Raw genomic sequence first — 114931 nt, 5'->3', positions numbered from 1 at the left:
GCGGTGGAGGTGGTCCCCCGCGGTCCCGCGGGCCAGCTGATCCTGAGCGACCCCGGCCAGCGGCAGGCGATCCTGCACGACGTCACGCACCTCTTCGGGTACCGCTTCGAGGTGGCCGAGCCGGAGTACGTCCCCATGGCGAGGAAGAACCTGGAGAGCGGCGTCCTGGGCATCTACCTGACCCCCATGCGGCGCGACGTGCCCGGCATCCTCCGCGCCATCCGGAACGTCCCGGTCCTGGAGCGGACACGGGGTGGCCGCAGGCGACAGCTTCCCGGAGGTGAGCGGCGATGACCGCCCCCGCCGGCGAGGATGGCGGGATCCGCGTCCAGGAGGCGATCCTCGCCATCGTGGCGCTCCGCCGCGACGCGGTGGAGGGCGGGGCGGCGCCGGTCTTCTACGCCCGGAACGCCGAGGAGCAGCAGAAGATCGCCTTCCTTTTGACGCGGATCCTCAACGCCTTCGCCCACGACCTGGGCAACGGCACGCTCATCATCGTCAAGCACTGAGGGGACGCCCCGGCGGCCGGTATAATCAGGGAACGGCGAGGTGAAGCGATGCCCATCGTGGCTCTGGTCGGCCGCCCCAACGTGGGCAAGTCGACGCTCTTCAACCGGATCCTCCGGCGGCGGCAGGCCATCGTCGAGGGCCGGCCCGGCGTGACCCGCGACCGCGTGGCCGGCGAGGCGGAGTGGCGCGGCCGGCGGTTCACGCTGGTGGACACCGGCGGCCTGGAGGCGGCGGCCGAACCGGAGGGCATGATGGCGGCGGTCCACCGGATGGCGCTGGCGGCGGTGGAGGAGGCGGATCTCCTCATCTTCCTGGTCGACGGGCGGGAAGGGGTGACCCCGGCGGACGAGGAGGCGGCCGCCCTCCTCAGGAGGAGCGGCAAGCCGCTCCTCCTGGGCGTCAACAAGCTGGACCCCGGCCAGCCGGACGAGGCGGCCTTCGACTTCTTCCGCCTGGGGCTGGGCGAGCCGCTGGCGCTCTCCGCCGAGCACGGCCGCGGGGTGGGCCACCTGCTGGACCGGGCGCTGGAGGAGCTGGAGCGGGCCGGACGACCGGCGGTGCCGCTGGAAGAGGCGGAAGAGGCCGCCGGAGGGCGGGAGGCGGACGGAGAGGCCGGGACCGGGAAGGCAGCCCCGGAGCGGCCCGTTCGCGTCGCCGTGGTCGGCCGCCCCAACGTGGGCAAATCCTCGCTGATCAACCGCATCCTGGGAAGCCCCCGCCTGCTGGTGACGCCCGAGGCCGGCACCACCCGCGACGCCGTCGACGTCCCCTGGCAGGCGGGCGACCGCTTCTTCGTCTTCGTCGACACGGCCGGCCTGCGCCGCCGCACCCGGGTGCACGAAGCGGTGGAGTTCTACAGCACGGTGCGGACGCTGCGCGCCCTGGAGCGGGCCGACGTGGCCTGCCTGGTGCTGGACGCCACCCAGGGCGTCACCGATCAGGACGTGAAGATCGCCGACCTGATCGAGGAGCGGGGGCGCGCCTGCGTGATCGCGGTCAACAAGTGGGACCGGATCGAGAAGGAGACCGGTACCAGCGAGCGCTTCGTGGAGGCCGTCCGGGAGAGGCTCCACTTCCTCGCCTTCGCGCCCGTGGTCACCGTCTCGGCGCGGACCGGCCAGCGCCTGGCGCGGCTCCCGCAGCTCTTCGCCCGGGCCGCCGACCACCACCGCGCCCACCTGGCGACCTCCCTCCTCAACCGGGTCGTCGGCGACGCGGTGGCGCTCCACCACCCGCCGGCGCACCGGGGCAGGCCGGTCCGCATCTACTACGTGACCCAGACGGGCAGCGAGCCGCCGGTCCTGACCGGCTTCACCAACGCCCCCGAGGGCGTCGACAAAGCGTACGAGCGCTACCTGGAAGGGCGGTTGCGCGAGGTGGTCGATCTCGAGGGGACGCCCGTCCGCTGGCGATGGCGGGCGCGCCCCCGCAGCGAGCGCGGCGCCCCTGCCTCCAGGCGGCTCGTCCGGCGGCGCCCCGGCGGGCCCGCCGTCTCCCGCTGACCCCGCCCGCCTCGCCCCCGGTTCCCCTGCACCCCCGCGCTTTTTCCCGCGCCCCGCCCGGCATGGTCCCGGCATGATCCCGGCTTGGGCGCATATAGGTGGAGCATCGGAGAGGGCGTGGGCCGCGTCCCCCGGACGCGGAGGCGCCGGTTCCGGCGGATCGCCACCCGGCGTGCCTGGTCCCAGGAAAGAGGGGGAGGTCGCGTGGAGGAGTTCGACATCTTCCAGGATATCGCCCAACGGACCGGGGGAGATCTGTACGTCGGCGTGGTCGGCCCCGTGCGGACCGGGAAGTCCACCCTGATCAAGCGCTTCCTGGAACTGCTGGTGCTGCCCAACATCCCCGACGAATACGAGCGGCAGCGGACCACCGACGAGATGCCGCAGAGCGGGGCCGGCCGGACCATCATGACCGCCGAACCCAAGTTCATCCCCGGCGAGGCGGTGGAGATCGCCGTCGGCGAGCTGCTGCGCGCCCGGGTCCGCTTCATCGACTGCGTCGGCTACCCCGTGGAGGGGGCGATCGGCTACGAGGAAGAGGACGGGCCGCGCCTGGTCTCCACGCCCTGGTTCGGCGAGCCGATCCCCTTCGAGCAGGCGGCCGAAGAGGGGACGCGGCGCGTCATCGCCGAGCACTCCACCATCGGCCTGGTGGTCACCACCGACGGGAGCATCACCGACATCCCGCGCTCCGGCTACGAGGAAGCGGAGCGCCGCACCATCGGCGAGCTGAAGGACCTCGGGAAGCCCTTCCTGGTCATCCTCAACTCCGCGCACCCGGACGATCCCGACACCGAGGAGCTGGCCAACCGGATGGAGCAGGAGTACGGCGCCACGGTCCTCCCCGTGGACGCGCTCCACCTCGACCGCGAGGCGCTGGACTGGATCCTGGAGGAGCTCCTCTACGAGTTCCCCGTGCACGACCTGGAGATCCAGCTCCCCGCCTGGGTGCAGGAGCTGGAGGGCAGCCACTGGCTCCGCCTCCGCTTCGACCAGGCGGTCCAGGAGGCCCGCTCCAAGGTCCTCCGGCTGCGCGACGTGGACCAGGCGGTGGCCGAGCTGAGCACCATGGAAGAGGTGAGCGAGGCGCGCATCGCCCGCATGGAGCCCGGTACGGGGAACGTCACCGTGGCCCTGGAGGCGCCCGAGTCGCTCTTCTACCGCGTGCTGGAGGAGATCGCCGGCGTCAGCATCAGCGACAAGCCGGCGCTGATGCGCCTGATGCGCGAGCTGGTCGACGCCCGCCGCCAGTTCTCCAAGCTCTCCGCCGGCTGGCGGGAGGCGCAGGAGGTGGGCTACGGCATCGTCACCCCCGCCTCGGAGGACATGGAGTTCGAGGAGCCCGAACTGGTCAAGCGCGGCAGCCAGTTCGGCGTCCGGCTCCGGGCCAAGGCGCCCGCCTACCACGTGGTCCGCGCCGACGTCTTCGCCGAGTACACGCCCATCCTGGGGACCGAGCAGCAGTCCGAGGAGCTGGTCAGCTACCTGAACGAGAAGTTCGCCGACGACCCGTCCAAGATCTGGGAGTCGGAGATCTTCGGCAAGTCGCTCCACGAGCTCCTGGAGGAAGGCGTCCAGGCCAAGCTCGACCGGATCCCCGAGAACGCCCAGCGGAAGCTGCGCGAGACGCTGGAGAGGATCACCAACGAGGGAAGCGGCGGGCTGATCTGCATCATCTTCTGACCTTCGCCCCCTTGGCGACCGGCTCAGCGCCTGCCCCCGGTCTCCGCCCCCGGCCGGGGGAGACCCGTGCCGCCCCTGCCCGGGGCCGGCCCGCGCAGGAGCGAGAGGACGGCGCCCACGATGCTGATCAGGAAGGAGACCCGGAAGACGCCGTCCACCCCGCGGACGAAGTCGGCCACCGCGATCCCCGCCGGGCCGCTGGCGCCCGCGAAGAGGCCGGCCAGCGCCCGGGGGCTCATGGTGCCGGACATCACGTCGAGGCTGATGGCGATGGACATCATCATGCCCAGGTTGTTGGCCATGGTCCGGGTTCCCCCCGCGATCCCGCGCCGTTCCGGCGCCACGGCGCCCATGATGGCGTTGGTGTTGGGCGAGTTGAAGAGCCCGGAGCCCGCCCCGGCCACCGCCATCCACGCCGCCAGGGTGGCGATGGGCGTGCGGACGCCCGTCCGCGCCAGGCCCATGAGGCCCACGCCGGTGATGACCAGCCCCAGCGAGGCCAGCTCGCGCGAGCCGTACCGGTCGGAGAGCCAGCCGCTGATGGGCGAGAGGACCAGCATGGCGATGGCGAAGGGCGCCAGCAGCACGCCGGCCGTCACCGGGTCGTAGCCGCGCACTCCCTGGAAGTAGAAGACCAGCAGGAAGGTGATCGACCCGCGGGCGATGCCGTTCAGCCACGTGCTGGCGTAGGCCGCCGAGAGCAGCCGGCTGCGAAAGAGGCTCAGGTCCAGCATGGGCTGCGCTGTCCGGCTCTCCCAGAGGACGAAGAGCGCCAGCAGCGCCACCGCCGCGGCCATCATCCCCAGGTTGGCCGGCTCCAGCCAGTGCCCGCCCGGCGCCAGGGTCAGGACCACCAGCATCAGCAAAAGGCCCAGGGTGAAGGCCAGGGTCCCCCGGAGGTCGAAGCGCTGGTGCTCGGGCAGCCTGACCACCTCGCGCAGCTGCACCCAGGCCCAGACCGTTCCCACGATGCCGAGGGGAACGTTGAACCAGATCACCCACTGCCAGCCGAAGCGCGTCAGGGCGCCGCCCAGGATCGGCCCGACGATGGAGCCCACCGCGATCACCATGGAGTTGATCCCCAGGGCCCGGCCCAGCTCCCGCTTGGGGAAGGCGTCGGCCACGATGGCGGTGCTGTTGGCCAGCATCAGCGAGCCGCCGACGGCCTGGAAGACCCGCAGCAGGATCAGCTCCAGCGGCGTACGCGAGAAGCCGGCGAGCAAGGCGCCCACCGTGAAGAGAGCGAAGCCCCCTACATACAGGCGCTTCCTGCCCACCATGTCGGCCACCCGGCCGACCGAGGGAACCAGGATGGTGATGACCAGCTGGTAGGCCATCAGGATCCAGACCACCTCGGCGAAGCTGGCGTGGAGGAGGCGCATGATGTCCGGCAGGGCGACGATCAGGGTGGTGCCGTTGAGGACGGAGAGGAAGGCGCCCAGCGTGGTGGAGGAGAGCGCCCACCATTTGTAGCTGCTTCCTGCCACATCTGCCGTCTGGCCTGGCTTCGAGGAAGGCCGGTCCGGCGACCGGCTCAGGGGATCCGACGCGGTGCGTGCCATGCGCTTGGGCTTCCTCCCGTGGGTTCACCGCCTGAGTTGAGGGGTGGTGAATCGTGGTCCGCTGCCGCCATGGCGATCGCGGCCAAACTGCCAATGGTTACCACAGCGAACGATTTGACGGTCTATTATTCTAGATCGGCCATCGATGAGGGACAACGAAAAAGGCCCCGCACCTCCTGCGGGACCTTCTCTCTCAGGCTGGTCGGGCCGGCCGGATTTGAACCGGCGACCTCTTGAACCCCATTCAAGCGCGCTACCAAGCTGCGCCACGGCCCGACTGGATTCTCGCGGGAACGCGGGCGGTCTCGAGCCGCCGCCCGGTCGCACCTCTGGATTCTAAGCCTCCCGGCCGCCCGAGGCAAGGCGCCGCAGGCGGCCGGCTCGGGCGACCCGGCCGAAGCCTGCGACGCGCAGCGCCTTTCGTGCGCCGCCGGGGCCCATGATACAGTGGGCACGGCGGAGGTGAGTGCTTTGCGCAGCGTCTGGTTCCGCAGGGGATGGCCGCTGCTCGTGACGCTGGTCGTGGTGGCCGCGGTGGCCACGGTGCAGCCCGTGCAGACCGCAGCCCAGTCCTTCCTGGACCTCTTCCACGCCAAGCGCCTGCAGCCCATCACCCTGGACCCGCAGGCGTTCCGCTCGCTGCCCGAGCCGGGTAGCCCCGATGCTTTCGGAAGCTTCCACGTCACCGGAGGGCAGGCCGAGCGGGCGGCCTCGCCCGGGCAGGCACAGGCGCTCCTGGGTGAGACGCCCCTGGATCGCCTGACGGCCGCCGGCTGGAGAACGTCCGGCGACTGGCAGGTGACCGGGGCGATCCGCGCCAGCCTGACGCTGGATCGGGCCAAGCTGGAGAGCTACCTCCGGCAGGCCGGCTGGGGCGAGGCGCGCCTGCCGGCCGCGCTGGACGGCGCCACCTTCCGGGCCGACGTGCCGCCGGTGGTGATCTCCGTCTGGCAGGGGCCCGGAGACCGCAGCCTGACGCTCTTCCAGGGCGCGCAGCCGCGGATCGAGGCGCCCGCGGGGTTGGACCCGGCCTTCCTGCAGCAGCTGGTCCTCCGGATGCCCGGCCTGCCCGAAAACCTCCGGCGGCAGCTCCAGTCGCTGGGCGACTGGCGGAACACCCTGCCGGTTCCGGTGCCCGAGGGGACCTTGAGCCAGCCCGTCCGCGTGCCGGGTGCGAGCGATGCGCTCTACCTGTCGGAGCCCGACACGGGACAGGCGGTGCTGCTCTGGCTCGAACCCGACGGCTCGGTGCTCGCCCTCCGGGGACAGGGCATCGGTCGCGACGAGCTTTTGACCCTGGCGGCGACCGTACGGCCGCAGTGAGGCCGGTGGAGCCCGCTTCCCCGCCGGCCGTGGAGGCGAGGGGGCTGACGCGCCGCTTCGGGTCGCAGGTGGCGGTGGACCGTCTGGACCTGAGGGTTCCCCGCGGGGTGGTCTTCGGTTTCCTGGGGCCGAACGGGGCGGGGAAGAGCACCGTGGTGCGGATGCTGCTGGGGCTTCTGGCGCCCGACGAGGGCGAGGCCCGCCTCTTCGGCCGGCCCGTCGACCGGCCGGAGGCGCGGGAAGGCGTCGGCTTCCTGCCGGAGAAGTTCGGCTACCCGGGCTGGATGAGCGGGCGGGAGCTGCTGGAGCATCACGGGCGGCTCCTGGGGCTGCCGCCGGCGCGCGTCCGCTCGGAGGCGGCCCAGGCGCTCCACCGGGTCGGCCTGGAGGAGGCGGCCCACCGCCGGATCCGCACCTTCTCCAAGGGGATGCAGCAGCGGCTGGGGATCGCCGCCTCGCTGCTGGGCGAACCCCGGCTCCTGGTCTGGGACGAGCCGACCTCGGCGCTCGACCCGCTCGGGCGTCTCCTGGTGCGGGACCTCATCCTCGAAGAGCGCCGGCGGGGTGCCACGGTCTTTCTCAACTCGCACCTGCTGGGCGAGGTGGAGCGGGTCTCGGATCACGTGGCCGTCATCCACCGCGGGCGCATCCTCCGCCAGGGCGCGCTGGAGGAGCTCCTCCAGCGCCGTCTCCGCGTCGTGCTGGAGGCGGAGCCGCTGGAGCCGCCGCTCCTCGAGGAGCTGGGGCGCATCGGCAGCCTCCTGGCCCAGGAAGGCCACCGTCTGGAGCTGGCCGTGCCCGACCGCGAGGCGCTGCCCGCACTGGCCGGAGCCGTGGCGGAGGCGGGCGCCCGCCTCTACCGCCTCGAGCCGCGCGGCGAGACGCTGGAGGAGTTCTTCGTCCAGGCGCTGGAGGAAGCGTCGCGGTGACCCGGCGCCCTCATCCCACCCTGGAGATGGCCCGGTACGGGGTGCGCGAGGCGACCCGCAACCGGATCGCCGGCATCGGTGTCGCCGTCGGGCTCCTCCTGCTGGGCCTCTACGGCTGGGGTCTCCACGCCGCGCTGGCACGGCTGGCCGCGGCGCCGCTCCCCCTGGGCGCCACCTCCCCGAGCGGTCCCGCCGGAACGCTGGCGCGCGAGCTCCTGGTGCAGGAATCCGCGCCGCTGGCGCTCTGGCTCGCCTCGCTGGTGGGCGTGGCCCTGGCCGCCGTGCTGGGCGCGGGCGCCACCGCAGGCGAGCTCGAGGCCCAGGTGGCCCTGGCCACGCTGGCGCGGCCCGTCTCGCGGGCCCAGTGGTTCTTCGGCAAGGCGCTGGGGACGGGTCTGGTCCTGAGCGTACTGCTGGGCGGGCTCCTCCTGGGCGTGATGGGGCTGACGCGCTGGATCGCCGGCGTGGCTCCCATGGCTTGGGCCGGGGCCACGGGGCTGGTCCTCCTGGAGGGCTGGGTGGTGCTGTCCGTGGCGCTCATGCTGGGCACGCGGCTGGCGCCCCTGGCCACGGTGGTGACCACCGTCCTCCTGTACGGGCTCTCGCTGGTGGGCGTCTTCCTGGGCTTCGTCGCCGCGCTTGCGGGCAGTGGAGGCCGGACGCTGGAAAACCTCTCGACCGTCTTGATGCTCGTCTTTCCGGCCAGCGGCCTCTACGCCCGGGCCGCCAACCTGATGACGGGCGCCAGCCCCCTGGCAGGGATGGCGGCCGGCCCCCTGGCGGGCGGGGCGACGGCGCCCAGCTCCGCTCTGACGCTCTGGGCCCTGGGCTACGTGGCCATGGCGCTGGCGGCCGGGTGGGCGCTCTTCCGGGGGCGGGAGATCGGCTGAGTCCCGGCCGAGCCGGCGCCCAGGCGCTACCCCGGTCCGGCACCGCCGCGACGGAGCCGGACGAGGCGCCACGAGCCCGCGGCCAGCGAGAGGACCAGGAGGACCAGGGCACCCGTGGAGAGCCAGCGGCCGATCTCCGGTGCGGCGATCAGGAGCGCGATCGTTCCGTACGCCCAGGCCAGCGCCCAGGCGAGGTCGTCCAGAAGCAGGAGGGCGAGGAGGGCCGGGCGGCCCGTCCCCGTGGCGGCGAGGATCCAGAAGAGCTGTGTGTAGCCGAGCCCGATCCAGCGCAGGAGAAGGAGAGACAGCCGTGGCTGCCTCCGGGCCAGGATGGGCTCCAGGCGGCTCACCAGTAGGGCCAGGCCGGGAATCCCCCTCGCCACCGCTTCCAGGAACGGCGGACCCAGGCGTGCGAAGAGCACGTAGCTCGCCGCGTGGCCGAGAGCCGTGGCCACCCCGGCCAGGCCCCCCGCCCACCACCACGGGACATGGCTCTCGGACGCCAGACCCGCGAGCAGCCCGAAGAGGGCGAGAGAGGAGAGCGGGATCCCCGCTGCCATGAGGGCGAAGCCGACCGCCAGGCCCGCCCACGCCGCCAGGCCGGGGGAGAGGCCGGCGCCCCCGTCAGGCAGCCCCACGCTGGCCGGCCTCGCGGCGGCGCGGAGCGGTGTCGAGAAGCCCGGTGTAGAGCGCGAGGAGCTGGGCCAGGACCCGTCCGGCTTCATGTTCCTCGGCGACGGCCCTCGCCCCGGACCCCAGGCGGCGCCGCAGCTCCGGATCCCGGGCCAGGCGGAGTACGGCCCGGGCCAACGCCGGGACGTCACCGGCCTCGACGGTGAGCCCGCTCTCACCGTCGCGCACCCACTCGGGCAGGGCGCCTGCGCGGGCGGCCACCACCGGCAGGCCGGCGGCCATCGCCTCCAGGGCCGCCAGCCCCTGGGTCTCGGCCGGAGAAGGGAGCAGGAGAAGGTCGGCCCTTGCGTATTCGGCCGCCATCGCCTCCCAGGGCCGGCGCCCCAGCAGGCTGACTCGCCCGGCCGCGAGATGGGGAGCGAGCCTCTGCCGCAGCGCATCGGCCAGCGGCCCGTCGCCGGCGAAGCGGGCGAGGAGGCGCGGCTCCTCGCGCAGGGCCAGGTCGAGCGCCTCCGCCGCGCTCCGGACCCCTTTCTCGGGACTGAGCCGCCCGGCGAAAAGGACGGTGACGGAACCCTCGGCGGCACCGCTCCCCCCGCCTTCCCCGGCTTTCGCAGCGCCCGCCGGCCGCTCGACCGCGAACCGATCCAGGTCGATCCCGTTCGAGATGACCGCGACGGGCCGCCTCACACCCAGCCGCCGCAGCTCGCCGGCGGCATAGCGGCTCGGCGCGATCACGACGTCACAGCGGTTGAAGAAGGCGCGCGCGAGCGGGGGCGCGACGGCCGCAAGCCCCTTCCCCGCGGGCAGCGCGATCGCAGCCGCCCGGATGTTGGCATGGTAGGTGGCCACCACCGGGATGCCCAGTGACCTGGCCGCGATCAGGCCGAGCCAGCTCACCGGAAGCAGCGTCTGTACATGGACGATATCCGGGCCCCAGGCGGCCAGTTCGCGCCGGACCTCCCCGTAGTCCCAGGCGAGGTAGGAGTCCGGCGGCATGCCGGGCACGGCGCGGAGCGGGATGGCGCGAACCCGGTGGACGTCGCCCGGGTGGAGCGGTCCGCCTGTCTGCGGAAGGGTGAAGACGCGGACGGCGTGCCCGGCCTGGGTGAGACGGTCGTGGAGCAGGATCGTGGCGCGGGTGAGGCCACCCAGATCCTCCCGGATCGAATCGCTGAAGAGCGCAATCCTCACCTCGCCTACGCCCCCTTCGCCGCCCCGGGCAGTATGGAGGTCACCTGGGAGGACGGGAGCGGGCCGGATCCCGCAACCTGCCCTGCGATCAGGGGCAGCGCCTGCCGCACAGCGCGCTGCCCGGCCGCGATGATCTCCGGCGCACGATCGAACTGATGCCCGTGGAAGCGATGGACGTCGGGCCGGATGACCACGTCGGCCGAGGCGTCGGGCGGCGTCCGCCGGAGGCGGTCCTCCGTGATGTCGAAGGCGGCGAAGACTGTTCGGACCAGCCCCCAGTTCTGCTCGTCCGACCGGTCGCGGACGCCGAGGCCGGCGAGCACCCGGCCGGGCCCCAGCTCCAGCGCCGCTTCGCTCAGCCGGTGCCAACGCCTCCGTGCGCTGCCGACGGAGAGGCGTGCCCGGGTCGCAGCCCGGGTCCAGACGTCATAGGGGCTGGAGACGTCCACGGCGACGACGCGCGGCGGCTGCAGCTCCCGCAGGGCGCTGACCGGCACGAGCTCTGCCAGACCGCCGTCGACGACGGTCCGGCCATCCAGCACGATGGGGGCGAAGAGCCCCGGAACCGACATGCTGGCCCGCACCGCTTCGGCCACGGAGCCGGTGCGGAGGACGACCGGCTCGCCGGTCGCCAGATCGGTCGCCAGCACCGCGAACGGTACCGGCAGCTCTTCGAAGCGAAGGTCACGGGTCAGCTCCCGGAGTCGATCGAGAAGGAGTTCCCCGCCCACCACGCCTCCCGAAAGAGTGAAGTCCGCCAGGCGGACGAGTTCGCCCCGGCTGAGGCTGCGGGCTCGTCGCTCCAGTTCGGGCAGGGTTCCAGCGACGTACGCGGCACCGACCACCGCCCCGAAGCTGCAGCCCGCCACGTGCGTCACCGCCACTCCCGCCCGCTCCAGCTCCCGCAGGACCCCGATGTGGGCGAGTCCGCGTGCCGCCCCGCCGCCCAGGGCGAGGCCGATCTCCGTCCGATGCATCGTGCGACCACCGCTTCCGCTCGCGTTGTCTGCCCTTGTCTGCTTCACCCGCGAACCGGCCGCGCCCGGCGGCGGCGCGGCGGCAAGACGGATCGAACGACCCCCGAAAGCCACCCGGGTGCTCCGTGGCCCGCACGCCCGCAGGGCCGGCTCCCGGCCGCCTACGGAACGGACGGCCGGACCACGTCCAGAAGGCGGGAGAGCCGGTCGGCCTCCCCGGGCGCCAACCTGCCCAGCCGGGCCACCAGGCCTCCCAGCGCATCCTCCATGGGACGGCGGACGCCTTCCCGCAGGAGCTGGGCAGGACCTTCCAGGAGCGCGCTGGCGGCACCCAGGGCAAAGGCCAGGCGCGCCTGGGGGGCGACGATACGACGCGAAGCCGCGATCAACCCGTCCACGTCGAGGCCGACCAGGCGGAGGAGGAGGAGCGCGGCAGCCAGCGTCCTCGCCCCCGCCTCCAGGGGCTCGCGGCAGGAAGCCATGCCCGCCAGAAGCTCCCGCAGCTGGCGGAGCGGATCGGGCGCGTCCACCCAGCGGGCGAAGAGTTCCTCGAACGGCCGCGCGGGTCGGCGGGGGCCGGGGCAGCGGACGGGCCGGCGTCCCGGGAGGCGTCGCGCGGCAGGCCGAGAAGCGGCCAGGCTGCCTCGCTGGGCCGGAAGAGAACCGGCGGGCGCCCGCTCCTTCCCGCCTCGCGGGCGTACTCGTGCTCGACCAGCCCGAGTTCTTCCAGCCGCTTTAACGTTTCATAGACCGTCCACTTGCTGACACCCAGCCGCGCGGCCAGCGCCCCGTAGTGGACCGGGAGCCGGCGCGCCAGATACAGTTCTGCCACCGAACGGAGCAGCTCGAGTCGCCTCGACGTCAACCGCATGGAGTCCATCCCCCATCCGCCCGGCTTTACAAAAACCCCAAAAAGCAGTGTAGACTACTCCCGTCCGCTTTGCACAGGGAAGCTTCCCCTGTCGCGGAGAGAGAGGAGGCCCTGCCGGGTGTCGTCGTTCCTCCGTCAGGTGATTCGCCGTCCCGTCTTCATCACCGTGCTGGTGGCGGTCGCAGTGGTGTTGGGCGCGTTCTCCGTGGTGCGTCTGCCCAACGAGCTGATACCCGATCTCAACCCGCCCCTGGTGACCGTCACCACGATCCTGCCCGGCGCTTCCGCCACGGAGGTCCGCAGCCTGGTCTCGGATCCGCTCCAGAAGGCGGCGGCCACCACCCCGGCACTCAGCCAGATGCAGGTCGTCTCGCAGGAGAGCGTCTCCCTCATGGTGCTCCAGTTCAACTGGGGAAGCGACGTCAACCGCGACATCGAGGAGCTGCGCACGCGGATCGACCAGGCCGACCTGCCCAGCGACGCCCGCCGGCCGGTGATCGCCAAGTTCGACCCGGCGGCCATGCCGGTCCTGGAGTATGTCGTCCGCTCCGAGGACGGCGCCAGTCTGGAGAAGACCACGGCGCTGATCCAGGACCACGTCATCCCTCAGCTGCAAGGGGTCGACGGCGTCGCCAGCGTCGAGCTGGCCGGGGATCGGCCGCTCCAGGCGCAGGTCGAGCTGCGCGAGGCCGACCTGGCGCGTTATGGCATCAGCCCGCTGCAGGTTCAGCAGGCGATCCGGGCTTCGAACCTCAACTACCCGCTGGGCAGCGTCACCCAGCGGGACCGGAGCTGGAACGTCCGGCTGGCCGACACCCTGCCCGACCTCGATCCGCTCAAGCAGCTGGTGGTCGGTCAACGGCCGGCCGGCGTCGGGCCGGGCGGGCGCCCCGTGGTTGCACCGGTCCGGCTCCAGGATGTGGCCGATGTCCGCATGGCGGCGGCGGAGCCGACCTCCTACGCCTATCAGGACGGGGAGCCCACGGTGGCGCTGATGGTCTTCAAGCAGTCGGACGCCAACACCGTGGCCACCGCCGACGCGGTCCAGAAGGAGCTCGACCGCCTGGCCGCCCAGAATCACCTCCGGTTCACCAAGGTGCTGGACTCGGCCGAGATCGTGCGCAGCTCGATCCAGGATCTGATCCGCGACCTGGTCATCGGCGCGGTGCTGGCGGTGCTGGTCATCGCGCTCTTCCTGCGCCGGGCGCGGACGGCGCTGATCGCCGCCATCTCCATCCCGGTCTCCGTGATCACCACCTTCCTCGTCCTCTACCTGCAGGGGATGACGCTCAACCTCCTGACGCTGGGCGGGCTCTCCCTCGCCGTCGGGCTGATCGTCGACGACGCCATCGTCGTCCTGGAGGCCATCGAGCGCCACCTGGAGCGGGGCAAGTCGCCCCGCCAGGCGGCGGTGGAGGGGACGCAGGAAGTGGCGGTGGCGGTGGTCGCCTCCACCCTGGCCATCGTGGCGGTCTTCCTGCCCATCGTCTTCATCTCGGGCATCGCCGGCGTGATCTTCCGCCAGCTGGCGATCACCGTGGCCGGCTCGGTGCTGGTCTCGCTGGCCGTCTCGTTGGGTGTCGTGCCCATGGTGGCCGCCCACCTCCTCCGGCCCGGCGGCGGCCGGGAGGGCGAGGGTCTCCTGCCCCGGAACCGCCTGACCGACGGCTACCGCGCGCTCCTGGAGTGGGCGCTGGACCGGCGCTGGGCCGTCCTCGCCGGGGCCGCCGCCCTCCTCGCGCTCAGCCTCCTCGCCCTCCCGCACCTGGGAAGCGAGTTCCTCCCCACGACCGCGCAGGACCAGTTCCAGCTGGTGCTCGAGATGCCCGCCTCCAGCTCGCTCCAAGCCGTGGACGCCAAGATGCGCGAGGTGGAGGCGCTCGTCCGCCGCGACGGCGATGTGCGCCAGGTCGTCTCCCAGATCGGCGGCAGCCAGGGGCTGGCCATCCTCGGCGAGACGACGGGAGGAAGCCAGCTGGCCATGCTGACGGTCACCGTCCGCGACGGCGTCCGCCCGCAGACGGTGATCGACCGCCTGCGCGCCCCCGTCGACCGGGTCGCACCGCCGGCGACGGCCACCTTCAATCTGGTCTCGCCCATGGTCCAGCTGTTGGGCGCCCAGGCCAGCGCCATCCAGGTCCAGGTGAGCGCTCCCGACCCCGCCCTGGTCGACCGCTGGGTGCCCCGCATCCGCGACCGCCTGGCCCGCCTGGACGGCGCGCTTCGCGTCTCCGATAGCCTGAGCCAGTCGACGCCCGACATCCTCATCCGCGTCGACCGGGCCAAGGCGGCCGCGTACGGCCTGACGCCGGCGCAGGTCGGCATGATCCTGGACCCCGCGCTGAGGGGCGAGAAGGCGACCCAGCTCCAGCAGGGGGACCAGGTCTACGACATCTGGGTCCAGCTGCGTCCCGAGGATCGGAACTCGCCCAACCGCATCGCCGACCTGCGCATTCCCGTCGCGGCGCCCGCCTCCGCCTCGGCGGGCATGGCGTCGGCCGGTCCGGCTCCGGCGGCGGCACAGGCGCCGCAGTCCGTCCGCCTGGGCGACATCGCCACGGTGGAGGAAGGCCGGGGGCCGGTCTCGATCGTCCGCATCGACCAGCATCCCGCCGCCACCGTCACCCTGCTCTTCCAGAACCGCGACATGGGCGGCATGATCGCGGACATCGACCGGGCTCTCGCCGACCTCCACCTGCCCGCCGACGTCAACGTCCAGTACACCGGCGTGGCCAACCTGATGCTCGAGTCCTTCTCGGGCCTCTCGACCGTCCTGGTCCTGGCGGTGATCCTGGTCTTCCTCATCATGGCGGGGGAGTTCGAGTCCTATCTCCACCCCTTCGTCATCCTGCTCTCCCTGCCGCTGGCGGCGGCGGGCGTCCTGGGCGCGCTCTGGACGACGGGGATCCACTTCAGCGTCACCGCCTTCCTGGGGTTGATCCTCCTGGTGGGCATCGTCGTGCGGAACGGCATCGTGATGATCGATCTGATCAAGCAGCTGCGCGAGGCCGGCCGCGGCGTCCGCGAAGCCATCGTCCTGGGTGCCGCCGTCCGCGCCCGCCCCGTCCTGATGACGGCGTTGGCCGCGGCGCTCGGCATGGTACCCGTCGCCTTCGGCCTCGGCGGCACGGGCATCAAGCTCCTCCAGCCGCTGGGCGTGGTCGTCATCGGCGGCCTCTTCACGGCCACGCTCCTGACGCTCCTGGTGGTACCGACGGTCTACTCGCTCCTCGACCCCGCCTACAGGAAGGAGCAGCGCGCCGCCCGGCAGCGGCCGCCGATCGGCGACGGCCTCTCCCCGGAGAGCCTGGCGCGGCTCCGCCAGCTCCTGGCCGACCCCGAGGTGGTACGGGCGCTGGAATCGGCGCTCCACGAGGCCCGGAGCCAGGCGCCCGGCGGCGGCCGGGGCGCGGGCGCCTGAGGCGGCCGGCCGCGGCAGGCACCGTCGCGGATGGGCCGCGGCAGGCACCGTCGCGGATCGGCCGCCCGGTCCGTCCTTCCCTTTTGGTGCAGAAGGATCCGGAGCTCCATCTGCCAATTAAGATTCAACACGATCCGCCGTCGCATTTCTTATGCGCGTTTTATAAAGCACAACTTTCTGTTGGACTCCGGCGGCGGTGGTGGGAGGGGGGGGAGCCGCCGCATCAGCCCGCGGTGGGGGAAGCGCAAGGAGCGACTGCAGTCCCCTGCGCGCCGGCGACGGCGCAGGGCACGAAAGTGGAAAGGAGCGATCGCAGCTTGGAGGTTACGCGCAGGCAGTTCCTCAAAGGTACCGCAGCCACCGGGGTCGGCCTGGCGCTGGCTCGGCTCGGCTTCGACCCGCGTCCGGTGCGGGCGGCGGCAGCCGGTCTTCGCACCGTCGGGGCGCGGGAGGTCTGGAGCACCTGCACCTACTGCTCGGTGGGCTGCGGGCTGATCGCCTACGTCCGCGACGGGAAGCTGGTCCACATCGAGGGCGATCCCGAGCATCCCAACAACGACGGCGGCCTCTGCAGCAAGGGCTCCTCGCTCTCCGTCATCCCCAACTCGCCCCGGCGACTCACCCGGCCGCTCCGGCGGGCCCCCGGCTCCGACCGCTGGGAGCCGATCTCCTGGGAGGAGGCCTTCGACCGGATCGCCCGGAAGATCCAGGACGTCCGCGACCGGTACTGGATCGCCCAGGAGACGCTGGACGGGCAGGTCTACACGGTCCATCGGAACGAGGCCATGGGCTTCTTCGGCACCGCCCTGGTGACCAACGAGGAAGCGTACCTGTGGGTGAAGATGGCGCGGATCCTGGGGGCCGTCTACATCGACCACCAGGCGCGCCTGTGACACTCCCCCACGGTTCCCGGTCTGGGAGCCTCGTTCGGCAGGGGAGCGATGACCAACAACTGGCCGGATCTCGAGCACGCCCGGGTCATCCTGATCGAGGGCTCGAACGCGGCCGAGAACCATCCGCTCTCCATGCACCACATCATGAAGGCCAAGGCCAACGGCGCGGTGGTCATCCACGTCGACCCGCGCTACACGCGCACGTCGACCATCGCCGACCTGCACGCGCAGATCCGGCCCGGGACGGACATCGCCTTCATCGGTGCCATCATCCGCTACGTCCTGGAGAACCGGCTCTACGACGAGGAGTACGTCGCCAACTTCACCAACGCGCGCTTCCTCGTCAACCCGGAGTACGGCTTCGAGGGCGGCCTCTTCGCCGGCTACGACGCCGAGACGCACAAGTACGACCCCAAGAAGTGGGCCTACCGTCTGGGCCCTGACGGGAAGCCGCTGGTCGCGGAGAGCCTGGAGGCGGAGGGGACCGTCTTCTCCAAGCTGAAGGAGCATTTCGACCGCTACGACCCGGCCACGGCGGAGCGGATCACCGGCATCCCGGCCGCCAAGATCGAGGAGATCGCGCGGACGTTCGCCACGCACCGGCCCGGCACGATCCTCTACGCGCTGGGCATCACCCAGCATACGACGGGCGTCCAGAACATCCGCTCCTACGCGATTCTCCAGCTGCTCCTGGGGAACATCGGCGTGCCGGGCGGCGGGGTGAACGCGCTGCGCGGCGAGACCAACGTCCAGGGCGCCACCGACATGGCGGTCGCCTACAACTACCTGCCCGGCTACCTGAAGCCGCCGGCGCCGGCCGACAAGGACCTGAAGGCCTGGTTCGAGCACAACAGCTCCTTCCGGGGCAAGTTCCTGGTCAACCTGCTCAAGGCGTGGTTCGGTCCCAACGCCACCCCGGGGAACGACTTCGGCTACGGCTGGCTGCCCAAGGGGCAGAAGGCCTACTCGAGCTACCACATGTTCGAGGCGGCCCTCAAGGGCGAGCTGAAGTTCCTCTGGATCATGGGGCAGAACCCGGCCGTCTCCAACGCCAACGTGAAGCTGACCCGTCAGGCGCTGGAGAAGATCGAGACGCTGGTGGTCACCGACCTCTTCGAGACCGAGACCGCCTCTTTCTGGAAGCGGCCCGGCGCCGACCCGGCGAAGATCGCGACCGAGGTCATCCTGCTCCCCGCCGCCTCCTTCCTGGAGAAGGAGGGGACGGTGACCAACTCGAGCCGCTGGGTCCAGTGGCGCTACCAGGCCGTCCGGCCGGTGGGCGAGGCGAAGACCGACGCGGAGATCATCGACGCCGTCTTCCGGCGCATCCGCGACCTCTACGCCGGCAGCACCGATCCCAAGGACGAGCCCATCCTCAAGGCCGACTGGAGGTACGACCCGGGCTCGATCTACGACCAGGTGCTGCGCGAGGTCAACGGATACCACGTCGACGGGAGGCTGGTGAAGGGGATCGCCGACCTCCAGGCCGACGGCTCCACCTCCAGCGGCAACTGGATGTACGCCGGCCTCTACGCCGGCGGGGAGAACCTGACCAAACGGCGCGACCGGAGCTACGACCCCGGCGGTCTCCACTACTACCCGCACTGGGCCTGGAGCTGGCCTGGGAACATGCGCGTCCTCTACAACCGCGCCTCCACCCACCCCGACGGGAGCCCCCGCCGGCCGGAGCTGCCCCTGGTCTGGTGGGACGCCGCGGCCGGAAAGTGGGCCGGGAACGACGTCCCCGACGTGACCGCGGCCACCGACGCACCCGGCTCGCCCGGCGGGCGCAAGGCGTTCCGCATGAACGCCGAGGGCGTGGCGCGGTTGATGGCCCCGCCTTACGCCGATCCGGGAGCCAAGGCGGGTGATCCGCCCAGGGACGTCTCCACCGTCCTGGCGGACGGGCCCTTCCCCGAGTTCTACGAACCGGTGGAGAGCCCGGTCGCCAACGCGCTTCACCCGGGGGTCTCGGTCAACCCCGCGGTCCTCTACCCGCGGCTCCGCAGCGGGCAGCCGGTAGGGAGGCCGGACCGCTACCCGGTGGTGCTGACCACCGGCCAGCTGACCGAGCACTGGCTCTCCGGGGGCATCACCCGGAACATCCCGTGGCTGAACGAGATCATGCCCGAACCCTTCGTGGAGATGAGCCTGGAGCTGGCCCGGGAGCTGGGCGTCCGCCCCGGCGACCGGGTGCGGGTCGAGACGGCCCGCGGCCAGGTGGTCATGAAGGCGCTCCCGACGGCCAGGATCCGGCCGCTCCGGGTGAACGGCCGGACGGTGCAGGTGATCTGGATGCCGCCGCACTGGGGGTATGCGGGGCTCGACCAAGGCCCCTCGGCCAACGAGGTGACCATCGATGCCCTCGACCCCAACGCCTCCATCCAGGAGACCAAGGCCTGCCTCTGCCGTGTGGAGAGGGCATGAGGCGATGGAACTGCGAGCGCTCTACGACTGGGTGACGGAAGGGGAGGAGGCGGCGCCGGGGGCGCTCGACCCCGGGCTCGTCCGCGAGCAGCTGGGCCGGGGTCGCCCGCTGATCGAGCTGCTGGAGGCGGAGGCGGACCCCGCCACCTCCCTCCGCCGGGCGCACCTCGTCCAGCGGGCGTCCGAGCGGCTTCCTCTCCAACTCGAACCGGGCTGGGCGGAGGGGCCCGGCTGGCGCTACACGCTGGCCTGGGCCAGCTGGCTGCCGGAGCTGCGCGGGACGGCCCTTGCCCACCGGGACCTGATCCGCGAGCTGTGGCACGAAGCGCGCTGCCCGGTCTGCGGCGGGTTGGCGGCCTGGGCGGTGCTGCGCGAGAGGAAGTGGCACCGGGACCGCTCCCTCCTCTGCGCCAGGTGCGGCGCGGAGTGGCCGTACCCGCGCTTCCGCTGCGCCGCCTGCGGCCACGAGGAGCCGGATTCGCTGGGCGTCCTCGAGGTGGAGGGGGTCGAGGGGTACCGTCTGGACGTCTGCCACCGTTGCCGGACCTACACCAAGGTCCGCCTGGTGGCGGGCGACCAACCGGTGGACGGCGTGCTCGAGGACCTGATGACGCTTCACCTCGACGCCCTGGCCGAACGCGAGGGCTTCCACCGCCAGGGGGTGGGCCTCCTCCCCTGGGAGCCCGCCGGCGGCAGCGATCTGCCGCAGGCCGAGCCGTCGAAAGGAGGGATCTAGCCGGTGGCGGCGCAGGAAGTGGCGATGTTGACCGATGTCTCGCAGTGCATCGGCTGCAAGGCCTGCGAGGTGGCCTGCAAGGAGTGGAACCAGCTCCCCGCGGAGAAGACGAGCTTCCAAGGCAGCTACCAGAGTCATCCTGACCTGACCGCCCACACCTGGACCGTCGTCCGCTTCACCGAGCAGGTGAAGGCGGACGGCCAGGTCCGCTGGCACTTCAACAAGATGAGCTGCATGCACTGCACCGAGGCGGCCTGCGTCCTCGCCTGCCCGGTGGAGGCGCTGCGTCACGACCCGAGCGGCGCCATCCGGCTGGAGACCGACCGCTGCATCGGCTGCGGCTACTGCGAGGAAGCCTGCCCCTTCGGCGCCGTCCACGTCGACCGCCAGAGCTTCGATACCGCCAAGGTGGCCGGCAAGTGCACCTTCTGCTTCGACCGCATCTCCAACGGGCTCGAACCCGCCTGCGTCCACGCCTGCCCCACCGACGCCATCCGTTTCGGCCCGCGGGAGGAGCTGGTCGGCTACGGCCGACAGCGGGTGGACGAACTCCGGAAGGGAGGGCATGCCCAGGCCAACCTCTACGGCGAGAAGGAGCTGGGCGGCCTGCACTACATGTTCGTCCTGACGGAGAAGCCCGAGGTCTACGGCCTGCCCGCCGACCCGCAGGTCTCGCCGACCCAGTCGTTCTGGAAGGGGATCCTGCAGCCCGCGGGGCGCGTCATCCTGGGCGCGGGCGTGGTCGGCGCGCTGGCCCACCTCGTCGTCGCCAGCCGCTCCTTCGGCCAGAGAGAAGCGACCGAGAAGGCTGGACAGCGTGAAAAGGGAGGGGACGGGCGGCATGGACCGGATTCCCAGGTTTAGCGCCTTCCAGCGCGCCTTTCACTGGACGTACGCCGGCGCCTTCCTGGTCCTCCTGGGCACGGGGCTCACCTTCTTCGTGCCCGCCCTGGCGCCCTGGAACGGCCCGGCCACCCGCCTCGTCCACCGCATCGCGGCGCTGGTGCTGATCGCCGCCGGGCTGAGCTACCCGCTCTTCGCCAGGAAGGAGTTCCTGACCGACCTCCACCAGATGTTCCACTGGCCTCCGACGGACCGCCGCTGGATGGTCGCCGGCCCCGCCTTCTACACCACCGCGCGCGGGCACCTGCCGCCGCAGGGACGGTACAACGCCGGCCAGAAGCTGAACCTCTGGATCCAGATGGGTGCCTTCGTCCTCTTCACCGTCACCGGTCTGGTGATGTGGTTCGGCCGCGGCGCGGTCTCGCCCGAGCTCTTCCGCTGGATGGTGATCGGGCATGACGTGGGCCTCATCGCGGCGGGCGGCATGTTCGTCGTTCACTTCTACCTGTCGGTGCTCCACCCGTATACGCGCCGCTCGCTGGAGGCGATGAAGACGGGCTCGGTCAGCCTCGCCTACGCCGCCGAGGAGCACCCGCTCTGGCTGGAGGAGATGGGGATCGGGCCGCGCGCGGCAGGCGACCGGCCAGGTCGGAAGCGAGGGGGACCTGCGGGCCACCGCTGACCCCGTGGCCCGGGCGCATCGCCGCCGGGAAAAGGCGGTGACGGGAGGCCGGTGCCGGCCGGCCTCCCGCGCGCCTTCCGGAGAAAGGCCGCTGCCTGAGCCGCCGGCCAGGCTCAACCGTGGACCAGGCCGGCTCCGATCCAGAAGCCCAGGTAGGTGAGGGCCAGGAGCCCCAGGGTGACCAGCGCCACGGTCTTCCAGGGGTTTCGCGGCGGAACCTGCTCACGGGAATCCGCCTCCTCGTCGGGCTCCGCTTCCTCCTCCGCGGGGGCAGGCCCCGGGGGATCGTAGGCGGCCGCACCACGGAGGACGCGGGGCTCGCCGGCCGCCGGCTCGCCGGCGGCCGCCACCTCGTCCTGGACCGGCAGCAGCGCATCGGCCTGCATGGCCCGGGCGCTCTCCGCGATGCGGTGCGCAAGTCGCCGCTCGGAAGCGCTGGCGGTCTCGCGGGCGATCTGTTCCGCCCAGGTGACCACGTTGCCGAGCATCGTCGCGACAAGAAGCCAGAGGATCCGGGTGGACACGGCGGCGCCTCCCCGTGCTCGCCGGTCGGGCCGGTCAAGCCGGCGACCGCGTTCGCCTCTAGGATAACCGCTCGCCGGACTCCGCCCCCTCGCGTCGGCGCCCCGCGACGAGCGCGGCCCGTGCTGGCGGACATTGGGATACCATGGTAGAAGCGTCTTGACCGCACCGGTCACGGGCGACCCGAGAGGAGGAATCGGAGGGTGTTCATCGACTATGCCGGGGTCATGCTGGTGGGCATGTCGGCGGGGTTTGTCATCCTGGCCCACTATCTCTACAAGAACCCGGGGCCGGACGAGCGCGAACCGTGGGCGGCCGGCTTCTTCGCCGCCGGTCTGGTGGGTCTGGCCACTTCCGTCCCCATGCTGATCAACTGGCCGCTCCCCGGAAGCTACAACATCGCCTTCGGCGAGCCGGCGCTCTTCCTGTCCGCCGCCTTCCTGGCAGCGGCGATCACCCTGGCCATGCGCTGGGAGCCGCTGATCCCGGCGCTCTATGGCTTCTGGGGCGGGATCATGGCGGTGGTCATCGGTCTCCGGATCCTCAACCTGGGCCTGACCCAGCAGCCACTCCTCGCCGGAATCGGCTACCTGGCGGCGGGCCTCGGCGGCATGCTCACCCTGCCCGCCATCCAGTGGCGGCAGCAGCGCGCCTGGGCGCTGAGCGCGGCCGTCCTCTTGGGAATCGCCGCGCTGGTCTTCCTGCTGACCGGCTACCTGGCCTTCTGGAGCCATCTGGCCGACTTCTCCAAGTGGGTGCCGCCGACGATGCAGCCCGGGAAGCCGTAACTTGATATCATTCGTCTGAACGGTTGACAGGACTCCCGCCGGGTCGGAGAATGGGCGCATCGACCCGGCCCATTTCGCACGGCAATCGGCGTTTCCGAGGGGGCGGCTTCGACTCCGATGCGGGAGCTCCTTCAACAGCGCGAATTCGCCCGGCTCCTCGCCGGGCGCGTGGTCACCACGGCCGGCGACTCGTTCTACGCCGTGGCCTCCATGTGGTTGGTCCAGGAGCTCACCCACAGCACCTTCTACACGGGGCTGGCGGGTACCCTGAGCTTCCTGCCCTACCTGCTCCAGATGTTCACGGGGCCGATCGTCGACCGCTGGCCCATCCGCCGCACCCTGGTGGTCACCCAGGGGCTGCAGGGTCTCCTGGTGCTGACCATCCCGCTCCTCGCCCTCGCGGGCCGTCCCCCCGTCTGGGCCGTGCTGGCCCTGATCCCGCTCCTCGCCCTGGTCGGGCAGTTCGGGGAGCCGGCCGAGCAGGCGAGCATGCCCCGCATCCTGGACCGGGAACACCTGGTGAAGGCCAACTCGGCCTTCACCTTCGCCTACCAGGGCACCAACGTGCTCTTCCGCGCGCTGGCCGGCCTGCTCGTGGTGGCGATCGGCGCCCCCTCGCTCTACGCGGTGGACGCGCTCAGCTTCGCCCTGGCCGCCCTGATCTTCTCCCGCCTGAGGGTCCCGCCGGCGCAGCCCGCGGCGGGGGAGGCGGGGGAGGGTCCGGGCCCGGTGCCGGGGCCGGGCGAAGGGGGCTCCCTCCTGCGCAGGTACTTCGACGACCTGAGAGAGGGGCTCCGCCTCGTCCTCGGCTCCGTGGTGGGGCGGATGACGCTGATCTTCGTCCTCTCCAACTTCGCCGTGGCCGCCATGTGGTCGGTCCTGCCGCAACACGCCGCCACCCACGGAGGAGCCGGCGTCTACGGGGCGCTCCTCTCGGCCATGGCCGCGGGGGTCATCCTCGGCGCGCTCCTGGCCCCGCGGCTGGAGGGCTGGCCCCTGGCCACCGCCGTCAGCCTCGTCACCTTCCTCGGAGGGCTCGCCTGGTTGACGGCGGCCTTCACGTTCTCAGCGCCCCTGCTGGTCTTCGCCTTCGGCGTCGGCTGGGTCCCGACCGGGGTGGTCAATGCGCTGGTCATGGGCGGGCTGCAGCGGATCGTGCCCGCCTCGATGATGGGGCGCGTGGCGGCTGCCATCACCAGCCTGGTGTCGCTGGCCATGCCGGTCGGCTCCTTCGTCGGCGGGGTGCTGGGCCAGGTGGAAGGCCCGTCCCTGGTCGTGGCGGGTACCGCCGTCACCGGCCTCCTCCTGGCGCTCTACTGGGTGGGCGATCCGATCCTGCGGAAGCTCCCGGCCACGCGGCAGCTCAACCAGAGCCACCTCCGCCTGCGTACGGGAGGCTCCCAGGGGGCACCCGAGGCCCCGGCGGCCGGCGGCTAGCGGGTCCGGGGGGAGGGGGGGGGACCGCCCCGCGCCCGGCCTTCCGGCGGTTCAGAAACGGGCCTCGGACTTCCTCAGCTCGGCGACGCCGATGCGCGTGTCCGCGGCGCCGTAGTAGACCAGGAAGCGGTCCCCCAGGTCGACCGCGCCGCAGCTGAAGACCACGTCGGGGACGAGCCCCTCGCGCTCCCAGTCGAGCTCCGGCTCCAGGATCGGGTCGGGCAGACGGTCCAGCACGCGAAACGGGTCCCGGGGATCGAGGAGTGCCGCTCCCAGGCGGTAGGTGTTCCGCTCGTCGACGCCGTGGTAGATGAGGAGCCACCCCTGGTCGGTCCGAAGCGGCTGCGGCCCGATGCCGATGCGGCTCGACTCCCAGCTCCCCGGGCGGGGGCGCAGGATGACGCGGTGATCCTCCCAGCGGTGCAGGTCGCCGGAGACCGCGAGCCAGATGTCCGGCGGGCGCCGGTGGAAGAGGTAGTAGCGGCCGTCCGGGCGGTCGGGGAGAAGCGCCCCGTCTTTGTTGGGCTCCTCCAGCAGAACCCGCCGGCCGCCCCAGTGGACCAGGTCACGGGAGGCAGCCAGCGCGATCCGGTAATCCCCGGGCCCGCGGCCGCCGAAGGCCGTGTAGACCATGTAGTAGCGGTCGTCCATGGGCACCACCCGCGGGTCCTGCACGCCCCGGCGTGCCTGGCCGCCGTCGCCCACCATCACCGGTCTCGGGCGGCGCGCGAAGTGAAGCCCGTCCGTGCTCTCCGCGTACCCGATGGCGGAGACGTACGGCTCCCCCTCGGCCCGGAACGGGCGGTCGCTCCCCCGGTACAGGAGGACGACGCGCCCCTTCCTGACGACGGCTCCGGGGTTGAAGACCGCCGCCGCCTCCCAGCGATGGGCCGGGTCGGGTTCCAGGATCGGACGCTCGCTCAGCCGGCGGAGTCGGAAGGCCATGGCGGGAAGTAGCCTCTCCGGCCGCGGCCGCCCTTAGACGGAGCGCCCCGTGACCGCCGTCACGGCACGCCGGCGCGGGAGCGCTAGGATGGCCGCTGGGCGCCCGCCGGGCGCCGGCAAGCAGGGAGGTGGAGTACGTGGAACCGCGGATCGACTACCGCAGCCTGGCGCCGGAGGCGGCCGAGGCGCTGCGCGGCCTCAACGCCTACGTCCGTCGCAGCGGGCTTCTGGAGCCCTCGCTGGTCCGCCTGGTGGAGGTACGTGCCTCGCAGATCAACGGCTGTGCCTTCTGCCTGGACATGCACACGCAGGAGGCGCGCCTGGCGGGGGAGGGCGAGCAGCGTCTCTACGCGCTGGCCGCCTGGCGCGAGGCGCCTTTCTACACGCCGCGCGAACGGGCGGCGCTGGCCTGGACCGAGGCGGTGACGCGCCTGGAGGACGGCCACGTCCCCGACGAGGTCTACCAGGAGGCGCGGCGCCACTTCAGCGAGCGGGAGCTGGTCGACCTGACGCTGGCGGTGGTGGCCATCAACGGCTGGAACCGGCTCAACGTCGCCTTCCGGACGCCGGCCGGCACCTGGCGCCCGCCGCAGGGCGGCGCCGCGCCCTCCTGACCGGCCGCCGCCGCGGGCCCTAGCGCCGGCCCAGGAAGAGGTTGAGCAGCAGGGTGAGCACCAGGCTGAGCAGGAGCGAGGAGGCCAGCGGGGCATAGAGCGTGAAGGAGCCGTGCTGCCAGACGAAGTCCCCGGGCAGCCGCCCCAGATGCAGCCAGCGGCCGCCCAGGTAGAAGAGCGCGCCCACCGCCAGCAGCAGGGCGCCGAAGAGCATCAGCCAGCGCCCGATCTCCATCTCTCTCCCCTCCCGGAGCGGCTCCCGGCGCGTGCCGCCGCGCCGGCCGGCGCCGTCTCCAGCGCCTATTCTAGCGGCAGGCTGGCGGCGAATTGACAGCGCGGCGCCGGAATCGCTAGAATTCGAGCCAAATCATGCCGACTGCGGCGCGGCCGAAGCCCGTCCCGGGGTGGGAGACGGGCTTCACCTTTCGAAGATCGGAGACGGGGGGACGAGCGTGCCCGACTACGATTTCCGGGGTATCGAGGAGAAGTGGTCGCGGCGCTGGGAGGAAGAAGGGATCTACCGGAGCCGGATCGATCCCGGGCGGCCCAAGTTCTATGCGCTGACCATGCTTCCTTATCCCAGCGGCGACCTGCACATCGGGCACTGGTACGCCATGACGCCCTCGGATGCCCGCGCGCGCTTCCTGCGCATGCGGGGCTACAACGTCCTCTTCCCCATGGGCTTCGACGCCTTCGGCCTCCCGGCCGAGAACGCCGCCATCAAGCGGGGCGTCCACCCGCGCATCTGGACCTACCGGAACATCGAGCGGATGCGCGGCCAGCTGCGCTCCATGGGCGCCATGTTCGACTGGAGCCGCGAGGTGGTCACCTGCGAACCCGAGTACTACCGGTGGAACCAGTGGTTCTTCCTGCGCATGCTGGAGCGCGGCTTGGCCTACCGGAAGATGGCGCCGGTCGACTGGTGCCCCAGCTGCAACACCACGCTCGCCCGCGAGCAGGTGGTGGGGGAGGATCGCCGCTGCGAGCGCTGCGGCACGCCGGTGATCCGGCGCGATCTCGAGCAGTGGTTCTTCCGCATCACCGCCTACGCCGACGAGCTCCTCGACTTCTCCAAGATCGACTGGCCGGAACCCATCGTCACCATGCAGCGGAACTGGATCGGCCGCTCCGAGGGCGTCGAGTTCGAGTGGCAGGTGGCCGGGCGGCCCGACCTCCGCTTCCGGACCTTCACCACCCGCATCGACACCCTCTTCGGGGCCTCCTTCTGCGTGCTGGCACCCGAGCACCCGCTGGTCGACGAGATCGTCACCCCCGACCGCCGCGAGGAAGTGGAGCGTTACCGCTACAAGAGCTCGCGCGAGAGCGAGATCGAGCGGCTCTCCACCGAGCACGTGCGCGACGGTGCCTTCACCGGCGCCTACGCCGTCCACCCGTTCACGGGCGAGCCCGTCCCGATCTGGATCGCCGACTACGTCCTCCTCTCCTACGGCACCGGCGCCATCATGGGCGTGCCCGCGCACGACGAGCGCGACTTCGATTTCGCCCGCCGCTACGGCCTGCGCGTCCCGGTGGTGATCGCCCCGCCGGGGTGGGACGGCCGGCCGCTGGAGGAGGCGTATACGGGACCGGGCCGCATGGTCGACTCGGGCGAGTTCACGGGGCTCCCCAACGACGAGGGCTGGCAGCGCCTGGCCGACGCGGTGGAGGCGCGGGGGATCGGGCGGCGGACCGTCCATTACCGCATGCGCGACTGGCTGATCAGCCGGCAGAGGTACTGGGGGACGCCCATCCCCGTCGTCTACTGCGACCGCTGCGGGACGGTGCCCGTCCCGGACGACCGGCTGCCGGTGCTGCTCCCCGAGGAGGCGGAGTTCCTGCCCACGGGCGAGTCGCCGCTCAAGCGCGACGAGGCCTTCCTGCACACCGCCTGCCCGCGCTGCGGCGGCCCGGCCCAGCGCGAGACCGACACCATGGACACCTTCGTCGACTCGAGCTGGTACTGGTTCCGCTACCTGAGCCCGCACGAGCAGGACCGCCCCTGGGACCCCGAGGAAGCGGCCTACTGGCTGCCGGTCGACCAGTACACCGGCGGCGCCGAGCACGCGGTGATGCACCTGCTGTACGCCCGCTTCTTCACCAAGGTGCTGCGCGACCTGGGCCTGGTCGACTTCGACGAGCCCTTCCTGCGCCTGAAGAACCAGGGCGTGGTGCTGGGCGAGGACAGCCAGAAGATGTCCAAGTCGCGGGGCAACGTGGTCGCGCCGGACGAGCTCGTGGGGCGCTACGGGACCGACGTGGTCCGCGTCTACCTGATGTTCATGGCGCCCTGGGAGCAAGGCGGGCCCTGGAGCTCGAAGGGGATCGGCGGCGTCCACCGCTTCCTCAACCGTGTCTGGCGTGTCTCGCTGGCGGCACTGGGCGAGGAGCTGGGCGAGCTGGGGCTCTCCGAGGCGGAGGAGGCGGGCGAGCCGCTCCGGGAGCGGGATCTCTACCGGGCGACGCACCGGACCGTCCAGAAGGTGACCGGCGACCTGGAGCGCTTCGACTTCAACACCGCGGTCGCCGCGCTGATGGAGCTGACCAACCTGCTGATGCGCGCGGCGCAGCAGGGGCTGGCGCAGAGCCCCGTCTACCGCCAGGCGGTGGAGAGGCTCCTGCTCTGCCTGGCGCCGATGGCGCCCTTCCTGAGCGAGGAGCTCTGGCACCGGCTGGGACACCAGCGCTCCATCCACCTGGAGAGCTGGCCCGAGGTCGACCCGGCCGCGCTCGCCGACGAGGAGGTCGTCGTGGTCATCCAGGTCAACGGTCGCGTCCGCGACCGGATCTCGGTGCCTCGCGGCCTCTCCGAGGAAGAGCTGGGCCGCCGCGCCCTGGAGTCGGTCCGCGACCGGCCTTACGTCGCCGGGAAGCCGGTGCGTCGTCTGATCACCGTGCCCGATAAGCTGGTCAACGTGGTCGTGGGCTGAGCGACGGAGGCGGCTTCGCGCCGCCTCGTCGCGACCGCCCGCGTCCCACCGCAGGGGGGCAGGAGCGTGAAGCGATCTTTCTCGGGCGTCCAGCCGTCGGGAAACATCCACATCGGCAACTACCTGGGCGCCTTCCGCCAGTTCGTCCAACTGCAGGACAGCTACGAGGGCATCTACTGCGTCGTCGACCTCCACGCCCTCACGGTTCCACAGGATCCCGTCGAACTCCGCGCCCAGATCCGCGAGGTGGCCGCCTTCTACCTGGCGGTCGGGCTGGACCCCTCGCGCTCCACGCTCTTCGTGCAGTCGGATGTCCCCGCGCACACGGAGCTGGGCTGGATCCTCAACTGCTTCACCACCTTCGGCGAGCTGAACCGGATGACGCAGTTCAAGGACAAGTCCCGCAAGACGGGGCAGGAGTCGGTCTCCGCCGGCCTCTTCGCCTACCCGGTGCTGATGGCGGCGGACATCCTCCTCTACCAGGCCGACGTGGTGCCGGTGGGGGAGGACCAGAAGCAACACGTGGAGCTCACCCGGGACCTGGCCCAGCGGATCAACCGCCGCTTCGGCCCGCTCTTCCGCGTGCCCGAGCCGCTCATCCCGCCCCAGGGGGCGCGCGTCATGTCGCTGGACGACCCCGAGACCAAGATGTCCAAGAGCTCGGAGACGCCCGCCAGCTACATCAGCTTCACCGACAGCCCCGACGTCGTCCGGAAGAAGATCGCCCGCGCGGTCACCGACTCGGGCCGCGAGGTGGCGTACGACCCGGAGAGGAAGCCTGCCATCTCCAACCTGCTCACCATCTTCTCGGGCGTCACCGGCCGCCCGGTGAAGGATCTCGAGGAGGAGTACCGCGACGCCGGCTACGCCCGCTTCAAGGCCGACCTGGCCGAGGCGGTGGTGGCGGGGATGGCGCCGATCCAGCGGCGGCTGGCCGAGATGGAGGCGGAGCCGGGCTACCTCGAGCAGGTGCTCCGCCAGGGCGCCGAGCGCGCTGCCGCCATCGCGGAGACGACCGTCCGTCGTGTCAAGGAGGCGGTCGGCGTAGGATGGGGCCGGGGCTGAGGCGGGGAGGAGAACGCGAAGGCTTCCGGGAGGAGGAGTGGCGGGTGCGCACGCTGGCGGCCTTTCTCTATTTCGGCTCCATCGGTGTCTGGCTGGGTTCCCTGCTCTTCTTCAGCTTCACCGCGGCACCCGCCATCTTCCGGGTCCTCGGGACCGAGGGCGGGGGAAGGGTGGTCGGCGCCATCTTTCCCACCTACTACCTGCACAGCGCGCTGACCGCCGTGATCGCGCTGGCCGTCCTCTTCGTCGCCCCGCGCTGGCCCGCTGTCGGCCAGAGCCCGGCCAGCTCGCCCGGAACGGCCGCGGTCGCCCTGGCGGCGGCGCTCCTGGTCGTCCTCGTCGCCTGGTGGGTGGTGGAGCCCCGCGTCCACGCGGCGGCCGGCACGCCCGCCTTCGGCGCGCTCCACGGCCTGAGCATGGGCCTCAACCTGCTGGTCCTGGTCGCCCTGGTGGTGGCGCTCTGGTTCTCCGTCTGAGATCTGCTCCCCGTTCTCCGGGCCGTCATGGACCTTCGCCGCCCGCCGCGGGCGTCTTCTCCGGCGGCCAGATGCGCTGGGGAGGCGTGTCGGTGGCGGTCTGGCGGAGGACGACGATGTCGACACGACGGTTGAGCGCCATGTGGGCCGGATCCGAGTCGGGTACCAGCGGGTGGTACTCGCCGTAGGCGACGCCGCTCAGCCGGCGGGGGTCGATCCCCTGCGACTGGAGGTAACGGATGACGGTGGTCGCGCGGTAGGCGGAGAGCTCCCAGTTGCTGGGAAAGAGGCCGGTGTTGATCGGGCGGCTGTCGGCGAAGCCGTGGACCTCGACGGGGTTGGGCAGCGGGCGGAGCGCCGCCCCGATGGAGTCCAGGACGGGCAGGGCGGCAGGCTTCAGGTCGGCGCTGCCGGTGTCGAAGAAGACCGACTCGCCCAGGCTGATCTCAAGCTCGTGGCCGGTCAGCACCACCTGCACCCGGTCGCCCAGGCCCCGCTGGCGCAGCGCGGCCGCCACCCGCTCGCCGATGGCGCGGAGGTCGCCGCCTTCCTGGGTCTCGCCGCGGTGGGGGACCGGGCGGAGGATGTCCTGGCCCTGGGTGGTGGCGCCCGGCACCACGATGGCGGAGCTGCCGCCCCCGTTCAGGAGGGAGCGGAGCGTCTGGGCCAGCTGCTGGTACTTGGCCTGGTCGAGCTGGGACATGGAGTAGAGCACGATGAAGAAGGCCAGGAGCAGGGTGATCATGTCGGCGTAGGTGAGGAGCCAGCGCATCATGCCGGCGGCTTCGGACTTCTGCTGCGCCGGCGCCTGCCGTCTACGCATGCTGCTCACGCGCCTGGGTCGCCGCCGCCGGATGCTCGCCGCCCTGCTCCAGCGGGATCCCGCTCAGGGTGGCCAGCTTCTCGCGGACGACGTTGGGGCTCTCCCCGTTGGCTACGGAGAGGACGCCCTCCAGGATCACCCGGCGCCACTCCGACTGGCTCCGGGCCCGCGCGTGGATGCGCGAACCCAGGGGCAGCCAGAAGACGTTGGCCAGGAAGATGCCGTAGAAGGTGGCCATGAAGGCGACGGCGATGGACGGCCCGATGCGCGAGGTGTCGGAGAGGTTGCCCAGCACGTGGACCAGCCCCAGCACGGTGCCGATGATCCCCATGGTGGGGGAGTAGCCGCCGGCCGCCTCCCAGACGGCCGCCGCCCTCTCCCAGCGGCTCAGCTCCGCCTCGGCCTCCGCCTCCAGCATCTCCCGCACCAGTTCCGGCTCGCTCCCGTCCACCACCATCTGGAGGCCCCGCGCCAGGAAGGGATCCCCCGCCCCCGCCAGATCGTCCTCGATGGCGAGCAGCCCCTCGCGGCGAGCCTTCTGCGCCAGCGCCACCAGCTGCTCGAGAAGGCCGCGGCGGTCGCCTGGCTCGGCGTGGATGGCGAGGGAGAGGCTCCGGGGTATGGCCGCCAGATCCTCGCGGCGCGAGCTGACCACGGTGGCACCGATGGTGCCGCCCAACACCAGGAGCAGGGCCGAAGGGTTGAGGAGCGCGGCCAGGTGGGCGCCTTCCATGAGCTGCGATCCGAGGATGGCGCCTACGGCGATGAGAAGTCCGAGCGGAAGTGCAAGATCCAACCAAGCCACCCCTCCGAGCTTCCCATCGGACGCTGGATGTCCGCCTTGACCCGGACGCCCGGCTGGAACTCCATGCTACAATCGGTCCGTTGCGCCCCGATCCCGGATGCGAAGGGAGTGGGAGTGAGACGCGGCAGCGCTCGGCGAGGCGGTGGTCCGATCCGGCCACCGGCTTCCTTCTCCTCCTCCTCGTGCCTCTTCTGGCTGGCATGCTCGTCCCGGTCCTGCCCCGGCCGGCAGAGGCGGCCGGCTCCCCGGTCGCCGCCCCCCCGGCGGACCCGGGGGCACGCGCCGTCCTGGTGCTGCTCCCCTACGTGGACTGGCCGGACATGGCCTGGAGCCGGCTTCCCGCGCTCCGGCGGATGGAACAGGAGGGCGCCGTCGGGCTGGTCAACGTGCTGGTGCCGGTGCGCAACTCCCCCTCCGCGGCGGCGCTGGCGCTGGGGAGCTCCGGCATCCAGCCGACCCCTTCCGGCCTGGGGGACGCCTACCAGCGGGACGAGCGGCTGGCACCCGGCCAGCTCTCCGCCGGCGCACCGGCGGAGGATGCCTACCTCTGGCGCTACGGCCGGAGGCCGCCGGCCGGTGCCGCCATCCTCGTCCTGGGGATGGGCCCGCTGCTGAACGAGGAGGCCTCGACCGCCGGCGTGCCGCAGGTGAGGCCGCCGTTCGGCTTCCTGGGGGAGACGCTGCACCGCGCCGGCCGGCTGACGGCCGCCCTGGGCAACTCCGACGCCGCGGGCGTGCCGGACCGCTTCGCCGCCCTGGTGGCGATGGACAGGCGGTGGACGGTGGACGCTGGGCGGGTCGACGAGGGGCTCCTGGTCTCCGACCCTTCCTTCCCCGGGGGCGTCCGGACCGATCCGGGCCGGCTTCTGGCCGCCTACGACCGCCTCCCGAGCCGCACCGGCCTGGTGGTGGTCGACCCGGGTGACATGGCGCGGGTGGAGGCGGAGGCGCCGATGATGACGCCCGCCGCCCTGAAGAACGCGCGCCTGCGGGCGCTGGAGGAGGCGGACCGGCTGGTGGCCGGGCTGATGCGGCGGCTCGACCCCCGGCGGGACCTGCTGGTGGTGATGAGCCTGGCACCGAGCCCGCAGGCCGCCCAGCAGGACGCCTACCTGGTCCCCATCCTGGCCTGGGGGAAGGGGATCGCTCCCCGGACGCTCCTCACCTCCCCCACCACGCGGCAGCCGGGCGTGGTGGAGATCACCGACGTGGCGCCCACGCTGCTCGAGGCGCTGGGCGTCGCGGTGCCGGCGGACGAGCCCGCGGTCACCGGCCGGGCCATGGGCACGGTGGCGTCCCGCCAGCCGCTGGCGACGGTGGCCGGCGTCTACCAGTCCGCCCTCACCAACGCCGCTCGCCGGCCCTCGCTCCTCTACTTCTTCGTGATCAGCGGCATCGTCCTCTTCTTCGCCTCGGCGGCCGCGCTGGTGGCCATCCGGCTCAGCCTGGCCCGCACGGCGAGGCGGATCCGGAGCACCGTGCGGGCGGCGCTGGTCGTCTTCAGCGCCTCGCCCCTGGCGCTCCTGCTCCTCGCCTTCTTCCCGCAGCTGGCCCCGGCGCCGTCCATGCTCCTCTTCCTGGTCATGCTGGGTGCCATCGGCGGCCTGGCCCTGCTGCTGCCGGCCCCGCGCGGGAGGCGGCTCCTGGCACCGCTCTTCTGGATCGACCTGGCCACCGTCCTCTTCGTCCTGGGCGACCTCCTCCTGGGCTCCTGGGCCGACGCCAACTCGCCCCTGGGCTACAGCGCCCTCTACGCGGCCCGCTTCTACGGCCTGGGGAACGAGTACGGCGGCGTCCTGATCGGCGCCAGCCTGATGGGCATCACCGGCCTCGTCGACCTGCTGGGCAACCACCGCGGCTGGCGCCTGGCGGCGGTCCTCGCCTTCGCCTTCATCGCCCTGGTCCTCCTGGACCCGGAGCTGACGGCCAACTTCGGCATCGCCCTGGCGGCGCTGGTGGGCTACTTCGTGGCAGCGGTCCGGCTGGGCGGGCGCCGGCTGGGCTGGCGGGAGGCCGGGCTGGCGGTGCTCTTCCTGGCGATCGCGACGGCCGGGATGGTGGGCGTCGACCTGCTCTCCGGCCATGCCTCGCACATCGGGCGCGCCTTCGGCGAGGCGGCCCGGGGGGGCGGCGGCCTGCTCAACCTGCTCGACATCGCGCTCCGCAAGCTGGGCATGAACTGGAAGCTGATCCGGCTGACCAACTGGAGCTGGCTCTTCCTGGCCGCCCTCTTCCTCTATCTCCTGGCGGCGCTCCGCCCGGGAGGATTCGGGGAGGCCTTCGAGAAGCGCCATCCAGCGCTGGTGGCCGGTTTCGCCGGCGCGGCGCTGGGCAGCGTGGCGGCGCTGCTCTTCAACGACTCGGGCATCGTGGCGGCCGCCACCGCCATGGTCTACGTCTCGCCGCCCGCCATCGTGCTCGCGGCCTACCGCGACGGGGGCGAGGAGGCGCCGGGGGAAGTCCACGCGGAGGCGTGACCGCCTGCCGCAACTCAACGGGGGGAGCCGAGCATGGTGGAGCGACTGGTGCGCGTGGCGCTGCCGGACGGGCGGATCAGCTTCGGACGACGCCTGGGAGAGGAGATCGAGCTCCTCGGGGGCGCGCCGTGGACGGTCTGGGGCGAGCCGACGGGGGAGCGGGTGCGGGCGGAGCAGGTCCGCCTCCTGGCGCCGGTCCTGCCGGGCAAGGTGGTGGCGGTCGGCCTGAACTACCGGATGCACGCCGAGGAGATGAAGGATCGGATGCCGGACGAGCCGGTCCTCTTCCTCAAGCCGGCCACGGCGGTGATCGGGCCGGGAGAGAGGATCCGCCGCCCGGCGATGAGCGCCGAGGTCCACTACGAGGGGGAGCTGGCGGTGGTGATCGGCCGGAGGGCCTCGAACCTCGCGCCCGGCGAGGCGGAGGCGGCCATCCTCGGCTACACCTGCGGCAACGACGTGACCGCCCGCGACCTGCAGCGGAAGGACGGCCAGTGGACCCGGGCCAAGTCCTTCGACACCTTCTGCCCGCTGGGCCCCGAGGTGGTGCGCGGCATCGACCCCTCCGGGCGGGCGCTCCGCACCCGCGTCAACGGCCAGGTCCGGCAGGAGGGGAACACGGCCGACCTCCTCTTCGACGTGGCCTTCCTGGTCCGCTTCATCAGCCAGGTGATGACGCTGGAGCCGGGGGACGTCATCCTCACCGGCACCCCGGCAGGCGTCGGCCCCATCGTGGCGGGCGACGTGGTCAGCGTCGAGATCGAGGGCGTGGGCGAGCTGGTCAATCCCGTGGAATAGCGGGAAGCGTGGAAGCGAAGCGAAACCTGTGCGACAGGGAGGTCTCCCGGTGGCAATCGAACGGACCTTTGTGATGGTCAAGCCCGACGGCGTGCAGCGGGGCCTGGTGGGCGAGGTGGTCGGGAGACTCGAGCGGAAGGGGCTGAAGCCGGTGGCGATGAAACTGGTCCGCCTCGACCGCTCCACCGCCGAGGCGCACTACGCCGTCCACCGCGACAAGCCCTTCTTCCGCCCGCTGGTGGAGTTCGTCACGGCCGGGCCGGTGGTCGCCATGGTCTGGGAGGGCCCCTCGGCCGTGGAGGTGGTCCGCAACCTCCTGGGCGCCACCGACGGCCGCAAGGCGGCGCCGGGGACGCTGCGCGGCGACTTCGGCCTCGACATCCAGATGAACCTGGTCCACGGCTCCGACTCGCCGGAGAGCGCGGCGGCCGAGATCGCCCTGCACTTCCGGCCGGAGGAGATCGTGGAGTGGAGCCGGAGCTCCGAGCTCTGGCTCCACGAGGAGGGCTAGGATGCGCCTGGCGCTGATCGGCGGGACCGGCGTCTACGACCCGGCGGTGCTGGAGGCGCCGCGCGAGCTCTCGGTCGAGACGCCGTACGGGCTGGTCCACCTGGCCGCCGGCCGCTTCCCGGGGGGCGAGGAGGTCGCCTTCCTGGCAAGGCACGGCCGCCACCACAGCGTGCCGCCCCACCGCGTCCAGTACAGGGCGAACATCTGGGCGCTCCACCAGCTGGGCGTCGAACGGGTGATCGCCACGGCCGCGGTGGGTTCGCTCCGGGAGGAGCTCGGCCCGGGAACGTTCGTTCTGGTGGACCAGTTCCTCGACTTCACCCACGGCCGGCCCTCGACCTTCTTCGACCGCGAGGGCGAGGGCGTCGCCCACGTCGACGTGAGCGAGCCGTACTGCCCCGAGCTCCGGGGGCTCCTGGAGGAGGAGGCGCAGGGCCTCGGCATCCCCGTCCGGAACGGCGGCGTCTACGTCTGCACCGAGGGTCCCCGCTACGAGACGCCGGCGGAGATCCGGGCCTTCCGGCTCCTGGGGGGTGACGTGGTGGGCATGACCAGCGTGCCCGAGGTGGTGCTGGCGCGGGAGCTCGGCCTCTGCTACGCCACCGTGGCCATGGTGACCAACCTGGCGGCGGGCATCAGCGACCGCCCGCTCACCCACCGCGAGGTGAACGAGGTGATGGAGCGGAACGGCGAGCGCCTGCGGGCGCTCCTCCGCGCCACGCTGGGCCGCATCCCGACCGGGCGGAGCCGTTGCCGCTGCTCGGTCACTCCGGAGGTGTACGGCCGTTGAGCATGGTCCGCAATCCCTCGCTGGCGCCGTCCGGGCGGCGCAAGATCGCGTGGGCGGCGGCGCACATGCCCGTCCTGGAGAGCCTGGCACGGGAGCTGGAGGAGAGCGGCGAGCTGCGCGGCCGCCGGATCAGCCTCTGCCTCCACCTGGAGGCGAAGACCGCCCACCTCGCCGAGGTGCTCCACCAGGCGGGCGCGCGGGTGAGCGTGGCCGGTTCCAACCCGCTCTCCACCCAGGACGACGTGGCCGCCGCCCTGGCCGAGGCGGGGGTGGAGGTCTTCGCCTGGCGCGGCGCCACCCCGGAGGAGTACCGGGACTTCCTGGAGCGGGCGCTCGCCCAGCGGCCCGAGCTGGTCATCGACGACGGCGCCGACCTGGTCGGCCTCCTGCACAGCGAGCGGCGCGACCTCCTGGGAGGCGTCCGGGGCGGGGCGGAGGAGACCACCACCGGCATCCAGCGGCTCCGCGCCCTGGAGGCCGAGGGGCTCCTGGCCTTCCCCGTGATGGCCACCAACGACGGCCTGGCCAAGCACCTCTTCGACAACCGCTACGGCACCGGCCAGTCGACCTGGGACGCCATCATGCGCACCACCAACCTGACCGTGGCGGGGAAGACCGCCGTCGTCCTGGGCTACGGCTGGTGCGGCAAGGGCGTGGCCGCGCGGGCGGCCGGCCTGGGTGCCCGGGTGATCGTCTGCGAGGTCGACCCGGTGGCGGCCAACGAGGCGCTGATGGACGGCTTCGAGGTGATGCCGGCGCTGGAGGCGGCGGAGCGGGGCGACTTCTTCGTCACCGTCACCGGCATGCGCGAGGTGCTCCGCCGCGAGCACTTCGAGCGGATGCGCGACGGCGCCGTCCTGGCCAACGCCGGCCACTTCGACGTGGAGATCTCCAAGCCCGACCTGTCCGCCCTGGCCGTCCGCCGGGAGGAAGCGCGACCCCACGTGGAGAGCTACGTCCTGGCGGACGGCCGCCGGCTCCACCTGCTGGCGGAGGGCCGGCTGGTCAACCTGGCGGCGGGGGACGGCCACCCGGCGGAGATCATGGATCTCTCCTTCAGCCTCCAGGTGGAGGCGATCCGCTACGTGGCCCGCCACGCCGACGAGCTGGGGCCGCGGCTGGTCCCCATCCCGCGGGAGCTGGACGAGCGGGTCCTCGGCCGGCGCCTGGCTGCGCTGGGCGTCCGCATCGACCGCCTTACGCCGGAGCAGGAAGCCTATCGCCGGAGCTGGAGGGTCTAGGGATGGACGAGCGGCGAGCGGCGGCGAGCCCCCCGCTGGAGGCGGCGCTGGCCATCGAGGGCGCCACGCTGGTGGACCCGGAGCTGGGCGTGGTGGAGGACGCCCTCCTCCTGGCCGATCCCGCGCGCATCCTCTGGGTGGGGGCGCGGTCGCAGGCGCCGGCCTGGCGGCTCCGCCCGGCGGGGGAGAGGGTGGGGGCGCGGGGCCGCTTCCTGATGCCGGGGATGGTGAACGCCCACTCCCATGCCGCCATGACCCTGATGCGCGGCTACGCCGACGACCTGAGCCTGATGCCCTGGCTCGAGACGCGCATCTTCCCCGTCGAGGCGCGGCTCCGGCCGGAGGACACCTACTGGGGGGCGCTCCTGGCGGCGGTGGAGATGCTGGAGGCGGGCGTCACCGCCTTCGCCGACATGTACTTCTTCATGGAGGAGACGGCGCGGGCGGTGGTGGAGGCGGGCGGCCGCGCCGTCCTCGCCCGCGGCATGGTGGAGCCGGGCGACGGGAGCGGCGAGCGCGCGCTGGCCGAGGCGGAGGCGCTCTTCCGCGACTGGCACGGCGCGGCGGGCGGGCGCATCCGGGTGATGCTGGGCCCGCACGGCGTCTACACCACCACGCGCGCCTTCCTGGGGCGGGTGGCGGAACGGGCGGCGGCGCTGGGCGCCCGGGTCCACATCCACCTCTCGGAGAACGACGACGAGAACCGCCGGAGCCAGGCGACGTACGGGAAGAGCCCGGCGGAGGTCTGCGCCGAGACCGGCCTCTTCCAGGTGGGCTGTCTGGCGGCGCACTGCGTCAAGGTGAGCCCCCGCGACATCGAGCTCCTGGCCGAGCACCGGGTCGGCGTCGCCCACAACCCCGTCTCCAACCTGAAGCTGGCCAGCGGCATCGCCCCGGTGGTCGAGATGCGGCGGGCGGGGGTGACCGTCGGCCTGGGCACCGACGGGGCGGCCAGCACCAACCGCCTGGAGATGTTCGAGGAGATGCGCCTTGCCTCCATCCTGCAGAAGGTCCGCCTCGACGACGCCGCGGCGCTCCCCGCGCGGGAGGCGTTCGCCATGGCGACGCTGGAGAGCGCACGGGCGCTGGGCTGGGCGGAGGAGATCGGCAGCCTGGCCCCCGGCAAGGCGTGCGACGCCGTCCTGGTGGATCCGGCGCGGACGGCGGCGCTGGCACCGCTCTTCGACCCCTTCTCGGCCCTGGTCTACGCGGCCGAGCCGGCGGCGGTGGAGTCGGTCTGGGTGGCGGGGCGGAGGGTGGTGGAGGACGGCCACGTCCGGACGGTGGACGTGGAGCGCCTCCGCCACGAGGTGGGCCGGCGCGCCGCCTTCCTGACGCGGGAGGAAGCGTGACCTTGCCCCGGCGCCGCCTCATCCTGGTGCGACACGGGGAGACGGTCTACAACCGGAGCGGGCGCTACCAGGGTCACACCGACGTGCCGCTCAGCGAGGAGGGACGCCGGCAGGCGGTGGCGGTGGCGGAGCGCTTGGCGGGCCTCGCCGTGGCCGCCGTCTGGTCCTCCGACCTCTCCCGCGCCCGGGAGACGGCGGAGACCATCGCCCGCCCGCACCGGCTCGAGGTCCGGGTCGACCCGGACCTGCGCGAGATGTCCTTCGGCGCCTGGGAAGGGTTGACGCGGGAGGAGATCGAGGCCCGCTACGGCGAGGACTGGCGGCTGTACGTGGAGGACGCCACCCGCCACGCGCCCACCGGGGGCGAGACCCTGGCCCAGCTGGAGACCCGTGCCGCGGGCGCGCTGCGGCGGGCGCTGGCCGACCTGGAGCCCCCGCGCGAGGAAGGGGAGCGCGGACGGCGGAGGGGTGCGCTCCTCCTGGTCTCGCACGGCGGCACCATCAAGGTGATCGCTTCCCACCTGATGGGATGGAACCTCCACCAGCGCTACCGGCTGGTGCTGGACAACACCTCGGTCAGCGTGCTGGACGTGGATCCGGAGCGGCCGGAACGGAGCAGGCTCCTCCGCTGGAACGACACCGCCCACCTGGGCCTCGGCCTCTGACCGGGCGAGGCATGGATCGGCCGCCGCCCCCATAGGCTCGGAGCAGCCGGACGTGAAAGCGGGTGGAGGCCGTGTCGGCCGCGCGCCATCTGTTCGCGCTGCTCCTCGGGGGAGTGCTGGCCGGCCTGGCCGCGCTGGTCCTCTTCCTGGCGCTCAGCGCGGGGCGGGAGCTCTTTGCGCCCGCCTACTGGCTCTATCTCTTCCCGGCGCTCCTGAACGGGACGGAAGGGCCGCTGCTTCCGCTCTTCCTGCTCCTGGGGGTGCTGGGGCTCGGCTTGGCCGAGCTGGGGCTCCTCCTGCCCCGGCCGCTCCCGGCCGCCCTGCGCGGGTTCCTGGGCGGCCTCCTGGTCTCCTTCGGATATGTGCTGGCGGTGATCAGCTCCCATCCCCTCCCCTGGCGCGGCTTCTGGGCCTCGCTGGCCTACGCCCACCTCTCCATCCTCCAGTTCTGCCTGCCCGTGGCGGCGGCGGTGGCGCTGGTGGCGGGGAAGGTACAATGGGCCGGGGGTGGCGCTCTCGCGTCGTTTCGTCGCCTTTGACACCGAGACCAGCGGGCTCGACCCGGCCCGGGACCGGATCCTCCAGCTCGGCGCCGTCCGCTGGGAGGCAGGCGGCGTCCGCCAGCGCTTCCGCCGCCTGATCCGCTTCGACGGCGACCTCCCCCTGGCGGTGCTCCGCCTCACCGGCCTCCGACCGGAGGAGCTGCGCGCCGCCTCCCCGGCGGCCGAGGTGCTGCGCGACTTCGTCGCCTTCGCCGGGGAGGACCCGCTGGTGGCGCACAACGCCTCCTTCGACCTCGCCTTCCTGGACCGCGCCCTGGACCGGGAAGGCTTCTCCCCGCTGCCCAACCGCTGCTACGACACGCTGGAACTGGCCCGCCTGGTCGACCCGCTCCGCGCCAGCCACCAGCTGGGCCAGCTGGCGCGGGCCTACGGCCTGGAGCTGGAGCGGGCGCACGACGCGGAGGCCGACGCCGAGGCGACGGCACACCTCTTCGCCCGCCTCCAGGAACGGCTCGGGCAGCTCCCCGCCGAGTTGCGCCAGACGCTCCTGGCCTGGCTTCTCCCCACCGACTCGCCCGTCGTGGATCTGCTCCTGGAGGTGGTGGCGCCCGCTGCGGAAGGGGGTGCTCCTGCAGCCGCCCGCGCCGGATCCTCCCGGCCCCGGGTGATCCTGGCACCCGAGCCGGCGGAAGGCGGGGTCGAAGAGCTCGCCGGGACGGCGGTCGACCCCGGGCGCGACCTGGTCCTGGCCGGTGGCGGGGAAGGGAGTCTGGCGGGACGGCCTCCCCGGCCGCCGGCTGCGGAAGAGCTCTTCAGCGCCGGCGGCCTGCTGGGACGGCTGGAGGGGTTCGAGACCCGCCCGGGACAGGCGGCCATGGCCACGGCGGTGGCCCGCGCCCTGGATCGCCGGCTGCACCTGGTGGTGGAGGCCGGCACCGGGACGGGCAAGTCGCTCGCCTACCTGGTGCCGGCGCTCCTCTTCGCCCGCCGGCAGCGGCAGCGCGTGGCGGTGGCCACCCATACGGTCAACCTCCAGGAGCAGCTCTGGGAGAGGGAGCTCCCGTGGCTGGCGCGGCACCTGCCCGTCCCCTTCCGGGCGGCGCTGGTCAAGGGACGCAGCCAGTACGTCTGCCTCCTGCGCTGGGAACGGCTGACGAGCGACCCCTCCGCGGTGGAGGAGCGCGAGCGACCGGCGCTGGCGCGCCTGAGCAGCTGGCTGGCCCAGACCCGGCGGGGGGACCGGAGCGAAGCCCCGCTCTACGGCGAGGAGGAGCAGCGCCTCTGGTCGCGCCTGGAGGTGGACGCCCAAGCCTGCCTGGGCCCGGAGTGCCGCTGGGCGGACCGCTGCTTCTGGTTCCGCGCCCGGCGCGAGGCGGAACGGGCCGACCTCCTGGTGGTCAACCACTCGCTGCTGCTCTCCCACTACGCCGCGGGCGAGCAGGTCCTGCCCCCTTTCGCGCACGCGGTGATCGACGAGGCCCACCACCTGGCCGAGGAGGCGGCGCGCCACTTCGGCGTCCGTCTCTCCGCGGACGAGGCGGAGGAGAACCTGGACCGGCTCCTGGCCCGCCGCCGCGGCCTCCTGGCCGCCCTCGCGGCGCTGGCCTCGGCACCGGCGGCAGGCGCCGGCCCGGGCGAGGCGGTGGAACGCGTCCGCCAGGCCGCGGAAGAGGCGCGCCAGGCGGGCCGGCTCGTCTGGCAGGCGCTGGCCGCTCGCCTGACCGGGGGAAGCGAGGGCGGCCAGGGCGGCGCCGAGCGGCTCCCGAGCCGCTTCTGGCAGGAAGGAGCGGTGGCGGATCTGGCCGGCACCTGGCGGGATCGCCTCCGCCGGCTGGCGTCCGAGCTCGACCGGCTGGCCCAGCAGCTGGCCCAGCGGTCCCTTTCCTCCCGTCAGCTGCGGCCCGAGACGCGCCTGGAGCTGGAGGCCGCGAGGAGCGAGACGGCACGGGAGCTGGCCGCCCTGGAGACGATCCTGAACGCCGACCCGGAGGCGACGGTGGTCTGGCTGGAGGGCGCGACCCGCCGGCGGGGCGGGCGGCAGACGGTGACGCCGGTGCTGGCCGCGGCGCCCTTCGAGGCGGGGCCGCTCCTCCGCCGGCACGTCTGGGAGAACCTGGAGGGTGCCGTCCTCACCTCGGCCACGCTGACGGTGGCGGGGCAGTTCGCTCCGCTCCTGGACGCGCTCGGTCTGGAAGAGGACGATCGCCTGGAGACGCTGCAGGTGGAGTCGCCCTTCCACTACCGCGAGCAGGCGCTCCTCGCCGTCCCCAACGACATGCCCGACCTGGGCCGGGAGCCGGAGGCCTCCCGCGCGGTGGCGCGCTTCCTGGAGGCGCTCCTCCGCCGGACCGGGGGGCGGACGCTGGTCCTTTTCACCTCGCACCGCATGCTCCGCACGGTCTATTTCCAGCTCAAGCCGCGGCTGGAGGCGGAAGGGATCGAGCTTCTCGCCCAGGGGCTGGACGGGAGCCGGAGCCGGCTGGCCGAGGCGCTCCGGGCCGACCAGGGGAGCGTCGTCTTCGGATCCAGCAGCTTCTGGGAGGGCGTGGACATCCCCGGCGAGGCGCTCAGCTGCGTGGTGATGGTGAAGCTGCCCTTCGCGCCGCCCACCTCGCCCATCCTGGCGGCGCGGAGCGAGGCGTGCAGCCGCGCGGGGGGGAACGGCTTCCTCAGCGTGGCGGTGCCGGACGCGGTCATCCGCTTCAAGCAGGGCTTCGGCCGGCTGATCCGGCGGGCCAGCGACCGGGGCGCCGTGGTGGTGCTCGATGCTCGCCTCGTGGACGCGCGCAAGAGTTATGGACAGATTTTCCTGGAATCGCTGCCGGGGCCCGAGGTGCTGGTGGCCCCGTCGGCCGCGGTGATCGAGAAGGTGGCGGCGTGGCTGGGAGAGGCAGCGGCTCCTCCGGCCGGCTCCGCCGCCGGAATCTGACGCGATACGAGCGCGGCGAAGGGCGCATCGTAGGGTTGTCGGCGGCGCGCCCCGACTCGAGGGGAGTGGAAGATGGCGAGGCATGGCAGCCGTCGCGTCGACAACCCTCAAGCCGAGCAGGGGCTCGACCGGCTGAAGTACGAGGTCGCCGACGAACTGGGCCTTCGCGACGAGATCCGCCGCCGTGGGTGGGAGCGGATGACCACCCAGGAAGTGGGCAAGATCGGCGGCGGCATGGTGCGGCGCATGATCCGCTTCGCGGAGGAGCGACTCGGCCGGTCGAGGTAAGGGCAGGGCGACCCGGGATCGCACGGCCCGACGAGGCCGGTTCGCCGGTGGCGAGCCGGCCTCTCGTCATGGGACGGCCCGGCCTCCGCATAGGAGCGGAGGGGGAGATCGGGTGCGGACGAGCGACTCCGAGAGCGCCCTCACGCCGGTGGCGATCCTGGAGGGGGTGGCGGTCGCCTTCCTGACCGCGGGGCTGCTGGCGCTGGCGCTGACCGTGGTCGCCCACGCCAGCGGGCTGAGCGACCCGCTGCTCGACCGGATCGGTTTCTTCGCAGGCTTCCTGGCACCGCTGGCGGGGGGCGCGACGGCGGGGAGGGCGGCCGACCGGATGGGCTGGCTCCATGGTGCCGCGGTGGGCCTGGCCTACGTGCTTCTCCTCCTCGTCGCCGACTGGGCGGTGGGGAGCGCCGGCATGGGCGGCAGCCTCCTGCGCGACGCCGGGCTGGCCCTCGGCCTGGGCGCGGTGGGCGGGATGCTGGGCGTGGCGATATAGAGAAGGCGGCACCGTGACGAACGGCGAAATCCCCTCCCTCGGGTCGGCAGAGACCACCGAAGGAGGGATCTTCGTTGGAGCGCTTGCAGAACCTGATCGGAGGGCGGTGGGTGGACGCCACGGGCGGCGAGACCTTCGCCAGCATCAACCCCGCCAACGGCGAGGTGGTGGCCGAGGTGCCGGCCTCGACGCCCGAGGACGTGGACCGGGCCGTCGAGGCCGCCCGCGAGGCCTACCGCTCCTGGCGACTCTACCCGGCCCCGCGCCGCGCCGAGATCCTCTTCCGGGCCGCCGAGCTGATGATGCAGCGGAAGGAAGAGCTGGCGCGCGCCATGACCCGCGACATGGGGAAGGTCCTCACCGAGTCGCGCGGCGAGGTCCAGGAAGGCATCGACATGACCTACTACATGGCCGGCGAGGGCCGCCGCCTCGCCGGCGAGGTGGTGCCGGCCGAGAGCCCCGACAAGTTCGCCATGGCCCAGCGCGACCCCATCGGCGTGGTCGCCGCCATCACCCCCTGGAACTTCCCCTTCTCCATCGCCACCTGGAAGCTGATGCCCGCCCTCGTCGCCGGCAACACCGCGGTCTTCAAGCCGGCCAGCGACGCTCCGCTCCTCGGCTACCTGCTGGCCCGGATCCTGGAGGAGGCCGGCCTCCCGCCGGGGGTGCTCAACGTGGTCTTCGGCTCCGGCGAGGCGGTGGGCGACGCGCTCCTCCGCCACCCCGGCGTCGACCTGGTCTCCTTCACCGGCTCCAACGCGGTGGGCCGGCACGTGGCGCGGACCGCCGCCGAGGGGATGAAGCGCTACCACCTGGAGCTGGGCGGCAAGAACGCCATCACCGTCCTGGACGACGCCGACCTGGACCTGGCCGTGCAGGGGATCCTGTGGAGCGCCTACGGGACGACGGGCCAGCGCTGCACGGCCGGCTCGCGGGTGATCGTCCAGCGCGGCATCCACGACGCGCTCATCGAACGGCTGAAGGAGGGCGCGCGCAGGCTCCGCCTGGGCGACGGCCTCGACCCCGAGACGGAGGTGGGCCCGCTCATCAACCGGCGCGCCGTGGAGAAGACCGACCGCTACGTCCAGATCGGCCAGGAAGAGGGGGCGGTCCTGGTCACGGGCGGCCACCCGGTCCGCGAGGGGGAGCTCTCGCGTGGCTTCTTCTACGAGCCCACCATCTTCGACCAGGTGGGGCCCCGCTTCCGCATCGCGCAGGAGGAGATCTTCGGCCCGGTGCTCTCGGTCATCCCGGTGGACTCGCTGGAGGAGGCCGTCGAGGTCAACAACTCCGTGGAGTACGGGCTCTCTTCCAGCATCTTCACCCGGGACGTCAACAAGGCCTTCCGGGCCATGCGCGACCTGACCACCGGCATCGTCTACGTCAACGCCGGCACCATCGGCGCCGAGATCCAGCTGCCCTTCGGCGGCACGCGCGGGACCGGCAACGGCCACCGCGAGGCCGGCCGCGCCGCCCTGGAAGTCTACACGGAGTGGAAGGCCATCTACGTGGACTACAGCGGCAAGCTCCAGCGGGCGCAGATCGACCGCTGACCGGAATAAGGGGAGCGAAGCAGGGGAAGGGATTGGGGCGGGAGGTGGAACGCGTGCCGCCTTCGCAGCCGCACGCTCCGCGGCCCCTTCTCAGGCCCCTGCTTCTCTCCCTTCTTCCCGCCGCGCTCCTCGCGGCGGGGGGGTGCTCCTCGCTGCCCGTGGAGCAGCGGACCGTGGTGACCGCCCATCCCTACTACTACGACCCCGGGACGATCCGGGTGCGCGCGGGCACCCCCGTCCGCATCCGGATCAAGGCCTACGACCAGCGCGCCTACGGCTTCCGCGTCGAGGGTCTGGGGCTGCGGGCCCGGGTGCCCGCGGGCGGGGACTCCGAGATCCGCTTCACCCCGGAGAGTCCCGGCACCTACACGATCCGGAACGACCTGGACTGCGGGGAGCCCTGCCGCTCCATGCGAGGCCTCCTGATCGTCGAGCCGAGGCAGGGGAGCGGAGGCGGGGGCAGGCAGTCGGCCGGACGGTAAGTGCGCGAACCTTCCGTCCCTTTCCGTCCCTTTCCGTCCCTTTGCGCTACGATACCGGTCAGGAAGGCGGAAGGGGGCGGAGAAGGTGCTCCTGATCTACCCGCTGGTGGTGGCGGTGGTCTCCGCCGCCTTCGGCGCCGCCACGCTCCGGCAGTACCTGGAACGGCGGCGTCCCCACCAGCTGCTCTGGACCATCTCGCTGGCCATGGGCTTCCTGGGCGCCCTGGGCTACCTGGTGGCGCTGAAGACGGGCAGCCTGGCCTGGTTCCGCGTCTACTACCTCTTCGGCGCCATGCTGATGGCCGCCTACCTGGGGCTGGGCAGCGTCTACCTCCACGATCGCGGAGGTCGCTGGGCGCGCCCGCTCCTGGTGGCGGTCCTCCTTCTCTCGCTGGTGGGGGCGGTGGCGCTCGCCCTGACCCCCGGTGACGCCGCCGCGGTGGCGCGGCTGGACGGTGGCCCCGGGACCGAGGTGCTCCGCCTGACGGAGAATCCCGTCGCCCTGATCGACCTCATCCTGCTCAACACCTTCGGCCTGGTGGCGGTGGCCGGGCTCGCCCTCTACTCGGCCTGGGAGCTTCACAGGAAGCAGGCCAGCGGCCCGTTCGCGGAGGGGAACCTGCTGATCGCCGCCGGGACCGTGCTCCTGGGCGCGGCCGGATCCCTGGCCCGCCTCGGCCAGCCGGTCTGGTTCTGGCCGTTGATGGCCCTGGGCTTCGTCGTCCTCTACGTCGGCTTCGTGGTGATCAACCTGGCATCGGCGGCGCGGCAGGCGCCCCGCACGGCGTCGCAAAAGGCGAGCGGCTAGCGGGGTCGACGACCCCGCCGGGCGGGGCAGGCCGGGGGAGGCGAGCCGCCCCAGCCCCGCATCCGTCGCACGGCGCGGGTTCCGGCACGGGCGTCAGAGCGGGGCGCGGCGCAGGGGCATGGTCATGCAGCGCGGCCCGCCCCGGCCCCGCGAGAGCTCGCCGCCGGGGATCACCTCGACCCGGACGCCGTGGCGCTCCAGCTCCCGGTTCGAGATCTCGTTCCGCTCGTAGGCGACGATCCGGCCCGGCTCCAGCGCCAGCGTGTTCGCTCCGTCGTTCCACTGCTCCCGGGCGGAGGCCACGGGGTCGTTCCCGCCGGTGGGGATCAGGTCCACCCCCCCGCCAACCTCCCGTTCCAGCGCCTTCCGGAGCCCCTCCACCCGCGCCACCTCCGGCCGGCCGTCCCGGCCCGGGAGGAGCGTGAAGACGCGCAGGCCGCGCTCCACCACCACTTGGTGGACAGCGACCTGCCGCGGGGCGACCACGGTCAGAACCGTGTCCAGGTGCATGAAGGCGCGGTGGCGAGGAAGCTCCACCGCCAGCACCCTGCCCGCCACCCCGGCGGCGAAGAGCCTGGCCGCCACCGTCTCCACCGCCCTGGCGCCGGTCCGCTCGCCCATGCCGATGGCCACCGTCTCGGGCGAGAGGACCAGGATGTCGCCACCCTCGACGGGGTAGGGGAGGTCCCGCTCGTACCAGCGGGGGACCTCCCCCCGGGCGAAGAGCGGGTGATGGCGGACCACCGCCTCCAGCAGGAGACTCTCCCGGCGCCTCGCCTCGCTGGCCATCCGGCTGACCAGCACGCCGCCTCCCACCACGGCGGCCGGATCGCGCATGAAGTAGAGGTTGGGGAGCGGCTCGAGGACGAAGGGGGTGGAGGGCTCGAGGAGGTCGACCAGCCGCCGCCGCGAGAGGGCGGGAAGCTCGCTCCGCCGCACGCCGCCCACCAGCGCCTCCACCAGCTCGGCCGCCGGCAGCTCGCCCAGATGGTCCGCCAGCAGCCGCGCCTCCTCCTGCCAGGGGTCGTCCAGGGGGTAGCCGCTCTCCCGGAGGAACGCCCGGATGAAGGGCCGGCGCACCTCCGCCTCCGCCAGCACCTCGGCGAGGAGCTCCTCCACGTACAGCACCCGGACGCCGTGCCGCCGGAGCACGCGGACGAAGGCGTCGTGCTCCCGCCGCATGGCGGGAAGGTAGGGGATGTCCTCGAAAAGGAGCGCATGGAGCCGCTCGGGCGTCAGGTTCTCGATCTCCCGGCCCGGCCGGTGGACCATCACCAGTTCCAGCCGCCCGATCTCCGAACGGACGTCCAGGCGGCCCACCCGATCACCCCTGCCGGCTGCCTCTCCCGCCCGCGTTTGCACCGCCCGTCCCGCCTCCTTACGATACCCGTGAGATGAGGCTGCGCTGACTCGACCGAGACCCTGTCGGCTCTACCCGCTGGAGAGCATCCCCGGTGGCGGGCTGGCGGTAACCGTGGGAGCCGAATGGGACGGGGTCACGCTCCAGACCTTCTGGCGGAGCGGATTGGGCCTCTCGCTCCGCCTCTTCCGCCACTTCAAGCGCGACGGCGCGATCCTGCGCCTTCGCCGCGACGAGGAAGGGCGATGGGAGCGGCTGCGCGCTCCCGACCGGGTGGGCGCGGGCGACCGGCTCCGCCTGCTTCCTCCGCGCGAGGAGAGCCGGGTGGAACCGGAGGCGCTGCCCCTCCGGGTGGTCTGGGAGGATGCGGCGCTCCTGCTGGTGCAAAAGCCGGCCGGGCAGGTGGTGCACCCCACCCACGGCGTCCGCGCGGGCACGCTGGCCAACGCTGTGGCCGCCCACCTGGCGAGAGCGGGGGCGGGGGAGGGGAGGGGGATCCACCCCGTCCACCGCATCGACCGGGTGACCAGCGGTCTCGTCCTCTTCGCCCGCAGCCAGCTGGCCCACGACCGCCTGACCGGGCCGGGCGGCTGCGGTCTCAGCCGCTTCTACCTGGCCCTCGCCCAGTGGCCGCCGGCGGGGAGCCGGCCCCTTCCGCGCCTGGTCGAGGCGCCGCTCAGCCGGCAGCCGGGCTCGGCGCGCCGCCTGGCGGGAGCCGGCGGGCGGTGGGCCCGGACGCGTTTTCGTATAATGCAAACAGGGGAGGGGTGGGCGCTCCTCCTGGTCCGCCCCGAGACGGGGCGGATCCACCAGATCCGCGCCCACCTCGCCTGGGCGGGCTGCCCCATCCTGGGCGACGCGCTCTACGGGGCGGAACGCGGCTGGCCGGGCGAGGGGAGCGCCATCGCGCTCCACGCCTGGCAGCTCGCCTTCCGCCATCCGCTCGACGGCCGCCCGCTCCGCTTCCGGCTGCCCCCGCCCGCCGCCTGGAAGCCCTGGCTGGAGGCGGCGGGACCCTCAGGAAGGAGGCTTCTCCATGGACTCCGCGCAGTCTGACCGCGACGACGACCCCGGCGCCATGGCGCCGGACCCGGGCGAACCGCGCCCGCCCGAGGCTTCCGCTTCCGAGCTGGTGCTGATGGTGGAGCCGTCGGACGCCAACGCGCTGGGCGTCATGCACGGCGGCCGGCTCCTCTACCTCATGGACGAGGTGGGCGGGATCTGCGCCATGCGCCACGCGCACCGGCCCGTGGTCACCGTGGCCATGGACGAGGTGGTCTTCCACCAGCCTCTTCCTGTCGGCCAGGCCGTGGTGCTGGAGGCGCGGCTCAACTGGGTCGGCCGCACCTCCATGGAGGTCGAGGTGACCGTCTGGTCCGAGGATCTGCTGGCGGACAAGCGGCTCCTGACCACGACCGCGTATCTGACCTACGTGGCCCTGGACGAGAACCGGCGGCCGGCCCCGGTCCCGCCGCTGGAGCTGGCGACCGAGGAGGACCGGGAGCGCTTCGCCGCCGGCGAGGCGCGCCATCGCGAGCGCCTGGCGCGGCAGGCCGCGCGCGCGCAGAACCGCAGGTCGTGAGCCGTGGGAGGGGAGTCCCCTCCTTCCTTTGTTTACATAATGCACCTTATGGGAAGTGTGGACGGGCATACCCGGCGGGCCGTCCCCGGTCCCTCGGAGCCTCCTCCCGGCGGTGCGACAGCTCTCCGACCGCCACCACCGCAATCCCCCGGCGTCCATGGCCTCAATACGGATGACGCGCCTCCAGCAGCACGGGCAGCCAGCGCTTCACCTCGGCAGCCGTGCCGGGGCCGAGGATCGGCTCGTAGCCGCCGCCAGGCACCTCCGTGCTCGCCAGGAGGCGGCCGCCCTCGCGGTAGTCGGGCGGTGGGAAGCTGAACCAGGTCGCAGCCGGGTGGTCCGGGGCCGGCGCCACGCGGTACGGGTAGTAGCCCTCCACGTCGAACTGGAGTCCCCACGCCTGGCTGTCGCTCCGTCCCTGCGGATCCGGCTCCACCGCGAAGCCGCGCTCCGAGAGGAGCCGGGCGAGGAGCGGGCGGTCCACCTGGAAGGGGAGCCGGACCCGCACCTCGCCGTCCTCCAGCCGGCACTCCAGCCGCGCGCCCTGCCACTCCAGCCAGCCGCTCCGGTCGTCCAGCAGCTCGAGGCGGAGCGGCTCTTCGCCGCCTGGGCCGATGCCCACCGCCACCCTCACCCACCCCGTCCCCCAGTCTTCCCGCCCGCGCGGCCGGAGTTGCGACCGGCCGGCCGGCGCCCGGCGCCCATCGGACCGAACGGGCGGAAGAGCCGAAGAACAGCGGGCTCCCGGGGCGATCTCCGGGAGCCCGTTGTACGGCGCTTCCTCCCCGGCCCCGGGCTCAGGCCCTGGCCATCGCGGCCAGGCGTCGCCCGGCCCGGATCGCCCCCAGGTCGAGAGGCAGAAGGTCGTGGTGGCGCTTGGAGATCACCCGCGGGAGGGCGTCCTCGACGGCCGCCTGGCTCAGGATCGGGTGGAGCTCCAGCCAGGCGCCCAGCATCACCATGTTGGCGACGCGGGGCTCGCCCAGCCGGTGGGCTTCCTCCAGCGCGGGGACGGCGAGGAGACGGACGTCCTGCCGCTCCACCGCCGGCTCCAGGCCGGCCTCCGCCAGGATCTCGCCGCCCGGCTGGACCCGGCCGGCGAACTTGAGGAGCGAGGGCAGGTTGAAGGCGATCAACGTCTGCGGGTGGCCCACCAGCGGGCAGGCCACCGGCTCGTCCGAGAGGATCACGTGGCAGTTGGCGGTTCCGCCCCGCTGCTCAGGGCCGTAGGAAGGCAGCCAGGAGACCTCGTAGCCCTCGCTCATGCCGGCGCGGGCGATGATCATCCCCAGGCTGAGCACCCCCTGTCCGCCGAAGCCCGCGACGACCAGCGTCTGCTCCATCTCAGCGCACCCCCTCCGGCTTGCGGAACTCGCCCAGCGGGTAGTGCGGGACCATCCGGTCGCGGATGAAGTGGAGCGCCTCCACCGGTTCGAGCCCCCAGTTGGTCGGGCAGCTGGAAAGCAGTTCCACAAGGCTGAAGCCCCGCCGCTCCAGCTGCGCCTGGAAGGCCTTGCGGATGTAGCGCTTGGCCTGGAGGATGTGGGCCGTGTCGTGAAGGGAGCCGCGGGCGATGTAGGCCGGCCCGTCCAGCGCGTTCAGCAGCTCCGCCACGCGGATGGGGTGGCCGGCCTTGACCGGGTCGCGGCCCAGGGGGGTGGTGGTCGTCCGCTGGCCCACCAGGGTGGTGGGCGCCATCTGGCCGCTGGTCATGCCGTAGTTGGCGTTGTTGATGAAGAGGACGGTGATGTTCTCGCCGCGTGCCGCCGCGTGGACGATCTCGGCCGTGCCGATGGCGGCCAGGTCGCCGTCGCCCTGGTAGGCGAAGACCACCCGGTCCGGGAGCACCCGCTTGATCGCCGTCGCCACCGCCGGCGCGCGGCCGTGCGCCGCCTCCTGCATGTCCACCAGGAAGTACTTGTAGGCCAGGACCGAGCAGCCTACGGAGGCGACGCCCACGGTCCGCTCCAGGAGACCCAGCTCCTCCAGCACCTCGCCCACCAGCCGGTGGGCCACGCCATGGGTGCAGCCGGGGCAGTAGTGGGTGACCGCATCGGGTCGCAGGGCCCGCGTCGGCTCGAAGACCGGGCGCAGGGTGATGCTCATGGGGATGCCTCCTCCCTTCCGGCCCCGCTCAGCGGCCGGGGCGCACCGGATGCGGCGCCGCTTCGGCCGCCATCCGGCGGACCGCCTCCGTCGCCTCCTCCACCTCGGGGACGACGCCGCCGGTCTTGCCGAAGAAGCGGACGGGGACCGCGCCCTCCACGGCCAGGCGGACGTCCTCCACCATCTGGCCGGCGCTCATCTCCATGGCGAGGATGCCGCGCACGGAGGCGGCCCGGCGGGCCAGCGCCCGCGAGGGGAAGGGCCAGAGGGTGATCGGCCGGAAGAGACCGACCCGGAGGCCCTGGCGCCGCAGCTGCCGGATGGCCGCCAGGGCGATGCGGGCCATGCTGCCGTAGGCGACCACCAGCCAGTCGGCGTCCTCCGCCTCCCGCTCCTCCCAGCGCGTCTCCTCCGCCTCGATCCGCCGGTACTTGGCCTGGAGCCTCTGGTTGTGCGCCCAGAGGTCCTCGGGCGCCAGGTAGAGCGAGTGGACCACGTTGGGCTCGCGCCGCCCCGCCCCCCTCCCCACCGTCGCCCAGGGCTTGGGGGGGAGGCTCTCCAGGCTCCGGGCCGGCGGCAGCTCCACCGGCTCCATCGCCTGGGCCAGGATGCTGTCGGCCAGGATCAGGACCACGTTCCGGTAGCGGTCGGCCAGGTCGAAGGCTTCGTAGACCAGGTCGGCCGCCTCCTGCGGGCTGGAGGGTGCGAGGACGATCAGCCGGTAGTCGCCGTGGCCGCCGCCCTTCGTCGCCTGGAAGTAGTCGGACTGGGCCGGCTGGAGGCCGCCCAGTCCCGGGCCGCCCCGGACCACGTCGACCACGACCGCCGGCAGCTCGGCGCCGGCCAGGTAGGAGAGCCCCTCCTGCATCAGCGAGAAGCCGGGGCTGGAGGTGGCGGTCATGACCCGCGCGCCCGCCCCGGCCGCGCCGTAGACCATGTTGATGGCCGAGACCTCGCTCTCGGCCTGAAGGAAGACCCCTCCGTGCTCCTCCAGGTGCTTGGCCATGTACTCCAGGAGCTCGCTCTGCGGCGTGATGGGGTAACCGAAGAAGTAGCGGCAGCCGGCGCGGATGGCCGCCTCCGCCATCGCCTCGTTCCCCTTCGTCAACTCGCGTTCGCCCACGGTCTTTCCTCCCCCCTGGGGCCCCCTGCACCGGGCTCAGCGCGCGGGCACCGTCGCTTCCGCCGGGCGGTAGACGCGGATCACCAGGTCCGGGCAGATGACGCCGCAGAGCCCGCAGCTGACGCACTTCTCGGGTCTCGCCAGGTAGGCCGGACGATAGCCCATGCGGTTGCTCTCCTCCCGCTGGGCCAAGGCCGCCTCCGGGCAGGCGTCGACGCAGAGCCCGCAGCCCTTGCAGCGCTCCGAGTCGAAAAGCACGCGATGCAACCGCCTCGCCTCCTCCCAGGCCAACGTAGCCCTGGCCGGCAGGGCGAGGAATTGCCGCCTCGGGCGATCTTTCGCCACCAGGAAGGGGATTGCGGGGTGCGCGAGGCGGGGCGCGCGGGGAAGGGGCGGGGGCGATGCGCGGGGGTCAGGCGTCCAGGAGCCGCACCACTTCCTCCACGATCCGCCCGGGCTCGCTCATGCGGCCGATCCCGACCTGCTCCTCGGCGAGCCGGCCCACCTCCGGTCCCACGAAGCGGACGCCCACCTCGCGCAGGAGCGCCACGTTCCGCTGCGTGATGGGGTGGGTCCACATGCGGCTGTTCATGGCCGGCGCCACCAGCAGGGGCACCTCCGGAAAGGAGGCGAGGAGCACCGCCCCCAGCAGGTCGTCGGCCAGCCCCGCCGCCGCCTTGGCCAGGAAGTGGGCGGTCGCCGGCGCCACCAGCACCATCTCCGCCCAGTGCGCCAGCTCCAGGTGGATGAGCGACGGCTCCCGTGCGGGACCCAGCAGGCTCTCGTGGACCGGCCGGCCGGCCACCGTCTCCAGCGTCAGCGGCGTCACGAACTCCGTCGCCCCGCGGGTGAGGATCACCTCCACCTCGGCGCCCTCGGTGCGAAGCCGCCGGATCAGCTCCGGCACCTTGTACGCGGCGATGCCGCCCGTCACGCCCAGGAGGAGGCGCCGCCCGTCCAGCCGCGGGCGCGCCCCCTCGCCCCCCCCGCTCAACCCCGACCGCCTCCGGGACGCCCGCAGCTCTCCACCGGCTCCCGCCTGGGCGCCAGGCGGGCCTCGATCCGCTCCAGCAGGAGGGCGGCCAGTTCGGCGTTGGTCTCGCTCCGCCGCACCTCGCCCCCGTGCGGGTCGACCAGGTAGGTGACGTGGCGGTCGGCGCCGACCTGGCGGAGGCTGTTGGCCACCACCAGGTCGGCCCCGTGGCGGGCGGCCGCCTCCCGCGCCGCCCGCACCAGCTCCTCCGGCTCCTCCCCCGCCTCCAGCTTGAAGGCGACCAGGAAGATCCCCGGCGCCCAGCGGCGGATCTGCTCCACCACCTTGGGCGTGGGCACCAGGCGGACCCACCACTCGCCTCGCGACGAGACCTTCCCCTCCATGCTCCGGTCCGGGGCGAAGTCGAGCACGGCCATGGCGTGGACCAGCGCGTCGACGGGGCGCTCCGGATCGCGCAGGAGCCGCTCCAGCGCGGCGGCCAGGTCGCCCACCGTGCGGACGGCCACCCGCCGGAGCCACCCCTCCCCTCCCTGCGGCAAGGCGCTGCCCGGCCCGTGGACGAAGGTGACGTCCCAGCCCCGCGCCAGCGCCGCGCCCGCGACGGCCGCCGCCGTCCGTCCCGACGAGCGGTTGGACAGGAAGCGGACCTCGTCCAGGGGTGCCTCGGTGGGACCCCCGGTGACGATCAAGTGTGGCCGGCGCACGCTCAACCTCCTCGAACCCCGGGCGACCGGGCCCCGGGGCGAACGTCTGTTTGACCGCGTCCTTCCTCCATGCTAGCATGCAGCCGGCGCGCCCGCGCTGACGAGTGGCGCCAGGGGGGTGTCGCCTTGGACGCCGGCCGGCCGGCCACCTCCGCGCTGCGGCCGCGCGAGCGGCAGATTCTCGAGACCATCGACGCCTTCCTCCGGGAGCACGGCTACCCGCCCTCGGTCCGCGAGATCGGCGCCCGCGTCGGCCTCCGCTCCAGCTCCACCGTCCACGCCTACCTGCGGGAGCTGGCGCGCAAGGGCTACCTCCGCCAGGAAGGCTCGCGGCCGCGCGCCCTGGGCCTCGTGGGGCTCGCGGGGCTCCCCGCCACGGCGGGGGAGGCCGGCCGCGGCCTCCGCCGCATCCCCCTGCTGCCGAAGCCACCCGAACCGGCGGCCGCCGCCCCGCTCCCGCTCGCCTGGCTCGTCCTGCCCGCCGACGCCCCCGGCGGCCGCGCGGCCTACGCGCTCCGCGTCCAGGGGAGCGCCATGGAAGGCGCCGGCATCGGCGACGGCGACCTGGTCCTCTGCGGCCCCGCGGCGGAGGCCTCGCCCGGGCAGCTGGTGGTGGCGCTGGTGGGCGACGAGCCGGTGGTCCGGCGCCTTCTTCCCGAGGGGGACGCGGTCCGGCTCCAGGCTGCCAACCCCGGCGTCCAGCCGCTGGTCAGCCGCGAAGTCCGCCTCGTGGGGCGCGTCCTGGCCGTCCTCCACGGTCTCGCCGGCGCATCCGGCGGCGGCGCCCCCCATGCCCTGGGCGCGCCGCCGTCGCCCGCTCAGGAGAGGTAGCTGCGGGCGATCACGAGGCGCTGGATCTGGTTCGTCCCCTCGTAGATCTGGGTGATCTTGGCGTCCCGCATCATCCGCTCCACGGGGTAGTCGGCGATGTACCCGTAGCCGCCGAAGATCTGGACCGCGTCGGTGGTCACGCGCATGGCCACATCCGAGGCGTAGGTCTTGGCCATCGCCGAGTAGCGGTTGGCCATCCGCCAGTCGAGGCGCCCGTGGTCGGCCTCCTCCACCACCGTCGCCGCCTTGTAGGTGAGCGCGCGCGCCGACTCCACCGCGATGGCCATGTCGGCGATCATGAACTGGATCGCCTGGAAGTCGGCGATGGGGCGGCCGAACTGGCGGCGCTCCCGCGCGTAGGCGACCGCCTGGTCCAGGGCGCCCTGGGCGATGCCCAGGGCCTGGGCGGCGATACCGGGCCGGCTGTGGTCCAGGGTGGCCATGGCGATGCGGAAGCCCTGGCCCTCCTCCCCGATCCGGTTCTCCACCGGCACCTCCACCTCTTCGAAGAGGAGTTCCGCCGTGGGCGAGCCGTGGAGCCCCATCTTCCGCTCCAGCTTGGTCACGCTCAACCCCGGCGTCTCCCGGTCGACCAGGAAGCAGGTGATCCCCTTCGACCCCTTCTCGGGGTCGGTGCTGGCGAAGACGGTGAGCGAGTCGGCCACGTTCCCGTGCGTGATGAAGCGTTTGGTGCCGCTGAGGACGTAGCGGTCGCCGCGGCGGACGGCGCGCATGGAGAGGCGGGCGGCGTCAGAGCCCGCCTCCGGCTCGGTCAGGGCGAAGGCCATCAGCCGCTCGCCCGAGGCGATGGCCGGGAGCCAGGCCCGCTTCTGCTCCTCCGACGCCCCGACCAGCACAGGCAGCAGGCCCAGCTCGTGATCGGCCACGATCAGCGAGGCCGCGGCGCTCACCCGCGCCAGCTCCTCGATCACCAGGCAGACGGCGAGGAGGCCGGCGCCACCGCCGCCGTAGGCCGCCGGGATGCCGAGCCCCATCAGCTCCAGCTCGCCGAAGAGCCGCCTGAGGTCGTCCGGGAAGCGGTCCTCCAGGTCGATCTCGGCCGCCCGGGGCGCCACCCGCTCCTCGGCCACCCGGCGCGCCAGCTCCGCCAGCGCCCGCTCCTCCTCGGTCAGGTCGAAGGCACCCATCGCCACGTCCCATGCCCTCCCGTCCGTGCACGGGCACGGTCGCTCCGCCCGCCGCGCTCCGCGCCTCCGTTCAGTTCTTGGGTCGCGTCGCTTCCTCCAGGATCTCGGCCAGGTCGCGGACCTCGACGCTCCCGTCGCCGCCGGTCTCGCTCTTGATCCCGTCCTCCAGCATGGTCATGCAGAAGGGGCAGGCCGTGCAGACGCGCCGCGCACCGGTGGCCAGCGCCTGCCGCGCCCGCTCCCGGTTGACGCGCTGGGAGGGGTCCTCCTCCGCCCACATCCGGCCCCCGCCGGCGCCGCAGCAGAACGACTGGTTCCGGCTGCGCTCCATCTCCCGCACGCCGCCGCCCACCGCCGCGCCCAGCACCGCTCGTGGCGCCTCGTACTCGTCGTTGTAGCGGCCGAGGTAGCAGGGGTCGTGGTAGGTGGTCTCGAGGAGCGACGGCTCCGTCACCTCGAGCCGGCCCGCGTCCAGGAGCTCCTGGAGGAGCTGCGAGTGGTGGACCACCTCGTACCGGCCGCCGAAGCGCGGGTACTCGTTGCGCAGGACGTTGTAACAGTGGGCGCAGAGGGTGACGATCCTGCGGACGCCGTAACGGTTGAGCAGGTCGATGTTCTCCTGCGCCGTCATCTGGAAGAGGAACTCGTTCCCCATGCGCCGCGCCGGGTCGCCGGTGCAGCGCTCCTCGTCGCCCAGGACCGCGTAGCGGACACCCGCGCGGTCCAGGAGCGTCGCCAGCGCGCGGGCGATCTTCTGGTTCCGCTCGTCGAAGGCGGCGCTGCAGCCGACCCAGAAGAGGTAGTCCACCTGCCCGGCGCTGCCCAGCTCCGAGAGGAGCGGCACCTCCATCCCCTCCGCCCAGTCGAGGCGGGAGGCGGTGGAACCGCGGAACGGGTGGCCGCGCTCCTCCAGGCTGGTCAGCGCTTCCTGCATCGTGGCCGGGTAGTCCGCCATCTCCATCACCTGGAAGCGGCGCATCTGGACGATGGTGGGGACGTGCTCGATGAAGACCGGGCAGGCCTCCATGCACGCCCGGCAGGTGGTGCAGGCCCAGAGCGCCTCCGGGTCGATCACCGGCCCCACCAGGCGGGAGACGGGCTCACCCTCCCCGACCCCGGAGGCCGTCGCGGTGGCGCCGCCCGCCCCGCCCTCCCCGGCCGCCTGCCCGTTCCGCGCCGCCATGGCGACCAGCGAGGGGCCCTCGGCGTGCAGGTGGTCGCGCAGGTTCAGGATGACGTACTTGGGGTCGAGCGGCTTGCCGACGGCGTGCGCCGGGCAGACCGCCTCGCAGCGGCCGCACTCCGTGCAGGTGTCCAGGTCGAAGAGCTGCTTCCAGGTGAAGTCGGTCAGCTCCGCCGCGCCCAGGTGTTCCCCCGCCTCGGCCGCCGCCTCCACGTCCAGGGGCGGCAGCTCGCCCTTGGGCTCGAGCGAGCGGAAGTAGACGTTGAGCGGCGCCAGCAGGATGTGGAACAGCTTGCTGAACGGGATCAGGGCGAGGAAGGCGAAGGCGATCACCAGGTGGAACCACCAGAGCCCGCGGTGGAGGGCGGTCATGGCGCCCACGCTGAGGAAGCTTCCCAGGGCGCGGCCGAAGAGGTAGCCCACCGGCGACCAGGGCCCCCACGGGTCCCGCGTCACCTCGATGCGCAGCCCCTCGATCACGAAGCCCGTGAGGAGGATCACGGCGAAGAGCGCGAGGATCACCCAGTCCTGGACCGTCCGCGAGAGCCGCGGAAGGCGCTCCACGTACCGGCGCCAGGCGGCCACCACGGTGGCGATCAGGGCCAGCGCCCCGAAGACGTCGAGGCTGATCGACTGGAAGTAGAGGTAGAAGGGGCCCCGCATCACGGGCAGGCCCAGGTCGGCCTGGAGGAAGACCACCACCGTCCCCAGGAAGAGGACGACGAACCCCCAGGAGAGGAAGAGATGCATGGGACCCGAGAGGGCGTCGCGCAGAAGCCGGATCTGGAGGATCACCTGCCGGTTCATCTCCACCAGGCGCCGCCAGGGCTGGTCGACCCGGAGCTCCGGGCGCCCCAGCCGCCAGAGCCGGATCCGCTCGTAGACCCCCCAGGCCAGGACGGCCACCAGGACCGCCAGCAGCGCGTACATCCAGTTGTGCCCGACGATGTTCCAGTAGATCGGACGTGTCGCCTCGTTCACGGTACCGCCCCCTCCCGCTGGCTCCGCACCGGACGCCCGCCCTCAGGCGAGCCGGCGCCTCAGCTCCTCGATCAGCGGGGGAAGGAGCTTCTTGTAGTCCTCGGCCACCCCCAGCTCGGCCACCTTGAAGATGGGGGCGTTGGGGTCCTTGTTGATCGCGACCACATGGCGCGCCCCGCCGATGCCGGCCAGGTGCTGGCTCGCCCCCGAGATGCCGACGGCCAGGTAGAGGTCGGGCGCCACGATGTGGCCGGTCTGGCCGATCTGGTAGCTGGCCGGCACCCATCCCGCGTCCACCGCCGCCCGCGAGGCGCCGACGGCGGCGCCGATCACCCGCGCCAGCTCCTCCAGGAGCGCGAAGTTCTCCGGGCCGCCCAGGCCGCGGCCGCCCGAGACGATCCGCCGGGCTTCCTCCAGGCGGATGCCCTCCCCGCTCTCCTCGATCCGCTCGACCACGCGCGGCAGGCCGTCGGCCGCCGGCAGCTCCACCGCCACCTCCTGCACCGGCGCCGCTCCCTCCCCGCTCCCGGCCTGCGCCGGGGCGAAGGCGTGAAAGCGGGTGACCAGCACGGCAGGCCGCCCCTCCGTGCGGACGTGAGCGATCGCCTTGCCGCCGAAGACCGGCCGGACCGCCTCCAGCCGGCCGTCCTCGACGTGAAAGTCGGTGCACTCGGTGACGCTGCCGGTGCCGAGCCGGCGGCCCAGCCGCGGCCCCAGCTCGCGCCCGGCGGCATCGCCGGTGAAGAGGACGACGTCGGCGCCGGCCGCGCGGACCAGCCCCTCCGCCGCCGCCAGCCAGCGCTCGGGCTGGTACTCGCCCGCCGGGCCGGCCAGCCGGTAGACGGCCCGCACGCCATAGGGGGCCAGCTCCGGGCTCTGCCCGCCCGCGCTGACCACGGCCGCCTCCAGATCCGTGCCCAGCGCCCGGGCGGCCGCCTGGCCCGCGCCCAGCGCCTCCAGCGCCGCCTTGTCGAGGTCGGCGCCGTCGCGGAGAAGGAGAATGGATAGCACGCTCATCGCAGGGACCCTCGCTTCCTGGTCGGTGTCGGGAAGACCCTCGCCCTAGAGCACCTTGAGCGCGAGCAGGCGCTCGGCCAGCGCCCGCGCCTTGGACTCGGCGTCGTCGCCCTCGATCCACTCGCACTGGTGCTCCTCCACGGGCACGTAGAGCCGGGTCACCTCGGTGGCGGGCCGGACCGTCTCGGGCGAGAGGCCCAGGTCGGCCAGGCCGAGCCGGGTGACGCTCTTCGAGCGGGTGGCGAGGATGTCGCGCGCCTTGGGAATGCGGAGCTGGTTGGCTTCGTCGTTGGTCACCGTCAGGACCAGCGGCGGCGCCGCCTCCACCACCTCCAGCCCGCCGGGGCCCTCGTGGCGGAGGCGGAGCCTGCCGTCCGCCGCCTCGATGCGGGAGACCGAGGTGACGCATGGCCAGCCCAGGATCTCGGCGGCGATCAGGCCGGTCTGGCCCCGGTCCCAGTCGCCCGCCTGGCGGCCGACCAGGAGGAGGTCTCCGCCCAGCCGCTCGACGGCCCTGGCGAGCAGGAGCGCGGTCTGCTCGCTGTCGGGCTCGTCCAGGGGATCGGTATCGACGCGGACCGCCTCGTCCACGCGGAGCGAGAGCGCCTTCCGCAGCGCTTCCTCCGCGCTGGCGGGGCCGGCGCTGAGCGCGACCACGTGGGTCGAGGCGTCCCGGTCCTTCAACTGGAGCGCAAGCTCCAGCGCGTTCTCGTCGAAGGGGCTGATCACCAGCGAAGCCCTGCCCTGCACGGGCCGCCGGGCTTCCGTGTCGATGCGGAAGTCACGGGGCGGAATCTCGGGATCGAGGATGGTTTTGAGTCCTACGACCAGTCGCATGGGCAACCCCCCGTTCAGGAAGTCGGCCCGCCCCGGCACCCCTCTGCCCGCGGCCGGGCGCCGCGGCGGAAGGGACCGGAACGAAGGCGGCGGAGACTGAATGACGATTCAGTCTCCGCCGCCACTATTCTCGCTGGCTGCGACACTTCCCTGTCGCCAGGCGGTTCCCGGCTTCAACCAGCGAGGCGAGGAAGTCAGAAGGTGCGCAGATACTGCTCCACCTCCCAGGGGTGGACCTGGCTCCGGTAGGTCTCCCACTCGATCTCCTTCGCCTCGAGGTAGCGGTGGAAGACGTGCTCGCCCAGCGTCTCCCGCATCAGCGGGTCCTTCCTCAGCTCCTCCAGCGCCTCGCCCAGATTGCCCGGAAGCTCCCCCACGCCCAGCTCCTCCCGCTCCCGCGGGCTCATGGCGTAGAGGTTCCGGTTGACCGGCTCGGGCGGGACCAGGCCCTCCTCGACCCCCTCCAGGCCCGCCCGCAGACAGGCGGCCAGGACGAGGTAGGGGTTGCAGCTGGGGTCGGGCGAGCGGAGCTCGATCCGCGTGCTCAGCCCGCGCTTGGCCGGAATGCGGATCATCGGGCTCCGGTTGCGGTGGGACCAGGCGACGTAGGTGGGCGCCTCGTAGCCCGGGACCAGCCTCTTGTAGGAGTTGACCAGCGGGTTGGCCAGGGCGGTGATGGCCCGGGCGTGGCGCATGACGCCGGCGATGTAGTGGAGCGCCACCTCGGAGAGCCCGTCCGGGCGCCGCGGGTCGTAGAAGGCGTTCTCCTCCCCGCGGAAGAGCGACTGGTGGAGGTGCATGCCGGAGCCGTTGACGCCGAAGAGCGGCTTGGGCATGAAGGTGGCGTGGAGCCCGTGCGCCGCGGCCACCGTCCGCACCACGAAGCGGAAGGTGACGATGGCGTCGGCGGTGGTCAGCGCGTCGGCGTACTTGAAGTCGATCTCGTGCTGCCCCGGCGCCACCTCGTGGTGCGAGGCCTCGATCTCGAAGCCCATCTCCTGGAGGGTCACCACCATGTCGGCGCGCGCTTCCTCGCCCCGGTCGACGGGTGCGAGGTCGAAGTAGCCGGCCTGGTCCTGGGTCTGGGTGGTGGCGTTCCCCTCCCGGTCGGTCCCGAAGAGGAAGAACTCCGGCTCCGGCCCCACGTTCATCACGAACCCCTGCTCGGCCGCCCGCGCCATCGCCCGCCGCAGGACGCGGCGGGGATCGCCCTCGAAGGGGCTCCCGTCCGGGTTGGCGATGTCGCAGATCAGCCGGGCCGTCCGGGTCCCGTCGCGGTTCCGCCAGGGATAGACGACAAAGGTGTCCGGATCGGGCCGGAGCACCATGTCCGACTCCTCGATGCGGACGAAGCCCTCGATGGAGGAGCCGTCGAAGGCGAGCTCGCCGGCCAGCGCCTTCTCCAGCTGTGCCGCGGGGATGTCGACGTTCTTGATGACGCCCAGCACGTCGGTGAACTGGAGCCGGACGAACCGGACCTCCTGCTCCCGCACGGTGCGGAGGATCTCCTCAGGCGTCCTCCTGGCCATCCGTCCGCCTCCTGCCGCGCGCGCGGCGGCCGGGGCCGCCCGCACCGCGCCACGTCTCGCCCTGCTCCGGCTCCCCCGAGCCTTCCTCCCGCCGGCGGCTCTCCACCAGGCGCATCAGCTCGCCCGCCTCGCGGACCGGGTAGAGCGAGGTCAAGCCCCGCCGGAGGAAGCGTGCAGGCGTGGCGTAGCGGACCCCTTCGTCCGCCCCCTCGCGCTCCTCCGACAGGAGCTCGTGGACGATGCGCTGCAGGCTCCTGCCCTCGTCCAGCAGGCGCTTCACCTGGCGGAGGCGCTCCACCTGGGCCCGGGTGTAGAGCCGCTGGTGACCGGGGGTCCGTCTGGGCCGGATCAGGCCCTTGGTCTCGTAGTATCGGATCTGCCGGCTGGTGAGGCCGGTCAGCTTCTCCACGGTGCCGATGGAGAAAAGGGGCTCCTCGCCCCCCGGCTGCTGCTCCAACCTTCCCGCCTCCTCCCCGCACGCGGGGTCTCATGGCAGGAATCGCCGTCGCCGTGCCGTCGTTACAGTACCGGGCACCCGGACGCCTGTCAACGCACGCGCGCGCGGCCCAGCTGCTCCCTCAGCCAGGAGCGGATCTCCCGGACGCCCTCCCGCGTGGCAGCCGAGAAGGGGAAGACGGGCAGGCCGGACCAGCGCTCCCTCAGACGGGCGAGGCCCGTCGGTCCCCACGGGCGGTCGGTCCCGCTCACCACCGCCGCGTAGGCCGGCCGCCGAACCCCGATCCTCTGCAGCTCCTCGTCGATCGGGTGAAGCCAGCTCGCCTCCGGCTCCAGCCCCAGCCGGGGCCCGTCCAGGACGTGGAGGACCATCTCGGCGTCCTCCAGGAGGAGCAGTGTCTCCCCCAGCCGCCTCCGCTCCGCCACCGCCGCAGGAAGCCGTTCGGGAACAGAGGCGCCTTCGACCAGCAGGAGCCGCTCCACGCGCCCGCGCCCGAGCTCGAGCCGGTACCAGCGGCAGGCGACGCCGAGCGGGGGCGGCGGTCCGGGCCTCGTCCGTCGCTCCTGCGGGCGCCGCACCGGCCAGCCACGGCCCATGCCGTCGCCCGGCCCCGCCGGCGAAGCGGCCAGAAGACGGAAGAGCGCGCTCTTGCCCACACCCGGTCGGCCCACCAGGAGGGCCACCGGTCCCTCCCGGCTCAAGCCGGCAGGCCCCCCAGCAGGTCGTCGGCGGTGATCTCCATCAGCTCCTCCCGGCTCCGCCGGTCCTCGCGGATCACCCGGCTCGCCTGCCGCCGGATGGCCCGTTCCACCAGGTTCCGGATCAAACGCGCGTTCCCCTGGGCCACCGGTCGCGCCCACTCGGGGCGGCGGAGCCTCTGGCGCAGCTGTGCGAGGGCTTCCGGGGAGGGGCGGTACTCGCGTTCGTGGAACATCAGTTCGCAGATCGCCACCAGCTGGTCCACTTCGAAGTCGGGGAACTCGATCTGGATCGGGAAGCGCGAGCGGAGCCCCGGATTCTGGGCGAGGAACCACTCCATCTCCAGCTGGTAGCCGGCCAGGATGAGGACGAAGCGGCCCCGGTGGTCCTCCATGGCCTTGACCAGGACGTCGATGGCCTCCTTGCCGAAGTCCTTCTCGCCGCCCCGTGCCAGGGAGTAGGCCTCGTCGACGAAGAGGATGCCGCCCAGCGCGCGGCGCACCTGCTCCCTCGTCTTCTGGGCAGTGTGGCCGATGTACTCCCCCACCAGGTCGGCCCGCTCCACCTCCACCAGGTGGCCCCGCTCCAGCAGGCCCAGGGCCTGGTAGATCCGGGCCAGCAGCCGGGCGACGGTGGTCTTGCCGGTTCCGGGGTTGCCGCGGAAGACCGCGTGGAGCACCGTGGGCTCCGTCACCAGGCGCTGCGCCTGGCGGCGGCGCTGCACCTCGACGAAGTCGATCAGTTCGCGGACCAGCCGTTTGACCTCCTCCAGCCCGACCAGGCGGTCCAGCTCGGCCAGGGCCGCGTCCAGCTCCGCCCCTCCCTCCGCGGCGGGCGGTGCGGGAGCGCTCGGCGCCGCGGCGGCGCTCACCGCGGCAGGCCCGCCGCCCCCCTCCGGCGGGCCTGCGGGCAGGCGCCGGAGGCGGCGGAGCGCCTCCAGCGGCTCGATCTCGCCCCTCTCCAGCGCCTCCGCCACGGCGCGCCCGGCCTCGCTCGCCACCCCCGACCCGCCTCCTCGCGGATTCATCTCTATGCGGGCCCGACCCCGGCCGCACAGGCAGGGGAGCTCTCCCAGCGGAGGGAACCCTCGCCATCGATGGCACGTCTCTGGCAATGGAGGTCGGCCGGCCCGGCCCGCCCGGCCGGGCGGAGCCGCCCACTCCGTGGCCTCGGGGAGGGAGGACGATGGTCGTCGTCCGGCTGGCTGGGGTGGCGCGCAGCTACCGCAGCGGTCAGGTCCACGTCGACGCGCTGCGGGGTGTCGACTTGGCCGTGGAGAGCGGCGAGTTCGTCTCCATCATGGGCCCTTCGGGCTCCGGCAAGTCCACGCTCCTCAACCTGATCGGCTGCCTCGACCGGCCCACCTCGGGCAGCCGCGAGGTGGCGGGCCGCCTGACCGACCGCATGAGCGACGGGGCACTGGCCGATCTGCGCAACCGCTTCCTCGGCTTCGTCTTCCAGGATTTCCGGCTGATGCCCGACCTCGATGCCCTGGCCAACGTGGAGCTCCCGCTGGTCTACCGCGGTCTGCCGGCTCGCGAGCGCCACCGCCTGGCCATGGCGGCGCTGGAGGCGGTCGGTCTGGCCGCCCGGGCCCATCACCGCCCCTCCCAGCTCTCCGGCGGCGAGCAGCAGAGGGTGGCCATCGCCCGGGCGCTGGTCGGCCGGCCGGCACTGATCCTGGCCGACGAACCGACGGGCGCCCTCGACTCGCACTCCAGCCGCGTGATCATGGCCATCTTCCAGCGCGTCAACCGCGAGCAGGGACTGACCGTCGTCCAGGTGACCCACGACGAACGCGTGGCCCGGCATGCGAGCCGGCTCATCCGGCTGCTGGACGGCCGGGTGGTCAGCGACGAGCCCGTCGCAGACCGCCTCCTCGCCGACGAGACCGGGGAAGAGGCGCCCGCCGCGGGGGCGGCGGCTCTTCCCGCGGGGGCGGCCGCCCCCGGGACAGATGGGGGTGAAAGACCGTGATCCGCAGGGTGACAGCGACGCTGGCCGTACTGCTGGTCGTCCTGGGCGGCGGTTACCTCGCCTACCGCCGGCTCCTCCCTCCGCCGGCCAGGACGCCCCAGGCGCCGCTCTACGCCACCGCCACCGTCCGGCGGGGCGAGATCTCGGTGGGGGTGGATACGACCGGGCCGCTCAACCCCTCGGAGGGGAGCGGCCTGCAGGTGCCCTTCCCGCCGGGCCAGGGGGTCGGCCCCGGCCCGGGTTCGGCCTCGTATGTCCTGCAGGAGGTGCTGGTCCGCGAGGGTGACCCCGTGCGGGCCGGGCAGGTGGTGGCCCGCCTCGCGGCTCCAAGCCTGGATCAGCAGCTCCAGCAAGACCGCCAGGCCGTCCAGCAGGCGCGCTCCGACCTGGCCCAGCTGGCGGGGGTGACGCCGGAGCAGGTCGACCGCATCGACCCGGCGCGGGGCATCACCGTCACGGCCCCCGTCGACGGCCGCGTGACCGGCCTCGGCGTCGGCGTGGGCAGCGAGGTGAAGCAGGGGCAGCTGCTCGCCCAGGTGGTGGACGAGTCCCGCTTCGTGGTGGTCGCCCGGCTCGCGCCCGGCGAGCTGGCCGGCGTCCGGAAGGGGGAGACCGCCTACCTCCGCTTCGACGAGTTCGACGGCCTGGTCCCGGCCCGGGTGACGCAGATCAACCCCAACCTGATCCCGATGCCGCTCTCCGAGCTGAACGGCTGCAGTCCCGAAGCGGCGCCGGTCGCCGGCGGCGGCCAGGCGACGGGTCCGTCGCAGTTCGTCTACTGGGTCACCCTGGAGGGGGAGAATCCCGGTCTCCTCCGCCCGGGCATGCAGGCCCAGGTGGGCTTCGACCGCAGCAACCCGCGCCGGCCTGCGAGCTCCGGCTCGGAGGAGCCTTCCTCGCTCAGCTGGCTGCGCTACTGCCAGCAGATCAAGAGTTACGGGCAGAGCGAGCCGCTGACCAGCCCCGCGGCCGCCTCGGTCACCCAGCTCTTCGTCCAGGACATGCAGCCGGTGCACCGCGGCGACCCGATCCTGACGCTGGCGGGGAGCGAGTTCCAGGCCGCCGTGGAGGAGAAGCTCCAGGCTCTCCGCGACGCCGAGCGGAAACTGGCCCAGGACGAGGCCCAGGCGAGCCAGCTGGAGGTGCGAGCGCCCATGGACGGCGTCGTGGTCGGCATGCCCCCCCTCCAGCCCGGCGCCCTCCTGCAGCCGGGGCAGTACCTCGGCCAGGTGCTGAACACCTCCCGCATGCAGGTCTTCGCCCAGGTCAGCGACGTCGACGTCGTCAAGGTGCGCCAGGGGTCGCCGGTCCAGGTGACGGTGGACGCGCTGCCCGGCCGGGTGCTGCGCGGCACGGTGACCAACGTCTCCATGATGGGCAAGGACCAGAGCGGCATCACCCAGTTCCAGGTGGTCATCCAGGTGGCCGGCGTCCCGGAGCTGCGACCGGGCATGCAGGCCAGGGCGCACATCGACGCCGGCAGCGCCAAGGATGCCCTGCTGGTGCCCGTCGAGGCCATTTTCGAGGAAGGCGGACAGTCGAAGGTGGAGGTGCTGCAGGAGAACGGGACCACCCGCACGGTCGTCGTCCGGCTGGGGCTGGTGAGCGACCGGTACGCCCAGGTGCTCTCCGGCCTGCGTGAAGGCGACCGCGTGATCACCGGAAGCTCGGCCGACCTCCTGCCCAGCCAGCATCTGACCTCGCCCGGGCTTCTGCCGGGCGCCCCGGGCTCTTCCGGTCCGGGTGGCTCCGGCGGGCAGGGCGGGTCCCCGGGCGGTTCCGGTGGCCCGGGGACCGGCCCGGGCGCGGGCGACTAGGGGGGACGGCACTGTGATGGCGCGTACGGCAGGGCGCCTGAGGGGTTGGGGGGTACGGCTGGCGTTCGCCCTCCAGATGGCCTGGCACGGGGTGCTGGCCTGGCCCCTCCGCTCGCTTCTCACCGTGCTCGGCGTCGGCATCGGGGTCGCCTCGGTGATCAGCCTGATGGCCATCGGCGAGGGTGCGCGGCAGGCGGTGGTCCGGCAGTTCGAACGGCTGGGCAGCAACGTCGTCGTGGTCAGGGCCGAGAACCCCAACGTCCACCTCGACCCGGCCGAGGCGGCCTCCCTGCTGGAGCGCGTCCCCTCCCTGGAGGCCGCGACGCCCATCCTGCGCAAGTCCCTGCCGGTCCGCTGGCGCTGGACGCGGGGGAGCCTCCCCGTCCTCGGCGCCTCCGCCGACTACGCACGGGTGCGCGGTCTGGAACTGGTCTCCGGCCGCTTCTTCACCGGCTTCCATGTCAGCCGGCGGGTGCACGTGGCGGTGATCGGCTACCAGCTGGCCCGGGGCCTGCTCAACGGTCGGGACCCGGTGGGCCGCAGCCTCACCGTGGGCGGCCAGGAGTTCCGCATCATGGGCGTCTTCGCGCCCCGGCCCGGCGACCCGCAGGACGTGGACCGGAGCGTCGTCATCCCGTACACCCTGGCCGAAGACCTGATGGAGCGGACGGACGCGGACGAGATCTGGGCGAAGGCCCGCTCGCCGGAGGAAGCGCAGCTCGCCGTCGCCCAGCTCGGGCGGATCTTCCGCCGCCAGCTCGGCCTCGACCAGTCGGCGCCCACCCCCGCCCCCGGCGGGTCCCCGGCGACGTCCGAACCGGGCGGCCCGGCCGGCTCCGCCCCGGCTCCCGTCAAGCCCGGGCCCGTCGCCCCTCCCCCGGGGCCGCCGGCCCGGCCCGGCCCGGCGCAGCCCGGCCTCGCGCTTCCTTCCGGGCAGGAGCTCCTGAGCATCACCGACATGAACCAGATGGTGCAGGAAGCCGACCGCGCCAACCGGGTGATGACCCTGCTCCTGGGCGGCATGGCGGCCGTCTCGCTCCTGGTGGGCGGGCTGGGCATCATGAACATCATGCTCGTGGCGGTGACCGAGCGGACCGGCGAGATCGGTCTCCGCCGCGCGCTGGGCGCCAAGCAGGGCGACCTGGTGGCCCAGTTCCTCCTGGAGGCGCTCCTCCTCAGCGGCACCGGCGCCTTGGCGGGGGTGGCGGCAGGGATCTGGGGGAGCCAGCTCTTCACCCGCTACGGCCTGGAGGCGGCGGTCACCGCGCAGGCGGTCCAGGTGGCCGTCTCCGTGGCCTTGGGCTGCGGCCTGGTCTTCGGCATCTACCCCGCTCTCTCCGCCGCCAGCCTGGAACCCGTGGAGGCACTCCGGCGCTGAGGGGGGCGCGACGGGCGCCTGATCCCGCGAGGGGCCGGGGGCGTGGCCCCCGGCCCCTCCACCCCGTCCATCCTCCCGCGCACGGAGTTCGCCTCAGTCGCTGGTGCCCGCGCGCCCATACGCGTCCTCCAGCCGGACCACGTCCTCCACCTCGGGCGAGGAGACCTCGAAGAAGCGGGTGTCCCGGGTGGCGATCACCCGGTGCCGGGTGAGCGGCGGGATGGTCACGTGGAGCCCGGGTCGGATCGGGATCTCCCGGTCGCCCAGGAGCAGCGTGCCGCTTCCTTCCACGAAGTACATGCTCTCCATCTTGCGCTCGTGGTACTGGAGGCTGAGCGAGCCTCCCGCCTTCACCTCGATGATCTTTCCCACATAGCGGTCGGTCTGCGCCCACCAGATCTCGCGCCCCCACGGCTTCTCCACCGTCCTGGCAGGGGTGTCGACGAGGGGCTTCGTCTCGCTCACGCTCATCCGCCTCCAACTCAGGCTCCGGTCGCGCCCAGGCTGCTGGCGCCCCGGCTCCAGGCATTCCGCCCGGCCGCCCGCACCGCCACCGCGTTCCGCGCCCTCTCGAACCCGTAGAAGGCGAGGAGCCAGGCGAGGGTGGACTCGGCGCCCTGGTTGGCGTTGAGGCCTTCCCGGCCGAGGCCGTCGTGACAACCGCCGCTGACCGGGTCGACCAGGGGGAGGCCCAGCAGGTTCCGGCCGCCGAACCAGCCGAGCGCCGACTCCGCCCGCTCCAGGTCGGAGCGGCTGTCCAGGGCGGCGGCCGCCTCGACGTGGGCCAGCACCATCCAGGCCGGATCGATGGGCTGCTGGTCGAAGCGGGCCTTCTCGCCGCCGCGGGCGTACCAGCCCTGGTTGCCCACGGGGACCAGGACCTGCTCCTCCCACGAGAGGTCGTCCAGCCAGCGGAGCATCCGCTCGCCGGCGGCGACGGCCTCACTCCAGCCCCACGTCCGCCCCGCCGCCAGCAGCGCCGCGGGCGGCGCTCCGTTGGCGTAGGTGAGCCGGTCCTCCACCCACTCCCAGCCCGGGCGCCTGGCGTCATGGTACCTCTCCAGGAGGAGGCCCGTCAGGGCTTCGCCCGCTTCCTCGAGGCGGCGGGCGAGGGGCTCCGCCAGCTCGCCGGACGCCGCGCGGGCGAGGCCCAGGAGCGCGAAAGCGGCCGAACGGATGTACCGAGGCCTGGGGGCCGCCTCCAGCCAGCGCCGAAGCCGGGGCAGCGCGGCCTCCGCCCAACCCCTCTCCCGCGCCGCGATCACCTCGCCCAGCGCCCAGACCGCCTGGCCGGTGGCGTCCTCGCTCCGCCCCCCCGCGACCGGGCGCCGGTCGTAGGTGAACTCGTTGTGGAAGGTGCCGTCCTCCTCTTGGGCCCAGCCGAGGAAGGCCATGTACCGCTCGACCAGCATGGCCGCCTCGCGTTCTCCCCGCTGGAAGGCCCAGAGCGCGGCGATCAGCGCCCGGGCGTTGTCGTCGGTGGTGTACCCCGTCTTCCGGTCCGGGATGCTGCCGGTGGCATGCTGGATGATCCCGGTGTCATCGGTCATCCGCCAGAGATGGTCCAGCGTGGGAGGCTGCAGCTTCACGGCGGGCGATCCCCCCTTTGGCACCCAAGACCACCGCCCGGCTGCCGGCGAGGGTGACCACGGGCCCGCCCCTCCTCCCCCGGCGCGAGCCGGGCTCCTTCACCTCCTCGAGCAGCCCCAGGTACTCCTCCGCCACCCGCGGCCAGGCCATGGAACGTCCGACCAGGCGGGCGCGCCGCTCCATGCCGCGGCGGAGCCTGGGCGAGCCGAGGACCGCCCGGACCGCCTCCGCGATGGCTTCCGCGTCCCGGAAGGGCACCAGCAGGCCGCGGCCGTCGGCCAGGAGCTCCTGCGCGTAGGCGTACGGCGTGGAGATGACCGCCTTGCCCAGCCCCACCGCGTAGGCCAGCGTCCCGCTGGAGATCTGCTCCGGCGAGAGATAGGGCGTGATGTAGATGTCCGACGCGACCAGGTACTCCACGAGGCTCTGGTCGTCCAGGTAGGTGTCGACGAAGCGGACGTGCTCCTCCACGCCGAGCTGCCGGGCGCGGAGCTTCAGCATCTCACGGTACGACTCACCCGATTGGCGGAGGATCCCCGGGTGCGTCTGTCCGAGGACCAGGTAGAGAAGGTCCGGAAACTCCTGCACCAGGATGGGCAGGGCGTCGATCACGTACTCGATCCCCTTCCCGGGGTTGATCAACCCCAGGGTGCAGAGGACGGTGGCGCCCTCCAGGCCCAGCCGGCGCCTCAGCTCGTGGCGCGAGACGGGCACCCCGTCCGGCGCGCCGTGGGGGATGTGGACGAGGCGCGAGGGGTCCAGGCGGTAGACGTCCACCAGGATCTCCTGGGCCCTTTGCGCCAGGACCACCACCCGCCGGGCCCGCTCCGCCAGCCGGCGGATGATCGCCCGCTGGCGTGCGGTGGGATGGCGGAGGACCGTGTGCAACGTCACCACCCACGGGATCTCCAGCGCGTCGGTCAGCTCGAGAAGATCGCTCCCGTCCGTGCCGCCGAAGATGCCGTACTCGTGCTCGACCACCACCGCCCCCGCCCCGGAGCGGTTCAGCATGCGCGCGGTCTCCCGGTAGGCCGGGCGGTCCTCGCGGTCCAGGACCGCCACCACCTCGTCCGGGTAGAGTCGGGCGTCGACACCGTCGCTCACCGCCACCACGGCCGGCGGCTCGACGGAGAGTCCGGCCATGGTCTCCACCAGGTGCTGCGTGAAGGTGGCGATCCCGCAGCGTTGGGGAGGATAGGTGCTCAGGAAGACGGTCCTGCCTCGCAGCAGCGACCCGTCCATGGTTGCCGTCGCTTTGCCGATCATGCGACCACCCCTTGCCCTGCGCTCCGGGCGCCTGCGGCGCCCGCCCCTCACCGCAGCCAAGGAGCGCGTTGAAACTTAGTATGCCGGCCTCTCCTCCGGCATACCCGCGGATCTGGCAAAGGCTGACTCCACCCAGCCTTCCACCTCGCCGGGCGTCGCATAGGAGAGGTTGAACCAGGTCGCTCCGGGAAGCCGGTTGCGGAACCAGGCCATCTGCCGTTTGGCGAAACGCCGCGTGTCGCGGTCGAGCCGGTCCAGCGCGCCTTCCAGGGACAGGCCGTCCAGCAGATGCGCCGCGAGTTGGCGGTAGCCGAGCGCCTGCATCGAGGCGGCGGAGCGCGGGACACCTCGGGCGAGGAGGCCGGCCACTTCCTCGAGCAGGCCGTCTGCCATCTCCCTGGCGATCCGCTTCCGGATCCGTTCCACCAGCTCGGCGCGATTCCGGCAGAGCCCGACGATCACCGTCCGTCCGAGCAGCCGCCTCAGCTCCGCCGGATCGGGAAGTGCGGGACGCTCCCCTTCGCCCCGCTGCTCCCACCCACCGGGCTCCTCGTTCAGGATGGCCCGTTCCAGCGCGCGCAGAAGCCTGCGCGGGTTCCGACGGTCGATGGTCGCGTAGGTCGCGGGGTCACGTGCGGCCAGCTCGCGGAGCAGCGGCTCCGGGCCTTCTTCTTGAAGCCGTACCAGCAACTGCTGCCGCAGACGGGGTGAGGTCGGCGCGAAGCGATAACCGCGGAGGAGGGCTTCTACATAGAGACCGGTTCCCCCGGCCACCACCGGCAGCCTCCGGGAGCGGCGGCACTCCGCGAGTGCATCCCGCGCCGCACGTAACCAGTTCGCGACACTGAATTCCGCAACCGGTTCTGCCAGATCAATACCATAATGCGGGATGCGGCGCCGCTGGTCAAGCCGGGGCTTGTCGGTGCCCACGTCCATGCCGCGATAGACCTGGGCCGAGTCGGCCGTCAGCACCGCCCCGTGGAAACGCTCGGCCAGGCGGAGCGCCAACTCGCTCTTGCCGACCGCCGTCGGCCCGACCAGCACCAGGCTGACCCACTCCCCGGGCGCCTGTCCGCTCACCGGCGGAGAAACCTCCGGGCCAGCTCCGCCTGGTCGATCTCCAGGGCCGTCGGCCGGCCGTGAGGGCAGGTCCAGGGCGCCCGGCAGGATGCCCAGCGCTCCAGCAGCGCCTCCCGCGCAGGCGGCTCCAGGGGGTCGCCCGCCCGCACGGCGGCGTGACAGGCGACCCGCGCCCGCCAGGCGCGAAGCCTCTCCTCCCAGGCGCCACCCGGCGCCTCGTCGTCCAGGAGGTCGGCGAAGAGCCCTTCCGGGGAGCGGAGCCCGGCCGGGATGGCGCGGAGCCAGAGGCTGGAGGGGCCTCCTTCCTCGGCGCGGAAGCCCAGCGCCTCCAGGAGCGGTCGCCGCTCCTCCCAGGCCTCCCGCCTCCGGCGGTCCACCGGCACCGGGAGCGGCGCCAGGAGCGGCTGCACCCCCTCGCCGGGCGCGCGCCCTTCCAGCTGCTCGAACCAGTACCGCTCGTCCGCCGCGTGCTGGTCGACCAGCCAGAGCCGCTGCCGACCGCCGGTCTCCTCCAGGCAGACCAGGTAGGTGGCGTGGATCTGCGCCAGGGGCCGGAGCCGCGGGAGCGGCCGGGAGGCGGCCGGCGCCGCCTCGCCCGCCGGACCCGCGCCGCCCGACGCCACCCCCGCCTCCGGCCGCCCCCCCGGCTCGAGGTCCGTCGCGGCCGGGGGCGCGCCGTCCGCGGGCGCGTAGATCTGCCGCCACCCGTCACCGGCCGCCACCCCCCGGTCCCGGACGCGCCCCGCCCCGGCCCAGGCGGTCGGTGCCCCACCCGCCTGCGTCGGCGCCAGCGCCCGGCGGACCGCGGCGTAGACGGAGCCCTGGACCGCCCTCTCGTGGAGGAAGCGGACCACCCGCTTGGTGGGGTGGACGTTGACGTCCACCTCCGCCGCGGGCAGCTCCAGCGACAGGAAGAGGATCGGGTAGCGGTGCAGGGGGAGCAGGTTCCGGTAGGCTTCCTCCGCGGCCATGCGCAGCGCCACATTCTCCACCGGCCGGCCGTTGACGGCCAGCCGCTCCAGCGCCCGCGAGCCCCGCCCAAGCCCGGCCGGGCCGACCAGGCCCGAGATGCGCAAGGGCGCCGGGGTGGCCTCCTCCGCCCGGACCTCCAGCAGCGGGGCCGCCACCTCCTCGCCCCAGATGGCCGCCACCGCGTGCCGCAGCCGTCCGTCGCCGGGGGTGGCCAGGATCATGCGGCCCCCGTGGACCAGTTCGAAGGCCACCTCGGGGTGGGCCAGGGCGTGCGAGGCGACCACCTCCTCGCAGGCCTGCAGCTCGGCCCGGGCCGAGCGCAGGTGGGCCCGCCGCGCCGGCACGTTCCGGAAGAGCTGGCGCACGTCGACGCGGGTGCCCGGTGCCATGGCCAGCGGCTCCAGCTCCGCCGGGTGATCGGGATCGATCCGGAGGCGGCAGCCCACCTCCGCCTCGGGCGTCCGGCTGTGGATCTCCAGCCGGGCGACAGCCGCGATGCTCGCCAGCGCCTCGCCCCGAAAGCCCAGCGTCCGCAGCCGTTCCAGGTCCTCGAAGCGCTCCAGCTTGGAGGTGGCGTACCGCTCCACCGCCAGCGGCAGCTCTTCGGCGGCGATCCCCGAGCCGTCGTCGACCACGCGGATGGCGCCGCGACCGCCGTCCTCCAGCTCCACCCGCACGCGCCGCGCTCCCGCGTCCAGGGCGTTCTCCACCAGCTCCTTGACCACGGAGGCCGGCCGCTCCACCACCTCGCCGGCAGCGATCCGCTCGGTGACGGCGCGCGGCAACCTGCGGATACTCAACCCGCGTCGCTCCCCCGCAGGAGCGCCTGCCAGGCCGCCAGGCGCTCCAGCGCCTCCAGCGGCGTGGTCCGCTCCACATCCACCTGCCGGAGCTCCTCCAGCACCTGGAGCATCTCGGGCGGTGGCACCAGCGTCATCTGCTCCGCCTCCGGCGAGCGCTCCACCCGGCTCCGAGCCGCCCTCCGCGCCTGCTCCCGCTCCAGCCGCTCCAGGATCTTCTGCGCCCGGCGCAGCACCTCCGCGGGAATCCCCGCCAGCCGGGCGACCTCGATGCCATAGCTCCGGCTGGCCGCCCCGGGGCGGACGCGCCGCAGGAAGAGGATCCGCCCCCCTTCCTCCTCCACCGCCATGGTCAGGTTGACCAGCGCCGGCAGCTTCGCCTCCAGCCCGGTCAGCTCGTGGTAGTGGGTGGCGAAGAGGGTGCGGGCGCCCACCCGGTCGTGCAGGTACTCGGTGACCGCCCAGGCGAGGCTCAGCCCGTCGAAGGTGCTGGTGCCGCGGCCGACCTCGTCCAGGATGACCAGGCTGCGCGGGGTCGCCCGGCGCAGGATGTGCGCCACCTCCCCCATCTCCACCATGAACGTGGACTTCCCCGCCGCCAGGTCGTCGGCGGAGCCGATGCGCGTGAAGATCCGGTCGACCACGCCGATGCGGGCCGACTCGGCGGGCAGGAAGCTCCCCACCTGCGCGGCCAGCACCAGCACCGCGACCTGCCGGGCGTAGGTCGACTTCCCCGCCATGTTGGGTCCCGTGATCAGGAGGATGCGGCGCTCCGGGCCCAGCACGGTGTCGTTGGGCACGAACTCGCCCGGGCCGAGCATCCGCTCGACCACGGGGTGACGCCCCTGGACGATCTCGATCCGGTCGCCCCCGTCCACCTCCGGCCGGACCCAGCCGCGCTCCGCCGCCACCTGGGCCAGTCCCTGGAGCGCGTCCAGCCGGCCCAGCGCGCGCGCCGAGGCGCGCAGGCGCCGGAGCTCCCGGCCGACGCGGGCGCGGAGGTCGGCGAAGAGCTCCGCCTCGCGCCGGGAGAGCGCCTCGCGGGCGCTCTCCACCCGCGCCTCCAGCTCGCTCAGCTCGCGGGTGACGTACCGCTCGGCGTTGGCGAGCGTCTGCTTGCGGGTGTAGTCGGGCGGCACCTGGCCGCGCTGGGAGCGGGAGACCTCGAGGTAGTAGCCGAAGACGCGGTTGTAGCCGACGCGGAGGCTGCGGATCCCGGTCCGCTCCCGCTCGCGCCGCTCGATGGCGCGGATCGCCTCCTCGCTGTCGCCGCTGAGCGCGCGCAGGCGGTCCACTTCCTGGTCGTAGCCGGGGCGGATCACGTCGCCCTCGCCCAGGACGGCGGGAGGCTCGTCCACCAGAGCGCGGCGGATCTCTTCGGCGAGGCCGGGCGGCGGCTCCAGGTCGGCCGATAGCTCCTGGAGGAGCTCCGGCAGCTCCAGCCCGGAGAGGAGCTGGCGGACGGCCTGGGCGGCCTCCATCGTCTGGGCGATCTCCAGCAGCTCGCGCGGCCCCGCCAGGCCGAGGACGGCGCGGGTGGCCAGGCGCTCCACGTCGCGGGCGCCGCCCAGGAGCTTCCGCAACCGGCTGCGTTCGAGCGCCTCCCGGACCAGGGTCTCCACCGCGTCCAGCCGGCGGAGGACGGGCTCGGCGCGGTTGAGGGGGCGCTCGATCCAGCGCCGGAGCGTCCGCAACCCCAGGGCGCTGACCGTCCCGTCCAGGGCCTCCAGGAGCGTCCCCTGGCGCCCGCCCTCCGGCCCGCGCTGGGTCAGCTCCAGGTTCCGGCGCGTGGCCGGGTCGAGGAGCATCGCCTCGCCCGGCTCGAGCAGGCGGATCTCCGTCAGCTGTCCGACGCCGCCCGGCTGGGACTCCTCCAGGTAGGCGAGGAGCGCCCCGGCGGCCGCCGTCGCCTGCGGCCGCGGCTCCAGCCCGAAGACATCCAAGGAAGCCAGCTCGAAGTGCTCCTTCAGCCTCCCGGCCGCCCGGGAGGGGTCGAAGTCGCCGGCGGGGCGCCGGGTGAGGCGGAAGCCCCGCTCCCGGACCGCTTCCTCCAGCGGCTTGGGGAGGCCCTCGGGCAGGAGCACCTCGGCGGGCTGGAGGCGGTCCAGCTCCTCCAGCCAGCCTTCCTCGCCCGCCTCCCACTCGCCCGCCCGGAACTCGCCGGTGGAGGCGTCGGCGTAGGCGAGACCCAGCGACCGGCGCCCGGGCGCCACCACCGCCAGGAAGTTGTTCCGGCCGGCATCGAGGAGCCCCGGTTCGAGGAGCGTCCCGGCGCTGATCACCTGGATCACCTGGCGCTGGACCAGGCCCTTCGCCAGGCGCGGGTCCTCCATCTGCTCGCAGAGCGCCACCCGGTAGCCCCTCTCCACCAGCCGCCGGATGTAGCCCTCCGCCGCGTGGTGGGGGACGCCGCACATGGGGACGCGGTGGCCCTTCTGCAGCTCGCGCCCGGTCAGCACCAGGTCGAGCTCGCGGGCGGCGATCTCCGCATCCTCGAAGAAGAGCTCGAAGAAGTCGCCCAGGCGGAAGAAGAGCAACGCATCCGGGTGCTCGGCCTTGATGCGGAGGTACTGGTCGAGGAGGGGCGGCGTTCCTGCGCTCCGGCCCGGGCCGCGCTGCCCCCGGGCGGCCAGGCCGTCGGGGGAGGCGGCGCTCATGCCTCCGCCTGTGCGGCCGGCGTCGCCGCCGTCGCTCCCGCCACCGCCCGCGCCGCCCCTGCCGCCACCCCTCCCCGGGCCAGGGAGCAGGCGGAGCACCCCGCCGGTCCCAGCGGCCCGCCGGTCAGAACGGCGGAGAGGACATTCAGGATGGCGGTGGTGGTCGCCTCCACCCTCCGGCGCGCCTCCTGGTAACGGCGGAGCGCCTGGGCGTCGCCTTCGCCCCGCTCGACCAGCTCCGCCTCGGCCGCCCGGAGCTCGGCCACCTCCTCGCTCTCCTCCAGCTCCCTGGCCAGCTCCCGGGCGCGGACGAGAAGGCTCGCCCTCATCGCCGGCCACCTGCCCGCGCGGTCGCGGCCGCCACGACCAGGCCGGGCGCGGGCTCGGCGCCGGCCGGCCGCCCGATCGCCTCCGCCTCCAGCGTCCAGGTGTGGGCACGGGTGATGCGGACGCGGGCCCACTCGCCGGCCCGCACCTGCCCGCCCGGCACCAGGACCAGCTTGTTACCCCGGGTGCGGGCGCTGAAGACCGAGGGATCCTTCTTGCTGGGCCCCTCGACCAGGACGTCGAACTCGCGGCCGACCAGCGTCTCGTTCTTCTCCCGGGCGATGGCGTAGACCACGTCGTTCAGCCGCTCCAGCCGGCGGTGCTTCTCCTCCTCCGTGGTCGGGTCGCCGGCCAGCCAGCGGGTGGCCACCGTGCCGGCGCGCGGCGAGTAGACGAAGGTGAAGGCGTTGTCGTAGCGGACCCGGCGGACCAGGTCCAGGGTCGCCTCGAAATCCGCTTCGGTCTCCCCCGGGAAGCCGACGATGATGTCGGTGGTCAGCGTCGCCTCCGGAATCCGCGCGCGGATCCGGTCGACGGTCTCCAGGTACTGCGCGACCGTATACTTGCGGTTCATCCGGCGCAGGACCGCGTCGGAGCCGGACTGGACCGGCAGGTGGATGTGCTCGCAGATGTGCTCGCTCTCCGCCAGGGTCTCGATCAGCTTGGGCGTGAAGTCCCGCGGGTGCGAGGTCATGTACCGGACCCAGCCGATGCCGGGCACGCGGTCGATCTCGCGCAGGAGGTCGGCGAAGTCGTACGGCTCGGGCAGGTCGTGGCCGTAGGAGTTGACGTTCTGGCCGAGCAGGGTGATCTCCTTGTAGCCCGCGTCCACCAGCCCGCGCACCTCGGCCAGGATCTCCTCCGGACGCCGGCTCCGCTCGCGGCCGCGGGTGGTGGGGACGATGCAGTACGTGCAGTACTTGTCGCAGCCGTAGATGATGTTGACCCAGGCCCGGACCCGGCTGGCCCGGCGGGAAGGAAGGTGCTCCTGGACGCCCTCGGCGTACTGCCAGACGTCCACCACCATCTCGTCGCTCCGGCGCGCCCGCTCGATCAGCTCCGGCAGGCGGTGCAGGTTGTGCGTGCCGAAGACCAGGTCGACGAAGGGCGCCTGCCGCCGGATCCGCTCTACCGCCTCCGGCACCTGCGCCATGCATCCGGCCACGCCCAGGATCATCTCGGGCCTGGCCGCCTTGAGCGGCTTGAGCCGGCCGATCTCGCCCAGCTGCTTCTGGTCGGCGTTGTCGCGGACGGTGCACGTGTTGAGGAGGACGACGTCCGCCTCCTCCGGCCCCTCCGCCGCCTCGTAGCCCATGGCCTCGAGCTGACCCGCGAGCACCTCGCTGTCGCGCTCGTTCATCTGGCAGCCCCACGTGCGGATGTAATACTTGCCCACCATGCGCCCAGACCCCCTGATCTGCCGGCATTATACCCGCGCGCCCGGGGGCCGTCCGCCCGGGGACCGTCCCACCGCCGGCCGGATCCCCGCTCGGGCTGCATCGCAGCGGGGATTGTGCGAGCCCCATGCCTCTGCTACCGTATGTCCGTACGTGACGGCCCTTGCGCGAAATTCGTCGTCCAGGCGGAGGTCATCCACGTTGGAAGTCATCCACCCAGTCGACCGGCAGATCATCGAGCTCCTGCAGGCGGACGGCCGCATGTCCTTCGTCGACATGGCGGCCCGTATCGGGGTCACGGAGGGGACCATCCGGCGCCGTTTCAACCAGTTGCGCGAGGCCGGCCTCATCCGCATCGCGGCCATCGCCGACCCCTTCGCCGTCGGCTTCGAGACCGCGGCCTTCTTCGGCCTGCGTGTGGATACGGCGGACATCGAGAGCGTCGTCCGCGAGCTGGTGGCCCTGCCCGAGGTCCACTACGTGGCCGCCGCCACCGGCGAGTACGACGTGGTCGCCCGCGCCTACTTCGCCAACAACCAGGAGCTGGCCGACTTCGTCCTGCGCAAGCTGAGCAAGATCCAGGGCATCCGGGAGATCAACTCCTCGCTCCTCCTGCGCATCTACAAGCGCTCCTACACCTGGGGCGTCGCCCTGCCCAGCTCCCGCAGCTGAACCCCCCGGGTTGCACCCCGGGGCAGGCGGCCCGCGCCCGCGCGCTCAGCTGCCCGCCGCCTCCGGCCCTGAACCGCGTCCCCGCCCTCCGCCTCGCCACGCGAAGCCGAAGAGGTGGAAGCCCCGCCGGGCGCGCCGCGGCGTGGAAGCGGCCAGCTCGTACCGGAGCTGGCGCACCTCCTGCTGCAGCCGGGCCAGCTGGACCAGCCACTGGTCCCGCTCCTCGCCCAGGAGGTGCTCCAGCCTCCGCACCCGCGCCTCCAGATCGGCCCACCGCGCCTCCGGAGAGGCGGGCTCCTGCGGCTCGGCCGGCGCCGCCCCGGCGGCCGCCAGCCCCTGCGCCTCGGCCTCGCCGCCCAGCCGCCGCGCCAGGAAGCGCTCCATGGCCACGAGGTCGGCGCTCCGCACCCGACGCTCTCCCGCCACGACCACGGTGCGGAAGAGTTCCGGCTGCTGCCGCGCCAGCGTCCGGAAGAGATAGGGGCGGATGTTCAGCCGTTCGCAGGCCTCCTCCAGCCCCAGCGACTCCTCCGCCTCCCCCGCCCCGGCGTCGCCCGGGCCTACCGGCCCTTCCTCCGGCCCCACAGCTGGCTCACCACCTCGTCGGGGGCGGTGGCGGCGCCCATGCGGCCACTGCCCTCCCCCTGGGCGTGAAAATCGCTCCCGCCCGTCGTCACCAGCCGGTAACGGTGCGCCAGATCGATGTAACGCTGGGTCTCCGTCGCGTTGTGCTCCGGATGCCAGGCCTCCAACCCGTCGAGGATGCCCGAGGCCGCCAGCTCCTCCACCAGCCCCTCGTCGCCCACCAGGCGCGGGTGGGCCAGCACGCAGACGCCGCCAGCCTGGTGGATGGCCTCTGCGGCGCTGGCGGGATCGAGCTTCGCCCGCGGCACGTAGCCGGGCTGGCCGCGCACCAGGTAGAGGTCGAAGGCCTCCTCCACGCTGGAGGCGTACCCTTCCTCCACCAGCGCCCGCGCCACGTGGGGGCGGCCGATCACCCCCGGTCCGGCCAGCTCGCGCACCCGGTCCAGGTCGACCACGATGTGCTCCTCGCCGAGCTTGGCCACGATCCGCTCGATGCGGGTGACGCGCTCCCGCTGCATGCGGGCCAGGAGCTCCGCCAGCGGCCCCTCGCCCAGTTCGGGCCAGTAGGCGATGAGATGGACGGAGCGCGACTGGACCTCGGTGCTCAGCTCCACCCCCGGCACCAGCTCCGGAGGGGTGAAGCCCTTCTGGCGCAGCTCCTCCACGGCCAGCCGCGCCGGCTCCAGCCCCTCGTCCGTGTCGTGGTCGGTGATCCCCAGATAGGCCAGCTTCAGGTCGACCCCCCAGCGGAGCAGCTGGGCGGGCGTCAGCGTACCGTCCGAATAGATCGTGTGGTTGTGCAGGTCGGCCGCCATACCTTCCCCCCGGCTAGGCGCCTTGCGCGTTCTCTCGGATGAAGACCCGGCGGATGGCGGTGGCGCGGCCGCTGGCCGCATCCACGTCCACCACCGCCCCGCAGAACTGCCGCGGCCCCCGCGCCACCTCGAACCGCACCGGCATCTGTGTCAGGAAGCGCTCCAGGGCCACCGACTTCTCCACGCCCAGGATCGACTCGCTCGGTCCCGTCATGCCCGCGTCGCTCAGGTAGGCGGTGCCCCCGGGCAGGATCCTCTCGTCGGCCGTCTGGACATGGGTGTGCGTCCCCAGGACGGCGCTGGCCCGGCCGTCGAGGTACCAGCCGAGGGCCACCTTCTCGCTGGTCGCCTCGGCGTGGACGTCCACCAGGATGGCGTCGGCACGCCCCTTCAGCTCCTCCAGCGCCTCGTCCGCCTTGCGGAAAGGATCGTCGACCTGGATGCGCATGAAGACCCGCCCGAGCAGGTTGACCACGCCCAGGCGGAAGCCGCCGCGGAGCTCCTTGACCAGCCAGCCCTGCCCGGGCACGCCCGGCGGGTAGTTGGCCGGCCGGACCACCTCGGTCAGGCCGTCGATGGCGGGGATCAGATCCCTCTGGTCCCAGGCGTGGTCGCCCAGGGTGATGACGTCCACCCCGGCCCGGAGGAGCTCCGCCGCCACGGCCGGCGTCAGCCCCGCATGGCCGGCCGCGTTCTCGGCGTTCGCCACGACCGCGTCGATCGCCTGCTCGTGGACGAGGCGGGAGAGGACCTCGCGCACCATCTCCCGCCCCGGCTTGCCGACGATGTCACCTATGAAAAGGAGACGCAAGCCATGCCTCCTCAGCGCGCATACTCCACCGCGCGGGACTCGCGGATCACGGTCACCTTGATCTGTCCCGGGTACTGCATCTCCTTCTCGATGCGCCGGGCGATCTCCTTGGCCATGGTCCAGGAGGCCAGGTCGTCCACCTCGTCCGGCTTGACGATGATCCGGATCTCACGCCCCGCCTGGATGGCGTAGGACTTCTCCACGCCCTTGAAGGAGCTGGCAATCTCCTCCAGCTTGGTCAGCCGTTGGATGTACGCCTCCAGGGTCTCCCGGCGCGCACCCGGTCGGGCGGCCGAAAGCGCGTCGGCGGCGGTCACCAGCACCGCCTCGACGCTCAGCGCCTCGAATTCCCCGTGGTGGGTGGACATGGCGTGGATCACTTCCTCCGACTCGTGGTAGCGCCGGAGGAGCTCCATGCCCAGCATCACGTGGGTGCCTTCCATCTCGCGGTCGATCGCCTTGCCGATGTCGTGGAGCAGGCCGGCGCGCTTGGCCACCGCCACGTTGGCCCCCAGCATGCTGGCCATCATGCCCGCCAGGTGCGCCACCTCCACGGAGTGGCGAAGCACGTTCTGGCCGTAGCTGGTGCGGAACTTGAGACGCCCCAGCGTGCGCACCAGCTCGCCGTGGAGGCCGTGGACGCCCACCTCCAGGCAGGCCTCCTCGCCCGCCTGCTGGATCTCCTGCTCGATCTCCCTCTCGGCCTTCTGGTAGATCTCCTCGATCCGCGCGGGATGGATCCGCCCGTCCGCCACCAGCATCTCCAGGGCCAGCCGGGCCTTCTCGCGTCGGACCGGCTCGAAGGCGGAGACCACCACCGCCTCCGGCGTGTCGTCGACGATCAGGTCGACGCCCGCGATGGCTTCGAAGGCGCGGATGTTCCGGCCCTCGCGGCCGATGATGCGCCCCTTCATGTCGTCGCTGGGAAGCGGGACCACGGAGACGCTGGACTCCGCCACGTAGTCGGCGGCGCAGCGCTGGATCGCCTGGGCGATCACCTCGCGCGCCTCGCGCTCCGCACGGCTGCGCGCCTCCTCCTCGATCTGGCGGGCGAGCAGGGCCGCGTCGCGCTCCGCCGCCTGGCGGACCTCCGCCATCATCTCCTCGCGGGCCTGTTGCCGGGTCAGTCCGGCGATCCGCTCCAGCTCCGCCATCTGTTGCTGGTGCAGCCGCTCGGCCTCGGCCCGGAGTGCCTCCGCCTCGCGGGTCCTCCGCTCCAGCTCCTCCTCGCGGCGGTCCAGCTGCCGCGCCCGGTGCTCCAACCCCTCCTCGCGCTGCTCCAGCCTCGCTTCGACCTTCTGCACGTCGCTCCGCCACGACTGGGCCTCTTCCTGGGCCTGGCGGAGGAGCCTACGCGACTCTTCCTCGGCTTGAAGCCGTCCCTGGAGCAGGATCTGCTCCCTCTCCTTGGCCGCCTCCTCGCGGATGCGGGCGGCCTCTTCCTCCGCCTGATGGAGCAGGCTCGTAGACGCCCCGCGCGCCCACAGATAGGCTGCGCCGGCGCCCGCCACCAGCCCCACCAGCAGGGCGACCAGCGTCCACCCCATTCTTGTTCACCCCTGTCGTCATCAGCCCACCCGTTCCTCTCGACCGGCAGGCCCTGTGCGCCCGGTCCCCGCGGCCTCCGCCCCCTCCGTTCCGAGGTCGGAGGCGCCGTAGAGATGCAAAAAGACCGAGCGGGGGCTCGGCCTCCAATGCCACTTCGCCATGGATTAACGGGTCTTCGGGTGGCCTCGACCGGCGAGGCGGACCGACCGTCTCCTCCGCCGCCGGCGGCGTCGATCCGTCCCGTCGCCCGGATGGTTCCCGTCGTCTCTGGCGCCCACCTGTCGCCCCGTCTATCTATGCGAACGGCCTATGGCCGGATTGGTTGACATACGCCCTCGTTCAGTTTAGAAGTCGACGGAAATCGCTGTCAAGGCGAGCAAGAGTCCGCTCCACGACCTCCCAGCCGAAGCCGCGCCGCCGGAGGAAGTCGGCCACCCGGCGCCGGCGGACCTCCGCCGCCTCGCCCTGGTAGCGGAGCCACCTCTGGCGTCCCAGCTCGAGCGCCACCGACTCCTCGGCGGGCAGCTCGGCGGCCGCCAGCGCCTCCTCGATCACCGGCGCGGGGATCCCGCGCTTGCGCAGCTCCTGGCGCAGGCGGACCGGGCCCCACTCGCGCCCCCGCTCCTCGAGCAGGCGGCGCGCCACTCCCAGATCGTCCACGTAGCCGAACCGCTCCAGCCGGGCGAGCGCCCGCTCCGCCGCCTCCTTCGTCCAGCCCGCCCGCTGCAGGCGGATCTCCAGCTCGCGGCGTGAGCGCGGGTGCACGGCCAGCCAGCGCAAGGCACGCAAGAAGGCCGACTCGGTCTCCACCTCCAGGCGAAGCCGGGCGGCCCGCTCCTCGTCCAGCTCCTCGCCGACCTGCAGGCCGAGCTCGACGGCGGCGGCGGTGGAGACGGAGCCGAGCGGCTCGCCGTCCACCATGACTGCGATGCCGCCCTTGGGATCGGCCTCGAGCCCGGTGATCCTCACTCGCCCACTCCCGGTTCGTCGTCGTCCGCGGCCGCCGTGGCGGCCGCGACCATCGAGCCGCCCAGCCGCTCCCGGATCCTGGCCTCGATCTCGGCCGCCAGCTCCGGATGCTCCCGCAGGTACTCGCGGGCGTTCTCCTTGCCCTGGCCCAGCCGCACGTCCCCGTAGGCGTACCACGCGCCCGTGCGCAGGATGATCTCCAGCTCCGAGCCGATGTCCAGGATGTCGCCCTCCCTGGAGATGCCGCGCCCGTAGAGCAGGTCGAACTCTGCCTGCTTGAAGGGGGGCGCCACCTTGTTCTTGACCACCTTGGCGCGGACGCGGATGCCGACGTTCTCCGTCCCCTGCTTGAGCGACTCCACCCGGCGCACGTCGATGCGGACCGAGGCGTAGAACTTGAGCGCCCGCCCGCCGGGGGTCACCTCGGGGTTGCCGAACATGACGCCGACCTTCTCGCGCAGCTGGTTGATGAAGACGACGCAGGTGCGCGAGCGCGAGATGGAGCCGGTCAGCTTCCGCAGGGCCTGCGACATCAGCCGCGCCTGAAGGCCCACGTGGGAGTCGCCCATCTCCCCCTCGATCTCGGCCTTGGGTACCAGCGCCGCCACCGAGTCGACCACGACCACGTCCACCGCCCCGGACCGGACCAGGGCGTCGGCGATCTCCAGAGCCTGCTCCCCCGTGTCGGGCTGCGAGATGAGGAGGTTGTCCACGTCGACGCCGATGCCCCGTGCGTAGCTGGGATCGAGCGCGTGCTCCGCGTCGATGAAGGCGGCGACGCCGCCTCCCTTCTGCGCCTCGGCGATCACGTGGAGCGCGACGGTCGTCTTGCCCGAGGACTCGGGACCGAAGATCTCCACCACCCGTCCCCGCGGCAGCCCGCCCACGCCCAGCGCCAGGTCCAGGGCAAGCGAACCGGTGGAGATGGTCTCCACCTGCATCTGCGCCGCCGCCTCGCCCATGCGCATGATGGCACCCTTGCCGAATTGGCGCTCGATCTGGAGCAGGGCGGAATCCAGCGCTTTCTGTCGGTCCAACGCCCAATCCCCCATCTTTTTCCAGATCACTTCTCTCCCAGTATCCTCCCATGCCCGGAGGTTGACAAGGGGAGAGGTGAAAAAGGGAACCGCGCCACCACGGAGTAGCGCGCACCCTCCGGCCTCAGCTCGCTGCGGTAGAGCGCGAATTCCGCCACCGACCCCGATGCCCAGGGGTGCCCCTGCCAGGAGCCTATCAGATCGGAGACGTCGACCGGGCTCTCCCGCCGGCTCCGCCCCACCGTCAGGTGCGGGAGGAAGCGGCGCCTCTCCGCGGGCCACCCCAGCCGCCGTACGCCGGCCTCCACGGCCCCGGCCAGCGGCTCCAGCCAGTCCGCGGCCACGCCGAGCCAGAGCACCCGCGCGCGCCGCGGGTCGGGGAAGGCTCCTCCCCCCACCAGCCGGATCGGCGCCGCTCCTTCCGGGCGGGCGATCCGCCCCAGCTCGCCCACCAGCGGCTCGACCCGCTCCCGGGGCGTCTCGCCCAGGAAGCGGAGCGTGAGGTGAAGCTGCTCCGGCTCCACCCAGCGCACCCCGCGCGGCCCCCCGTCCCAGCGGGTGCGGATCGCCGCCAGCGCGGGGCCAGCCAGCGCCTGGAGCGGCACCGCCACGAAGAGGCGCCAGCTCCCGCTCACGCCGGTTCGCCCCCCAGCTTCCCGAGGAAGCTCTCCAGAAGGAGCTCCACCGCGCGCTCCTTGACCCGCCGCCGGTCGCCGTCGAGGCGGAGCTCCTCCGCCCAGACCTCGCCGCCGCCGGCCACCGCCACCCAGACCAAGCCGACCGGCTTGGCGGGCGTGGCACCGCCGGGCCCCGCGATCCCGGTGGTGGCCAGGCCCCAGTCGGAGCCCGCCCGCCGGCGGACCCCCTCGGCCATGGCGCGGGCGGTCTCCTCGCTGACCGCGCCGTACCGCTCCAGCACCGTCACCGGCACGCCCAGCACCGCTTCCTTGGCGCGGTTGGCGTAGGCGACCACTCCCAGGAGGAAGTAGTCCGAGGCGCCGGGCACGTCGGTGATCCGGTCGGCCAGGAGACCGCCGGTACAGGACTCCGCCACCGCCAGCGTCTCGCCCCGGCGCCGCAGCAGGTCGCCGACGCGCTCCGCCAGCCCCGCGGCGCGCTCCCCGCTCATCCCGCCAGCCTCCTCGACCCCGCTCCCATGCCGGTCGGCCCGCTTCCGGGATTCCGTCTAGCGCCCGCCCGCTCCTGCCTGCGCCGCCAGGGGCGGCCAGCCCAGGAGCCGGCGCAGCTCCGCCCCGCTCATCCGCTCGCGTTCCAGCAGCTGCCGCGCCGCCTGCTCCAGCTGCCCCCGGTTCTCCTCCAGAATCGCCTGGGTCCGGCGTTCCATCTCGTTCATCAGCTCGCTCAGCGCGCGGTGGCGGAGCACCTGGGGAAGCGTCTCCCGGCTGACCACGCCCAGTCGCGTCATGCCCGCGTAGATCATCCGCTCCGCCAGGGAGAGCGCCTGGTCGAAATCTCCGGCCGCACCGGTGCTGCTGCTCCCCAGGAGGAGCCGCTCGGCCAGCGAGCCGCCCAGGGCACGGCAGATCTGGTTCTCCAGGTACTCCTGCGTATAAAGGTACGGATCGTCCTGGGGGGCCTGCCGCACGTAGCCCAGCGCCTCCCCGCGCGAGGCGATGGTGATGCTGGCCACCGACCCGGGCTCCAGCCACTCGCCCACCAGCGCATGGCCCGACTCGTGGACCGCGATCCGGTAGCGCTCTTCCTCGCTGGGGCGGCGGTCCAGCCTCTCGCCCATGATCACCTTGTCGATGGCCTCCAGGAGGTGGCGCTGGTGGATCGCTTCCTCGCCCTGGCGCATGGCGAGGATGGCCGCCTCGTTGGTCAGATTCTCCAGGTGCGCGCCGGAGAAGCCGAAGGTCTCCCGCGCCACCTCGTCCAGATCGACATCCCCGGCCAGCCGCTTGTTCCGGGTGTGCAGCTCCAGGATCTGCCGCCGGCCCTCCCGGTCGGGCAGCTCCACCCGGACCACCCGGTCGAACCGGCCGGGGCGCGTCAGGGCCTCGTCCAGCAGGTCGGGCCGGTTGGTGGCGCCGATCACCAGCACGTAGACCTCCTGGTCGGCGCGGATGCCGTCCATCTCCACCAGCAGCTGGTTGAGCGTCTGGTCGTACTCCAGGTGGCTCTCGTGGCGGCCGCGCTTGCCGCCCAGCACCTCCAGCTCGTCGATGAAGACGATGGCGCTGGTCCGCCCGGTCCGCCGCGCCGTCTCCCGCGCCCTGCGGAACAGCTCGCGCACCCGCTGCGCGCCTACGCCGGCGTACATCTCCACGAACTCCGACCCGGAGGTGGGGATGAAGACCGAGCGGGTGGCGGTAGCCGCCGCCTTGGCCAGAAGCGTCTTGCCGGTCCCCGGGGGGCCGACCAGCAGGATGCCGCGCAGCGGCCGGATGCCCATGGTGCGGACGCGCTCCACCTCGGTGACGAAGGTGAGCGCCTCCATCAGCTCCTGCTTGGCGGAGCCCTGCCCGCCGATGTCGTCGAAGGTGATCCCCTCGTCCCGCTCGAAGGGAGCCAGCGGCGCGAACCGCCGCAGCGGCAGGCCGGGGATGCCCAGCGTGCGGTAGACGAGGACGAGCCCACCCGCGAGCACCCAGAGCGGAAGAACGTTGACGCCCTGGCCCAGGAGGAAGAGGCTCAGGGCGATCGCTGCACCGATCGCCAGTTCCATCATCCGCTCCCGCTCACCTCGCTCTTGCCGGCTGCCGCTCGGGGCACCAGTTCGTAGAGGTAATGGCTTCCTTTCACCATCGTCACGTACAGGTAGCGTTCGTCCACGGTCAGGGTCAGCCGCCGGAGACCCAACGTGCGAGCCATCTGCTGGGCCCTCCGGTCCATGTCCAGGAAGTGGCCGGTCGCCAACCCTTCGGCCAGTACCAGGTTGAGCCGGTAGTAGTCGCTGGTCAGCTCGGCGTCCCGCCGGTCCGCCACCTCCAGGCGGAAGCGGCCGGATCCCAGGGAGGCGTCGAGCGCCTGCTCCAGCGAGCGGTAGCTCTCCTGCAGGTTGGCCACCGGCCTGAGCCGGACCTGGATCACGGGAGGAGTCGCCTGGGAGTCGACCCGGTAGCTTTCAACCTCCGCCCGGCTCGCCATGGCGGCCTGGAGCGGACGGGTGAAGGTGGTCCAGCGGTAGAGCCACTGACCGCCGAAGAGGACGACCAAGCCCGCCGCCAGGCCCAGGACGATCCGGGCCGCGCGCCGAGATCCCGCCGACACCGCCTACCTCCTCGGGCACGAGATCCTACCTCTGTTCATGTTAAGGACTTGGGACACCGTGCGGAAACGGACAAGCGTGGCAGGCGGCCCAGCTTCCGGTCGCGCCCGGGGCTCCTCCCCCGGAAGGAGCCCCGGGCCGCCGCTGCCGGGGCGGCGGCCCGGGGGCGGTCACTCCGCCAGCACCTTGACGAACTCGACCTGGTCGTACTCGGTCAGGTCGTCGCGCAGGACGGTGGTCGGCCGGTACCCCAGTTTCAGGTAGAAGTCGATGGCCGGCGCGTCCCTCAGGCCCGTGCGCAAGACGACCCGGGTGGCCCCTCGACCGAGCGCCTCGGCCTCGACCCGGCTCATCAGCGAGCGTCCCACCGCCAGGTGGGAGTAGGCGGGATCGACGGCCAGGTCGTAGACCTCGCAGACCTCGCCGTCCAGGCGGCCGCGAACCGCCCCGATCACCTCGTCCGCCTGGCGCGCGACCAGGACGACCGCCTCCCGCAGGTCGCGCAGGAGGTCTTCCTCCGTCTCACGCAACTGGGGCAGGGGAAAGCGATAGCGACGCTGGTTCTCGCTGAAGGCCGACCGCTGCACGTTCAGGATGCTGGGTACGTCGTCCGTGGTGGCGTACTCGACGGTCCACAAGGCTGCCCACCCTCCTCGATCTCGCCCGGGTCCGGCCGTCTCCCGCGGTCGGGAGCCCGTTCACTCCCCGTCAGGGGATGGCCCGGCGGCGTACCGGCGCGGCGCGCTCCCCGGCCTGCGCACGGGCGCAGGCGACGCAGATCCGGCGGAAGCGTCCCTCACGCTCCATGGCCTCCAGCGTCCGTAGCGTGGGATCGTTGCCGCGGAACCGCCGGATCAGTTTACCGCAGGATTGGCAGTGCATGTCGCGGAAGAGCGGCACGACCTGACCCACCTTCGTCCTCCCTCCTTCCCTCCTGCCACCTGGGGTTCTCCTGCTGGGGGGCTCCGGCGCGTCCGGCCGGATGCGAGTCGGCCGGAGAACAGGCAGGCTTTACCCGGGCCTGCCTGTGGTATACTAGCGGTACGCTGACCCCGGTTCGGCGAATCTCTTCACCTGGAGGTCTCAAGGTTTGCAGGGTACTGTCAAGTGGTTCAACGCGGAGAAGGGTTACGGGTTCATCAGCCGTGACGACGGTGAGGGCGACGTCTTCGTGCACTACACCGCCATTCAGAGTGAAGGATTCCGGACCCTCGAGGAAGGTCAGCGCGTCGAGTTCGACATCGTTCAGGGCACCAAGGGACCGCAGGCCCAGAACGTTGTAAGGATCTGACGCAGCACCCTGGGAAGTAGGAAATCGAAAGAGCGTTCTGCTGGCGCAGAACGCTCTTTTGGTCCCCGTGCCACCCGGGTTGCAGGCCGTCTCCTCCTCTCCCAGCCGCGTGCTCATCGCGCACCGCCCCCCGTACCTTGCCCGGGGATTCGACGCCAGCGCCCGGCTTACCTTCCGTTCGGATCCGGGAGGGTGGAGAGGCGCCGGCGCTGCCGTTCCAGGAGGCGTCGGCGGCGCAGGCGGCGCAGCCGCCATTCCCAGGCGCCCCCTGCCAGAAGCACCAGGAGGAGGAGCCACCCTTCCCAGCCCTTGCGGCCGGGCCCCGCCCCGGCCGAGGCCTCCTGACCGGCCACCGGGGCCGGCTGCCGAAGCGGGACCCGCCCCAGGAGCCGGCCATCCAGATAGGCGCCGGCCCATCCCACCGTCCGCCCCGGCGAGGGGGCGCGCACGCCGGCCTGCACCCGTATCTGGAGCGCGGGAGAGCCCACCGGCAGGTCGATCTGAAGCGGACGGAGCGCCTCCGCCTCGACCCGCCGGCCACCGGGCAGGCGAAGCAGGAAACGCTGCCCCGCGTCCACCGCCCGCACCGGGTAGAAACTCCGGAAGGCCCAGTCCGCCAAGGCATAGCTCTCCTCCCAGTTGCCCAGCCCGCCGCCCATGGTCACCACCAGGATCTCGCGCGTCCCCCGGCGGACGGCCAGGACCAGCGTCTGCCCCGCCTCCACCGTGTAGCCGTTCTTGACCCCGACCACATCGGGGTGAAGGAAGAGGAGCCGGTTGTGGTTGACCAGGTGGCGGGGACCGTCGCCGTGGTTCCAGGGGATGTCCGCTTCCTTGACGGAGACGAGCTGGCGGAAGGCGGGATTCCGGAGCGCCGCCCGGGCGATGACGGCCATGTCCAGCGGCGAGGCCACGTGGCCGGGAGCGGGCAGGCCGCTGGCGTTGACGAAGTGGGCGGTGCGCGCGCCCAGCTGGGCGGCGCGCTGGTCGAGCAGGCGGGCGAAGGCGGCCTCGCTGCCGGCCACGTGCTCGGCCAGCGCCACCGCGGCGTCGTTGGCCGAGGCGAGCATCAGCGCCAGGAGGAGCTGCCGGACGGTGAACGTCGAGCCTTCGCTCAGGTAGACGCGGCTTCCCTGCACCTCGGAGGCCTGGCGGCTGACCGTGACCCGGTCGTCGGGCCGGCTCCGCTCCAGGACGACGAGCGCCGTCAGGATCTTGGTGATGCTGGCCGGGGGCCGGGGCACGTCGCCCTGCCGCTCGGCCAGGACCTGGCCTGTCGCCTCGTCCATGACCACGTAGCCCGGCGCCTCCACCGGAGGGGGCGGCTCCTCGGGACGGAGGAGCGCGGCCAACCCGAGCCGCGGATCCCGGGCCGCGACCGGCGCCGGCGGGAGGAGCGGCTGGAGAAGGCAGGCAAGCAGGAGGACCGCGGCCCACCTCCGGCGCCCCGGACGCGGTGCGCCCCCCGGTCCCGCGCTCAAGGAAGCTCGCTTCCCATCAGATCCGCCGCTTCGGCCCGCTCGATCCGGACGCGGACCCGGTCGCCCGGGCGGTGCGGGCGGAGCCCGGCGAAGACGACGTTCCCGTCCACCTCGGGTGCCTGCCCCCACCAGCGGCCCACCCAGTAGCGCGGATCGTCGGGGTCCTGCGCCTCCACCCAGACCTCCAGCGTGCGGCCCAGGAAGCGTCGCTGCCGCCGTTCGCCGATCCGCGCCTGCAGCGCCTCGGCCCGGCGCAGCCGCGATTCCTTCACCCGCTCCGGCACCTGGGGATGGAGGTCGGCGGCCGGCGTCCCGGGCTCGCGCGAGTAGGCGAAGAAGCCGACCCGGTCCAGCTCCAGGGAGCGCAGGAGGTCGAGGAGTTCCTCGAACTGGGCCCTTCCCTCGCCGGGGAAGCCGACGATGAAGGTGCTGCGCAGGATGGCGTCCGGCATCGTCCGCCGGATCCTCTGCACCTTCTCCTCGATCAGCGGCCGCCGCTCGGGCCGCCGCATCGCCTGCAGGACGGCGTCGCTCCCGTGCTGGAGCGGCATGTCCAGGTAGTGCAGGATGTGGCGGCTCTCCGCCATCACCTCCAGGAGCCGCTCGTCCACCAGCGTCGGGTAGGCGTAGTGGAGGCGGAGCCACTCCACCCCGTCCACGCGGTCCAGCCGGCGGAGGAGCTCCGGCAGCCGCGGGCCGCCCGGGTGGTCGAGGCCGTAGGCGGTGCTGTCCTGGGCGATCAGGTTGATCTCCCGGACGCCGGCCTGGGCCAGCTCCGCCACCTCCCGCTCGATCACCTCCGCCGGCCGCGAGCGGAAGCGCCCGCGCATCAGGGGGATGGCGCAGAAGGCGCAGCCGTGGTCGCAGCCCTCGGAGATCTTGACGTACGCGCTGAAGCCGCCCGCGCCGAGGCGCGGCAGGGGGGCGTCGTACCGGTAGGAAGGAACCCCCACCCGGTCGGGCGGCTCCCCGTCCCTGTGCCCCTCCAGCACCTGGCGGAGCACCTCGGCCACCTGGGGGAAGTCGCCGCTGCCCAGCAGGGCGTCCACCCCGGGGTAGAGCCGGCGCAGGCCCACCGGATCGCGCTGGACCAGGCAGCCGGCCACCACCACGGCCCGGGTCCGCCCCCGCTGCTTCAGCTCCAGCAGCTCCTCCAGCGCCTCCTGCGACTCCTGCCGCGCCGGCCCGATGAAGCCGCAGGTCTCCAGGACCGCCACGTCCGCGCCGGCCGCCCTCTCCGCCAGGCGGAAGCCGGACCGGGCCAGGAGGCCCGCCATGTACTCGCTGTCCACCGTGTTCTTGGCGCAGCCCAACGTCTCGATGTAGACCGACGGCCTCGTTCGGGCCCCCATCTCCTCACCTCTGCCTCTGCGCCGGTCCGCCCCTGCGCTAGTCCGTACCGCCTCCCGACGCCTGCCGGCGGGAGCACGCGGCCTCCTCCGGCCGGAGGGGCCAGGCGACCAGGTGGAGGGGTTCGATCGGGGCCTCGGCCACTTCCTCCAGCCAGTCCGTGCCGCTCCGCGCCAGCCAGGACCAGACGGCGAAGACGCGGTCCTGGGGGAGCGCCAGCGGGAAGAGCGCGGTGGCCACCCGGCGCGCCTCCGAGAAGTCGGCGCGATGGCGGAGCCGGAGCAGGCTCCAGAGCCGCCGGTCGAGGCGCGCCAGCCACCGTCCGGTCCAGGCGGAGCCGGCGTCTTCCCCCGGCCCGGCGGCTGCGCCCTCCCCGCCCTCCAGCGCCGCCAGGAAGCCCTGGCTCGCCTCCAGCGCCCGGGCCAGGGCCTGGCGGCGCGCCTCCCACTCGCTCAAGGCCGCCCGGACGGAGGGGATGCCCCTGGCCACCAGGATCTCCGGCCGGCTGCGCGCCTCCCAGACGCTGGCGACATCGGCGTCTGCGCGCTCCATCCACTCGGCCTCCTCCCCGCCCACCACCGTCACGTGCCGGCGCGGGAGGAAGACCGGGGGGCGCTGGCCGTAGAAGGCGTAGAGCTCGGCCAGCTGGCTCAGGTAGGCGATCTCGCCGGGGCCGGCCACGTAGGCGACGGTGGGCAGGAGCCGGTCCTGGACGACGGGGCGGAGGGCGGCCGAGGGGCTGAACCGTTCCGGCGCCCGCTCCAGCTCGTCCAGAAGCGCCGCGGCGGTGCCGGACCAGGCGCCCCCGCGCTCGGAGAAGCTTCCTTCCCGGTATTGGAGGGCGCGGCGGGCGCCGTCGCCGTCCAGGTGGAAGAGCGGGAGCTGGAGCGGGTGGGAGCGGAGGGCGGGGGTGAGGCCGCGGGCGCGGATCGCTTCCTCGCCCTGGCGACAGGCCTGGAGCACCTCCGCCGGCCGGCGGAGGAGGAGCTCCACCGCCGGCGCCGCCAGCCTCCGCAGCTCCGGGCGCATCGGATCGCAGAGGACGAGCCCGCGCCGGCCGAGCAGGCCCAGGAGCAGGCGGGCGAACCAGTCGCCCAGGAGGCGGGAGCTCCGGAGGCTCCCCTCCAGGAGGGCCCGCACCTCCCCGGCATGCTCCAGAGGGGCCAGCGCCTGCAGGAGCGCCTCGACGGCCAGCTGGGCGTCCGCCTCCAGCGGCACCCAGGCGACCGGGCGACGCCAGCCGTGGCGGGTGGCCAGCCGGATGCGCATCACCCGCCGGTCGGCGGTCCAGACGTAGGTTCCCGAGGCCTCGCCGTAGTCGTGATCCTCCCCGGCCAGCCAGAAGACCGGGATCACCGGGCGGCGCCAGCGGAGCTCCAGCTCGCGCGCCCAGCGGACCGCCTGGAGCGCCTTGTAGACGGTGTATGCCGGCCCCCCCGCCAGGGCGGGCTGCTGGCCGGTGACCAGCGCGAGCGCCCGGGGGTCCTCGAGCCGGGCCGCGTTCTCCATGCTGGCCAGGGGCGCCCCCAGCTCCCGGCCGGTGGCCAGGAGCGCCTCCACCAGCCGGTGCCGGTCGCCGGCGAAATGCTCCCCCACCCACGCCGCCTGCTCGGCCAGCGCGGGCTCGTCCGGGCGGAGGGCGAGCCGCAGCCGGTCCTGGAGGACGGCGGGCTCTTCCAGCCAGCGGCCGAAGAGCGGGTTGACGGCAAGGGGACTGAGCGGTCCGGCGCGAAACTCTTTGGGGATCTTGGTCACCGTCCTTCGCGGGGCCGGCGCGTCCGGCCCCTTGGATCGAGGTGGGTGGTCCGCCCTTGAATCTCGCGCAGCTTCTCGAGGAGATCGACGCCGACCCGGCGCTCCGGCCCTCCATCACCGCCTGGGTACGGATCCCGCCGCGCGAGGCCCGCTGGAGCGACTGGCCGGAGTGGAGCCCGGCGGCCCTCCGGCAGGCCCTGGAACGGCGCGGTGTGCATCGTCTCTACAGCCACCAGCTCGCCGCCTGGCAGGCGGCCCGGGAGGGGCGGAACCCGGTGGTGGTGACGCCCACCGCCTCCGGGAAGACGCTCTGCTACAACCTGCCGGTGCTGGAGCGCCTCCTGGCCGAGCCCGAGGCGCGGGCGCTCTACCTCTTCCCCACCAAGGCCCTGGCCCAGGATCAGAGGGCGGAGCTCTCCGCCCTCCTGGAGGCCCTGGGGGAGGGCTTCCTCGCCGACACCTACGATGGCGACACGCCTCCCGAAAGGCGCCGTGCCATCCGGGCGGCGGCGCGCATCGTCATCACCAACCCCGACATGCTCCACGCAGCCATTCTGCCGCATCACACCCAGTGGCAGAAGCTCTTCCAGGGGCTCCGCTTCGTCGTCATCGACGAGCTCCACCAGTACCGGGGCGTCTTCGGCAGCCACGTGGCCGGCGTCCTCCGGCGCCTGGAGCGGATCGCCCGCTTCTACGGGAGCTCCCCCCAGGTCATCGCCACCTCGGCCACCATCGGCAACCCGGCCGAACTGGCCCGGCGCCTGACCGGCCGGGCCGCCGTCGCCATCCGGGAGAACGGCGCGCCCCAGGGTGAGAAGCACTTTCTATTCTATAACCCGCCCCTGGTGGACCCCTCCTCCGGCATCCGGAGAAGCTCGCTGGCCGAGGCCGAAGCCTGGGCGGCCCGTTTCCTCCGCCATGCCGTCCCCACCATCCTCTTCGGGCGCTCCCGCCTCTCCGTGGAGCTGATGCTCTCGGAGCTGCGCCGGAAGCTGCCACCCGCGCTGGCCAGCCGGGTGGAGGGGTACCGGGGAGGCTACCTGCCGGGGGAGCGGCGCCGGATCGAGCGCGGCCTGCGGAGCGGCCAGATCCTCGGCGTGGCCAGCACCAACGCCCTGGAGCTGGGCGTCGACATCGGCAGCCTGAGCGCCTCGGTGATGGCCGGCTACCCCGGGAGCGTCGCCAGCACCTGGCAGGAGGCGGGGCGCGCCGGGCGGCGGCAGGAGCCGGCGGTGGCGGTGCTGGTGGCCGGCGGGGCCCCCCTCGACCAGTACGTGGTGACGCACCCGGAGTACTTCCTGTCGAAGGAGCCGGAAGAGGCGCGCATCAACCCGGAAAACCTCTACATCCTCATGAGCCACGTCCAGTGCGCCGCCTTCGAGCTCCCCTTCCGCGACGGCGAGCGCTGGCCGGGCCTGGAGGGCGAGGACGGCGTCGACCTGGAGGCGATCCTCGAGTTCCTCGCCCGGGAAGGGGTGCTCCGCCACACCGGCGGCCGCTGGTTCTGGAACGCGGAGAGCTTCCCCGCCAACGAGATCAGCCTCCGCTCGGCGGCGCAGGAGAACGTGGTCATCGTCGACAGCAGCCAGGGGGCCCGGGTGATCGGCGAGGTGGACCTCTTCTCGGCGCCGCTCCTGGTCCACGAGCAGGCCATCTACCTCCACGGGGGCCGGCAGTACGAGGTGACCCGGCTCGACTTCCAGGAGAGGAAGGCGTACGTCCGGCCGGTGGACGTGGACTATTACACCGACGCCGATCTGGCGGTGGAGCTGCGCGTCACCCAGGTGGAGCGCCAGGAGGCGCTCCCCGGCGGATGGCAGCGGGCCTGGGGCGAGGTGCGGGTCGTCTCCCGGGCCACCCTCTTCAAGAAGATCCGGCTCACCACCCGCGAGAACGTGGGCTGGGGGCGGATCCACCTGCCGGAGCTGGAGATGCCCTCCGCCGCCTTCTGGCTGGCGCTGCCGCCGGAGAGCGGCGCCCTCTGGCCGCAGGCGGTGCTGGAGGGCGGGCTGCTGGGGCTCGGACGGCTGCTGGCGGGGGTGGCCCCGCTCTACCTCCTCTGCGACCCCCAGGACCTCCGTTCCTCGGTCCAGGCGCGCTCGCCTTTCACGGGCCGGCCCACGGTCTTCCTCTACGAGTCCTACCCGGGGGGCGTGGGGCTGAGCGAGAAGCTGTACGCGCTCCACCGGGACCTTCTGCGGACCGCCCTCGAGCTGGTCGACCGCTGCCCCTGCGAGAACGGCTGCCCCGGTTGCGTGGGCCCGGCCAGCGAGGTGGGGCCGCGGGGGAAGGAGGTGGCGCGGTCGCTCCTGGCCGCCTGCCTGGAGGCCGGAGGGAGCGGCCTGGGCGAGGTGAGGCCGCACGGGGCTCCTTGAGCGCTGGGACCGCTTCCTGGCGGAGCGGGCGAAGGCGCCGGCCGGGGCGGCTTCGCGCGCCGCGCCGCTGTACCCTTCCGCGCCTTCCGGCGAGCCGGGGTCCGCCCTCCGGCGGGCAGGTCCCCTGCGGCTCCCGGCGGCGAGGGTGCCCGGTCTCTCCCCGCAGGGCCTGGACGCCGAACCGCGGCGCGGGCTGCTCCCCTCGGCCGTCCCCCTGGAGGGCTCCCCCCGGGGGTGGGGCTACCTGGACGTGGAGAGCACCGGGCTCTCCCGGGGCGCGGGGACGCTGGTCTTCCTGGTCGGCCTCGCCTGGTGGGAGGAGGACGAGCTGGTGGTCCTCCAGCACCTCCTCCCCGACCCGGCGGAGGAGGCGGCCTGGCTGGAGGAGGTGGCGGCGGAGATGGCCGGCCGCCCCTGGGTCACCTTCAACGGCGACCGCTTCGACCTGCCCCTGCTGGCGGGGCGCTGGCTTCTCTGCCACGGTCCGGGCGCCGGCCCCAACCCCTTCGCCCCCGCTGCGCCGGGTGCGACGGGAGCGGCGGGCACCGCGGGTTGGGACATCCTTCCGCTGGCCCGGGCGGTCTGGGGGCGCCGGCTCGGGCGCGCCTCGCTGGCGGTCCTGGAGGAGGCTGTGCTCGGTCTCCGGCGCGAGGGCGACCTTCCCGGGTCGGCTGCCCCCGCCCGGTACCTGGCCTATCTGAACGGGGGAGACGCGGGGCTTCTGGACGACGTGCTGGCGCACAACCGGAGCGACCTGGTCTCCCTGGCCGCCCTGACCGCTCGCCTGGCGGAGCTGCTCGCCCGGCGCCCGTCGCAGGGGCTGCCCGCCTGGGCGGCGGAGGGGCTGGGCCGCTGGGCCCGGAAGGCCGGCGACCCCGCCTCGGTCCCGTTGCTTGCCCAGGCCTTCCGCGGGTCCGAGCGGCCTGGGGAGCGCCTCCGTACCGGCCGGCTCCTGGCGCGGGAGCTGGAGCGGCACCGGCGCTGGACGGAGGCGGCCGCGGTCTGGGAGGAGCTGCTCACCCAGCCCTCCCTCGCTCCCAGCGAGGCCTTTGTCGCCCTGGCCAAGCTTTACGAGCACCGGCTCAAGAGACCCGAACGGGCCCTGGAGCTGGTGGAGCAGGCGCTTTCGCTGGAGGCCAGGCGCCGCCTGCCGGGCTCGGCACAGCGGGTGCAGGAGCTGGAGCACCGGCGTCAGCGCCTCCGGCGGCGGCTCCATGCCTAGGTGCCCGGCCATTGGCCGCCTCCGCCGGCCGGTCGGGCACCGCCCTCCCGGCCGGCCGGGAGCACGGCAGGCGGGCCGGTCTCGCTCCGGGCGCGGGGCGCCGGAAGGCGTAGGACCGGCCCGCCAGGGCATACCCTCTACCGCGGCCTGGCTCCATGGGGGGTGCGGCCAGGCCGGGAAGGGGATGCCGCGCGGGTGTTCGTCCTCCACCTCGACCTCGGCGAAGCCGTCCGCCGCAGGGCCGCCGTCTTCGCGGCGCTCCTGGGCTTCCTCCTGGTCCTGGAGGGGGGGCTGCGACTGGCCGCCTACCTGCCGGCCGCCGGCCAGCCGGCGCCGCTGGAGCGGGTGGAGACCCGGAGGCGGGAGCTGGTGCTCACCTTCGACGTGGCCTGGGGGGACCAGGTGCCCGTGCAGGTCCTGGACATCCTCCATGACGAGCACGTGCCCGCTCTCTTCTTCGTCTCCGGCGCCTGGGCGGCGGAGCACCCGGAGCTGGTCCGCCGCATGACGGCGGACGGGCACGAGGTGGGCAGCCTGGGCTACCGTCAGATCAACATGAGCCAGTACGGGCGCGAGGTGATCCGGGAGGAGCTCCAGCGGAGCGGCTCCGTCCTCCGCCAGGTGACGGGGGAGCCGGCGCGCTTCTTCCGCGCGCCCAACGGGGACTACAGCCCGACGGTAGTCCAGACGGCGGTGGAGCTGGGCTACGTCCCCGTCCGCTGGAGCCTCGACTCGCAGGACTGGCTGGGGCCGGGACCGGACTACATCCGCCGCCGCGTCCTCCGCCTGGCACGACCGGGCGACATCGTCCTCATGAGCGCCAACGACACGGACAGCCAGACGCCCCTGGCGCTCCGCCAGATCCTCCTGGAGCTGCGAGGGAAAGGCTTCCAGTTCGTCTCGCTCGGCCACCTGCTCCGAGAGGCCGGGAACCCGGCTCCCTCTCCTCCCCCGCGCTAGGTCCCGGAACCGCTCCCCTGACCGGCGCCGGAGCCGCCGGTACCGGTCGCGCCGCTCCCGCCCCCGGACTGGCCGGCGAGGACGAAGACCAGGTAGGTTCGGACGGTGGAGGGGCTGGGGACGCCCAGCGCCTGGCCGTTGAGCGTCAGATCCATGGCGTACGGCCGGGCGGTGACGATGTCGATCTCGCTGGCCGCCGACCAGCTGCGCCGGGCGCCCTGCAGGACGATCCCGCTGAAGGCCAGCTTCCCGTCGGTCTTCACCTCCAGCCAGACCCGGTCGGTGAAGGCGGCGTCCAGGCGGAGCGGCCCCTTCTCCTTGAGGGTGTAGAGGACGGTCTGGCCCGAGACGGACTTCTCCACCGCGGGGAGGGTCGCCCCGCTTCCACCGGGCGCCTGGGAGCCGGAGCCGCCTCCAGCGCCCTTGCCGGACGTGTCCTGGCCCGCCTGGCCGGTCTGGGTGACGGGAGGTGTCTTCCGGCCGGCCGCCGGGCTGGCGGCCGGGGAGCGCGGCCAGAGAGCGTAGGCGAGGACGCCCACCACCAGGACCGCGCCCAGCAGCACCGCCAGGAAGCGGCGCGGGCTCCGCAGCCCCACCGCAGGCGAGGCCGGCCTCACGGCCCTGGACCCACGGGCTGGCCCTCGCGCGCCGCGCGCCGGGGCACCGGAACGGCCCGGGCGGCTGGCGGCGGAACGGGCGCGCGGCGGCAGCACGCCGCCTGCCTGCGGCGGCGGGGCGGGGCCGGCCTCCGGCTCGCCCTCGACCACGGTCCCGCCACCGGCCCCGGCACCGGCCTGGCCGCTGGCCGGCGGCGCGGGGGCTTCCTCCGAGGTGGAGCCCACCTCGCGCTGGTACCGTTCGAGCAGCATCTGCGGGTCCAGCCCCATCGCCTCGCCGTAGGCGCGCAGGAAACCGCGGACGTAGACCTCCCCGGGCAGCAGGCCGTAGTCGCCTCGTTCCAGCGCGTCGAGGTAGCGGCTCCGGATCTTGGTCCGGGCTTGGACTTCCTCCAGGCTGAGACCCAGCTCCTCACGCCGCTGGCGCAGGATCGTGCCGACGCTCTCCATCTCGCCTTCCTCCTCGCTACCGCCCGGGCGGGCGCGTCAGGGCCGTCTGCCTCCGGGAGGGCTCACGGCCGCAGGCGGTTGAGCAGCCGCGGGTAGGGGATCGCCTCGCGCACGTGCTCCAGGCCGCAGATCCAGGCCACCATCCGCTCGATTCCCATGCCGAAGCCGCTGTGCGGGACGCTTCCCCAGCGGCGCAGGTCGAGGTACCACTCGAAGTCCGCCTCGTTCAGCCCGGACTCCCGGATCCGTCGCCGGAGCAGTTCCAGGTCGTGGATGCGCTGGCTCCCTCCGATCACCTCGCCGTAGCCCTCCGGTGCCAGCAGGTCGTCGCAGAGGACGACCCGCGGGTCGTCGGCCGCCGGCTGCATGTAGAAGGCCTTGGCCTGGGCGGGATAGCGCTCGACGAAGACCGGCCGGTCGAAGGCGGAGGCGAGCGCCGTCTCGTGCGGCGCCCCGAAGTCGTCCCCCCACTCCAGCTCCAGGCCCTGCCTGCGCAGCAGGGCCAGCCCCTCGTCGTAGGTGATCCGCTCGAAGGGCCCCTCCGCCTTCTCCAGCTTGCGCACGTCGCGGCCCACCTCGGCCAGCTCGGGCGCGCAGCGTTCCAGGAGACGCCGCAGGACGTGGCGGACCAGACCCTCCTGGAGGCGCAGGTTCTCCTCGTGCTCGACGAAGGCCGCCTCCGGCTCCAGCATCCAGAACTCGATCAGGTGGCGCCGGGTCTTGGAGCGCTCGGCCCGGAAGGTGGGCCCGAAGCAGTAGACGCGGCCCAGCGCCATGGCGCTGGCCTCGGCATAGAGCTGCCCGCTCTGCGAGAGGAAGGCGGGTTCGCCGAAGTAGTCGACCGAGAAGAGCGTGGTCGTCCCCTCGCTGGCGTTGGCCGTCAGAACGGGCGAGTCGACCCGCAGGAAGCCCTGTCCCCGGAGGAACTCCTCGCTGGCCGCGATCACCTCCGCGCGAATGCGGAGGATGGCGCGCTGGCGCGGCGTCCGGATCCAGAGGTGCCGGTGGTCGAGGAGGAAGTCGACGCCGTGCTCCTTGGGGGTGATGGGATAGTCGGGTCCGCTGGGGAAGCTCTCCAGCTCCTCCAGCTCGATCTCCACCCCCGTGGGCGCGCGACGGTCCTGGCGCACCCGCCCGCGCAGCCGGAGAGGGCTCTCCTGGACCAGGTGGTCCAGCCGGCGATAGGCCTCTTCGCCCAGCGCGTCCAGGCTGCCCACCGCCTGGACGAAGCCGGTCCCGTCCCGGACGATCAGGAAGGTGATCTTGCCGCTGGAGCGCCGGTTGTGAAGCCACCCCTCCAGCCGCACCTCTTCGCCGAGGTGCGCGGGCAGATCCTCGATCCGCACCCGCTGCGCCCCCTCGGATTCCACGGGTTCCACGCTCCACCCCACCCCGTCTGCCCTGCTCGTGTGATCGCTGCCGCTTCTACCTTCCCTGCCCCGCCGGGCCCGCCGGCAGGGTCTGCTGCAACTGCTGCAGGACTTGCGCCAGCTCAGCCATCCGTTCTCCGTAGAGCGCCCAGTTTCCCTGCCGGATCGCTTCCTGGGCCTGGGTGTAAAGCTGGTTCGCCCTGCGCACGAGGTCGGCCCAGCTCTGGCCGGGGGCACCCGGACCGGGAGCCGGCCGGGCGGGCGCCGCGGGCGTCGCCGGTGCCGTCGGCGGGCCGCTCACGCCGAAGAGCGTGCGCAGCGCCTGGTCCAGGGTCGGCTCCATGGCCACCCGCCCGGCATAGGAGGCGATCACCCGCCGGAGCTCGGGGAGCTGCGTGCTTGTCGACTCCAGGTAGAGCGGCTGCACGTAGAGCAGTGACCGGTCGATGGGGATGACCAGCAGGTTGCCGCGCAGCACCCGCGAGCCCTGCTGGTTCCAGAGCGTCAGCGCCTGGGAGATCTGGTCGTTGTTGTTGATCAGCGACTCCACCTGCGCCGGACCGAAGACCTGGGTCTGCTTCGGGAAGTTGAAGAGGACCAGCTCCCCGTAGTGGGAGCCGTCCGAGCGCGCCGCCAGCCAGGCGATCATGTTGTCCCGGTTGTTGGGCGTCAGCGGCATGACCAGCAGGAACTCCGGCTGGGACTCCCCCGGCAGCTGGAGGATGGCGTAGTAGGGTTCCATGGGGCTTTGATCCGTGGTCCCCCCCACGATCTCCTTGGGGAAGGTCCAGAGGTCTTCGTTGTTGTAGAAGACCTCCGGATCCTTCATGTGGTAGCGGGCGTAGATCCGCAGCTGCGCCTCGAAGAGGTCCTGCGGATAGCGGATGTGCGCCCGCAGCCCGGCCGGCATCTCCGCCATGGGCCGGAAGAGCCCCGGAAAGACCCGCTGGTACGCCCGCAGGAGCGGATCGCGGGGGTCGGCCACGTAGAAGCTCACCGCACCGCTGGTGGCGTCCACCACCGCCTTGACCGAGTTGCGCATGTAGTTGACGCCGCTCTCCCCCGTGGACTGGGCATACGGGTAGTAGGAGCTGACCGTGTAGGCGTCGACGATCCATTTCAGGCGCCCTCCGTCGATGACCAGGTAGGGCGAGGAATCGTACTGCAGGAAGGGGGCGACCCGCGCCACCCGCTCCTCCACCTGGCGGTGGATCAGCGCCTGGCTGCGGGCGGTCAGCTGGCTCGAGAGGAGAACGTTGTAATCGCCCTCCGCCAGGGCGAAGGCGAGGCGCTGGAGGAAGCCGCCCAGCTGGACGTCCCCCCGCCCCCGGTATTCGGTGTAGACGTTGGTGCTGCCCCGCGGGTAGTCGAACTCCTTCTGCGTCGTGCCCACGATGGCGTAGGGCCGCGTTTCCAGGCCGAAGTAGATGGCCGGCTGGCGGACGGCCAGCTCCGGCCTGCCGCGCGGAGGGATGTCGCGCAGCACCAACGGCGGCATGCCGTCCCGGGTCACCTCGGCCGCAGGCGTCGCCACCACCCCGTAGCCGTGGGTGTAGACCAGGTGCTGGTTGACCCAACTGGCGTCGGGCAGGTTGTCGTAGGCGATCTCCCGGCCCGAGAGGACCACCTGCCGGAGCGTGCCGCCCAGCATGTAGCGGTCGACCGTCATGGCGTCGAACGTGTAGTAGGTCCGGATTCCTTGCAGCTGCTGGTAGGCGCGGCTGATGAAGCGCCAGTCCCAGAGGCGGATGTTGCTCACCGTCCCCTGGTCCGCCTCCACCCTGGCGTAGTCCAGGTCCTGCCGCACCTGGTAGTTCCGCGCCTCGACATGGTCCAGGTTCCAGGCGCGCAGCGTCGCCTGGATCGCGTTCTCGATGTAGGGGCGCTCCTTGACCAGCTGGTTGGGCACCACCACCAGCCGCTGGACCAGCGCGGGAACGACACCCGCCACCAGGATGGAGCCCAGCGCCACCGCCGCCACCGCGTACCCCAGCCAGCGGAGCTGGGTGAGGCGCGTCAGCGCGAACGCGGCCCCAGCCGCCGCCAGCGCCAGGGCGATCATCACGCCCAGCCCCGGCAGCAGCACGTGCAGATCGGTGTAACCCGGGCCCGAGGCCACGGACCGGTTGGAGAAGAGGAGGCCGAACATGTCCAGGCGATACCGCCAGGCCAGCAGCAGGAAGTAGACCCCCACCAGGATCCCCAGGTGCGCCCGCGCCGCCGGATAGACGTGGAGCCGCCGGTCGAAGAGGGCGACCGCGCCCGTCATGAAGTAGAGGAACCCCGTCACCAGCAGGGAGAGGACGACGATCGTCTCCAGGAAGCTGTAGACGAGGCGGAGGAAGGGCAGGGTGAAGACGTAGAAGCCGATGTCGCGGTGGAAGACCGGGTCGACCTGGCCGAAGGGCACCTGGTTCCACCAGCTGGCCACGGTCATCCACTGGTCGGCGGTGCTCAGCCCCATGGCGACGCCAGTGAGGCCCGCGATGACGCCCAGGAGGAGGATCTGCCGCCGTGGCCGCAGCCACGGGATCAGCTGGGGCGGCACCGATTCCGGATTGAGGAAGAAGACGCTGAACGCCCGGCGCGCCCAGAGCAGGTTGACGAAGAGGACGGCGGCCGCCAGGAGGCCGGCCGTCACGCCCACGCCCCAGCGGTAGGCCAGCGCCGTCCAGAAGACGCCCCGGTAGCCGAGGTGACCGAACCATTGCCAGTTGACATACCCCTGGCTGAAGAGCGTGGCCAAGCCGAAGGCCGCCAGCATGCCGGCGGCGAAAAGCCAGATCCACCTGCGCTCGCCCATCGCCTGCCTCCTCGTCCGGCTCGGAACGTCCCTCTCGCCGTGTCGCGGATAGGGAAGCCGCTCCGCGAGGCATCATCCTCTGTGACGATTCGTGCGGGAGGCACCCTCATGAACGTAACCGAGCCGACGCGGAAAGGCGAGGCTTCGACCGTGCGCGACCTGCAGGACCTGGAGGTCGAGCTCCTTGACCCGCAGTGGGTCCGCGTCTCCTGGGCGGGACGCCTCGACCTCCGGCGCTGGCACCGGCTCGGCAACGAGAGCCATCTCGTCCTCGATCTGATCGATCCGGAGCGGGGTCTCCTCTACGAAGCGGTCCTTCCCCGGCCGGTCGACAGCTGGCGCCTGGCCGTACCGCGCCCCGGCCGCTACCGGGTCGAGCTGGCCCGGCGCACCGACCGTCGTCGCCGGGAGACGCTGGCGGTCAGCCCGGACTTCGACGTCCGGAAGACCGGGGAGGACGTCCAGGGCGACCACTCCCGCTCGCCGGCATGGATGGAAGAGGAGGCCGAGCTCCGCCCGCCCGTCTAGGGGCCCCCGGCCGAGCCGGCCCCCCTCACAGGCATCACAGGCGGACCCGGGCCAGCAGATCGTCCACGGCCAGGCGGATCGTGTCCCACAGGACCCGGAGGAAGCTGCCCCGGGGCACCGCCTCGGCCGCCAGCAGCGGAATCCTCCACGTGCCGGATCCTGCCTTGAGCACCACCTCGCCCAGCGGCTGACCCTTCCGGACAGGCGCGATCAGCCTGGAGGGAAGGGTGACCTGGACGCTGACGGAGCGTGCCTCCTGCCTGGGCAGGGTCAGGAGAAGCGGAGCCCCCGGCACGGCCCGGACGTGACCTGCCGCCCCCTTGTAGACCGGGATCGAGGCGGGCAGCTTCCCCCTCAGGTCGGGCTGGACGGTGGTGAAGTTGTCGAAGCCCCAGTTGAGAAGCGCCTCCGCTTCCCGCTCCCGTTCCTGCATACCCGCCTGGAGTGTCGGTGCCTGGATCCCCATCACCACCGCCACCAGCCGCATCCCCTGCGCCCGCGCCGAAGCGGCCAGGTGGTAACCCGCCGCCTCCAGGTGACCGGTCTTCAGCCCGTCCACGCGGGGATCGGTGATGACCAGCCCGTTCCAGTTCTGCTGCCGGATGGGCTGGGGTGCGCCGGTGGGCTGGAAGCTGAAGCTGGCCGGCTTGGTGTAGCGGGTGGCGTCGGGGAAGTGCGTCAGGATGTAGGCGGAGAGCTTGGCCACGTCGGCGGCGCTGGTCGACTGGCCCGGCGCGTCCAGGCCGTGGCTGTTGACGAAGACCGTGTCGGACAGGCCCAGCTGGCGGGCCTTGGCGTTCATCATGCGGACGAAGTTGGCCTCGGTGCCTCCCAGCCGTTCCGCGATGGCGACGGCTGCGTCGTTCCCCGAGGCGACCATCAGCCCGTAGAGCAGCGTGTCGAAGGGGACCTTCTCCCCCACGCGGATGAACATGCGCGAGACCGCGTCGTTCAGCGAGAGCCTCCACGCGTTCTCGCTGACGGTCACCTGGGTCCGTGGGCTGACGACGCCGTTCCGGACCGCCTCCAGCGCCAGCAGGAAGGTCATCAGCTTGGCCAGGCTGGCCGGCTCCATCTTCTCGTGCTCGTTGGTGGCGTAGAGGATCTGCCCCGTCCGCACGTCCAGCAGCTCGGCCGCCTTCGCCTTCAGCCCCAGCGGGTTGCCGCGGACCGGCAGGCCGCCGGCCGGGGCGGTGGCCTGCGCCACCCCGCCCGACGAGGCCGGCGCCTCGGCCCTGGCGGCTCGCGCCAGCCAGCCCAGCGGCAGCGATCCGACCAGGAGAACGAGCAACCCGGCTGCAAGGCGACGGCAGGTACCGGCCGCCCGGCCGGTGCGAGCTGCGTGAGAGCGAGCGAGCAACGCGTCATCCACCTCGACGCAAGCGGGATGGTGGCAGACTCCCGTCCGGCCGGCGCGTCGCGGGCGGCCCGCCGAACCGGGGCGCCGCCCCATGCTACCACATGGCCCCCTCACAACCACCTGCCAAGGAAGCCCAGGAGAAGGGGCACCGCGGCGCTGAGCAGAAGCCCGCTCACGAATCCTTCCACCCCCGCCTCGGCTCCTCCGGCCCGGACCAGAACCCCGAGCCCGGTGTCCATGGCGGTCGCCCCGGCGGCCGCCACCGCCGCCGGCCGTCCCAGCCTGCGCATCAGCCAGGCGGCGGCGGCAAGGCCCGTCAGCTCCCGGATCAGGTTGGCCACGAAGGCGATGACCGCCAGCTCCGGCCCCGCCATCCGGCCGACCAGGACCGCATCCAGGCTGTACCATCCGAAGCCCCCGGCCACCGCCAGTGCGTGGACCGGCCGCATCCCCGCCAGTGGAGCCGCCAGGAGTCCACCGAGTAGACTGCCCAACGCCGCCCCCAGAGGCGTCAGGAGGAGGCGCCAGCCCCGGCTCAGGAGGCGCGCCACCCGCTCCAGGTCGGCCCCCATCACCACGCCGGCTGAGAAGAGGAGGGCGGTGAGCGCCCAGGTCTCCGAGACGCCGGCCCAGGCGGCGACCGGATGACCGCGGCCGAGAAGGCCGAGGAGGAGGCCGGCCGCGGTCGCGGCCAGGATCAGCCGGCTCACCGGACCAGGAACCGCGTGACCAGGACGGCCCCGGCCTGGGGCAGCCAGCCCAGGAGGAGGGCGCGGCGGACGAGGAGACCCGGTTGCTGCCAGACCGCCGGGTCGGCGCCGACTTGGGCGCCCAGGCTCAGGAGCAGGAGCACCAGGGCGAGCTGCCCCAGCCGCTCGTTCCAGCGCAGGACGAGGCGGCCGGGATGGAGGGCGGCACCGGTGAGGAAGCCGAGCAGCAGCGCAACCAGCCAGATCCAGTTCATTCGGGTCCCCTTCCTCAGGTGGTGTGGGATACACTGGGAAAGCGGCATGCCGCTAGCCCAGGTCCAATCAGGAGGCAGAAGGATGTCGGAGACGGTTTTCCTCAACGGGCAGTTCGTTCCCTACGAGCAGGCGCTCATCCCCGTGGAAGATCGCGGCTTCCTCTTCGGGGACGGGATCTACGAGGTGATCGCGGTCTACGGTGGCCGGTTCTGGCGGATGGAGGAACACCTGGACCGGCTGGAGCGGAGCGCGCTGGCCATCCACCTGGCCCTGCCCATGGACCGCCGCGCGATCCGGCAGGCGGCGGAGGAGCTCCTGCGCCGGAACGGGCTGGCCGCAGCGGACGCGTCGGTCTACCTCGAGGTGACGCGCGGACCGGCGCCGCGTGCGCACACGTTCCCCGAGGATCCCCACCCGACCGTGGTCATGACCGCGCGCCCTGTGGCCCCGGCCGATCCGGCGCTGGTCGAGAAGGGGGCCACGGCCGTCACCGTGCCCGACATCCGCTGGCATGCCGTCCACATCAAGTCGATCTGCCTCCTGCCCAACGTGCTGGCCAAGCAGGCCGCCCACGAGGCCGGTGCCTTCGAGGCGATCCTGGTGCGGGAGGGCGTGTTGACGGAGGGGTCGAGCTCCAACCTCTTCCTGGTCTTCGACGGAGAGCTCCAGACCCACCCGGAGGGTCCCTTCATCCTTTCCGGCGTCACCCGCGGCGCGGTGCTGGAGGTGGCGCGCGACCTGTCGATCCGCCTGGTGGAGCGGGCGGTGCCGCTGGAGGAGCTCTGGCAGGCGGACGAGGTCTTCGTCACCGGCACCACCTCGGAGGTCGTGCCCATCGTCCGCGTGGACGACCGGCCCATCGGCGACGGCCGCCCCGGCCCGGTGACGCTCCGCATCCGGGAGGAGCTGGTTCGCCGGGCGCGCGGCGCGGCGTGAGCGAGCGAACAGGGCAGGCCCGGAGCCCGGGAGACCCGGATCGAGCAGGAGGGGGGGCGGCCAGCCCCCTTCTTCGCACACCCGCGGACGAGAGGGGCCGCATCCGGCGGCTTCCCGGTCGCTCACCCTGACAAGGCGAAACGCTCGGTTGTGCCGCCGCCATCCGCGAATCGCGTTCATCTTGGCGCCGCCCACCGCAAAAAGCGGCCGGACGGCCGCTCCACGAAATGTGTGATCTTTGGAGCCAGCCGCCGGGGTCGAACCGGCGTCTGCCACTTACGAGGCGGCCGCTCTGCCGTTGAGCTAGGCTGGCAGTTCCATCCTCCGACTCCTCAGTCGTCCTCCAAGTTCCAGCGCTCCACACCGCCCTCGGCCAGGAGGCTTTCCGCCCCCTCCGTGAAGCGGAGCCCCGCGACACCGGGTAACGTCCGCACACCCAGCTTCGCCAGCGCTTCAGCCCGCTCCTTGGCCCGCGCCACGTCCTTGCGGTCGACCACCTGGGAGACCTCGGCCACCAACCAGAGTTCTCCCTCGGGGTCGCGGGCGCGAACCACGGCGTCGGCCGCACGGATCGCCCCGTGAATCACCTCGGCCTCCACTGCGCTCAGACGCCCTCCGTCCACGGCGTCGTCCAGCGCGTCCATCAGCTCCTGCTTCGACAGAAGCCGTCCGCGCCGGTAACGGCGGCTCAGGTAGGCGGGCGCGTTCTCGCGGAACCTGCGCTCGAGCTCGGAGCCGTTGAGCCGGGCGACATCGGTCACGAGCCGCTGAACGGTCTCCTCGGTCCGCTTCTGCGCCTCGGCGAGCTCTTCCACCCGCGCCGCCAGCGAATCCAGGCGCGCCTCGGTCCGCCTCTGCGCCTCGGCGAGCTCCTCCACCCGCGCCGCCAGCGAATCCAGGCGCGCCTCGGTCCGCCTTTGCGCCTCCACGAGCTCCCGCACGATCCGGGGAAGCTCCAGGATATCGTCGGCCAAGACCGCCCTGCGCACCTCGCGCTTCCACTCCGGGTGCTCGTCCAAAAGTCTCAAAAGATCCCGGAGGTCCTCCACCGTGAAGGGCATCTCCATCGCTCCTGCTCGCATTCTACCGGTCACGGCACCGTCGCCGCCACACCGTCCACCGTGCGGCGAGCAGTCCCAGCCACCGTTACCCCGGAGCGGGAGCGGCTTTTCGCCCGCGGCGGGCACGGGACCGGCCCGGCTCGCAGCGTCTCGGATCCCGAACTCCCGGATCTCGGCCGCCGTGTAGTGGCCGAAGACCGCGCGGCCGTCGCCGTCCGGCCTGATCACGCAGTTGCGTCGGGCAGGTTGAGGGATCTGCCCGCGCCGGACCACCGCTCCAGCAGCCGGCCCCATCCACCCGACCGTCCCTCGGTAGCCTCGGGTTTCGCTCCGTTCGCGGACCCCGTTGCCCTCGGCTAGCGGTTGTCGCTACCCACTCCCATAGGGGACTTGCAGACCCGTGCCAGCGCCCGTGGCGGGCGCACCGGGAGCGGGCGGGGCGCCCGGCGGAGGCGGCCCGCCCGCTCTTCCGGAATAGCGCGCCGGGACGGCTGGCAAGCTAGCCCGGGGTGAGCCCAGACAAGGGAGTGATCCTCTCCGTGGCGGGTCAGGCAGGCGGTGCCGACCAGATGCTGCGAGCGATGATCCGGGAGGAACTGGCCTCTCTCCTCTCCGGCCGGGAGGGCTCGGGCGCGCCTGCCGCGGCCGGGCCGCAGGGCGGCTGGTACCAGGGGCCCGAAGGCCGAAGCCCGGCCGGCCAGGCCGGCGCCGGCGCCATCGCTGGCTCCGATGGCGGTCCGGCTGGGTACGGGCGCGGCGCCGGCGCCGCGGCGGGGGGCGCGGGACGCAGGATGCGGATGACGCGTGGCGTTGCCCAGGCCGGTGGGGGCTCCGGAACCGGAGCGGCGGGGATGGGGGCCGCCGGAGTCGCCGGGGAGATGGGCCCGCCCCTCGGCGTCAGCGGGACGGCCGGCGCGGGGTTGCGCGCCGGTCGTCTGCGGCGCCGCCAGATCCGGCTCGCCAGTCCCAGCGGATCCGCACCCGGACAGGCCGGAGCCCAGCCGCAGCAGCAGGCCGGCTCCGGCTGGGCCCCAAGCGGCCAGGCTGACCCGGCGGGCCAGATCGCCCAGCAGCTGATCGACAACCTGGCCCGCCTGCGCAACGTTCTCCAGGAGACGGAACAGATCGCCAACCGGATCGAGCAGCTCTCCCAGCAGGCCGGCCCCCGGCAGGGCGGCGGTGGAGGTGTCTCCATGGCGGCGGGCGGCTCACAGGACGGTTCCTCCGGCTCGGGCCTCGCTCCCAGGGGACTCCGCCGCTCGCGGAACGGTGGCGACGGCAGCCAGGAGTCCGGGCAGGGACAGGGACAAGGCCAGCCCGACCAGGAAGGCGGGGCGGCGCGGGGGCCGGCCTCCCTGGTCCGGGCCGCCAAGCGCAGGCTCCGGCAGCTGACCTGAAGCAGCCCGGGCGGGGCGAAAAGCCCGAGACGGGGCGAAAGGAAGCAGGCGACGGGGCCTCGGGCGCCCGTCGCCTGCCTTCTCGCCCACACCCACGGCTTCCGCCCGCTCACCGGTTCCGGCGGATCGCGTTCCAGAAGCCGGCGGTCTCGTACCCCACCCGCCAGACGGCCAGGCCGTGAAGCCCGTACTTCTTGGCGATCTGGATCTTCTTGACGATGGACTTGTCGTCTTCGAACCAGACCTCGTGCCGGGTCCCGTCGGCGGCCACGTAGGTGTAGTAGGGGACGGCCGCCGGTGTCCGCTGGATATGCGGGCCACGCGGAATGTTCTTGAGCGGGATCGAGCGCGCCTGGGTGCTTCCTTGCGGCCAGTCGTAGCCGTAGGCGGCCAGGCCGAGGATCACCCTGTCGGGCGGGATCACGGAGATGGCCTCGCGCACGGCCGCGTCGACCCAGGCCAGCGGCGCCACCGAACCGGGCGGCGAGCCGTCACTGTGCCGGTCGTACGTCATCAGGACCACCTGGTCGGCGCTCTTGCCCAGGGCCGCGTAGTCGTAGGCGCTGCGCGGTCCGTTGGCGGTGAGCGCCGGGATCACGTCCACGGTGACCACCTTGCCCATGGCGTGGAGCCGCTGGCTGAGCGCGGCCACGAAGGCGCTCAGGCCGTCGCGGGACTCGGGCTTGAGCAGCTGGAAGTCGATGCTGGCCCCGGCGTAGCCGTTCTTCTGCACCGCTGCCACGATGTTCTCGACGGCGCGGGCCCGGGCGGCCGGATCCAGAAGCACGGCGTCGTTGCCACCGGCGTTGGTGAAGAGCGGCTGGAGCAGGATGCGGTTCTCTCGGGCGAACTTCTTCAGGTCCGCCTCGCTGTTGTCGATGAGGCTCCCGTCCGCCTGCACCTTGTACCAGAAGGGCGCCAGGTAGGAGATCAGGTCCCTGTTCTGGCGGACCAGGGTGAGCACCTGGCCGCGCGGCTTCTCGTACTGGTCGTCGTAAAAGGCCAGCACCTTGAGCGGACCCGTGTGCCGGCTCAGCGGCTTGCCGTGCTCCGACGGCAAGGTGGCCGAGGTCGCCGGCCTGCCGGTCCTGTTCCCCGGCTGGGAGGGGCCGGGAACCTTCTGGGCGGTCCGGCCACCGGCGCAGCCGGCCCCCAGCAGGACCGCCGCCGCCAGCAGCAGCACCAGGCCGGCCCGCGAGGCCCTGCCGCAGATACGCATACGACCGCCTCCTTCCTGCCGGGCCGAAGATGCGCCCGGCGGCAAGTGACGGTCGTAGTATGCGGAGGGCGCGGGGCGGCTCTCCGCTCAACCCTTGCCAGGAGAGGAAGACGGGCCGGCAGGCGTCGCGCCGCCGGAAGGGTCCGGGCGGCCGCCGTCGCCGTAAAGACGGGCATAGGTCTCGGACGTCATCAGGACCTCGCGCGGCTTCGGACCCTGATACGGGCCGACGATGCCGCGCCGCTCCATGATGTCGATGAGCCGGCCGGCCCGCGTGTAGCCGACGCGAAGCCGCCTCTGGAGGATGGAGACGGAGGCCTGGTGGTTCTCCACCACGACGCGGATCGCCTCGGAGAGGAGCGGATCGTCCTCCTCGCCGGTGGTCTCTTCCTCGTCGTCGAGCGGGGCGCCGGCCTCGAGCAGGTACTCCGGCGACGCCTGGTCGCGCAGGAAGGTGAGCACCCGCTCCAGCTCCCGCTCGGAGACGTAGGCGCCCTGCGCCCGGACCGGCTTGGCCGCACCCAGCGGGTAGAAGAGCATGTCGCCCTTGCCCAGCAGCTTCTCGGCGCCCGCCATGTCCAGGATGGTCCGCGAGTCGACCTGCGAGCTGACCGCGAAGGCGATGCGCGAGGGGATGTTGGCCTTGATCACGCCGGTGATCACGTCGACGCTGGGCCTCTGGGTCGCCAGCACCAGGTGGATCCCGGCCGCCCGCGCCATCTGGGCCAGCCGCTGGATCGCCTCCTCGATCTCGCGCGGGGCCACCATCATCAGGTCGGCCAGCTCGTCCACGACGACGACGATGTAAGGAAGCGCCGGGCTCCCGTCCCGGAGCACCGCCTGGTTGAAGCGGTCGATGTCGCGCACCCGCCACTCCGCGAAGAGCTCGTAGCGCCGCTCCATCTCGCGCACCAGCCAGCGCATGGCGCCCGCCGACTTCTTCGGGTCGGTGATCACCGGTGCCAGGAGGTGCGGCAACCCCTCGTAGCCGCTCAGCTCGACCCGCTTGGGGTCGATGAGGAGGAGCCGGACGTCCTGCGGGCGCGCCTTGAAGAGCAGGCTGGTGATGAGGGTGTTGATGCAGACGCTCTTGCCGGAGCCGGTGGCGCCGGCGATGAGCACGTGGAGCATGTCGTCCAGCGTGGCCACGATCGGGCGCCCGCCGATGTCCTTGCCGATGGCGACCGTGAGGCGGGAGCGCGCGTTCTGGAAGGCCGGCGATTCCAGCACCTCGCGCAGCGTCACCGGCGTGACGTGCTTGTTGGGCACCTCGATCCCCAGCACCGACTTGCCCGGAACCGGCGCCACCACGCGCACCTCCGGCGCCGCCAGCGCCAGCGCGATGTCGTCGGCCAGGGCGACGATCCGCGCCACCTTGACGCCGGGCGCCGGCTGGAGCTCGAAGCGGGTGACGGCCGGGCCGCGGTAGACGCCGGCCAGCGTCGTCTCGACGCCGAAGCTGCGCAGCGTCGACTCCAGCAGCGCCGCCTCCTGGCGGAGGTCTTCCTCGCGGTCCGCCCCCACCCGGCCCGGAACAGGCCGGGCGAGCAAGTCGAGCGGCGGAAGCTGGATCCCCGTTGCCCGGCCCTCTCGCTCGCGCCGCCGACCGGCCGCGGCGCGCCCCGGCGGCGCGCCGGATCCGTCCGGGGCCGCCCGCCCCGCGGAAGGCCGCGCCCCGGCCTCCGCCGCACCGCCCGAGAGGAGATCCTCCGCAGGCGCGGCCATCGGCATGCGCGGCGGGATGGGCAGGTCCGCCGCAGGCGGAGCGGGAGAGTCCGGCGGCTCGGTAGGGGCCGGGCCGGAACCCCCCGCGGGAAGGACGCCGGCGGCCTCGGAGAGCGGCCGCGCCGCGACGCCGCCTTCGGGCCTCGGCCCGCCCTCGGCCACCTCGGTCGCGGGTGTCCCCGGTCCTCCCGACGCCGGCGAGACACCAGCCGGTGGCTCCTCCACCTGTTCGAAGAGGAAGTCGTCCAGCGCCGACCAGAGCGCCGCAAAGAAGGCGCGGGCGGCCGAAGCCGCCTTTCCCGCCCAGCCGCTCACCGGGCTCCCCGTCAGCAGAAGCAGCCCCGCCAGGCCCGCCGCCGCCAGGAGGACGGTGCCGCCGAAGCGCCCGAGGCCGGACCTCAGAGCGGCCCAGACCGCCGTGCCCAGAAGGCCGCCCCCCGCCTGTCCCGCCAGCGCCTGCGACCAGCTTCCCGGCCGGATCAGCGAGGCCCAGCCCGCAAGGTCGGCGAAAAGAAGCGCTGCGCCCGCGGCCCGCCCCCGCCCGCCCGGAGGCGCGGACGCGCGCAGGAGCGCCAGGGCCACCGCCGCCAGGAGGAGCGGCGCCGCCCAGGCCACCCATCCGAAGAGCGCCAGAAGCGCCGCTCGGACGCCGCGGCCGGCCGGCCCCATGGGCGCGCCGGCCAGCGCGCCGCCCAGCAGGACGGCGAAGACGCCCACCGCCAGGGCGGCCAGCTCGCGGCGGAGCGGCTCGGGCAGGGGCGCCCGGGCCGGCCGGGCCGAGCGCGCCCGGCGGGCGGTGCGGTCCGAGCCCCTCGCTCGCTGCATCCTTCTCTCCCCCGCCTTGCCCGGCTTCGTCCTCCTCGGCCCGCTCAAAGCAGTTGCCAGGCCGCCACCACGACGCCCAGGAGCGCGCAGTAGACGGCGAAGGGGCGGAGACTCCCCCGGGTGAGCGCCTGGAGGAGCCAGCGGATGGCCACCATGCCCGACAGCGTCGCCGCCAGGAAGCCGGCCGCCAGTTCCACGCCGCCGGCCAGGCCGGTCACGTGCCGCAGCTCGACCAGCGCCGCGCCCAGGATCGCCGGCAACGCCAACAGGAAGGAGAAGCGCGCCGCCTCCCTCCGCTCCATCCCCGCCATCAGCGCCCCCGCCACCGTCGCGCCGGAGCGGGAGAGCCCCGGCGCGATCGCCATGCCCTGCATGAAGCCGGTCCAGAGCGCCGCCCCCGCGCCGCTCTGGCTCGCCCGCCGCCCGTGGTGGCCCAGCTGGTCGACCCACCAGAGGAGCGCAGCGGTGGCCAGCCAACCCACCGCTACCGCCAGGAGCGAGTTGTAGAGCGATTCGAAGAACGACTGCAGCAAGATTCCCATCAGTCCGGTGGGGATGCTCCCGATCAGCACCAGGAGGGCCGTGCGGAAGTTCGGCTCCCGCCAGACGTCGGCCCAGGCGGAGCGGCGCCCCAGGAGCGCGCCCAGGCCGGTGAAGAAGCCGGCGATCAGCGCCACGATGTCGCGCGCGAAATAGAGGACTACGGCCAGGAAGGTCCCCAGGTGGAGCAGCACGTCGAAGGCCAGCATCTCCTGCGCTCTGCCCTGGAAACCCATCAGGAATTGGACCAGCGTCAGGTGGCCCGAGCTGGAGACGGGCAGGAACTCCGTCAGCCCTTGGACCACCCCGAGCACCAGCGCCTCCCAGAGTGCCATCGAGGTCGGAACACCCTCCCCTCCGGAGTCCCGACCATTATATCGCGGCCCTGCCACCCCCTTCCGGCAGCGGCTCCGGCAGGACCGTCCCCGGCTGGAAGCGCGCGTCGAGGAAGTCCGCCGGATCTGTCGAGAGGAGGCGGACGACGCGCCGCCGCCCGTCCGCTCCCCGCTCGACCAAGAGCCGCCTGCCCCCCACCTGCGCTTCCTCGTAGGAAGGGGGCTTCGCCACCCGGCTCCACCCCTCTCCCCAGATCATCTCCGGCGGGGCGATCGTCCAGAGCATCAGCCGGCACCTCCCGCGATCATCTCGCGCAGCGCCCGGTGGGCGTCGGCGATGCCGCCTTCCTGCTGGATCAGGCCCACCTCCACCGCCTCGCGTCCCACCAGGATCGTGCCCACGTCCTGCGCCAGCTCCCCCGTGCTGAACATCAGCTCGCGGAACTTCTCCTCGCTGATTCTCGAATTTTCGACGACGAACCTGATCACGCGGTCCTGCATCTTGTTCAGGTACTCG

At 72.8% G+C, this 114931-nt stretch carries 106 protein-coding genes, 2 tRNA genes and 1 pseudogene (1 of these 109 cut by a window edge); 46 read left to right on the top strand and 63 right to left on the bottom strand.

The annotated features are described in order from the left end of the window. The 4 genes from QJR14_07220 to spoIVA all read left to right on the top strand — a co-directional run. Positions 1–294, top strand: the final stretch of a protein-coding gene (locus QJR14_07220; protein ID MDI3317388.1) for a YIEGIA domain-containing protein. Its footprint begins 615 nt before the window's first position; 294 of the gene's 909 nt are visible here — the last part of the coding sequence; its start codon lies off the left edge, out of view; the stop codon is at positions 292–294. After that, positions 291–509 carry a hypothetical protein gene (locus QJR14_07215; protein MDI3317387.1) on the top strand — a complete coding sequence of 73 codons (219 nt, stop codon included), beginning with the start codon at positions 291–293 and terminating at the stop codon, positions 507–509. Before QJR14_07220 ends, QJR14_07215 begins: the two co-directional genes overlap by 4 nt. A 48-nt stretch (positions 510–557) precedes the next feature. Continuing rightward, positions 558–2012 (top strand): ribosome biogenesis GTPase Der, encoded by a 1455-nt coding sequence (der, locus tag QJR14_07210; GenBank protein ID MDI3317386.1) that lies wholly within the window; start codon positions 558–560, stop codon positions 2010–2012. 204 nt (positions 2013–2216) lie between these two features. Further along, the gene (gene spoIVA / locus QJR14_07205) at positions 2217–3695 is read left to right on the top strand and encodes a stage IV sporulation protein A (protein ID MDI3317385.1); all 1479 of its coding nucleotides are present in this window, start codon (positions 2217–2219) and stop codon (positions 3693–3695) included. Positions 3696–3718: 23 nt separating this feature from the next. Here spoIVA and QJR14_07200 read toward each other — a convergent pair whose 3' ends face one another. Continuing rightward, positions 3719–5182 (bottom strand): MFS transporter, encoded by a 1464-nt coding sequence (locus tag QJR14_07200; protein MDI3317384.1) that lies wholly within the window; start codon positions 5180–5182, stop codon positions 3719–3721. 274 nt (positions 5183–5456) lie between these two features. Further along, positions 5457–5533: transfer RNA gene (locus QJR14_07195), tRNA-Pro, on the bottom strand. Positions 5534–5719: 186 nt separating this feature from the next. On the opposite strand from QJR14_07195, the gene QJR14_07190 reads away from it, so the two are divergent. The 3 genes from QJR14_07190 to QJR14_07180 are packed head-to-tail and all read left to right on the top strand — an operon-like array spanning position 5720 to position 8399. Then, the gene (locus tag QJR14_07190) at positions 5720–6580 is read left to right on the top strand and encodes a hypothetical protein (protein ID MDI3317383.1); all 861 of its coding nucleotides are present in this window, start codon (positions 5720–5722) and stop codon (positions 6578–6580) included. Beyond that, positions 6577–7509 carry an ABC transporter ATP-binding protein gene (locus QJR14_07185; protein MDI3317382.1) on the top strand — a complete coding sequence of 311 codons (933 nt, stop codon included), beginning with the start codon at positions 6577–6579 and terminating at the stop codon, positions 7507–7509. The genes QJR14_07190 and QJR14_07185 overlap by 4 nt, the downstream gene beginning before the upstream one ends. Then, positions 7506–8399, top strand: a complete 894-nt coding sequence (locus QJR14_07180) for a hypothetical protein (protein MDI3317381.1) — start codon at positions 7506–7508, stop codon at positions 8397–8399. The genes QJR14_07185 and QJR14_07180 overlap by 4 nt, the downstream gene beginning before the upstream one ends. Positions 8400–8425: 26 nt before the next feature. Here QJR14_07180 and QJR14_07175 read toward each other — a convergent pair whose 3' ends face one another. The 4 genes from QJR14_07175 to QJR14_07160 all read right to left on the bottom strand — a co-directional run bounded on the left by QJR14_07175 (position 8426) and on the right by QJR14_07160 (position 11733). Beyond that, positions 8426–9037, bottom strand: coding sequence for a hypothetical protein (locus tag QJR14_07175; GenBank protein ID MDI3317380.1), 612 nt, complete (start codon positions 9035–9037; stop codon positions 8426–8428). Then, positions 9024–10226 carry a glycosyltransferase gene (locus QJR14_07170; GenBank protein MDI3317379.1) on the bottom strand — a complete coding sequence of 401 codons (1203 nt, stop codon included), beginning with the start codon at positions 10224–10226 and terminating at the stop codon, positions 9024–9026. Before QJR14_07170 ends, QJR14_07175 begins: the two co-directional genes overlap by 14 nt. Before the next feature lie 5 nt (positions 10227–10231). Continuing rightward, positions 10232–11203, bottom strand: coding sequence for a patatin-like phospholipase family protein (locus QJR14_07165; GenBank protein ID MDI3317378.1), 972 nt, complete (start codon positions 11201–11203; stop codon positions 10232–10234). A gap of 161 nt (positions 11204–11364) precedes the next feature. Then, a complete protein-coding gene (locus QJR14_07160) occupies positions 11365–11733 on the bottom strand; it encodes a hypothetical protein (protein MDI3317377.1) in 369 nt (122 codons plus the stop codon). Between the two features lie 459 nt (positions 11734–12192). On the opposite strand from QJR14_07160, the gene QJR14_07155 reads away from it, so the two are divergent. The 5 genes from QJR14_07155 (at position 12193) to QJR14_07135 (ending at position 21076) form a co-directional block, all read left to right on the top strand. Then, entirely contained in the window at positions 12193–15495 is a 3303-nt protein-coding gene (locus tag QJR14_07155; protein ID MDI3317376.1) for an efflux RND transporter permease subunit, read from the top strand. Positions 15496–15812: 317 nt separating this feature from the next. Further along, positions 15813–18815 carry a formate dehydrogenase-N subunit alpha gene (gene fdnG, locus QJR14_07150; GenBank protein ID MDI3317375.1) on the top strand — a complete coding sequence of 1001 codons (3003 nt, stop codon included), beginning with the start codon at positions 15813–15815 and terminating at the stop codon, positions 18813–18815. 4 nt (positions 18816–18819) lie between these two features. Beyond that, complete coding sequence (locus tag QJR14_07145) at positions 18820–19551, top strand: formate dehydrogenase accessory protein FdhE (protein ID MDI3317374.1); 732 nt, start codon at positions 18820–18822, stop codon at positions 19549–19551. 3 nt (positions 19552–19554) lie between these two features. Further along, positions 19555–20415 carry a 4Fe-4S dicluster domain-containing protein gene (locus QJR14_07140; protein MDI3317373.1) on the top strand — a complete coding sequence of 287 codons (861 nt, stop codon included), beginning with the start codon at positions 19555–19557 and terminating at the stop codon, positions 20413–20415. After that, the gene (locus QJR14_07135) at positions 20393–21076 is read left to right on the top strand and encodes a cytochrome b/b6 domain-containing protein (GenBank protein ID MDI3317372.1); all 684 of its coding nucleotides are present in this window, start codon (positions 20393–20395) and stop codon (positions 21074–21076) included. The genes QJR14_07140 and QJR14_07135 overlap by 23 nt, the downstream gene beginning before the upstream one ends. Positions 21077–21189: 113 nt before the next feature. Here QJR14_07135 and QJR14_07130 read toward each other — a convergent pair whose 3' ends face one another. After that, positions 21190–21600 (bottom strand): hypothetical protein, encoded by a 411-nt coding sequence (locus QJR14_07130; GenBank protein ID MDI3317371.1) that lies wholly within the window; start codon positions 21598–21600, stop codon positions 21190–21192. Between the two features lie 201 nt (positions 21601–21801). Between QJR14_07130 and QJR14_07125 the strand changes: the two genes are divergently transcribed. Together QJR14_07125 and QJR14_07120 are read left to right on the top strand one after the other, a co-directional pair. Next, on the top strand, positions 21802–22386 hold the full coding sequence (locus tag QJR14_07125) for a DUF981 domain-containing protein (protein MDI3317370.1): 585 nt from the start codon (positions 21802–21804) through the stop codon (positions 22384–22386). Between the two features lie 117 nt (positions 22387–22503). Next, on the top strand, positions 22504–23823 hold the full coding sequence (locus QJR14_07120) for an MFS transporter (protein MDI3317369.1): 1320 nt from the start codon (positions 22504–22506) through the stop codon (positions 23821–23823). 51 nt (positions 23824–23874) lie between these two features. On the opposite strand, the gene QJR14_07115 is transcribed toward QJR14_07120, so the two are convergent. After that, positions 23875–24768 carry a glycosidase gene (locus QJR14_07115; protein ID MDI3317368.1) on the bottom strand — a complete coding sequence of 298 codons (894 nt, stop codon included), beginning with the start codon at positions 24766–24768 and terminating at the stop codon, positions 23875–23877. A 137-nt stretch (positions 24769–24905) separates the two neighbouring features. On the opposite strand from QJR14_07115, the gene QJR14_07110 reads away from it, so the two are divergent. Continuing rightward, positions 24906–25382, top strand: coding sequence for a carboxymuconolactone decarboxylase family protein (locus QJR14_07110; protein MDI3317367.1), 477 nt, complete (start codon positions 24906–24908; stop codon positions 25380–25382). A 19-nt stretch (positions 25383–25401) separates the two neighbouring features. Here the strand turns inward: QJR14_07110 and QJR14_07105 are convergent, their stop codons facing one another. Next, the gene (locus tag QJR14_07105; protein ID MDI3317366.1) at positions 25402–25617 is read right to left on the bottom strand and encodes a DUF2905 domain-containing protein; all 216 of its coding nucleotides are present in this window, start codon (positions 25615–25617) and stop codon (positions 25402–25404) included. A gap of 217 nt (positions 25618–25834) precedes the next feature. On the opposite strand from QJR14_07105, the gene leuS reads away from it, so the two are divergent. The 3 genes from leuS to QJR14_07090 all read left to right on the top strand — a co-directional run bounded on the left by leuS (position 25835) and on the right by QJR14_07090 (position 29850). Beyond that, positions 25835–28309, top strand: coding sequence for a leucine--tRNA ligase (gene leuS, locus QJR14_07100; protein MDI3317365.1), 2475 nt, complete (start codon positions 25835–25837; stop codon positions 28307–28309). A gap of 66 nt (positions 28310–28375) precedes the next feature. Next, positions 28376–29374: a tryptophan--tRNA ligase gene (gene trpS, locus QJR14_07095; protein ID MDI3317364.1), complete on the top strand. Its 999-nt coding sequence runs from the start codon at positions 28376–28378 to the stop codon at positions 29372–29374. Continuing rightward, positions 29359–29850 (top strand): DUF4149 domain-containing protein, encoded by a 492-nt coding sequence (locus QJR14_07090; GenBank protein ID MDI3317363.1) that lies wholly within the window; start codon positions 29359–29361, stop codon positions 29848–29850. Before trpS ends, QJR14_07090 begins: the two co-directional genes overlap by 16 nt. A gap of 25 nt (positions 29851–29875) precedes the next feature. Here QJR14_07090 and QJR14_07085 read toward each other — a convergent pair whose 3' ends face one another. Together QJR14_07085 and QJR14_07080 are read right to left on the bottom strand one after the other, a co-directional pair. Then, positions 29876–30673 (bottom strand): flagellar motor protein MotB, encoded by a 798-nt coding sequence (locus tag QJR14_07085; GenBank protein ID MDI3317362.1) that lies wholly within the window; start codon positions 30671–30673, stop codon positions 29876–29878. Further along, entirely contained in the window at positions 30666–31469 is an 804-nt protein-coding gene (locus tag QJR14_07080) for a flagellar motor protein (GenBank protein ID MDI3317361.1), read from the bottom strand. Before QJR14_07080 ends, QJR14_07085 begins: the two co-directional genes overlap by 8 nt. A 209-nt stretch (positions 31470–31678) precedes the next feature. Between QJR14_07080 and QJR14_07075 the strand changes: the two genes are divergently transcribed. The 14 genes from QJR14_07075 (at position 31679) to QJR14_07010 (ending at position 46368) form a co-directional block, all read left to right on the top strand. After that, positions 31679–33955 (top strand): hypothetical protein, encoded by a 2277-nt coding sequence (locus QJR14_07075; GenBank protein MDI3317360.1) that lies wholly within the window; start codon positions 31679–31681, stop codon positions 33953–33955. A 36-nt stretch (positions 33956–33991) separates the two neighbouring features. Continuing rightward, entirely contained in the window at positions 33992–34753 is a 762-nt protein-coding gene (locus QJR14_07070; GenBank protein ID MDI3317359.1) for a fumarylacetoacetate hydrolase family protein, read from the top strand. A 55-nt stretch (positions 34754–34808) separates the two neighbouring features. After that, a complete protein-coding gene (gene ndk, locus QJR14_07065; GenBank protein MDI3317358.1) occupies positions 34809–35264 on the top strand; it encodes a nucleoside-diphosphate kinase in 456 nt (151 codons plus the stop codon). Between the two features lies 1 nt (position 35265). Beyond that, complete coding sequence (gene mtnP / locus QJR14_07060) at positions 35266–36054, top strand: S-methyl-5'-thioadenosine phosphorylase (protein ID MDI3317357.1); 789 nt, start codon at positions 35266–35268, stop codon at positions 36052–36054. A 2-nt stretch (positions 36055–36056) separates the two neighbouring features. Continuing rightward, positions 36057–37295, top strand: a complete 1239-nt coding sequence (locus QJR14_07055) for an adenosylhomocysteinase (protein ID MDI3317356.1) — start codon at positions 36057–36059, stop codon at positions 37293–37295. Between the two features lie 2 nt (positions 37296–37297). Further along, a complete protein-coding gene (locus QJR14_07050) occupies positions 37298–38647 on the top strand; it encodes an amidohydrolase (protein ID MDI3317355.1) in 1350 nt (449 codons plus the stop codon). Between the two features lie 2 nt (positions 38648–38649). After that, positions 38650–39312: a histidine phosphatase family protein gene (locus QJR14_07045; GenBank protein ID MDI3317354.1), complete on the top strand. Its 663-nt coding sequence runs from the start codon at positions 38650–38652 to the stop codon at positions 39310–39312. Positions 39313–39374: 62 nt separating this feature from the next. Next, the gene (locus QJR14_07040) at positions 39375–39851 is read left to right on the top strand and encodes a hypothetical protein (protein MDI3317353.1); all 477 of its coding nucleotides are present in this window, start codon (positions 39375–39377) and stop codon (positions 39849–39851) included. Continuing rightward, complete coding sequence (locus QJR14_07035; GenBank protein ID MDI3317352.1) at positions 39820–42744, top strand: helicase C-terminal domain-containing protein; 2925 nt, start codon at positions 39820–39822, stop codon at positions 42742–42744. Before QJR14_07040 ends, QJR14_07035 begins: the two co-directional genes overlap by 32 nt. A 72-nt stretch (positions 42745–42816) precedes the next feature. Continuing rightward, the gene (locus QJR14_07030) at positions 42817–43032 is read left to right on the top strand and encodes an alpha/beta-type small acid-soluble spore protein (protein MDI3317351.1); all 216 of its coding nucleotides are present in this window, start codon (positions 42817–42819) and stop codon (positions 43030–43032) included. Between the two features lie 112 nt (positions 43033–43144). Continuing rightward, on the top strand, positions 43145–43525 hold the full coding sequence (locus QJR14_07025; protein MDI3317350.1) for a TIGR04086 family membrane protein: 381 nt from the start codon (positions 43145–43147) through the stop codon (positions 43523–43525). 83 nt (positions 43526–43608) lie between these two features. Beyond that, positions 43609–45078: an aldehyde dehydrogenase family protein gene (locus tag QJR14_07020; GenBank protein ID MDI3317349.1), complete on the top strand. Its 1470-nt coding sequence runs from the start codon at positions 43609–43611 to the stop codon at positions 45076–45078. Between the two features lie 158 nt (positions 45079–45236). Then, positions 45237–45560, top strand: coding sequence for a cupredoxin domain-containing protein (locus QJR14_07015; protein MDI3317348.1), 324 nt, complete (start codon positions 45237–45239; stop codon positions 45558–45560). 85 nt (positions 45561–45645) lie between these two features. Beyond that, positions 45646–46368, top strand: coding sequence for a hypothetical protein (locus tag QJR14_07010; protein ID MDI3317347.1), 723 nt, complete (start codon positions 45646–45648; stop codon positions 46366–46368). A gap of 93 nt (positions 46369–46461) precedes the next feature. Here QJR14_07010 and QJR14_07005 read toward each other — a convergent pair whose 3' ends face one another. Then, the gene (locus QJR14_07005; GenBank protein ID MDI3317346.1) at positions 46462–47730 is read right to left on the bottom strand and encodes an arginine deiminase; all 1269 of its coding nucleotides are present in this window, start codon (positions 47728–47730) and stop codon (positions 46462–46464) included. Between the two features lie 112 nt (positions 47731–47842). Between QJR14_07005 and QJR14_07000 the strand changes: the two genes are divergently transcribed. Both QJR14_07000 and QJR14_06995 read left to right on the top strand, forming a co-directional pair. After that, positions 47843–48784, top strand: a complete 942-nt coding sequence (locus QJR14_07000; protein ID MDI3317345.1) for an RluA family pseudouridine synthase — start codon at positions 47843–47845, stop codon at positions 48782–48784. After that, the gene (locus tag QJR14_06995) at positions 48765–49310 is read left to right on the top strand and encodes an acyl-CoA thioesterase (GenBank protein MDI3317344.1); all 546 of its coding nucleotides are present in this window, start codon (positions 48765–48767) and stop codon (positions 49308–49310) included. The genes QJR14_07000 and QJR14_06995 overlap by 20 nt, the downstream gene beginning before the upstream one ends. 163 nt (positions 49311–49473) lie before the next feature. Here QJR14_06995 and QJR14_06990 read toward each other — a convergent pair whose 3' ends face one another. The 7 genes from QJR14_06990 to QJR14_06960 all read right to left on the bottom strand — a co-directional run bounded on the left by QJR14_06990 (position 49474) and on the right by QJR14_06960 (position 54237). After that, complete coding sequence (locus QJR14_06990) at positions 49474–49938, bottom strand: hypothetical protein (GenBank protein ID MDI3317343.1); 465 nt, start codon at positions 49936–49938, stop codon at positions 49474–49476. Positions 49939–50107: 169 nt separating this feature from the next. Then, positions 50108–50653 (bottom strand): 2-oxoacid:acceptor oxidoreductase family protein, encoded by a 546-nt coding sequence (locus QJR14_06985; protein ID MDI3317342.1) that lies wholly within the window; start codon positions 50651–50653, stop codon positions 50108–50110. Position 50654: 1 nt separating this feature from the next. Beyond that, a complete protein-coding gene (locus QJR14_06980) occupies positions 50655–51404 on the bottom strand; it encodes a thiamine pyrophosphate-dependent enzyme (protein MDI3317341.1) in 750 nt (249 codons plus the stop codon). A gap of 40 nt (positions 51405–51444) precedes the next feature. After that, positions 51445–52539: a 3-methyl-2-oxobutanoate dehydrogenase subunit VorB gene (locus tag QJR14_06975; GenBank protein ID MDI3317340.1), complete on the bottom strand. Its 1095-nt coding sequence runs from the start codon at positions 52537–52539 to the stop codon at positions 51445–51447. 36 nt (positions 52540–52575) lie between these two features. Beyond that, complete coding sequence (locus QJR14_06970; protein ID MDI3317339.1) at positions 52576–52797, bottom strand: 4Fe-4S binding protein; 222 nt, start codon at positions 52795–52797, stop codon at positions 52576–52578. A gap of 154 nt (positions 52798–52951) precedes the next feature. Beyond that, a complete protein-coding gene (locus tag QJR14_06965; GenBank protein ID MDI3317338.1) occupies positions 52952–53533 on the bottom strand; it encodes a flavoprotein in 582 nt (193 codons plus the stop codon). After that, positions 53530–54237: a phosphopantothenoylcysteine decarboxylase gene (locus QJR14_06960; GenBank protein ID MDI3317337.1), complete on the bottom strand. Its 708-nt coding sequence runs from the start codon at positions 54235–54237 to the stop codon at positions 53530–53532. Before QJR14_06960 ends, QJR14_06965 begins: the two co-directional genes overlap by 4 nt. 126 nt (positions 54238–54363) lie before the next feature. On the opposite strand from QJR14_06960, the gene lexA reads away from it, so the two are divergent. Continuing rightward, entirely contained in the window at positions 54364–55068 is a 705-nt protein-coding gene (gene lexA, locus QJR14_06955) for a transcriptional repressor LexA (protein MDI3317336.1), read from the top strand. Here lexA and QJR14_06950 read toward each other — a convergent pair. From QJR14_06950 to QJR14_06915, 8 genes are all read right to left on the bottom strand, one after another. Next, positions 55056–56216, bottom strand: coding sequence for an acyl-CoA dehydrogenase family protein (locus QJR14_06950; protein MDI3317335.1), 1161 nt, complete (start codon positions 56214–56216; stop codon positions 55056–55058). The genes lexA and QJR14_06950 overlap by 13 nt on opposite strands. 70 nt (positions 56217–56286) lie before the next feature. Continuing rightward, positions 56287–58380, bottom strand: a complete 2094-nt coding sequence (locus QJR14_06945) for a heterodisulfide reductase-related iron-sulfur binding cluster (GenBank protein MDI3317334.1) — start codon at positions 58378–58380, stop codon at positions 56287–56289. Positions 58381–58422: 42 nt separating this feature from the next. Further along, positions 58423–59397 carry an electron transfer flavoprotein subunit alpha/FixB family protein gene (locus QJR14_06940; protein MDI3317333.1) on the bottom strand — a complete coding sequence of 325 codons (975 nt, stop codon included), beginning with the start codon at positions 59395–59397 and terminating at the stop codon, positions 58423–58425. A 45-nt stretch (positions 59398–59442) separates the two neighbouring features. Further along, the gene (locus QJR14_06935) at positions 59443–60234 is read right to left on the bottom strand and encodes an electron transfer flavoprotein subunit beta/FixA family protein (protein MDI3317332.1); all 792 of its coding nucleotides are present in this window, start codon (positions 60232–60234) and stop codon (positions 59443–59445) included. Positions 60235–60428: 194 nt separating this feature from the next. Next, entirely contained in the window at positions 60429–61763 is a 1335-nt protein-coding gene (gene glnA / locus QJR14_06930; GenBank protein ID MDI3317331.1) for a type I glutamate--ammonia ligase, read from the bottom strand. Continuing rightward, positions 61744–62220: a MerR family transcriptional regulator gene (locus QJR14_06925; GenBank protein ID MDI3317330.1), complete on the bottom strand. Its 477-nt coding sequence runs from the start codon at positions 62218–62220 to the stop codon at positions 61744–61746. Before QJR14_06925 ends, glnA begins: the two co-directional genes overlap by 20 nt. Positions 62221–62309: 89 nt before the next feature. Continuing rightward, positions 62310–62921 carry a GTPase domain-containing protein gene (locus QJR14_06920; GenBank protein ID MDI3317329.1) on the bottom strand — a complete coding sequence of 204 codons (612 nt, stop codon included), beginning with the start codon at positions 62919–62921 and terminating at the stop codon, positions 62310–62312. After that, positions 62918–63919 carry an AAA family ATPase gene (locus tag QJR14_06915; protein MDI3317328.1) on the bottom strand — a complete coding sequence of 334 codons (1002 nt, stop codon included), beginning with the start codon at positions 63917–63919 and terminating at the stop codon, positions 62918–62920. Before QJR14_06915 ends, QJR14_06920 begins: the two co-directional genes overlap by 4 nt. A 185-nt stretch (positions 63920–64104) precedes the next feature. Between QJR14_06915 and QJR14_06910 the strand changes: the two genes are divergently transcribed. Genes QJR14_06910 through QJR14_06900 form a run of 3 tightly spaced genes read left to right on the top strand, consistent with a single transcriptional unit; the run spans position 64105 to position 68091 of the window. Next, positions 64105–64896, top strand: a complete 792-nt coding sequence (locus tag QJR14_06910) for an ABC transporter ATP-binding protein (protein MDI3317327.1) — start codon at positions 64105–64107, stop codon at positions 64894–64896. Then, positions 64893–66713, top strand: coding sequence for an efflux RND transporter periplasmic adaptor subunit (locus QJR14_06905; GenBank protein MDI3317326.1), 1821 nt, complete (start codon positions 64893–64895; stop codon positions 66711–66713). Before QJR14_06910 ends, QJR14_06905 begins: the two co-directional genes overlap by 4 nt. 16 nt (positions 66714–66729) lie before the next feature. Continuing rightward, entirely contained in the window at positions 66730–68091 is a 1362-nt protein-coding gene (locus tag QJR14_06900; protein ID MDI3317325.1) for an ABC transporter permease, read from the top strand. A gap of 93 nt (positions 68092–68184) precedes the next feature. On the opposite strand, the gene QJR14_06895 is transcribed toward QJR14_06900, so the two are convergent. The 8 genes from QJR14_06895 to miaB all read right to left on the bottom strand — a co-directional run bounded on the left by QJR14_06895 (position 68185) and on the right by miaB (position 78182). Beyond that, positions 68185–68556, bottom strand: a complete 372-nt coding sequence (locus QJR14_06895) for a cupin domain-containing protein (protein ID MDI3317324.1) — start codon at positions 68554–68556, stop codon at positions 68185–68187. Positions 68557–68573: 17 nt separating this feature from the next. Beyond that, positions 68574–69680, bottom strand: a complete 1107-nt coding sequence (locus tag QJR14_06890; GenBank protein MDI3317323.1) for a glycosyl transferase — start codon at positions 69678–69680, stop codon at positions 68574–68576. Then, complete coding sequence (locus tag QJR14_06885; GenBank protein MDI3317322.1) at positions 69631–70947, bottom strand: glycosyltransferase family 4 protein; 1317 nt, start codon at positions 70945–70947, stop codon at positions 69631–69633. The genes QJR14_06890 and QJR14_06885 overlap by 50 nt, the downstream gene beginning before the upstream one ends. A 75-nt stretch (positions 70948–71022) precedes the next feature. After that, positions 71023–72027: a tRNA (adenosine(37)-N6)-dimethylallyltransferase MiaA gene (gene miaA, locus QJR14_06880; GenBank protein MDI3317321.1), complete on the bottom strand. Its 1005-nt coding sequence runs from the start codon at positions 72025–72027 to the stop codon at positions 71023–71025. Next, entirely contained in the window at positions 72024–73799 is a 1776-nt protein-coding gene (gene mutL / locus QJR14_06875; protein MDI3317320.1) for a DNA mismatch repair endonuclease MutL, read from the bottom strand. The genes miaA and mutL overlap by 4 nt, the downstream gene beginning before the upstream one ends. Continuing rightward, positions 73796–76456, bottom strand: a complete 2661-nt coding sequence (gene mutS / locus QJR14_06870; GenBank protein ID MDI3317319.1) for a DNA mismatch repair protein MutS — start codon at positions 76454–76456, stop codon at positions 73796–73798. The genes mutL and mutS overlap by 4 nt, the downstream gene beginning before the upstream one ends. After that, the gene (locus tag QJR14_06865; protein ID MDI3317318.1) at positions 76453–76785 is read right to left on the bottom strand and encodes a hypothetical protein; all 333 of its coding nucleotides are present in this window, start codon (positions 76783–76785) and stop codon (positions 76453–76455) included. The genes mutS and QJR14_06865 overlap by 4 nt, the downstream gene beginning before the upstream one ends. Beyond that, entirely contained in the window at positions 76782–78182 is a 1401-nt protein-coding gene (miaB, locus tag QJR14_06860) for a tRNA (N6-isopentenyl adenosine(37)-C2)-methylthiotransferase MiaB (protein ID MDI3317317.1), read from the bottom strand. The genes QJR14_06865 and miaB overlap by 4 nt, the downstream gene beginning before the upstream one ends. A 199-nt stretch (positions 78183–78381) precedes the next feature. Between miaB and QJR14_06855 the strand changes: the two genes are divergently transcribed. Then, on the top strand, positions 78382–78852 hold the full coding sequence (locus tag QJR14_06855; protein MDI3317316.1) for an Lrp/AsnC family transcriptional regulator: 471 nt from the start codon (positions 78382–78384) through the stop codon (positions 78850–78852). Positions 78853–78897: 45 nt separating this feature from the next. Here the strand turns inward: QJR14_06855 and QJR14_06850 are convergent, their stop codons facing one another. From QJR14_06850 to QJR14_06795, 12 genes and pseudogenes are all read right to left on the bottom strand, one after another. After that, a complete protein-coding gene (locus tag QJR14_06850; GenBank protein ID MDI3317315.1) occupies positions 78898–79437 on the bottom strand; it encodes a hypothetical protein in 540 nt (179 codons plus the stop codon). Continuing rightward, positions 79413–80252 (bottom strand): PHP domain-containing protein, encoded by an 840-nt coding sequence (locus QJR14_06845; GenBank protein MDI3317314.1) that lies wholly within the window; start codon positions 80250–80252, stop codon positions 79413–79415. The genes QJR14_06850 and QJR14_06845 overlap by 25 nt, the downstream gene beginning before the upstream one ends. 13 nt (positions 80253–80265) lie before the next feature. After that, positions 80266–81063: a TIGR00282 family metallophosphoesterase gene (locus tag QJR14_06840; protein MDI3317313.1), complete on the bottom strand. Its 798-nt coding sequence runs from the start codon at positions 81061–81063 to the stop codon at positions 80266–80268. A gap of 11 nt (positions 81064–81074) precedes the next feature. After that, positions 81075–82610: a ribonuclease Y gene (gene rny / locus QJR14_06835; GenBank protein MDI3317312.1), complete on the bottom strand. Its 1536-nt coding sequence runs from the start codon at positions 82608–82610 to the stop codon at positions 81075–81077. Between the two features lie 340 nt (positions 82611–82950). Next, the gene (locus QJR14_06830) at positions 82951–83580 is read right to left on the bottom strand and encodes a regulatory protein RecX (protein ID MDI3317311.1); all 630 of its coding nucleotides are present in this window, start codon (positions 83578–83580) and stop codon (positions 82951–82953) included. Further along, positions 83577–84632: a recombinase RecA gene (recA, locus tag QJR14_06825; protein ID MDI3317310.1), complete on the bottom strand. Its 1056-nt coding sequence runs from the start codon at positions 84630–84632 to the stop codon at positions 83577–83579. Before recA ends, QJR14_06830 begins: the two co-directional genes overlap by 4 nt. A gap of 11 nt (positions 84633–84643) precedes the next feature. Beyond that, a complete protein-coding gene (thpR, locus tag QJR14_06820; protein ID MDI3317309.1) occupies positions 84644–85252 on the bottom strand; it encodes an RNA 2',3'-cyclic phosphodiesterase in 609 nt (202 codons plus the stop codon). Then, positions 85249–85710 (bottom strand): annotated as a pseudogene (locus QJR14_06815) (nicotinamide-nucleotide amidohydrolase family protein). The gene thpR and the pseudogene QJR14_06815 overlap by 4 nt, the downstream one beginning before the upstream one ends. A gap of 93 nt (positions 85711–85803) precedes the next feature. After that, complete coding sequence (locus tag QJR14_06810; GenBank protein ID MDI3317308.1) at positions 85804–87309, bottom strand: AAA family ATPase; 1506 nt, start codon at positions 87307–87309, stop codon at positions 85804–85806. After that, positions 87306–87851, bottom strand: coding sequence for a hypothetical protein (locus QJR14_06805; GenBank protein MDI3317307.1), 546 nt, complete (start codon positions 87849–87851; stop codon positions 87306–87308). The genes QJR14_06810 and QJR14_06805 overlap by 4 nt, the downstream gene beginning before the upstream one ends. A 168-nt stretch (positions 87852–88019) precedes the next feature. Further along, entirely contained in the window at positions 88020–88487 is a 468-nt protein-coding gene (locus QJR14_06800) for a GNAT family N-acetyltransferase (GenBank protein ID MDI3317306.1), read from the bottom strand. 70 nt (positions 88488–88557) lie between these two features. Then, entirely contained in the window at positions 88558–88761 is a 204-nt protein-coding gene (locus tag QJR14_06795) for a hypothetical protein (GenBank protein ID MDI3317305.1), read from the bottom strand. A gap of 178 nt (positions 88762–88939) precedes the next feature. On the opposite strand from QJR14_06795, the gene QJR14_06790 reads away from it, so the two are divergent. Further along, entirely contained in the window at positions 88940–89140 is a 201-nt protein-coding gene (locus QJR14_06790) for a cold shock domain-containing protein (protein ID MDI3317304.1), read from the top strand. 167 nt (positions 89141–89307) lie between these two features. Here QJR14_06790 and QJR14_06785 read toward each other — a convergent pair whose 3' ends face one another. The 3 genes from QJR14_06785 to bshC are packed head-to-tail and all read right to left on the bottom strand — an operon-like array spanning position 89308 to position 93726. Next, the gene (locus tag QJR14_06785) at positions 89308–90621 is read right to left on the bottom strand and encodes a D-alanyl-D-alanine carboxypeptidase family protein (GenBank protein ID MDI3317303.1); all 1314 of its coding nucleotides are present in this window, start codon (positions 90619–90621) and stop codon (positions 89308–89310) included. After that, on the bottom strand, positions 90618–91973 hold the full coding sequence (gene rimO / locus QJR14_06780) for a 30S ribosomal protein S12 methylthiotransferase RimO (protein ID MDI3317302.1): 1356 nt from the start codon (positions 91971–91973) through the stop codon (positions 90618–90620). Before rimO ends, QJR14_06785 begins: the two co-directional genes overlap by 4 nt. A gap of 37 nt (positions 91974–92010) precedes the next feature. After that, positions 92011–93726, bottom strand: a complete 1716-nt coding sequence (gene bshC / locus QJR14_06775) for a bacillithiol biosynthesis cysteine-adding enzyme BshC (protein ID MDI3317301.1) — start codon at positions 93724–93726, stop codon at positions 92011–92013. 56 nt (positions 93727–93782) lie between these two features. Here bshC and QJR14_06770 point away from each other — a divergent pair, with 56 nt between their 5' ends. The 3 genes from QJR14_06770 to QJR14_06760 all read left to right on the top strand — a co-directional run bounded on the left by QJR14_06770 (position 93783) and on the right by QJR14_06760 (position 98283). Further along, positions 93783–96101 carry a DEAD/DEAH box helicase gene (locus QJR14_06770; protein MDI3317300.1) on the top strand — a complete coding sequence of 773 codons (2319 nt, stop codon included), beginning with the start codon at positions 93783–93785 and terminating at the stop codon, positions 96099–96101. A gap of 145 nt (positions 96102–96246) precedes the next feature. Next, a complete protein-coding gene (locus QJR14_06765) occupies positions 96247–97323 on the top strand; it encodes a ribonuclease H-like domain-containing protein (protein MDI3317299.1) in 1077 nt (358 codons plus the stop codon). Between the two features lie 195 nt (positions 97324–97518). Further along, on the top strand, positions 97519–98283 hold the full coding sequence (locus tag QJR14_06760; protein ID MDI3317298.1) for a polysaccharide deacetylase family protein: 765 nt from the start codon (positions 97519–97521) through the stop codon (positions 98281–98283). Here the strand turns inward: QJR14_06760 and QJR14_06755 are convergent. The 3 genes from QJR14_06755 to QJR14_06745 all read right to left on the bottom strand — a co-directional run bounded on the left by QJR14_06755 (position 98280) and on the right by QJR14_06745 (position 103523). Continuing rightward, entirely contained in the window at positions 98280–99350 is a 1071-nt protein-coding gene (locus QJR14_06755; GenBank protein MDI3317297.1) for a DUF4115 domain-containing protein, read from the bottom strand. The genes QJR14_06760 and QJR14_06755 overlap by 4 nt on opposite strands. Before the next feature lie 62 nt (positions 99351–99412). Beyond that, positions 99413–100729, bottom strand: a complete 1317-nt coding sequence (gene asnS, locus QJR14_06750) for an asparagine--tRNA ligase (GenBank protein ID MDI3317296.1) — start codon at positions 100727–100729, stop codon at positions 99413–99415. Between the two features lie 46 nt (positions 100730–100775). Further along, the gene (locus tag QJR14_06745) at positions 100776–103523 is read right to left on the bottom strand and encodes a UPF0182 family protein (protein ID MDI3317295.1); all 2748 of its coding nucleotides are present in this window, start codon (positions 103521–103523) and stop codon (positions 100776–100778) included. Between the two features lie 108 nt (positions 103524–103631). Here QJR14_06745 and QJR14_06740 point away from each other — a divergent pair, with 108 nt between their 5' ends. Continuing rightward, complete coding sequence (locus tag QJR14_06740; protein ID MDI3317294.1) at positions 103632–104051, top strand: hypothetical protein; 420 nt, start codon at positions 103632–103634, stop codon at positions 104049–104051. A 34-nt stretch (positions 104052–104085) separates the two neighbouring features. On the opposite strand, the gene QJR14_06735 is transcribed toward QJR14_06740, so the two are convergent. From QJR14_06735 to QJR14_06725, 3 genes are all read right to left on the bottom strand, one after another. Beyond that, the gene (locus QJR14_06735; protein MDI3317293.1) at positions 104086–105342 is read right to left on the bottom strand and encodes a D-alanyl-D-alanine carboxypeptidase family protein; all 1257 of its coding nucleotides are present in this window, start codon (positions 105340–105342) and stop codon (positions 104086–104088) included. Between the two features lie 179 nt (positions 105343–105521). Beyond that, positions 105522–106121, bottom strand: coding sequence for a lysine exporter LysO family protein (locus QJR14_06730; protein ID MDI3317292.1), 600 nt, complete (start codon positions 106119–106121; stop codon positions 105522–105524). Then, positions 106118–106375 carry a hypothetical protein gene (locus QJR14_06725; GenBank protein ID MDI3317291.1) on the bottom strand — a complete coding sequence of 86 codons (258 nt, stop codon included), beginning with the start codon at positions 106373–106375 and terminating at the stop codon, positions 106118–106120. The genes QJR14_06730 and QJR14_06725 overlap by 4 nt, the downstream gene beginning before the upstream one ends. Before the next feature lie 82 nt (positions 106376–106457). On the opposite strand from QJR14_06725, the gene dat reads away from it, so the two are divergent. Next, entirely contained in the window at positions 106458–107312 is an 855-nt protein-coding gene (gene dat / locus QJR14_06720) for a D-amino-acid transaminase (protein MDI3317290.1), read from the top strand. 239 nt (positions 107313–107551) lie between these two features. On the opposite strand, the gene QJR14_06715 is transcribed toward dat, so the two are convergent. Further along, positions 107552–107625: transfer RNA gene (locus QJR14_06715), tRNA-Thr, on the bottom strand. A 19-nt stretch (positions 107626–107644) separates the two neighbouring features. Next, positions 107645–108373 carry a hypothetical protein gene (locus tag QJR14_06710; protein ID MDI3317289.1) on the bottom strand — a complete coding sequence of 243 codons (729 nt, stop codon included), beginning with the start codon at positions 108371–108373 and terminating at the stop codon, positions 107645–107647. 878 nt (positions 108374–109251) lie between these two features. Here QJR14_06710 and QJR14_06705 point away from each other — a divergent pair. After that, a complete protein-coding gene (locus tag QJR14_06705; protein MDI3317288.1) occupies positions 109252–109770 on the top strand; it encodes a hypothetical protein in 519 nt (172 codons plus the stop codon). 109 nt (positions 109771–109879) lie between these two features. On the opposite strand, the gene QJR14_06700 is transcribed toward QJR14_06705, so the two are convergent. From QJR14_06700 to QJR14_06680, 5 genes are all read right to left on the bottom strand, one after another. Then, positions 109880–110989: a glycosyl hydrolase family 18 protein gene (locus QJR14_06700; GenBank protein ID MDI3317287.1), complete on the bottom strand. Its 1110-nt coding sequence runs from the start codon at positions 110987–110989 to the stop codon at positions 109880–109882. Positions 110990–111076: 87 nt separating this feature from the next. Continuing rightward, positions 111077–113539: a DNA translocase FtsK gene (locus QJR14_06695; GenBank protein ID MDI3317286.1), complete on the bottom strand. Its 2463-nt coding sequence runs from the start codon at positions 113537–113539 to the stop codon at positions 111077–111079. Positions 113540–113583: 44 nt separating this feature from the next. Then, positions 113584–114414: an undecaprenyl-diphosphate phosphatase gene (locus QJR14_06690; GenBank protein ID MDI3317285.1), complete on the bottom strand. Its 831-nt coding sequence runs from the start codon at positions 114412–114414 to the stop codon at positions 113584–113586. A 37-nt stretch (positions 114415–114451) separates the two neighbouring features. Beyond that, positions 114452–114700, bottom strand: a complete 249-nt coding sequence (locus QJR14_06685) for a YlzJ-like family protein (GenBank protein MDI3317284.1) — start codon at positions 114698–114700, stop codon at positions 114452–114454. Further along, the coding region (locus QJR14_06680; protein MDI3317283.1) for a translocation-enhancing protein TepA at positions 114700–114931 on the bottom strand (232 nt) is incomplete at its 5' end. The genes QJR14_06680 and QJR14_06685, both read right to left, overlap by 1 nt.

It is taken from the genome of Bacillota bacterium (assembly GCA_029961055.1).
Taxonomy (GTDB): domain Bacteria; phylum Bacillota; class Sulfobacillia; order JAIMAT01; family JAIMAT01; genus JAIMAT01.
The sequence above is the reverse complement of the archived record's forward strand: the minus strand, read 5'-3'. Positions and strand labels throughout refer to the sequence as shown.

Excerpts from the sequence above, each read along its gene's own strand:
- QJR14_07120 (MDI3317369.1), top strand. The coding sequence starts at position 22,504 with ATGCGGGAGCTCCTTCAACAGCGCGAATTCGCCCGGCTCCTCGCCGGG.
- QJR14_06755 (MDI3317297.1), bottom strand. The coding sequence starts at position 99,350 with ATGGAGAGCGTCGGCACGATCCTGCGCCAGCGGCGTGAGGAGCTGGGT.
- miaB (MDI3317317.1), bottom strand. The coding sequence starts at position 78,182 with ATGGTGGGCAAGTATTACATCCGCACGTGGGGCTGCCAGATGAACGAG.
- QJR14_07215 (MDI3317387.1), top strand. The coding sequence starts at position 291 with ATGACCGCCCCCGCCGGCGAGGATGGCGGGATCCGCGTCCAGGAGGCG.
- QJR14_06865 (MDI3317318.1), bottom strand. The coding sequence starts at position 76,785 with ATGAGGGCGAGCCTTCTCGTCCGCGCCCGGGAGCTGGCCAGGGAGCTG.
- QJR14_06845 (MDI3317314.1), bottom strand. The coding sequence starts at position 80,252 with ATGGCGGCCGACCTGCACAACCACACGATCTATTCGGACGGTACGCTG.
- QJR14_06745 (MDI3317295.1), bottom strand. The coding sequence starts at position 103,523 with ATGGGCGAGCGCAGGTGGATCTGGCTTTTCGCCGCCGGCATGCTGGCG.
- QJR14_07135 (MDI3317372.1), top strand. The coding sequence starts at position 20,393 with ATGGACCGGATTCCCAGGTTTAGCGCCTTCCAGCGCGCCTTTCACTGG.
- rny (MDI3317312.1), bottom strand. The coding sequence starts at position 82,610 with ATGGGGTGGACGCTGGTCGCCCTGCTGGTGGGGCTGGTGGCGGGCGCC.
- QJR14_06935 (MDI3317332.1), bottom strand. The coding sequence starts at position 60,234 with ATGCGACTGGTCGTAGGACTCAAAACCATCCTCGATCCCGAGATTCCG.
- QJR14_06695 (MDI3317286.1), bottom strand. The coding sequence starts at position 113,539 with ATGCAGCGAGCGAGGGGCTCGGACCGCACCGCCCGCCGGGCGCGCTCG.
- QJR14_07090 (MDI3317363.1), top strand. The coding sequence starts at position 29,359 with ATGGGGCCGGGGCTGAGGCGGGGAGGAGAACGCGAAGGCTTCCGGGAG.
- QJR14_07075 (MDI3317360.1), top strand. The coding sequence starts at position 31,679 with ATGCTCGTCCCGGTCCTGCCCCGGCCGGCAGAGGCGGCCGGCTCCCCG.
- dat (MDI3317290.1), top strand. The coding sequence starts at position 106,458 with ATGTCGGAGACGGTTTTCCTCAACGGGCAGTTCGTTCCCTACGAGCAG.
- QJR14_07165 (MDI3317378.1), bottom strand. The coding sequence starts at position 11,203 with ATGCATCGGACGGAGATCGGCCTCGCCCTGGGCGGCGGGGCGGCACGC.
- mutS (MDI3317319.1), bottom strand. The coding sequence starts at position 76,456 with ATGAGCGCCGCCTCCCCCGACGGCCTGGCCGCCCGGGGGCAGCGCGGC.
- QJR14_06690 (MDI3317285.1), bottom strand. The coding sequence starts at position 114,414 with ATGGCACTCTGGGAGGCGCTGGTGCTCGGGGTGGTCCAAGGGCTGACG.
- QJR14_06740 (MDI3317294.1), top strand. The coding sequence starts at position 103,632 with ATGAACGTAACCGAGCCGACGCGGAAAGGCGAGGCTTCGACCGTGCGC.
- QJR14_06900 (MDI3317325.1), top strand. The coding sequence starts at position 66,730 with ATGGCGCGTACGGCAGGGCGCCTGAGGGGTTGGGGGGTACGGCTGGCG.
- QJR14_06940 (MDI3317333.1), bottom strand. The coding sequence starts at position 59,397 with ATGAGCGTGCTATCCATTCTCCTTCTCCGCGACGGCGCCGACCTCGAC.
- QJR14_06725 (MDI3317291.1), bottom strand. The coding sequence starts at position 106,375 with ATGAACTGGATCTGGCTGGTTGCGCTGCTGCTCGGCTTCCTCACCGGT.
- QJR14_06810 (MDI3317308.1), bottom strand. The coding sequence starts at position 87,309 with ATGATGGAACTGGCGATCGGTGCAGCGATCGCCCTGAGCCTCTTCCTC.
- QJR14_07055 (MDI3317356.1), top strand. The coding sequence starts at position 36,057 with ATGGTCCGCAATCCCTCGCTGGCGCCGTCCGGGCGGCGCAAGATCGCG.
- recA (MDI3317310.1), bottom strand. The coding sequence starts at position 84,632 with ATGGGGGATTGGGCGTTGGACCGACAGAAAGCGCTGGATTCCGCCCTG.
- QJR14_07145 (MDI3317374.1), top strand. The coding sequence starts at position 18,820 with ATGGAACTGCGAGCGCTCTACGACTGGGTGACGGAAGGGGAGGAGGCG.
- QJR14_06995 (MDI3317344.1), top strand. The coding sequence starts at position 48,765 with ATGGACTCCGCGCAGTCTGACCGCGACGACGACCCCGGCGCCATGGCG.
- QJR14_06705 (MDI3317288.1), top strand. The coding sequence starts at position 109,252 with ATGGGCCCGCCCCTCGGCGTCAGCGGGACGGCCGGCGCGGGGTTGCGC.
- QJR14_07050 (MDI3317355.1), top strand. The coding sequence starts at position 37,298 with ATGGACGAGCGGCGAGCGGCGGCGAGCCCCCCGCTGGAGGCGGCGCTG.
- QJR14_06700 (MDI3317287.1), bottom strand. The coding sequence starts at position 110,989 with ATGCGTATCTGCGGCAGGGCCTCGCGGGCCGGCCTGGTGCTGCTGCTG.
- QJR14_06685 (MDI3317284.1), bottom strand. The coding sequence starts at position 114,700 with ATGCTCTGGACGATCGCCCCGCCGGAGATGATCTGGGGAGAGGGGTGG.
- glnA (MDI3317331.1), bottom strand. The coding sequence starts at position 61,763 with ATGGCCAGGAGGACGCCTGAGGAGATCCTCCGCACCGTGCGGGAGCAG.
- QJR14_07030 (MDI3317351.1), top strand. The coding sequence starts at position 42,817 with ATGGCGAGGCATGGCAGCCGTCGCGTCGACAACCCTCAAGCCGAGCAG.
- QJR14_06950 (MDI3317335.1), bottom strand. The coding sequence starts at position 56,216 with ATGGGTGCCTTCGACCTGACCGAGGAGGAGCGGGCGCTGGCGGAGCTG.
- QJR14_06885 (MDI3317322.1), bottom strand. The coding sequence starts at position 70,947 with ATGATCGGCAAAGCGACGGCAACCATGGACGGGTCGCTGCTGCGAGGC.
- QJR14_06710 (MDI3317289.1), bottom strand. The coding sequence starts at position 108,373 with ATGCCCTTCACGGTGGAGGACCTCCGGGATCTTTTGAGACTTTTGGAC.
- QJR14_06910 (MDI3317327.1), top strand. The coding sequence starts at position 64,105 with ATGGTCGTCGTCCGGCTGGCTGGGGTGGCGCGCAGCTACCGCAGCGGT.
- QJR14_06985 (MDI3317342.1), bottom strand. The coding sequence starts at position 50,653 with ATGGAGCAGACGCTGGTCGTCGCGGGCTTCGGCGGACAGGGGGTGCTC.
- QJR14_07105 (MDI3317366.1), bottom strand. The coding sequence starts at position 25,617 with ATGGAGATCGGGCGCTGGCTGATGCTCTTCGGCGCCCTGCTGCTGGCG.
- der (MDI3317386.1), top strand. The coding sequence starts at position 558 with ATGCCCATCGTGGCTCTGGTCGGCCGCCCCAACGTGGGCAAGTCGACG.
- QJR14_07085 (MDI3317362.1), bottom strand. The coding sequence starts at position 30,673 with ATGCGTAGACGGCAGGCGCCGGCGCAGCAGAAGTCCGAAGCCGCCGGC.
- mtnP (MDI3317357.1), top strand. The coding sequence starts at position 35,266 with ATGCGCCTGGCGCTGATCGGCGGGACCGGCGTCTACGACCCGGCGGTG.
- QJR14_07115 (MDI3317368.1), bottom strand. The coding sequence starts at position 24,768 with ATGGCCTTCCGACTCCGCCGGCTGAGCGAGCGTCCGATCCTGGAACCC.
- rimO (MDI3317302.1), bottom strand. The coding sequence starts at position 91,973 with ATGGGGGCCCGAACGAGGCCGTCGGTCTACATCGAGACGTTGGGCTGC.